This window comes from Alcanivorax sp. 97CO-5 (assembly GCF_000524665.1).
In the GTDB taxonomy this organism is placed as follows: domain Bacteria; phylum Pseudomonadota; class Gammaproteobacteria; order Pseudomonadales; family Alcanivoracaceae; genus Alcanivorax; species Alcanivorax borkumensis.
This window is the reverse complement of sequence record NZ_KI965880.1, coordinates 1-106,550: the sequence shown is the minus strand read 5'-3', so window position 1 is coordinate 106,550 and position 106,550 is coordinate 1. Positions and strand designations below refer to the sequence as shown.

The window sequence follows — 106,550 nt, the reverse complement described above, 5'->3', positions numbered from 1 at the left end:
GACATTTGGCAGTCTCTGCTGGGCCGAAAAGGGGTGAGTCGTGATGATAATTTCTTTGCCCTGGGCGGCGATTCCATTTTGGCTTTGCAGGTGGTCAGCCGTGCTCGGCAACAGGGCTTGGCATTAACGCCTAAGGACCTTTTTGAACACCCGCGATTACACGATCTGGCGGCGTGCGCAGTGAACGCAGAGGCCTCGATTATTTCCCAGCAGCCCTTGCAGGGTGAGCTTGGTCTTCTGCCCATTCAACAGCATTTCTTTTCCCTGAGACCGCCTAGCCCTAGTCACTGGAACCAACATTTGTGGTTGGCGTTGGATGCGCCCATGGATCGCCAAGCACTGAATGTTACCTTGCAGGCGCTCTACCGGCAGCACGACGCGTTACGTCTGCAGTTTACTTATGAGGCGAATGGCTGGAGGCAAACCTGTTTGTCGGCGGACAGGCCCTGCGATGAATTATTGTGGTGGTGCCAGGCTGCTGACGAAGCGGCGGTCGAGACCCTGTGCGAGCAGACTCAGCAAAGCCTGAATATTGAAACCGGTGAACTGTTTCGTGTCCTTTACGTGCAAACGCCGCAGCAACCGGATCGAATGTTATTGGTGATTCATCACCTTGCAGTGGATGGCGTATCTTGGCGTATTTTGTTGGATGACCTGCTCAATGCCTATGGGCAAGCCTTAACGGGCGCGGCGATAACCCTGCCGGAGCGTAGCCATAATTTGAGCGATTGGCACCAGGCGCTGGAGCAATGGCTGCAGAGTAAAGGGGAAGCACGTTTGCCGTTCTGGCAGGGACAACAGCCGGAAAAAATAGACAGTGCCCTGCCCACCTTTGCGGAAAAGGAAAGCGTGGCCTTGTCGTTGGGCAAGGATGATACCCGCAGGTTGCTGCAGGACGCGCCTGTTAAGTTGGGCGTGTCCGTTCCCGCTCTATTGCTGACGGCGCTCACCCGGACGTTGAAACCTTCCGCTATGGGCGCCTCGCTGGCGGTGCGTTCCGCCCCTGAGGCGCATGAGGCTGGCAGCGAGTCGCCCTCACAAGACAATCAGCTCGTTATTAATCTGGAAGGCCATGGCCGTGAAACGCGCCTGGCTCCCGGTTTGGATTTGAGCCGTACCCTGGGTTGGTTCACCAGCCTTTTCCCGCTGAGGTTGCCGTTCGACGGCGACCCGCGGCGGAATCTTTTTGCGGTCTCGCAACAGCTGGCAAATACCGAGGCTGACGGCGGCGTGGGCTATGGCGCACTGCGCTATCTTGCCGACAGTCCGCTTAACGACAGCACTGATGCGCCAGTGACGTTCAACTATCTTGGCCAGTATCACAATGATGCGTTGATTCAGGGTTTCACTCCTTTGCCGGGCGGCGGTAAGGCTCAGGCAGAGGACAACCCCATGGCTGCGCCGCTGGCCATTAATGGTCAGGTGGTGGCGGGCAAGCTGGGGTTGGTTTGGGATTTTGCTCGCAGCCATTACCCGCGCCAGCAAGTACAGCACTTGTGCGGTCGTTATCGGCAGGAGCTGCTTGCCTTGTTGGACCTGGCCGACTCACCACAGGAAGCGCGGGCCGACCCGGCGTTGGTAACCGTGCTGAATAGCAGTGCAGACGCGCCTGTGTTGTGGTGCCCCCATCCCGTGACGGGGCGCACAACCGGTTATCAAGCGCTGGCCGCCAGCCTGGAAGGGCAGTGGCAGGTGCGTGGCTTGCAATCACGCAGCTTCCTCGAGCCCGGCTGGTTCGATCCGTCGTTGAGTGAAATGGTAGAGCGGTATTACCGCACGGTGCGCCAGGCGCAACCTGAAGGCCCGTACTATTTATTGGGCTGGTCCATGGGAGGCGCCATGTCCATGGAGCTTGCCCACCGATTGGAGCAAGCCGGTGAAGAGGTAGCCTTTGTGGGGCTGCTGGATACCTATGTGCCGGGTCACGAAGTGCCGGAAGATCAGTGGTCGTCGCCACAGGCGCAACAAACCTTGCGTGCACATTTGGGCATGCTACTGACTTGCGCGCCCGCTACCGCGTTAGACGATTGCATGGCGCGTTTGCGTGACAGCAAGCCCGCGCAATGGCCGCAGAACTTTACACAGTGGCTGGCTACGCAATCGATTGAGGCGGCGGTGGCAGACAGTGCTGCGCAGTTATTGCATGCCTGGGCTGTGGAGCAACATTTGCGGGATTTGTGTTGGGGTTATCAGCTGCCGGCATTGCATACCCCGGTGCACAGTTGGTGGGCCAGTGAGCCAGCGGGGCGCGCTCAGGCACTTCAACGCGGGTTAGCGTTATGTGCTGAACTTGCCCATACCGAGACAGTATCGGCGGACCACCTGACGATCGTGCGGGAGCCGTCCCTGTTACAGGGCCTGTCCGTTTTGCTGAAGTGTTGCAAGGGTGGCAACGCATTGATGGACATACCGGACTAATCATTGTTGCTGTGCACTAGTCGTGAGCTTCGCAATATGTATAATGCGGTTGCGAATCATTACTATTACTATGTGTCTTACGATTGCTAGGAGAACGACCATGGGGAATCGGACCGAGAGCGGGCTGATCCGGGGGCTGAAGTGGGGCCGCAATCCACTGGCGCTGGCGGTAGCGGCGGCAATGGCGGCATCACCTGTCTGGGCAGAAGAACAGCAGGACGCTGATGAATTGCAGACCATCAAGGTGAATGCCGAGCAGTCGGACGATGTATACGGTGGTGATGATTTTGGTTATGTAGGGCAGCGCAGCCTGACGGCCACTAAAACGGATACACCGGTAAAAGAAGCACCTCGTGCGGTTTCTATTGTTACCCGTGAACAGATGGATGATCGTGCTTCCGTCAGCATCGCAGATGCGCTGCAGTACACGCCGAGTATCCAGGCCAACTTCTATGGCGAAGATAACAAACAAGACTGGTTTGTTATTCGTGGTTTCAAACAGGCGAACAATGGTTTGTACCGTGATGGCACACGAGTTTATTCCTATGGCTTTTACAGCTGGCAGCTTGATCCTTTTGCCCAGGAGCGTGTAGAAATTATGCGTGGTCCGGCGTCTGTGTTGTACGGGCAGACCCCTCCCGGCGGTGTGATCAATGTAATCAGTAAGCGTCCTCAGGATTATTCTTTTGGTTCCGTAACCGCGGAATACGGCAGTTATGACCGCAAGCAAATATCTGTTGATGTAGGTGGGGCGCCCTCGGAAGATGTGTCTTGGCGTGTTATTGCTTTGGGCCGGGAAAACGGCACCCAAGTGGACGACCTGGAAGCTGAGCGCACCATGCTGGCACCGTCTCTAAAACTGGGGCTAGGTGATCGAACTGAGCTGACGCTGTTGGCCTCCTATCAGAAAGATGACTCTGATCCGTACCTGCAGTTTCTGCCATCCAGCGGTACGATTTCTCCAAACCCCAATGGCAAGATTGACGATGATGTTGCCATTGGCAACCTGGATTACGAGAAGTTTGAGCGTACCCAGGTCTCGTTCGGTTATCAGCTGGATCATGCGTTTAATGATTCGACTAGTTTCCAGCAGAGTGCCCGCTACCAGCAGATTGATGTAGATCTGAAGCAAATGTACACACTGGGGTATATGCCGGGCAGTGGCGACTCGCAAGCAATTCGTGGCCTTACTGATGAAGACGGTGACGCCTACGGCGTTAACCTGGATAACCGTTTGATTCATACGTGGTCGATTAATAACGTCGAGCATACCTTGCTGGCAGGGCTTGATTATCAAAGCCTGCACATTGATGGCAAAAGTTTTGGTGATCCGTTGATGGGGTACGAGGCTGCGCCGGGGGTGTTTGCGCCTGCGACGTTGAACCCCTTTGACCCACAGTATCGCGATGCCAGTGAGCTGACCCCGGTTTCCTGTAATTTCAGCACTCTTGTGTGTACCGAAGTAACGGAGCGGCAGCGCACCACTATCGATGCGTATCAGGTGGGTGGTTACCTACAGGATCAGATGAAATTTGATAACCAACTGGTGCTGACCGTTGGGGCTCGTTTTGACCGCGCCAGTAGTGAGATCGAGAATAAATCCACGGGTGTTGAGCAGAACATCGACAACGATAAATGGACCGCCAACGCGGGCCTCGCGTGGTTGATAAATGATAACGTGACCGCGTACACCAGCTATTCGCAGTTTTTCCAGCCAATTCTCCAGCTGGATCAGAATGGCGAAGCAGCTAAGCCTCAGGAAGGCGATCAGATCGAAGTGGGTATTAAGTTCCAGCCGGAAGGCATGGACGGCTACTTCAACGCGGCGGCGTTTAAGATTACCCAAGAAAACTTGGCTTCCGGTGCAGCGGGTACACCTGCCTTTAAGCAGATTGGTGAAGTGGAAAGTGAAGGGATTGAATTGGAAGCCGTTACCAATATCACCCCGAGCTTGAGCTTGTTAGCGAATGCGACCTGGATGAACCCGGAAATTGTTTCCGACAGCACCCCTGCTGAAGAAGGCAATCGCCCGGTGAATATTGCGAATACTCTGTACTCTGCCTGGGCTAAATACACCTTCTTGGATGGTCCGCTGAATGGCTTCGCCATTGGTTCCGGCGTGCGTTACGTCAGCGACACCTATGGCGATAATCTTGAAACCTTGAAAGTGCCGTCCTATACCCTTTGGGATGCCACGGTGAGCTATCGCTACAAAGACTTCAAGTTCCAAGTGGCGGCGAAAAATCTGGAAGACAAAGAGTATGTCGCTACCTGTGATTATTACTGCTGGTATGGCGACCGTCGCAGTGTGATCGGTAGCGTGACGTATGCGTGGTAATGCCCGTCACACCATTATGCTGCTGCCCAACGGGCAGCAGTTGGATGTGTTCGATCAGGAGCTGGCGCCGCAATGGCGGTGCCAGTGTAATGATCAAGATTGGCTGACCGTGGTGGTGGAAGACACCGCTGCCAGGGTCCAGCAGTCCACCGACGATCCGGCCCAATTATGTCGGGCCGCTTGGGCATTTTTTGTCTCGCATGCCGAGGTAAATGCCCTGCAATTCGAGAGCGGCTTTCATGCGGCCTTTATGGTTCACAGAGAGAACCAGACAGCATGGCTTGAGCGTGACATGCTCTGGCAGCTGCCCGGTGACTGGTTACGGCAAAGCGATCCCTTGCCATATCCGGTCACTATGATCATGGATGAATCTGGCCGGCGTCACCCGCGACGCCGTTGTAAACCGGTGGGGGAAGTTTACCGCCGTTTTGATACCGGTATTCAGGCATGGGTGTCCCTGCGCACGCTGGATATCGAACAAGATCTGCACCGGTTCATGCGCTGGCAGAACAGTGAGCGCGTGGCCGCCTTCTGGGAACAGAGTGGGTCGCTGGACGAGCATCGCGCCTACTTGGAACGTCAGGCGAAAGAATCTCAGGTGCTTAACCTGATCGGGTGTATTGATGATGAACCCTTTGCTTATTTTGAAGCGTATTGGGCAAAGGAAGATCGCATCGGGCCTTACTACGATGCGCAAGATTTTGACCGCGGGATTCACATGTTGGTAGGTGAAGATCACCACCGTGGTCCGCATAAGGTTAAGGCATGGCTGAACGCGCTTTGCCATTACCTTTTTCTCGATGATTGTCGTACCACAAGGATTGTTTCTGAGCCCCGTTCGGATAACGACAAGATGATTCAACACCTTCAAGCCAGGCGATTTGCCAAGCCAAAGGAGTTTGATTTTCCGCACAAGCGCGCAGCCCTGATGGTGCTGTACCGTGACGCATTTTTTGAGCGTTGTGAGCTGAGCTGAAAATCTCGGTTCGGTTTTTTACCGAACCGCCATGGCGCGCTGCCCACCACTATCCGGCAGCAGGTGGCTGGCATATCGGTAATGCCCGATGTGTCGGTGTATGGATAACCCGGAAACCGTTCGGTTTCCGACACATTGAGGACATACCCCATGAGCGTTCATTCTCAAGAATATGACGTCGTTGGTATTGGATTCGGTCCGGCCAACTTGGCCATTGCTATTGCGCTAGACGAACACAAAGACCTGGATGGCTTGCGTTACTGTTTCCTGGAAAAGCAGCCCCGCTTTGAATGGCATGGGGGCATGCTGCTGGAAGGTACGCGCATGCAAGTGTCATTTCTGAAAGATTTGGCCACTTTGCGCAACCCGGCCAGCCGCTTCACCTTCGTCAATTATCTGCACGACAATAATCGTCTCGACTCTTTTATCAATATGGGCACCTTTTTCCCCACCCGTGTTGAGTACAACGATTACATGCGTTGGTCCGCCGATCAGTTTAAAGAGCATGTGCACTATGGCCAGGAAGTGATCGCTATTGAGCCGGTGGAACAGGGTGGCGAAGTGGAATGGGTGCGTGTTCGTTCACGGAATCCCGATGGCAGTGAGAACGAAATTTTTACCCGCAACTTGGTGATTGGTATCGGTGGGTACCCAAAAATTCCGGCTGTGTTCGCCGGCAAGATGGGTAACAACATGGTTCACTCTTCCCGCTACAAACATGAATACGAGCGTTTTGGTCGCCACGAGACACCGCGTATTGCAGTAATAGGGGCAGGCCAAAGTGCCGCAGAAATCTATCTGGACCTGATGGATCAGTACCCGGATGGCAAGATGGACCTGATCAGCCGCAGTCGTGCCCTGCACCCGGCGGATGACAGCGCTTTCGTGAACGAAATATTTGATCCTGGCTTCACGGATACTATTTACGCTCGCCCGGAAACGGAGCGGCAGGATTTTCTCAAACGCTTTAGTCAAACCAACTACGCGGTAGTGGACTTAGCGGAAATTGAACAAATATACGAACGCCTTTATTTGCAGAAAGTGACAGGCAAGGTTCAGCACCGGTTTTTATCCAACCGAGATATCGTTGGTGTGCAGAACGATGGCACCCGTGTGCTGTTGACCCTACGTAACAAGGACACCGGCGTGGAACAGACCGAAGTTTACGATGGGGTGGTGCTGGCTACAGGCTATAACCGCAATGGGCATGAACAATTGCTGTCGCCCATGGCGCGCTGGATGTCTGAGCAAGGGGTGGAGCGTTGTTATCGTTTGCCGATGGCGAAAGGCTGCCATGCCAATGTGTTCCTGCAGGGTTGTTGTGAGCAAACCCATGGTCTTAGCGATACCCTGTTGTCGATCCTGGCGGTGCGTTCCCAGGAGGTGGTGGACGCGCTGATAGAACGGCAGAGCCGGCCGATAGCCACGGCCTGCGCGAGCTGATGATTCCTGCTCTGGCCCCCTTGTTTCAAGGGGGCTTCTCTTCCTATGGTTCGTTGTTGCGGTTGGCCGAGCCGAATGATTCGGCCATCCCGTTAACGGACCTGTTTGATGCCCGGCGGTTACGACAGTCGCTATATCAATTTCGCCCTGATCTGAAGGGGGAAGATGAGCGGGCGCTGCTATCCATCTGGAGTAAGTATTATTTCTTGCGCCTGCTGCCCCCGGTGCTGGCCGCTAACCTGATTCTGCAACGTGCACTGCCGCTCGCAGTGGATGCTCTGGCGATAGAGCTGGATGAGCAAGGGCTGCCCGGCGCCTTTGTGTTGCCCAATGAGGGGCAGCTGCTGGTGCCCTCGGAGCACCCGCTTTCTCGGTTTGAGGGAATAATGCGAGACAATCTGCAGCCGGTGATTACGGCTTGGCAGCAGGCGCTGGGGTTGTCCCCTAGGGTGCTGTGGAGTAATGCTAGCCGTTATATTCACTGGTTTACGGGTGAACTGAAAGGCGCCGGCCTGCCAGAGATGCTGTGGTCGCCGGGGCTAGCATTGTTTGCTCAGCCTGCTTTTGAAAACGGTGAAAGGAACCCCTTTTTCGGAGCCTACCAGGACAGGATGAACGCCAATACTGGCACCCTGCTGACGGTGCGTCGCACCTGTTGTATCCGTTTTCGACTACCGGATACCGCGTTGTGTGAAGACTGCCCACGGCTGTGCCGAAAAGGCATGACCTGAAGCGCACATCTGTTGTGCTTTGCCCCTAAGAAAAGTAAACCTCCTGCCCGTCGCCATATGACACATGATTTGCATGCCTTAGGCCACGCTCAGAGTTGAGCGGTTTTTTCAACACCGGCGTCTTAGCGGGGCAGGGCGATCCAGCTCAAAACACCTTGCTGGCGTTCGCGCCAACGAAACGGAATGGTGGTGCCGGCCTTCCAATCCGCGGATAAGGTTTTCAGTAGCGTTAATGAACGGGAGTCCCGGCGCGTTGCGTCGTGAAAATAAAACCGCTTGCCGGTGATCGGGTAGAGTGCCTTGAATAAACTTTCTTTGGCAGAAAAAATTAAGGTGATGCGGTTGGCACGCTGAATGTCCGATAACCCTTCTAATTGTTCTCGTTCTTCATGGGTCAGCAGTTCGCGGCATAGTCGTGCCGCTCGTTCTGCGCTGAGCCATTGCTCCGTGTCCAGCCCCACGGTTAGCCAATGGCGCGCGTCAGCGACCATGACTTCAGCGATACCATGGCTATGGGTAATGCTGCCCAGGGTGCCTTCGGGCCATTGCGGGGCTCGATCGGCCCCCAGAGCAGGAATGCCGCTCACGCCAAGCATCGCCAGCGCTTCACGTGCGCACCAACGCCCAGCCAGATACTCGCTTCGGCGTTTCGCCACGGCGGTGCTCAGAGACGGGGGCAAGGGAATGTCTGCCTGAGCAAAACTATCGTCGCAAAGTCGTTCAGGAGCGTAGTGGCAGCCCACGCGCACCAGCCCGGTGGCGAGCTCTTCGCGATGAAGGTGAGTTAGGCATGAAGGGCGATGGAATAATGACATGATTAGCAGCTTTCCCGGTTGCCGGTACTATATCAGAGCTGCCCGGCAGCGAGGAATTTGATCCTCATTAGAATGCCACAACTGTTACACTGGCCACACTGCTTGCTCTGTATCTTGCTGTTTTTTCTTGCCACCTTTGCCACAGGCTACCTCCGTGACCGATTCTTCTTTTGCCTCCCTGCCGTTGACCCCAGAAATGCTCGCTAACCTGGACGCGCTGGGCTACGTCACCATGACCCCAGTACAAGCGCAAAGCCTGCCGTTATTGCTTAAAGGGCACGATGTGATTGCCCAGGCCAGTACCGGTAGCGGCAAGACGGCAGCCTTTGGGCTTGGTGTGCTGCACCCTTTGAACCCGCGCTATTACGGTTGCCAGGCGTTGGTGCTGTGCCCAACCCGGGAGTTGGCAGATCAAGTGGCCGTGGAAATTCGCCGGTTGGCCCGTGGCCCCGGCAATATCAAAGTGCTCACCCTGTGTGGTGGGCAACCCATCGGCCCGCAAATCGGCTCACTGGAGCACGGTGCGCAGATTGTGGTTGGCACACCGGGGCGCGTTCTAAAACACTTGAGTAAGGGGACGCTGAGCTTGGACGGGCTGAATACGCTGGTATTGGATGAAGCCGATCGCATGCTCGATATGGGCTTTTACGACAGCATTGCGGAGGTGATTCGGCAGACGCCGCCACGCCGTCAAACCCTGCTGTTTTCCGCCACCTACCCGCCGGGAATCAAGCAGCTGGCAGAAACTTTCATGAGTAATCCCCAGCATGTAGAAGTGGAAACCCTGCACGATAATAGCCAGATCGAGCAGCGCTATTATGAAGTGGAGCCGTTCCAGCGCGAAGAGGCAGTGGCCAGCGCCATTGCCTGTTTCCGTCCAGTATCCTGCGTGGTGTTCTGTGTGACCAAGCAGCAATGCCAGGATGTAGTGAATCAGCTTTGTCGTCAGGGGCTGTCAGCCATGGTGCTCAACAGTGACCTGGAGCAGCGTGAGCGCGATGAGGTGCTCACGTTGTTTGCCAACCGCAGCTTATCGGTGCTGGTGGCCACGGATGTGGCGGCCCGGGGGCTGGATATTGATAACCTGGATATGGTCATCAATGCGGAGTTGTCCCACGAGCCGCAAACCCATATCCATCGTGTCGGCCGCACCGGCCGTGCCGGCGAAAAAGGGCTGGCTATTAATCTGGTAGCCCCCCGTGAATCCCGGCGCGCTATAGCTATTGAACAGTTGCAGGGCGCGCCTTTGAATTGGCATCCGCTCAATAGCCTTAAGCCTCGAGAGGGGGAGCCCATGCAGCCGCCTACCATCACCTTATGTATCGGTGCAGGCCGCAAAGACAAGCTGCGCCCCGGTGATATCCTCGGTGCGCTTACCGGTGATGCTGGCATTGCGGGTAATCAGGTGGGAAAAATTACCGTCACGGATTATCAGGCCTATGTGGCTATCGATCGTGAGAGTGCGGACTTGGCTCTCGAACGATTACTGAAAGGCAAAATCAAAGGAAAAAACCGGCGGGTGAAAAAGCTTTAATTACCAGGCTGAAAAATGGTGCACCGTGTAACGCGGTGTTGCCGGCGAAGGCTTGCGTCCTTCCACTGGCGCGACCTCCGGGGGCTTTACCTCCTGGGTGGCGTGCATTGCCTACAGCAATTTGCTCTCACATACCCCCACCTATTATTGAAGATGGCCCAGAGCCCGGGGGCGATTTGTTCGACGAGCGCGGTTTTTCCCTAACGCTGGGGGCGTAGTGGTTCGTGACGAGGGGGGAGGATATCCAGGTGGTTTGGCATCAGTTTCTTGATAGGTATCCTTCGATAGGTATTCAAGGCCAGCCTAAATTGTTGGGAGACCCACTAATTCGCCGCCTAAAAAATCCTAAAGCATCTGGTCTTTAACGGCTCAAGCCTCAGGCTTATGTGTCGTGGTTAACTAACTACCGGACAGTGATTTAGGTTTTCCCTCGGCCAGCAGAGGGGCTTAAGTACCGCCTCAATATAAGAAAAATCGATAATGGAAAAGGATATCCCATGACACAAGGCCGTAGCATTCGACTGTTTCTGGTAGACGGTGCGCCCAATGGCCTACTTTCTGCCGAGATTATGAACTGGACCGGCCATGTGCTTACCGGTCCACGCTCCAAACTTAGCGAACTGGTGCCGCGCCCGGAAGTGGGGCGCACGGGCATCTATTTTTTGGTGGGGCCAGACCCGGATAACAGCTTTCGCTCGTTAGTTTATATCGGCGAATCCGACGATGTGGGTAAGCGCCTCAAGCAGCACAATAGACCGGAGGGGCAAGGCGGCAAGGATTTTTGGGAAAAAGTCTGCTTGGTTACCAGCAAAGACCAAAACCTGACCAAGGCCCATGTTAAACACCTGGAGAGCCTGCTGATCCAAAATGCTCGCGACGTGGCGCGCTGCACCTTGGTCAACGGTACCGCCCACGACTATATCAATCTGCCGGAAGCGGACCTGGCCGACATGGCCTTCTTTCTGGAACAGATCCGCACCGTGCTGCCGGTGCTGGGGTTCGACTTCCTCCGCGACAGCACACGCCCTGCCAGCCAGCCCAAGACACAACCCGTAGAACCGCAGGAATCTCCTTATTTTGTGCTGGAAGTGCCTAAACACAATATCAAGGCTCGTGGCCAGGAAGTGGATGGCGAATTTTTTGTGCTGCAGGGCTCTCTGGCCCGCGAAGAGTGGGTGGGTACCGATCGCGGCTATAAGACCCTGTTCAATCAGTTGCTGGAAGACAGAATCCTGATCCCCACCGATAGCGGCCTCACCACTTTTACCGCTGACCAGGCATTCTCCAGCCCCAGCGCCGCTGCTGCCGTCATCTCCGGCCGTAGCGCTAACGGGCGCACCCAGTGGGCCGTGGAAGGAACTGGCAAGACCTATGGAGATTGGCAGGATGAGCAAGTGTCGGCTAGTACAGGGCAGGGTTTGGATTAAGGAATAACAATGAAGATCGGTTTTGACTTTGGTACCAGCTTTTCAGCATTGGCAGTCTATCGGGATGGTGAGATTCACCGAATCATGTTTGATGGTGAGCCGCAATTTCGTACAGCAATCTACTTTCCTCCTTATGCACCAAGTGCAGATTTTTTTAATGCTGATGATCACCAAACCGAAATAGCCTCTATTCGTTCAGCCCTGATTCGCTCAGAGACGGAGGCCAAAGAAAATTACAGTGACAGGGTGAGAGAAGAAAGAGTCAGGGTTACTAGCCAAGCCAGGAATGATCCTGCTGGTTATAACGCTGATAGACAGCTGTCTGCGAAGTATCAAAGGATGTTGAGCGACGCAATTATCCGTATTCCTGAGCCTGTAGAAACGACGCGAGCGGATAAGGATAAGCAGGCAATTGAAACAGCCCGCAGACAATGGCTTGAATCAGAAGCAGGTAAAGACCGCGTTCTTGGGAATCTGGAGGAAAGCCAGCTTGAAGGCGCGTTGTTTGGCAATGAGGCAGTTGATGCCTACCTGAATAATGATCGCAAGGGACTTTTGCTCTACAACCCTAAGGCTTTTCTGGCTCATGATTTGTCTTCCAGGCTCTCGGCACCTCTGGAAAGGGCGATTGGCAGCTTGTTCAGGAAGGTTGTTGGTGCCGTAGAAGAGCAATTTCAGGAAGAGCAAGTAACAGGGGTTGTTATCGGGCGTCCCGTTAACTTCGGGAAAAAGCAGAGTGATGTGGAAAATGATCGGGCTATTTCGATTATTACCCATGCAGCTGAGCTTGCCGGCATGTCCAATGTTTCTTTCATGTATGAGCCTAGTGCTGCGTCCTACCAATTCCACGTTTCTCAAGATACTCCTCGTAAGGTTCTGGTGGTTGATCTAGGCGGTGGTACGGCGGATTTGTCGTTAGTGACCCTTGGCGGTGCTGAGCCCGCTCCAATTCCTCATCGGCAGCAGGGCTATCTGCTAGGGGGGAATGACGTAGATCGTGAGCTCAACAAGAAGGGGTATATGCCCTTCTTTGGAAAGGGCCAGGAGGTGAGGGGCATCCCTGCGTTGAACTCCTATTTCGCCTATGCCGCTAACGTTCAGCATATTGAGTACCAGAAAAAATTTATTGAGGCGGATCTTCGCCTGGTGCCGGAGCCATTCAGGGGGCGCCTGAATCACCTCAAAAAATCCGGTAATACCATTCGATTAAACAGGTTGGCCGAAGAGAGCAAGATTGAGCTGGGGCAGAAAAGTCGCAGCCGAAAGGTGATCGACTTTATCGGTGAAGAGCATGGGGTCGATATTGATGGCGTTATCTATGCTGATGCGATGGCCCGATACCTAGAGAAGCTAAAGGTTCTGCTGAAGGAGTTTTCTGATGAAGACTTCGATATGGTTTCTCTTACGGGCGGTATGAGCCGTGCAAAAGGCGTCAAGGAACTGGTCGAAAGGGTTTTTCCAGACAAGGATGTTCAGAGCTCAGAATCAACCCTTGATGTTGTATCGGGGTTGGCGATTTACGCGGCACAGCAATAATTTAGGGGAAGTGATAATTGCTGGCAGCCGAGAAGCACTTCTTCAGCTGTACATCATCGACTAGATGATGCCAGCGGGATGGCTAACCGGCCCGGCCCAGCCTTCTTTTGGTAAGGTGCTCACACTGTACCGAAATTGTACCTTTGAGAGAAATTGATTGGTGCCAGGCTAAATGGCTGAAGGGGAATTTTCGTTACAGATTTATTATCCTCTTGATTTAAAAGGAAAAAATATGTTCGTGTAACCATAAGTTGGCCGGATTCTGATGGCATAGTTTGTCCAGGCTATGATCTATCCGGCCAATATGGTTTGTGGTTACTTACATTTTGCCTTTGTCATTGAGGGCTGGAGCTAGTCGGCTCATCATCAACAGGATGTCTCGTGAATCAAAGTAATTTGCAATTTCATTGATGGATACATCTCTGCCTGATTTCGGGTCAACATAGGTCTTTGCCGTATCACCCCCATGGACAAGCATGATTTCAAAAAGATCAACTTCGTCGAGTTCGGCTGCAAGCATCAATGGTGTATAGCCTTTGATTGGGCTGCTGTGCTCGGCGTTGGCGTCGGCTCCAGCTTTGATCAGAAGAGACGCTACCCTCCTCATTTCTGCAAGGTTCATATTTTCGCAAATGCGTTGGTACATTAAGTCGAGATAACGCTCCCAGATCTGTTGATAAAGTGCTGAGGATTCCATCTGTTCCAGATTTTTCATCTGGTCCTCGAGAGTAAAACCGAAAGCGCCTTGAGAGTAACGACGAATTGAGTCAAGAGTCTCGGGTGTGATTGGGATATTAAGTTGTTCGTTCTTGCTTAATTCTGGGTTTTTAAGGATACCAATGAGCTTCAAACAAACCGTGAGTGGGGTTTGCTCATCAGTTTTGCCTCGTCCATTAGGATTTGCCCCCATGGAGAGAATCTTTTCTACAATCTCAAATCGACCTGTTTGTACCGCCGAGATTATCGGTAGCAAGCGCTTCTTTTCAGTTCGCGTGTTGATGGTTGCTCCATTATGCCTTTCCTTTGATATAAGCTGATAAAGTTCATCATTAAGAGATCGATACGGAACTTCTGTTAAGTTAAGTGCCTCTAAAGCAATAAGGATAGGGGTGTCGCCGACTTCAGATTGAACGTTAATGTCAGCACCTTTCTCTAAGAGTTGCCTGCAAGCTTCAATATTTTCATTAATAGCAAACCAGACAATCTGTGGCATGGAACGCTTCCATGTGTCCCCAATCTTGATTTTTCTGCGTGGATACCGGTAATCCGGCTTGATATTTCCAGGATCGGTAAAAATTAGAGGGCCTGTAGAGTCGACCTTGAAACCAAAATCAGTGCCAGGATAAAGGCCTTCTTTGGGGAAAACTTTGAAGAATGCGCTTCTCCACTGCTCAATTTCCCATCTTTCAATAGTGTCTGAAACCGTGTTCGACGGCTTGGATACTGATGCCGAGGGGATGTCATATCCAAAGTTAACAAGAGACCATTTTAGTTGTTTAAGAAAGACGATGTCGGATTTGGATTGATTGGCGGCTACGACAAGTGCCTCTCTTATGATGTCTCTAAGGTTTTCTCCTGCTACAAAAGAGGCCTTCTCGAACGATTCTTTATATAACCGGTTTGCTTCTTCCAATTCTCCGGAGAAAACATGCCACCTAGCATCGTACCAATCTATCCAGTACTGAGCAGATTTAAGGCTGCTTGAATATTGAATTATTTTTCTGACTTGTCTGATGGTTTCTTGGTGCCCCTCACTATCGGACTTTTCAGTTCCTCGCATTAAGTCGCGTTGTAATTTTCCAACATGCTGATCCTTATTTTTTACTGTAAGCCATAATTGGGCCTGAATCCTCTCGATTGCGTTGCCGAAATGAATCCCATTTTCTGCATTCCAGATTGAAAGACGAGCCTCATCAATCAATCTTTTACCCTGGTCATGCCTTTTGATGAAATCGACGGCCCTTGCCATAAAGAGTAATGACTTGGCGAAATTCCTGTTTCTGGTTATCTCACAGGTTTTTGATGGGTTGCTTGTGGAGAATAGCAACTGGATAGACTGAGCTGATGGCAGTTCTTTGCCATTTCTCCATGAGGAAATTCTGTCTCTGTTCTCTTTGCTCAGTGAGGCCAGATAAGCAGTCATGCCGGGTTGATGCTCTTCTAGCCAGGCAAAGGTTGCACCAACAGTATTCGCCCCTGGTGAGAACCAGAAGCTTGGGTGAGGGGCTTTAAGCTCTTGATTTAGCTTTGTTACAAAGCCAACAAGGTGCTCCTTGATGCAGCTTCTAATTAATAAGCCCAATACATCGGCTCTGCTTACTCCGTCAGCGGCAGTCTTACCCACAATGTCGCGCAAATAATGATCAATAAATGTGCTGAGGCTTGTTGATATTTTATCGGAAGCGACTGGACCCATATATTTTTCCAGGGTCGAGGGAGCACTCTGCTCCAGCTCTCTCGTTAGCTCTCTAGGGTCATAGATTGATTTCCCTGCCAGATCATCAAGGCGCTTGTTGGACTGCTTTAGGTCAAGGCAGCGCAACACATAGCGGATAAGCTCGAAGGGATTGGGATAAGGTGTTTCAGCTAGCATGAAGCTGTTCCTGTTTCTTATTGATATGTCGTATATCCCGGTTGAAATTACGCCAAGTACGGCAGTCGCTGGGTGTTGAGGGTATGGCCACACGGTAACCTAGGGGTGATATTAGCACCGAGTGCTTATTTCCGGGTCTGACTGCCCAGCCTGATTTGATCAATGATCGGACCTTTTGATTGATGTTTTTGTCATTACTGTATCGTTTCATCTCTCTACCCCAAGAAACATCGGCCCTCACAATCCAGAGGGCCGAGTAATTACGCCTTACTTGCCCTGCCTGCCGTTGCCGCGACCGGGGCCTGAAGGATTGCCGGTCTTGCTGGGCCAGTTACCGCCAGGACCGGGATGCGTAGACGGACGAGAGCTGCCTTTGCTGGAGCTTGATTTAGCCATGTTAAGTTCCTCAGTTTTGCATTCCCTGGGATTGGGGAAATGCGTCAGTGGAGATTACGAGGATGGCCACTGTGCATCAGCTGGGCTGTTGGCGAGATAATTATCGTTTTTACAAATGCGATATTAGACAATGAGTTATGCTAATAATGGTGCGTTATTTGCTGCTTGTAACTTGTATCCACCATGAGCAGGGTCAATTAGTATGTTTATGGGATGCAATGGACATCTAGGGCGTTTTCATAGCTGAGAAAGATCCATGGGAAAGAATAGCTACGCAGATAAGACTGTCGTTGAGCGAATAGCAGGTGTGCCGCTGGCTGAACAATCAAAGCTCATTGATGCGGTTAAGGCAGGGCTGCCTTATCGGGCCCTTCTGAATCTCCAGTCAATACTTCAGGTCTCCTGTAGTGAAATTGGCGAAGCCCTCCTTATTGCTCCCTCAACCATGAGCCGTAGGAAAGTTCGTGGTTATTTGCGTCCGGAGGAGTCAGATAGAGTCGTCAGGCTGGCCAGGGTGCTCGACCTGGCCACATCTATGATGGATGGCAATCAACAGTCGGCTGCCACGTGGATGCGGACTCCAAGGGATATCTTTAATGGCGAGTCGCCGCTGATGCGTTCAGAGACAGAAATAGGCGTCAGAGATGTCGAGGATTTAATAGGTCGGATTCGAAGCGGTGTTTTCAGTTAAAAGTTATTTAAATATATATACATCGGTTCGAGCGATTACGTTTCATCATTAAATTGGATTGTGGCTTCATGGAGTGACAAACTGTCAGTTTGGCTTAAATTATAGAAGGTGAGGGTTGTGGTTTGTGCGGATGTGCATGAGGGCGGACAAACTATGCCAACATTATCACCATAGTTTGTCCAAAACGGCCAAACTATGGTTACAAGAACAAATAAAGCGTTTGGCGTAAAGAAATGGTGGGCCCACCAGGACTTGAACCTGGGACCAATCGATTATGAGTCGACTGCTCTAACCAGCTGAGCTATAGGCCCTGAGAAATCGCCTGACGTCTTCTTATGTTGAACGCCTGACGCTTGCCTGCGCTGTCGCGCGGGCGAAGATTATAACGTGTATTTGGTTTAGGGAAAGGCTGTACTCTTTTTTATTATTGCCCAGGCTGCAACGCAGCCCAGGCATTTTGCATTTGCCGGTTTTACAGGTCGCCGTCGAGGAAGCTGCGTAGGTGCTCGCTGCGGCTCGGATGCCGGAGTTTGCGCAGTGCCTTGGCTTCGATCTGACGAATACGTTCACGGGTTACGTCGAACTGTTTTCCCACTTCCTCAAGGGTGTGGTCAGTGTTCATGTCGATACCGAAACGCATGCGCAGGACTTTAGCTTCCCGAGCGGTGAGGTTGGCCAGTACGTCGCGGGTGGCTTCTTCCAGGCCAAGCGAGGTGGCGGAATCTACCGGGGATTCCATGTTGCCGTCTTCGATAAAGTCGCCGAGGCTGGAATCTTCATCGTCACCGATGGGGGTTTCCATGGAGATTGGCTCTTTGGCAATCTTGAGTACTTTACGAACTTTATCTTCCGGCATTTCCAAGCGTACACCCAGCTCTTCTGGAGTGGGTTCGCGGCCCATTTCCTGCAGCATTTGACGTTGTACCCGGTTGATCTTGTTGATGGTCTCTATCATGTGTACCGGGATACGGATGGTGCGTGCCTGGTCGGCGATGGAGCGTGTGATGGCCTGACGAATCCACCAAGTAGCGTAGGTGGAGAATTTGTAACCACGGCGGTATTCGAACTTGTCTACGGCTTTCATCAGGCCGATGTTGCCTTCCTGAATCAGGTCGAGGAATTGTAGCCCTCGGTTGGTGTATTTTTTGGCGATAGAAATAACCAGACGCAGGTTGGCTTCGACCATTTCTTTCTTGGCGCGACGCGCTTTTGCTTCGCCAATGGAAATGCGACGGTTGATTTCCTTGATGTCGGCAACGGGCAAGCCAATGATGTCTTCGATAGTGCTGATTTTACGCTGGGCACGCTGAACGTCTTCTTTGACGACGCTCAGTTTATCGGCGATGGCTTTGCCTTTTTTGGTTTTCAGCTGGCTATCGATCCACTCCATGTTGGTTTCGTTGCCAGGAAATGCCTTGATGAAATCCTTACGATCCATACCGCCACGGCGGATGGTGGCGGACATGATTTGGCGCTCGAATTTACGTACCAGGTCCAGGTTGTCGCGTGCACCAACGAGCATGCTGTCGAAAATACGCGGCACCAGTTTAAACAGGGTGAAGTGTTCTGCCAGCGCTTCTAATGCCTTGGCGGTGGATGCATGGTCCCGACCGTTACGCTTGAGAGAGCGTTCTGCTTTCTCTTGCAGTTTTTTCAGCGTCTCGAAGCGTTCTGCGGCCAATACCGGATCCAAGCCGCCTTCATCTTCTTCGTCTTCGTCGTCGCTGTCTTTATCGTCAGAACCTTCTTCTTTGGCTTTTTCTTTTGCCTTAGCTTTTTCTTCTGCCGCCTTCTTGGCTTTTTCAGCAAAAGCAGGATCGCGATTGGCGTTGGTCGCTGCCGCGCCATCGTCATTGGGATCCAAGTAGCCGGCAATGATGTCGGTGAGCTTACGTTCTTCGTTTTCCACGCGGGCGTATTCTTCAATCACCATATCGACTGCGCCGGGCCAGAAGGCGAGGGCGTGAAGAACTTCACGGGTGCCTTCTTCAATGCGCTTGGCAATTTCGATTTCGCCTTCCCGAGTGAGCAGCTCCACGGTGCCCATTTCGCGCATGTACATGCGTACCGGGTCGGTGGTGCGACCGGGTTCGTTCTCTACGGAGGCGAGCACGGCAGCGGCTTCTTCAGCGGCGACTTCGTCTGTGCTGTCGGCGCTTTCGTCGATCGTCAACTGGTCGGCATCGGCGGCTTTTTCAACCACGGTGATGCCCATGTCGTTGATCATCTGAATGATGTCTTCTACTTGATCGGTATCCGTAATGGAGTCCGGCAAGTGGTCATTCACTTCAGCGTAGGTAAGGTAGCCCTGTTCCTTACCTAGTGCGATCAACTGCTTCAGCTGAGATTGTTGCTGCTGCTTTTGAGTCGTCATGCAATTAAAGCCCGTAACGTCGTGCTGGGAGCTTGCGCTTGCCAGCGTGATGGTGGCGTGGGAAAACGGCGTATTATACTGGGATATGGGGTCTACGGCCAGTCAATGCAACCCTGGGGCTGCACCATTGGCCGGGTTAGTCGAAGGGTTTGCGGGCGTGTTGGCGGGCTTCGGCCAAGGCTTTATGTAGCGCCTGCCAGTGCGCCGGGTCGGGCATGCCGGCCTGTTCTACCTCTGTTAATGCGGCTTCCAGGCGGGTCACTTCCAGCTGTGATAGGGCATCGAGCCATAGCCGAGTGGCCATTTCTTCTTCCATTGGCGGTTTGAGGCTAGCTTTGAGCAGGCGAGATAATGTTTCGCCCTGCTCAAGGGCCATCAAGGCGCCGAGCAAGGCGGCAGCGCTATGATTTTGTCGGCACAGCCCAGCGACCTGAGTCAGTAGGTCGATATGCGGTAACGGCAGTTGCTCGATGTTGTCCGGCAACGGATGCTGCTCTACCAGTGATGGGTAATCCAGCAGTACAAGTACCAGGCGCTCGGCCAAGGTTAGTGGGCCTTTGCGACCGCCATTTTGGCGTGGATTGGGGCGAATTCGGTTGCGATTGTCTGCGGTAAAATTATTGCTGCTGCCGTTGTTGCCGCCGTCCGCGAAGGCGAAATCTTCCGGGTAGGGTATGCCGGGGTCGTCTTCGGTGGGCGGCGGCGGGGAACCGAAATCCTCGTAACCATGCCCATAATCGTAGGCGTTGCCAGCCGGTGACGAGGTGCTCGGCGTAGGCCGGGGTGCTGCCGGTGCTGGTTTGAGCTGGATCAGTGATTCCTTGTCCAGTCGGGTGAGGCGGCTGAGCTCTTCAGTGAGCAGGGCGCGGTAAACCGGACCGGCGGGCTTGTCCAGGTAGGGCAGGGCGAGGCGGGCAAGCCGGACGCGGCCATCCACGGTCTCCAAATCCAGCCCTTCTGATAGATGTCGGAACAGGTAGGTGGACAGGGCGTCGGCTTTATCAGTGAGTGCTCGCAACGCCTCTGGCCCTTGTTGGCGCACGAGTGTGTCCGGGTCTTCCCCGTCTGGGAGGAATAAGAAACGTACCTGTTTGCCGTCATCCAGCGCCGGTAGAAGCGATTCCAGCGCACGCCAAGCGGCACGCACGCCGGCCTTATCCCCGTCAAAGCACAGGATCACTTCATTGACCTGGCGGAACAGTTTGCGGGCGTGATCTTCGGTGGTGGCGGTGCCCAAGGTGGCGACCACATTGGGTACGCCGTGCTGCGTTAGGGCGATCACGTCCATGTAACCTTCGACTACATAGAGGCGGTCGCTGCGGTCCCTGCTCTGGCGCCACTCCCATAGCCCGTAAAGCTCCTGGCCCTTGTGGAAAACGGGGGTTTCTGGGCTGTTAAGGTATTTCGGCTTGCCGTCGCCCAGCACCCGACCGCCAAAGCCGATGGTGCGGCCGCGGCTATCGCGAATGGGAAAAATGATGCGATCCCGGAATTTATCGTAGGTGCGGTTATTGTCTTCCCGGCGCACCAGCAGGCCACCGGTAACGGCTTGTTCCAGGCTGGTTTCAGTGAGAGAAAGGCCGTTGATTAGATTGTCGTAGCCGGGTGGCGCAAACCCAATGGCGAACTGTTTTGCAATTTCGCCGCTTAACCCTCGGTTTTTAAGGTAATTCACTGCTTTTTGACGCTCAGGCGCTTGGCGTAACTGTTGCACGTAGAACTTTTCGGCGCGGCTAAGCAGGTCGTAAAGGGATTGCAGGCGATCTTTTTTCTGGCGATCGGCGGTGGTTTCTGGTCGCGATTCAGGCACCTCCATGCCGGCGCGATCGGCGAGTTGCTTCACCGCTTCCGGAAAGTTCAGGTGCTCATATTCCATTAGGAAGCCCACGGCGTTGCCGGAAGCACCGCAGCCGAAACAGTAATAAAATTGCTTATCTGGCGCGACAGTGAAGGAGGGCGTTTTTTCCTGGTGGAATGGGCAGCAGGCGCTGTAGTTGCGGCCAGTTTTTTTTAGGGGCACGCGAGCGTCTATCAGCTCCACCAGATCGGTACGAGCCAGAAGGTCCTGAACAAAATTTTCCGGAATGCGTGCCATGGTGCGCGGACTCTCTGCGTGGGCTGCTATTCAAGCAGAATTGCCGATGTGGGGAAAGTTTAATGCGGGCGCTGGCTGGTAAGGTGTCAGGTGTGTGTCTGTCTGTTTCGCCCCAAGGTACTGGGATGAAAGGGAAAACGTAGCGGGAACGCTGTATGGTTGGCTCAGGCGAGTTTAGCGCGAACCTTACCGCTAGCTGCGCCCATATCGGCACGGCCTTGCAATTGCGGCTTGAGAATACCCATTACTTTGCCCATGTCCTGCATGCCTGAAGCACCGGTTTGAGCCATGGCGTCATCGATAAGGGCGTCAATTTCCGCATCGGTGAGCTGGGTGGGGAGGAATTCTTGAAGCACCACGATTTCCGCTTCTTCGATTTCCGCCAATTCTGGGCGGTTCGCGTCACGGTATTGTGTGGCTGAATCCTTGCGCTGCTTGATCAATTTGTCGAGCAGGGCGAGTACACGTGCATCATCAGGGTCGATGCGCTCGTCCACTTCAATTTGTTTGATTGCTGCAAGCGCCATACGAAAAACACCAAGACGTGCCTTTTCTTTGGCACGCATGGCGTCTTTCATGGCCGCAGTGAGCTGCTCTTTGAGCGCACTCATCAGACGTCTATACCTTAGTACAAACGTTTGCGTGCGAGTTGCTCACGCTGCAGTTTTTTAAGGTGACGCTTGACGGCTGCGGCACGCTTGCGCTTACGCTCTTGTGTGGGCTTCTCGTATTGCTCGCGACGACGCACTTCAGAGAGAATACCCGCTTTTTCACAGCCACGCTTGAAACGGCGCAGGGCCACATCAAACGGTTCGCCTTCTTTCACCTTCACCTGAGGCATGAAGAATCACCTTCCTAGAAATTAGAGTTTATGGGGGTCGCCGCGGGCTCAGGTGGTCCCGGGGTGCGGCGAGGCGGGGATTCTACCCTAGTGGTGAGGAAATGCAAATCCTACGGTTCATCGCTATCATTGCAACGCAATTTCACAGGGTTGATCACCATGCGCGTATTGGGTATTGAATCGAGCTGCGACGAAACCGGCGTGGCTATCTATGACACCGAGCAGGGGCTATTGGGGCAGGCCTTATATAGCCAAGTAGAGATGCATGCTCGCTATGGCGGTGTGGTGCCGGAGCTGGCCAGCCGTGATCATGTGCAGCGGGTGCTGCCATTGATACGCGAAGTCATGACGGAGGCTAATACCCAACCGCAACAGTTGGATGGGGTGGCGTTTACCGCTGGCCCTGGGCTGGCCGGCGCTTTGCTGGTAGGGGCGGGTGTGGCCCGTTCGTTGGCGTTTGGCTGGAATTTGCCTGCGGTGGCCGTGCACCACATGGAGGGGCACCTGCTGGCGCCCTTGCTGGAGCCTAATGCCCCTGCGTTTCCCTTTGTGGCGCTGCTGGTTAGCGGGGGCCACACACTGCTGTTGGACGCTAAGGCCCTGGGGGAATATGAGATTTTAGGTGAATCAGTGGATGATGCGGCTGGAGAGGCGTTTGATAAAGCCGCAAAAATGATGGGCTTGGGTTACCCCGGTGGCCCCCGTGTTGCGACGTTGGCGCAACAGGGTACGGCACGGTTCCGTTTTCCGCGCCCGATGACCGATCGTCCAGGCTTGGATATGAGCTTTTCTGGGCTCAAGACTTTCACGTTAAATACCATCAATGATTTGGGCGGAAAAGAAGCGTTAAGTGAGCAGGACCGGGCGGATATTGCTCGTGCGTTTGAAGAAGCGGCGGTGGATACCTTGGTGATCAAGTGCCGCCGTGCGGTGGAGCAGACCGGCCACAAGCGATTGGTGATGGCTGGAGGGGTCAGTGCGAATCAGTCCTTGCGTGCTAAGTTGGCGGAACAGATGAAAAAAAGGGGTGTGGACGTTTATTACCCCGCGCCTCAATACTGCACGGATAACGGTGCCATGATCGCTTTTGCGGGAGCCCTGCGGTTGCAGGCCGGGGAACGGGCCGAGCTACCCATCAAGATCCGCCCGCGCTGGCCGCTGACGGAACTGGTGAAGCTGCAAGGCGCGGATTAAGTTCGGTTTACTCTCAGTAAGCTCAGCCCGGCGCCCTAGGGGGGCGCTGGTGGTGTGTCTCAGAAATCATCATGTTTTGCCGTGTTGGAACGTGTAGCTAGCTTTTTTTCCTGAACCCCAGCTCTTCCCCACGCAGTATTTTTTGCAGGTTGCTGCGATGTCGCAGAATCAGCACGATGGAAAGGGCCAGAATGGGCCAGAAGGCTTGGGGCAGCCAGGCGAAAATACAGGCTGGTGCTACCACGAAGGCACTGAGTGAGGCGATTGAGGAAATACGGTTGAGGGCAAATACCAGCAGCCAAGTCGCGCCGGCTAACAGCCCACTGGGCCAGTGCAGAACAAACAGTAGCCCAAAGGCTGTGGCCACGCCTTTACCGCCTTGAAAGTGAAAGAATACGGGATACAGATGGCCTAAGAAGGCAAAGACGCCCACCAGTGCGGCCACAAAGGGGCCCATATCCAGATAGCGGGCGAGCACCACGGGTATTACCCCTTTGAGCACGTCGCCCAGCAAGGTGAGGGCGGCTGCGGGTTTGCCGCCAATACGGAGTACATTGGTGGCCCCGGGATTGTTGGAGCCCTCGGTGCGCGGATCTGGGTAGCCGAACAAACGGCAGACCAGAATGGCGCTGGAAATGGAGCCCATCAGATAGCCGGCTATGCACAATGGCAATAACCAGAACCAGACTTCCTGTAATGTCCCTGCTTGCACCGGTTATAATCTCCCATCACATCGCTGAGGCAGCGAAATTGGCACCCAAGTAGTGCTTGGGGACCATTGTACACAGCATCCCATTGCTGCCTGAGCTGCAAGCGTAACATCTGATTACCTGAAATGGGATTCATCCAGTGCGCTAGCGTCGATGAATGCCACGGCAAGAGAGCCAGTATGGATATTGTTTATATCAATGATTTGAAAGTGGATACGGTAATCGGCATTTTCGATTGGGAGCGTCGCATCCGCCAGACCGTGAGTCTGGATCTGGAAATGGCGGCAGATATTTGCAAAGGAGCGGCCTCGGATCACATTGATGATGCATTGGATTACAAAGCCATTGGCAAGCGGTTGATCACCTTTATTGAAGGCAGTGAATTTCAGTTGGTGGAAACTCTGGCGGAGAATGTGGCGCAGCTGGTGTTGAATGAGTTCAGTGTGCCGTGGCTAAAATTGCGACTCAGCAAGCCGGGCGCTTTGCGCGGCGCCCGTGATGTGGGGGTGATCATTGAGCGGGGTGTGCGTCCCAATGCCTGACGTGTCTCAGGCTCAGGTATTTCTAAGCCTGGGCTCCAATATCGACCGTGAGCACAATATTTGCTCTGGGTTAGAGGCTCTGGAGCGGGCATTTTCCCCCTTGTCGATCAGTCCGGTGTACGAAAGTGAAGCGGTGGGTTTCGATGGTGATGCCTTTTACAACCTAGTGGTGGGGCTGAAGACAACCTTGAGTGTGGGAGAACTGGCTGCCTGTCTAAAAGAGATCGAAAAAGACCATGGCCGGGTGCGGGGCGAGAAAAAGTTTTCAAGCCGAACCTTGGATATCGATATTCTCACCTACAATGATTGTGTTGGTGAGATAGAGGGTGTGCAGCTGCCTCGGGACGAAATTCTCAAGCACGCTTTTGTTCTAAAACCCCTGGTCGATCTGGCCCCGGATGCCATGCACCCGCAAACCCGTGCATCCTACCGGGCATTGTTGGACGCGGCTGATTTCAGCGGGCAGAACTTATGGGTAGTGCCGTTCGGCGGCATGAAACAATAGTTTTTGTAGATTGCGTTAGCGGCATGTCGGTGCAAACCGGCAGCTATCGGTAGGCCTGAGATGCAACGTGTTCCGTGCTGTGTCTCTGAATACCAATGCGGCGTCATATCGCTTTGTGCCCAACGAAAAAAATCGTATTCCAGCCGAGAGAGGCCACCGGGATAGAGGTGGTCGATACGTTGAAGCGTTGGCCTCTGATGGTTTTTTTCCAGATCCTGAAGCAATTGCCGCAAAATAGAACGGCCCACGGGTTTGGACATGAGAAAGGCGGTGGTTGCCCAAGCAACGGTGTAGGGAATGGCGTTGAGCTGGTGAGCCATCTTGCGCCATTGAGCATCATCCAGGGACAAATACTGCCGCAGGGTAATCAGGCGCTGTTGTTCAACCCAGGTCTGAATGCGTTTTTGGGCATCGGGCAGGGCGCTGATTCTCTGGCGCCCGTCCGGTTGTGTTTCCAGGGTTTGGAAGTATTGCGCTAGCCCTTCCTGTAGCCACACCGGGGCTGATGGCGATAATTGGTAGAGCAACACATGGCTGGATTCATGAAGAATGGTTTGGGCTACTTGTTGTTCATTTTCGGCCCATTTCCACACGGCAACTTCGTTGGTTGCAGGAATGAACACGCCGGCATAATGACGGCTGCTGGAGCCAATCCGCTCAACCATCCATTGTTGAAAATCGTCCTGTTTTTCAATCAGAAACACGTTCACTTCTGCGGTGCCATGTAGGTCTAGCCCGAAGTCCCGGCGGTAGCGTTGGTAGATGTGGCGAATGTTATCTAAGGTGTGTTGCTGCAAGTCGCCGGTCAGGGTGAAATCCTGGCGCTTAACGTGGATTTCCAGGTCTTTGAGTTGCGGGCTGATATTCGGAGTGATGGTTTTGGTTTGGGCGCCCTCTGGTGGCCGATCACTGAAATGCAGCTTGCCGCTGGCATCCTGCCATTGAAAAATATCCGCTTGGGCGCCGGTACTGAAAAGAACGAGAAAAAGCGTTAGAAGTCGCAATGTTCGTCGATCCATTTCTGGGTTTTCTTTTGGTCTGCGGCGACCTCTTCGGCGTTGGCGTTGCGGTGGGTTCCGTCTTCATTCACATAGACGAAAGGCCCTCTCATTTGCTCAAGCCGCTTTTCTGCCTCTTTGCAGGGTTGCGCAAACCGTTCCCGGTATTCATCGCGTGCGTTTTTTTCTGCCAGTGCTTTATGGCGGGCTTGGGTTTGCTGGCTTTGGAGTAGCCGCTGGGTACGGGCATGGATATCTAGAGCGTCATCTTGGCCAATCTTAGGGGGCGGTTTTATGTCCAGAGTTTCATGTTCTGCCTGTGGCGCCCTGTCGCCAAATTGCCAGTTGCCATTGGCGTCCTTCCAACGATAGATTTCTGCGCTGGCAGAGGCCGTCGCCAGTGACAGCAGTATTATTCTTATCATGTTCATGGATGCCCCCGAGAGCCCTTCTCATGTTTTGTTTTTAGCTTCCTTGTAAGGCCAGTGACCGCCCCCCGTCCACGGCCAATATTTGTCCGGTAATAAAGGGGGCGGCGGTAGCCAACCAGTAAACCGTGTTGGCAATGTCATCCGGCTCGCCGCTGCGTTTCAGGGCGGTGGCGTCTTGGATGGCCTGCTGGTTCATCTGCCCGGCTTCTGGCCATAGAATGGGCCCCGGGGATACGCCGTTGACGCGAATCTCTGGTCCCAGTTCCCGAGCCAAGCTTTTGGTCATCATCGCAAGGCCGGCTTTGGCCATGCAATACAGGGTATGCGTTTGCAGCGGTTTTTCTGCGTAAACATCGACAATATTGATAATGCAGCCCTGTTGCTCACGTAATGCAGGCGCCAGCTGCTGGCTGAGAATAAAGGGGGCGCGCAGGTTGCTGTGAATCAGCTTTTCCCAGTCGCTGTCGTTTGCCTGTTCTATGGGGGTGGGGTAAAAGCTGGACGCATTGTTGACAAGTAAATCCAGCTGGCCAAAACAGGCAAGGGCGTCGCTGGCCAGTTGGCGCACGGCGGCGGGTTGGTCCAAATCGGCTTGCAGTAACCCTGCACTACCGGGGCGTAGCTGATTCAGCTCGGCGGCCAGGCTCTCGGCTTCTTCCTGGCTACCCCGGTAATGAATGATCACCCGCATCCCGTGCTGATGCAGGGTGCGAACAATCTGGGCGCCAATACGGCGGGCGCTGCCGGTAACCAGGGCGACGGGGGCGTTCATCAGGGGTTCAGCTCCTGTTGTTTAAAGGTGGCGATGGCATCAATGCGGGCTTGCTCAATCGCTTCCCCCAGTGCCGGACCTTCGTGGCCTTGGGCCTGCAGCGCCTGTATATCTACCTGGCGTGCGGCATCTGCCGCGCCCTGTAGATAGGAGGCTTGAGGATACTCGCGGTTTTCGAAACTGGTGCGGCCCCGCGCGTCGGCTTCACAGGCTCCCAAGAAATCCGTTAGTCGCTCCGGGCGACGAAGGATATCCAGCGACTTGAACAGTTTCCACACCGTGGCCGGTTTCAGTTCCAATGCACGGTGGCTGTGAGTATGGAACTCAGCGACTAAGGTGGCCAAGGTTGCGGCTTCCTTGGGAACTTTCAATCGCTTTGATACCTTTTTGCTTAAACGAGCGCTGCGGATTTCGTGGGCAATGTGTCGGGGCCATTCTTCCTTTGGGGTTTTACCCTTACCTAGATCATGGCAGAGCAATGCATAGCGAGCGTTAAGGCTTAAGCCGAGCCGAGCGGCTTGCTTAAGGCATAGGAATTGATGAAGCAGGGTGTCCACTTCCGGATGGTGTTGTTCCGGTTGAGGTACGCCATCCAACGCGGCAAGTTCTGGAAATAAGGCATGCAGTGCGCCGCAGCGGTGAAGCACCTGAAAGAATACCTGAGGATCGCGCTCCATGAGCGCTCGGCTGGTTTCTTTCCAAACCCGCTCAGCGACAAGATAACCCAGCTCACCGGAGTCGCTCAGTTGTTTCATCAACATAAGTGTGTCATCGGCCACCTGAAACCCTAGCCAGTGGTAGCGAGCGGCAAAACGGGCAACCCGCAATACTCGCAAGGGGTCTTCGGCAAAAGCGGGGGAAACATGGCGCAATAAGCGAGCTTTGAGATCCACGCGGCCATTGAACGGGTCGATGATTTCACCACCACGGGCTTGCGCCATGGCATTGATGGTCAGGTCGCGGCGAATCAGATCCTCTTCTAGAGAGACTGTGCTGGCGGCATGGAAGGTAAAGCCGCCATAACCGTGGCCGGATTTCCGTTCGGTTCTGGCCAGGGCGTATTCTTCCTGTGTTTTTGGATGCAGGAATACGGGGAAATCTTTGCCCACGGGGCGGAACCCGTTGGCTTCCATTTCCTTCGGGGTGGCACCGACCACGACCCAATCTTTTTCCGTCACGGGGAGGCCGAGCAGCGAATCTCGCACTGCGCCGCCCACTAGATAGACATTCATCTTGTGCGCTCTCGTTATCTTGAGCAGAATGGTCGCATGCTTTCTAGTGTACTGAAACTGAACTCTTTAGTCGTAGACCACTGTACTCGCCAATGGCGAGCACAGGGACGACGGCTGTGTGACTGAACGTTTCAGTTTTGCAAGAAGGCCGCAGCGTCCCCCGACCTGCGGCCTTTTTTCGTTTAGGGGGGAAGGTGGTAGGCCGTAAACCCGCTGCAAGCTACACCACGGAATAGGTTTTTCTGGCGGATATCGCTGTAGCCGCGCACCAACATTTGGTCGCGCTTGTTGCTTCAGAATAAAAAAAACCGAGACCGCTTTGTCGCTTAAAACGTGTGGCTCATTTAAGGAGAACGGCATGCCAACCTTGGCAGCGTATTTGATTGTGGTGGCGGTGTGGGCAACCACTCCATTGGGGATTAAATGGAGTGGTGACGCCATGGCGCCGCTGGCGGCGGCCGGTGTGCGCATGGGTATTGCTGCGTTGCTGGGGCTGGGTTGGTTATGGATAAAGCGCCAACCTTTGCCGTTGCATGCTCGCGCGCGTCTCAGCTATTTGGCGTCTCTGCCGGGTATTTTTGGCGCTATGGGCTGTAGCTATATGGCGGCGGTTCACCTTCCTTCCGGGTTAATTTCAGTGATTTTTGGGCTGGCGCCGCTGTTGTCCGGCCTGATGTTGCAAGCCTTGCCGGGCGGTCTGCGCCTTAACCGCTGGCATTGGAGCGCCTGCCTAATTGGTTTAGCCGGGTTGGTGCTGGTGTTTGATGACAGCCTGCAGGTGCTGGTCGCCGGGCAGGGGATGGGCGGCCGGGGAGTGGGTTTGCTGTGGATGCTTAGCGCTGTGACCTTGTTTGCCGGCAGTGGCATTGCGGTGCAGCGAGTGGGAGCTGGGCTGCAGCCTATGCAGCAAACCGTGGGCGGTTTGTTGCTGTCGTTACCCTGTTATGCCATTGGCATGGCCATTACCGGGCAGACGCTGAGCTTTAGCGGCGATTACCGGGGCTTGTCCGCGATACTGTATCTGGCGGTGTTTGGTTCGTTGTTGGGGTTTTATTGCTATTACCAGGTGTTGGCCCGGCTGTCGGCGGCGACGGTGGCGTTAGTGACGCTGATTACGCCGGTGTTGGCATTGTCGTTGGGAAGCCTGCTCAATGGTGAAAGCTTGGGGGTACTGGTGCTGGTGGGTGCCGCGTTAATCGTGCTGGCACTGTCGCTGTTTCTGCTGGGGGACCACAAGATACGCCGCCAGCTGAAGCAACTAACGAAGGCTGACGCCTAGCAGTGGCACTGAATGCGAACCAAGTCGTCTAGCCGTAGTGCAGTTAAGGACCCTCCCCACACGCACCCGGTGTCTAGTGCGTCGACCTTGTCGACGCCACTGTGGCCTTGCAGGGCAGCCCAGTGGCCGAACAGGATGCGAGTATCGGTGACGATTCGGCCGGGGTGCTGGAACCAGGGAATGAACCCGGCGGGGGGCAAGTCGGGCTCACCTTTGCTAGTCAGGTCCAGCTCTGCGGCCTGATCTACAAAACGCATGCGGGTGAAGTGGTTGGTGATCACCCGCCAGCGGTCTGGGCCACTCAGCTTCTCGTTCCAGCCGGCGGGGGTATTGCCGTACATGTGAGTAAAAAATGTGCCGGCCGAGTGGTTACGCAGCACGGTTTCCACTTCCGCTGCGCGCTGGCTGGCCTGGGCCAGTGACCACAGCGGCGGAATGCCGGCGTGGGTCATCACTGCATTATGTTCTGGTAGGTTAATAAGCAGCGGTTGTTGTTGTAGCCAGCCCAGCAGTTCATCACGATCCGGTGCGTTTAAAATTTCGCTGAGAGTGTCTTTACGTTTACTGGGAATGGTGCCGTTGGCCACGGCCAGCAGGTGTAGGTCGTGGTTGCCTAGCACGGTATGTACATTGTCGCGCAGGGCGTGGACGCGCCGCAGGGTGCCTAGTGAGTCCGGCCCCCGGTTGACCAGGTCTCCCGCGAGAAACAGGCGGTCGCGGTCGGCATTGAAGCTAAGCTTTTCCAGCAAACAGTCAAACGCGCCCAGGCAGCCCTGCAGATCGCCAATGGCGTAATCGCTCATAAGGCGTCTCCGGTGATACGCCTGATGCTGGGTGCTTGATGCTCGACGCTTGCGCTTTTACGGGCTAAAACAATGATGTCCCCATCGGCCATATGTTGGGCGTCAGGCATAGGGCCTCCAGCGCATTCAGTGCAATGCATGTGGTGCGGCTAGGGTGAAGGCCGGAACCTGTGCATCGAAGTGGCTGCCGTCTTCGGCGATCATCTGGTAACTGCCGCGCATGCTGCCCACCTCCGTTTCCAGAATGGCACCGCTGGTGTAGCGGAAGGTTTGGCCGGGGGCGATGTGGGGTTGTTCGCCGATAACCCCCTCGCCATGGACTTCCTGAACGCGCTCTTCGCCGTCGGTGATCACCCAGTGGCGGGTTAGCAAACGGGCGCTGACAGAGCCTTTGTTGAGAATGCTAATGTGGTAGGCAAAGACCCAGCGTTGGCTTTCTTCATCACTCTGATCGGGTAGAAATTCGGTTTCCACCGATATCTGTATGTTGTGATTGGAGTCGCCGTTGGCGGTGTTGTCGCTACCTGGTTCGGTGACGCTCATTGGCTGTTGTCTCCCTTGCCTTGTTCAGTGTGTGGTGCGTTGGCGTCTTCCACATCGGCCGGCGGGCGGCTGATGTTGGCCAGCGCCACGTAGTCGGCCACGGACAGTTGATCCGGGCGTAGGCCGGCATCAATGCCGAGGGCTTGAAATTGCTCGGCGCTAACCCAGGATTTTAACCCATTTCGGATTGCCTTGCGGCGCTGGGTAAAGGCCTGGGCCACCAGTTTACGCAGGTGGTCTTCGTCGTCCGCTGGGTGGGGCGGGCTGTCGTGGGGAATTAGCCGGACCACGGCGGAGTCTACTCGTGGAGGGGGGCTGAATGCCTCCGGGGGCACAAAGAAAAGATAATCCGCCTGGCAATGATACTGCACCATGATCGAGAGCCGCCCCCAGTCACGGGTGCCGGGGCTGGCGGTGAGCCGTTCCACCACTTCTTTTTGCAGCATGAAAGTCATGTCGCTGATGGCGTCGGCCTGGGCAAGTAGATGAAAGATCAAGGGGGTAGAGATGTTGTACGGCAGGTTACCGATCACCCGCAGGGGCTTGTCCGCTGGTTTTAGGGTGCGGAAATCAAAGCGCAGGGCATCACTTTCGTGGATGGTCAGTCGCTCGGGAGTATTTTCTTGGCGCAGTAGGGCGATTAGATCCCGGTCCAGTTCCACCACATGCAAATGGGGGAGCTCTTCCAGTAGTGGATAGGTGAGGGCGCCTCTGCCTGGGCCGATTTCCACCAAGGTGTCTCCCGTTTGCAGGCCCAGGGTGCGGATCATGCGGTCGACCAAGTTGCGGTCGTGCAGAAAATGCTGGCCAAAGCGTTTACGGGTGCGATGTTCTTTCATAGCGGATCTCAGGTCAGGCCGGGTGGTGTGACTTAATCAACGCAAGGGCGCTGGTGTGGTCAGGCATTATGCTGCGGTGTTGCCAAGGTTAACGCTAGGCGCGTGGCGGCGATCAGGCTGCCGGCGCTGGCCGTGCCGTTGCCTGCCAGATCGAAGGCGGTGCCATGGTCCACTGAGGTGCGAATAAAAGGCAGCCCCAGAGTGATATTGATGGCTTCGCCAAAACCAGCGTACTTGAGCACCGGCAAGCCTTGGTCATGATACATGGCAAGCACCGCATCGTGTTGCTCAAGTAAATGGGGCTGGAAAGCCGTGTCGGCGGGAAGAGGGCCGGTGAGCTGCATGCCCTTAGCGCGTAGGTGTTTCAACGTGGGAATGATTACATCCAATTCTTCACGGCCCAGGTGGCCCTCTTCGCCGGCGTGAGGATTGAGCCCCAGTACCATAATGCGCGGTTCGGTAATGCGGTACTTGCTGATCAGGTCATCGCGCAGAATGGTCAGGGTGCGCATCAGGCTATCTGGAGTAATGGCTGCCGGTACCTGGCTTAGGGGCAGGTGGGTGGTGGCCAAGGCTACTCTAAGCGGCTGCCCGCCGGGAGACGCGGTGAGCATCATTACTACCTGATTTACCCCGGCCTGTTCGGCGAGAAATTCAGTATGGCCGGTGAACGCTGGGTCGGCTCCGTCGCAAATGACGTTTTTCGCCACCGGGGCGGTGACCATAGCTGAGAAGGTGCCTTTGAGGCAGCCCTGAGCGGCACGAGTGAGCATTGCCACGGTGCCGGCGGCGGTGGCCGGGTCCGGTTGCCCAGCGATGACAGGGGCGCCGGCTGGGGTGTGCCATACGGGCAGGGAGCCTACTGGTAGTAGATCGCCCGGCTGCCAGTCGCTTAACGCCACCGTCAGGCCTAATTGTTGCGCTCGTTCGCTGAGTACCTGGCGGTCACCGATGATGACCATTGGGGCATCACTGAAAGTATCCAGCAGAGATAGCACTAGGTCCGGCCCGACTCCTGCGGGGTCGCCGTAAGTGATGGCGATGGGTTGGGAGGGCGAGCTAGGCATGGATTAGTAGAAGGCCTGAAGCCGGACGCCGAGCGCCGATGCTTTCTCCCTCCCCCTTCTCCCGCAAGCGGGAGAGGGGCCTCTCTCGCTTGTGCAGAAGGGAATGGAGTTGTGTTTTAGCACGGCTAAGCGCCGGCTGGCATCGGGTATTCGGTGCTGGATTTTTCACAACCGAATATCCACGTAGGACTCGCTGCGTTTTTCTTGCACCCACGTTTCCAGCTCTTCTTCAAAGCGGCGTTTCTGCAGTGCCTGGGTGGCCTGCATGCGGCGGAACTCGGTGCTCATGTCTGCATCGCGGATGTCATCTACGCGCAAGAAGTGCCAGCCGAATTGGCTTTCGAACACCGGGGATAGCTCGCCCACTGGGGTATTGAGCATCACTTGTTCAAATTCGGGGACCATTTCGCCTTTGTTGACCCAGCCCAGTTCGCCGCCATTGCGAGCGCTGCCTGGGTCGTCGGAAAATTCGGCGGCGGTTTCCTTAAATTGACGTTTACCTGCGGCGACCTCGTCATGAAGGCGAATCGCTCGTTGTTGGGCCTGCTCAGCACTGGTGAGCGCATCGGCTTTTATCAGCACATGGCGAACGTGATATTGGGTGACCACTTTTTCAGCGCCGCCTTTGCGATCGATCATTTTTAGGATATGAAAGCCGGCACCAGAACGTAGAGGCTGGGAAAATTCGCCTTTTTTCAGGTTGATGGCATTTTCTGCAAAAAGGGTGGGCCACTGTGCGGCTGGGCGCCAGCCGAGGTCGCCACCCTCAAGGGCGTTGGGGCCATCGGATAGGGCGATGGCCAGCTGCTGGAAGTCACTGCCGGCTTCGAGTCGTTCGATGATCTCTTCGGCTTTGGCGCGGGCCTGGCTAATCTGCTGCGGCCGGGCTTCAGAGGGTACGCGGATCAAAATGTGCCCTAAGCGAAAGTCTTCCTGAAACATTTGTTTGCCCAGTTCAGAGCTCAGGAAGCGGTCTACTTCTCGGTCGGTGACCTGAATGCGTGAGGCGACGCTGCGTTGCTGCAAGCGGGAGATCACCATGTCTTGACGAATTTGTTCGCGGAACTGGGTCCAGCTGTAGCCATCTTCACGTAGGGTTGCGGCGAAGTCTTCCAGGCTCATGTCGTTTTGACGAGCAATGCCCGCCAGCGCCTCATTGAGGCTGGCTTCGTCGACTTTGATCCCGGCGCGCTCGGCCAGTTGCAGCTGCAGACGCTCCAGGATCATGCGATCGAGCACCTGCTCGCGGAGGATGGCTGGAGACGGCAGTTGCTGCCCTTTTTCTTGAAACTGCAGGGCGATAGTGTTGATACGCTCATCCAGCTCACTCGCCATGATGGCACCATCGTTAACCACCGCCACTATGCGATCAAGCATCTGCACTTTGGCCTGACTCCAGACCGGTATCATCAGCACAGCCATGGCGAGTAGGCCAAGTAGGGTGTGTTTTGTGTGCAGCGTTTTATTAATCATACTGTCTCCTGTATCCCGGAATGCTGCGCTCCAGCAGGGAATCCACTTGGCCGCCAAAGCCGCCTAAGCCGATCATCTGGATTTGGAACCAGATTGTGCTGTCCGCCTCTAGGTTGCCGTCGCCATTGTCATCCATCAGCTCGCGCTGGCTAAGTAGTCGCAATTTCCAGCAGCAATTGCGGTATTCGGTACCGGCCATGGTTTCCAGCGAACGCTGGTTATCCAGGTCGTACATCCAGCGGCCAATCAGCCGCCAATGCCGGTGAACGGGCAAAATGGCACTGACTTCCGATTCGCGGATACTGTCTGCCGGGCGGTCGTGATAACCCACATTGACGACGCGCCGTTCGCGGTCGTTATAGCCAATTTGAAAGTTGGAGCGCTCGCGTTTGTTTTCTTCTATATCCCACTGGCCTTCAGAGTAGAGGTACCAATCCTGTGCAAAGTTCCAGCGTGCATCGCCAATAACCGGTGTTTGGTCATCGGTGGGGTCTTCCACGGCCCGCTCGGTGACCACTTTGCGGTCCTCAAAGTAGAAGCCTTGCGCCACTCGTAGGCGTAGTTGTTCGCGGCCAGTGCCATCATGCAGGAAGCGACTGGTTAGGCCTACCGCCAATTTCTCTTCGTCGCCGATGCGGTCGTAGCCGATGAAGCGGTTTTCCCGGAACAGCGAGTTATAGGAGAACGTCAGCTCGCCGGAATCGAAGTTGGGTAGTTCGCTTTGGTCTTCGTAGGCGACTTTGTTCAGGAACAGACGCGGTTCCAGCGTTTGGGTAAAACTGGAACCGAACCAATTGCCCGCGCGCTCGAAGAACAGGCCAGAATCTAAGCTGGCCCCCCAGGTTGTCAGGTCAGGGTTGTCTTCTTCGTTGGCGTCAACGCTATCGAGCCGATACTGGGTGTGGTACAGCCGGGCCCGCGGCTCCACATAGCCCCAGGAGTTTTGCAGGCGCATGGTCAAGGCCGGGGCCATGTGGCCACGCAGGCCGGTGGCTTTGCCGCTGTCATCAGAGTCACTTCGGCCGAAGGCTGTGATGTCTGATAGCCATAAGCCTTTCACGGGCCCTACTAGGGTTGGGTCACCGGTTAATTGTAGCTGGGGTAGGCGCCGGTAGGGCAGGTCGGCGTCGTCGAGGGTCGGGTCAATGGTCTGCCAGGATTGCAGCCGGCCCAATACCTGCCAAGTGCGGCCGTAATAGCGGGCCTCCCCGAGCCGGGGCAGGTGGGTTTGTGAGCTGATTTCTAGTCCGGTGTCCAGATCCTTGAAATAGAAGTCATCGGAGACGTAGGTGAAATCCGTCTCCAGGCTCCAGCGGTTAATGTCGCCATTGTGAGTCCAGCGACCGACTTGGCGGTTTTCATTGTCGAACTTGCGGTCGTTGAACAGTACCCCGTAACTGAGGCTGCCTTCGCCCCAGCGCGACAGGTAGCGCATTTCGCTGTCCAGACCGCTGCCTCGACCATCGATATAGCGAGGAGAAATGGTGGCGTCGAGTTGTGGGTGCAGGTTCAGATAAATGGGCTGGGAAATATCCAGCCCGCTGCTATCACCCACGGAGAGGGTGGGAAACAGCAGGCCGCTCTTGCGCCGATCATCGATCGGGAAGGTCATCCAGGGTAGCCAGAAGATCGGTACGCTCTTTACCTTGAGCACTACGTTGTTGGCTTCACCCCAGCCCTTATCACGGTCCAGGAAAATACGATCGCCTTGCATAACCCAGCCGTTGGAGCCGGGGGCACAGGTGGTATAGGTGCCGTGGGTGATGGTGGTGGTATTTTGTTTCAGGAAAATATAATTGGCGCTGCCGCGGGCGCTAGTGTCGAACAGAGAGTAGCGTACCCCTTGCAGGCTACCTTCCTTGCGTCGTGTTTGGCCGCTCATGTTTTCGGCGATAAAGGTCGCCTGATCGCTTTCCATGCGCATGCCGTTTTCCAGCTCAAACTTGCCGGTGGCTTGATCAAGCTCGGCAATATCGGTGGTAATGCGGCGCCCGGGCTGTTCAATCAGGACATCGCCGTCCAGTTTGATTAGGCCGTCTTGGGTAAGCGTGGAATGATCGGCGGTGATCACTGTATCACTGCCCTCCACGGGCATGCCGACATGGGGGTTATAATAAATCCCCGCGCACCAGTCGGGTATCTCCCGCTGCTGGACAGCAGGAAACGTGGCCATTTGTTCGCGGTCAACCCAGTTCAGGTCGTTTTCCGCAAGGCTAGCCCCTGAGGCAAGCAGCAGGGCTGGAATCAATAATCGAGGTATGGGCAGTGGCATCAGCTGCTCAGAACAGGTAAAAAGGCCGTTTTATGGCGGGCCGGGCTTTCCGTTCCACCAAAAGCGGCAGTGTAATCTAACAAGGAAGGCAATGCAGCCTGATAAAAGTAAATCCGGAGTAACTTCGGACCCGCGAAAACACGCCATCGACCAATGGGTAAGTGCTTACCTTGGAGAATCAGTGGTTGGTGAGCCTGCGTCAGCGGATGCCAGCTTCCGTCGTTATTTCCGTTATTTTCATGGGGATAGCAGCTTGGTGGCCATGGATGCGCCGCCGACACAGGAAAATTGTCGCCCTTTCGTGGATATCGCCGGGCGCCTTAAACGAGCAGGTCTGCATGTGCCAGATATTGTTCATCAGGATTTGCAGCAGGGCTTTTTGTTGCTCAGCGATATGGGCACGCAGACGTGGCTGAACGCCCTAAATGAGGCTAATGCCGATGAGTGGTATAGCGCTGCCATCGATACCCTGATTACCCAGCAATTGCATGCCGATACCGCGGGGCTGCCGCAGTACGATGAAGCATTGCTGCAACGGGAGCTGGAACTGTTCCCCCAGTGGTACCTGTTCCGCCATCGTGAAAAGGTGGTCACCGGAGAGTTGCGCCAACGGTTGGACCGGGTGTTTGATGTGCTGATTCGTTCAGCCTTAGCGCAGCCGCAGGTATTTGTGCATCGCGATTATATGCCGCGTAATCTAATGGTGTCCGACCCGAATCCTGGGGTGATCGATTTTCAGGATGCGGTGGCCGGCCCCATCAGCTATGACGTGATCAGCCTGTTTAAGGATGCTTTTTTGAGCTGGCCAGAAGAGCGCGTGCTTGGCTGGCTGGGCGAGTATTTCGACAAGGCCACGGCGGCAGGGCTGCCGGTGCCGGCGGACTTCGATACCTTCTTGCGCGATTGCGACCTGATGGGCGCCCAGCGTCATATCAAGGTGATCGGTATTTTTGCGCGTATCTGCCACCGCGATGGCAAGCCCAAGTATTTGGGCGATGTGCCGCGTTTCTTTGCTTACTTGCGCACGGTCATCGCCCGGCGCCCGGAGCTTTGCGATCTACAGTGGGTTCTCGATCAGATCGAGGACAACCAGTGAAGGCCATGATCCTGGCCGCCGGCTACGGCAAGCGCATGCGCCCGCTCACCGACCACACCCCCAAGCCGCTATTGCAGGCGGGGGGCAAGGCGTTGATCGAATATCATATTGAAGCGTTGCGCGATGCCGGCATTGAATCCTTAGTGATTAATACCGGTTGGTTGGGCGAGAAGCTGGTGGCCTTCCTGGGAGAGGGTACTCGCTACGGCATTCCCCTTGTTTACTCCCATGAAGGTACACCGCTGGAAACCGCTGGGGGCATCAAGCGAGCGCTGCCGTTGCTGGGCGATCAGCCGTTTGTGCTGATTAACGGAGATATTTGGACCGATTTTGACCTGACTCGGCTAGTGGATAATCGCCCGGACCCGGTGCATCTGGTGCTGGTGAATAACCCGGAACATCACCCGAAAGGGGATTTTCATCTGACAGACACGAGCCGCTTGCGCGATAATGCCGAGCCTAAGCTCACCTATGCCGGTATTGGCCGTTTTGACCCTGCTATTTTTGCGCAGTTAGCGGACGGTGAAGCGAAGCTGGCGCCGGTGTTGCGTGCGGCCATGGCCGACGATGCGGCCAGCGGCGAGCATCATGCAGGGCAGTGGTGGGATATCGGCACCCCGGAACGTCTCGCGGAACTGGATCGACTGCTCAGCGGCACCTGATCCAGTACTGAAATTGATTGTTTTGTGAGATCGGTGCAATCACCGCTCCACAGTGACGCTGTCACAACTCATGCATTTTAAGGAATTGTCATGCCCAAGCAGGACTATCTGATCGCCCCCTCCATCCTTGCCGCCAACTTTGCCCGTTTAGGCGAAGAGTGCGATGCGGTGCTGGCGGCCGGCGCCGATGTGATCCATTTTGACGTGATGGACAACCATTACGTGCCTAACCTGACCATCGGCCCCATGGTCTGCAAGGCCCTGCGCGACCACGGCATCAGCGCCCCCATAGACGTGCACCTTATGGTCAGCCCGGTGGATGAATTGATCAGCATGTTCGCCGAAGCCGGGGCCAGCTACATCACCTTTCACCCGGAAGCCAGCCAGCACGTGGACCGTTCCCTGCAGCTGATTAAGAGCTATGGTTGCAAGGCTGGGCTGGTGCTCAACCCGGCGACACGCCCGGATTGCCTGGAATACGTGATGGACAAGCTGGATATGATCCTGCTGATGAGTGTGAACCCAGGCTATGGCGGCCAGACGTTTATTCCCTCTACCTTGGATAAAACCCGCGCTGTGCGCCAACTGATCGACGCTAGCGGCTACGACATCCGCCTGGAAGTGGACGGCGGCGTCTCTGAAAAGAACATCCGCGAAGTGGCCGCTGCCGGCGCCGATACCTTCGTGGCCGGCTCGGCCATCTTCGGTAAAGAAAATTACGCCGCCGTTATCCAGCAAATGCGCGATGAGCTGGCGCAGGCTTAACGGCCTAGGGCGCTCAGGAGGGAACCGAATGGTCATAATGTTGCCTTATCCCTCCATGCGCTACGCCATTCCTTCACTTTGTTGTTTGCTGCTCCTGCTGGCCGGTTGTGCCGGCAGGGCCCCGGCTGGCGCGCCTCCATCCGTGCAAACCCCTGTTGCTCCCACTCGCTCGGCAACTGTCGGCACCGCACCGGATCTCCAAGCCCAGCAGGAATTGGATGCGCTAGTGGCGCAAGTAATGTCCGAAGCGCCCCCGCCCCCCCTGCTTATGTCACTGGAAGCTCAGCACGAAGACTGGAAAGGTGTCCCCTATCGTTACGGTGGTCTGAGCCCCCGCGGCGTGGACTGCTCCGGCTTCGTCTACCTCACCTTTCAGTCGCGCTTGGGTATGGAAGTCCCGCGCACCACCCTTGAGCTGCTGAAAAGCGGGAAAAAGGTAAAGCGCGGTGACATTCGTGTGGGTGACCTGGTGTTCTTCCGCACTGGGCCTGGCAATCGCCATGTGGGAATTTACATGGGGGGCGATGAATTTATGCATGCGTCGGTGAGTAAGGGGGTGATGCAGTCGTCGCTGCACAACCCCTATTGGAGTCAGCGCTATTGGCAGGCTCGGCGGTTGGTGAATCGGTAGCACACGTTCGATATTACTCTTAAGAAATCCCCCGGATTCCCAGCGTCTCCCGAAATCACAGCCAAGACTAAACCCGCTAGAAAAGCGCGCGCCCCTTGCCGCCAGGACACCTCCTGCCCCAGCCTCATTGTTTATCGAATTCCTGCCCGTTTTCACCCTCACGCAAGCTGAATATGTAGGATATGGCTTACATAAATTTGTAAGTGGTTGATTGGTGTTTTTTTAGAAGAGGGCGATGGAGCTCGCTGTAGGGGGCTGTTGCTGTTAGGTGGCTTGCGAGTCGGATAGTAGCGTGGCGACGATGTTGTTTCAGCGTTTTTGTAGCACTGAGACGGTGGTCAACCCGCTTCCTCCAACGGCTTCCCTTGCGGATCTACAAACCGCACATCCCGCACGGTGAGAGCCTGGCCCTGTTGGTTGTGAACCGCTACCGGGGCCAGCGGTTCGCCGGTTTGGCGGTCCACCAGTTTCATGGTGTCTTTCTCGCCGTTCCAGCGTTCGCTCCACTGGCGCAGGGCGGTGATGACGGTAAACAGATCCCGGCCCTTGTCGGTGAGGCGGTATTCGTAGCGCTTGCCGTGTTCGCCCACGTCCACACGCACCATAACGCCGTTATCCACCAACCGCGATAGACGGTTGCAGAGGATGTTTTTGGCGATGCCCAGGCTATGCTGGAAATCCACAAAGCGGCGGGTGCCCAGCATGGCCTGCTTGACCACCAGCAGGGACCACCAGTCACCAACCTCATTGAGGGCGCAGGCTACGGAGCAGCCCATGTCGTCGAAGCGTTTACGTGTCATGGCGGCAGTATAGATCAGAATGGTTGCATTAAGAAACCAAATAAGGTTTTATTACGCAACTAAATTGAATTGACCGCCCATGATGGCGGATGCGCTGATTCTGTTTGTTTGTTGGGAAAATACGGTTGAAAGGGCTACTGCGAGGGTGCTTGCCATTGCTAGCCCCTTTTTTTGTTACCTCCAATGCTCACGCCGAGCCAGGTACGGGCTCGGCTTAGAGAGTGAATAAACGAAGATTGATTAGGAGAGCCTCATGAGTAGTTCCCTGGATAGCCTGTTGCGTCCTTTTGAACTTAAGTCTTTGAAAATGCGTAATCGAGTGGCCATGGCGCCCATGACGCGCACCTTTTCTCCGGGTTATGTGCCTAATGATCAGGTGGTGGGCTATTACCAGCGCCGAGCCGAGGGCGAGGTGGGCCTGATCATTACCGAGGGTACTTTTGTGGGCCACAAGGCCGCCAATGGTTATGAGGGTGTGCCGGCTATTTATGGCGATGAGGCCATGGCGGGTTGGAAGAAAGTGGTGGACGCGGTGCACGCTGCCGGTGGGCAGATCATTCCACAGTTGTGGCATGTGGGCTCAGTGCGTAAGCCGGGTATTGGCCCGGACAAGGATGTGCCTGCTTATTCGCCTTCCGGTTTGTTTAAGCCGGGTAAAAAAAATGGCGAAGCTATGAGCAAAGCGGATATCCAGGATGTGATTCGTGCTTTTGCTGAATCTGCCAAGGCGGCTAAAGAGGTGGGCTTTGATGGGGTCGAGATTCATGGTGCCCATGGTTATCTACTCGATCAGTTTTTCTGGGAAGGCACCAATCAGCGTGATGATGAGTACGGTGGGTCCATCGAGAACCGTGCCCGTTTTGGTATCGAGATTGTTAAGGCGGTACGCGAGGCGGTAGGTGAGGACTTCGCCATCGTGCTGCGTTTTTCCCAGTGGAAGCAGCAAGATTACGAGGCAAAGCTGGCTCATAATCCAGAAGAGCTGGAGCGCTTCCTGATGCCGTTTGTGGAGGCCGGTGTCGATGTGTTTCACGCGTCTACGCGCCGTTTTTGGTTGCCAGAATTTGAGGGGTCCGATCTGAACTTGGCAGGTTGGACTAAAAAGATTACGGGTAAGCCGGTGATTTCTGTGGGCAGCGTGGGTTTGGATGGCGACTTCCTCAATAGCCCAGAAGGCATGGGTGGAACGGCTAACCCGACGGGGCTTGATGAGCTGGAGCGGCGCATGGATAACGACGAGTTCGACATAATTGCCGTGGGCCGTGCGTTGCTGCAGGACCCGAACTGGTTGGTGAAAATACGTGAGGGTAAGGAAGACGAAATTGCGCCGTTCACTAAGGCTGCGCTGGGCAGCTTGAGTTAAGAGTGAAAGGTTAAAAGTTGAAATGCGGGCCGGGGTTTACCAGGGCCGATAACATAGAGGCCGCGCCCAGATCTGGACGCGGCCTCTTTCGTTTCAGTAACACGCTTCGCTTTGTTCCTGCCGCTGGCTTTTGTGTTTCAGGTGGCTTGGGCCTCAAACGGTGTTGCAGCCCAAGCTCGTAGCGTGTCGCTCACTCCTCTGCCTGCTCCTCCAGCGACTGGTTAACGGCTAGCGCCAGCAGGGTGCAAATAACGCCGGATAGCAGGTATACGGTCACCGACATGAGTCCGAATTTGGCGGACAGGCCCAAGGCGACCAGCGGGGCGAAGGCGGCACCGAACAACCAAGCGAAATCAGAAGTGAGGGCGGCGCCGGTGTAGCGAAAGCGCGGGGCGAAGTTGGCCGTCACTGTGCCGGATGCTTGGCCGTAGGACACTCCGAGCAAAGCAAAGCCCAGCAGAATGAAGGTGTCTTGCATGACCGGGCTACCGCCCATTAGCAGTGGGGTGAGAAGGCTGAATACGCCAATCATGGCGGCCAGGGCGCCCACGGTGGTGCGTTTGCCGATGCGGGCGGCGATCCAGCCGGAGCCGATGGTGGCGATGATGCCCACGAAGCCACCCAATACTTGTACGGTGAGCACTTCGGCGGTGGTCTGGCTGCCCTGGAAGGCAATCCATGACAGTGGAAAAATGGTTACCACATGAAATAGCGCATAGCTGGCCAAGGCGGCAAAGGAGCCGATAAAAATATTGTGGCCCTCCTCTCGCACCATCTCGCTGGTGCGAATGGGTTCCAGTTCACTTTCCTGCATGGCTTCGGTGTATTCCTCGCCTAGCACCAAGCGCAGCCGCGCGAATAGGGCGACCACGTTGATGGCGAATGCCACGAAGAACGGATAACGCCAACCCCAGCTCATGAAATCCGCAGCGCTCAGGCTGTTATAAAGATACAGGAACAGGGCGCTGGCGATCACGAAGCCAAGGGGGGCGCCCAGCTGGCCAATCATGGTGTACCAGCTGCGGCTTTCTTTGGGGGCGTTTAGGGCCAGTAATGAAGGGAGGCCATCCCAGGAACCGCCGAAGGCGATCCCTTGCATCATCCGAAACAGGGCCAGCAGCACGATGGCATGGCCGCCGAGTTGTTCATAACCGGGCAGGAAGGCAATGCCCGCAGTGGCTGTGCCGAGAAGGAAGAGGGCGGTGGTGAGTTTGATGCCGCGGCCCCACTGTCGCTGGATCCACATGAACAGGGCGGTACCAAAGGGCCGTGCCACAAAGGCCAGCGCAAACACCATGAAGGCATAGAGCATTCCTTGCAGCTGACCGGTAAACGGGAAGAACAGCTGAGGAAAGATCAGCACGGAGGCGATGCCGTAGACAAAAAAGTCGAAATACTCGGAGGTACGGCCGATGACCACACCCACGGCGATTTCGTTTGGGGCCACGGAGCTGTGGCCGGGTTTGCTCGGCATCGAAGCCGAAGAGGTCTGAGACATGTTTTGCGCTCTTCACCAGAGTTGTTGTTAGGGCTCGGAATAACGGTTTGCATGTTTTGAGCAATGTTGAGTGGGAAAACCGTTATTAAAAGGCTCCTTTGTGCATTGATTTCCATCAAGAATATTTAGACTTTAAGCCTATGGGACAAAATGTCCAATACCGGCTACTGATGCCCTTGGATAGAGTCCCGGCTACTTAAAAGCCAACCAGAAGATTCGCCAATGCAATTATTCAAATACTTGCGTGGAGCGTCGTTGACGTTGCTTGTCACCGCCTTGCTTGCGGGTTGCGACGCAGTCGTGATGTCCCCCTCTGGTGACGTGGCCGTGCAACAACGGGATCTGCTTGTGTGGGCCACGGTCTTGATGCTGCTTGTCATTGTGCCGGTGATCGTGCTGACGCTGTGGTTTGCTTGGCATTACCGGGAAGCCAACACGAAAGCCAACTACAAACCCGATTGGAACCATTCCACCGTGCTGGAACTGGTGATCTGGTCTGTTCCCCTCATGATTATCATCGCGCTGGGCGCCATGACCTGGGTGAGTACCCATAAGTTAGACCCCTACCGTCCGCTGGACCGCATTGATGCGCACACACCGGTGCCGGCGACGCTGGAGCCGCTCACCGTGGAAGTGGTGGCGCTGGATTGGAAGTGGTTGTTTATCTATCCGGAGCAGGGAATTGCCACCGTCAATGAATTGGCGGCGCCGGTGAATCATCCTATTCGCTTCAAGATTACCGCCTCTACCATGATGAATTCTTTCTTTATTCCGGCCATGGCCGGGCAGATCTATGCCATGGCAGGCATGGAAACAAAGCTACACGGGGTGATCAACGAGCCGGGTGTCTATAAAGGCTTTTCGGCTAACTACAGTGGCGCGGGTTACTCACAGATGAAGTTTGATTTCCACGGGTTAAGCGAAGAGGACTTCGATGACTGGGTGGCGAAGGTGAAGGCCAGCGAGGGAAATCTGAGCCGTGATGAATACCTGCAACTGGAAGCGCCGAGTATTGATGAACCGGTGAGCTATTACGGTGAAGTGGATCCAACACTTTACTACGGCATTTTTAATCGCTGTGTAGAGCCAGGCCAAGTCTGTATGGAAGACATGATGTACCACGCAGGGATGAATAAGCATGCAGGGCATCACGCTGATGCCAAGGCTAACCATGAAGGTCATCAAGATCACGAAGGTAATGCCGGCCACCCGCACCATGGAGGCCACCATGAATAAATTTTTCCTGATCGCAAACGCAGTAGGTGCCGCCCATGTTTGAGAACCTGGATCTGATCAAACTGATCTTTGGTCGCCTTACCTGGGAGGCAATCCCCTTCCATGATCCGATCATCCTCAGCACCTTTGCCATGGTGGCGCTGGGGGGAGTCGCGGTGCTGGCGGCGCTGACGCGCTATAAGCTGTGGGGCTACCTGTGGAATGAATGGTTCACTACCATCGACCACAAGAAAATCGGCATCATGTACATCATCCTTGGCTTGGTAATGCTGCTGCGCGGCTTCGCTGATGCGATCATGATGCGCCTTCATCAAGCGATGGCCTTTGGTGATGCCACCGGCTATCTGCCGCCTCACCACTACGATCAGATCTTCACCGCCCATGGCGTGATCATGATTTTTTTCGTGGCCATGCCACTGGTGACCGGGATCATGAATTATCTGATTCCGTTGCAAATCGGCACCCGCGATGTGGCTTTCCCGTTTCTGAATAATTTCAGTTTTTGGATGACTACCGGTGGTGCTGTACTGCTGATGGTGTCTCTGTTTGTGGGTGAGTTTGCTAAGACGGGTTGGCTGGCCTATCCGCCGTTATCGGGCATTTTGCAGAGCCCTGGGGTGGGGGTGGACTACTACATCTGGGCGTTGCAGATTGCCGGGGTGGGGACGCTGTTATCCGGGGTTAACCTGTTGGTGACCATCGTCAAGATGCGGGCCCCGGGCATGAGCCTGATGAAGATGCCGGTGTTCACCTGGACCTCCCTGTGCACCAATATCTTGATTGTGGCGGCGTTCCCGGTACTCACTGCAGTGCTGGCCATGCTGTCGATGGATCGCTACCTGGACACGGCTTTCTTCACCAATGATCTTGGTGGCAACGCCATGATGTATGTGAATTTGATCTGGATCTGGGGGCACCCCGAGGTGTACATCCTGATTTTGCCGGTGTTCGGTATTTTCTCGGAGATCGTGTCTACCTATAGCCGCAAGCCGCTGTTCGGTTACACCTCTATGGTTTATGCGACCGTGGTAATTACCGTGCTGTCGTACTTGGTGTGGCTGCACCATTTCTTCACCATGGGGTCGGGGGCCAGTGTGAATTCGTTCTTCGGTATTACCACGATGATTATCTCGATACCGACCGGTGCGAAGATATTCAACTGGTTGTTCACCATGTTCCGTGGCCGGATCAGGTTCGACGTGCCCATGCTATGGACCTTGGGCTTTATGGTGACCTTTGTTATTGGTGGCATGACTGGGGTGCTGCTGGCGGTGCCGCCGGTGGATTTCGTGCTGCATAACAGCCTGTTTCTGATTGCCCACTTCCATAACGTGATTATTGGCGGGGTGCTGTTCGGCCTGTTCGCGGGTATCACTTATTGGTTCCCCAAAGCCACCGGTTACAAGCTGGATGAATTCTGGGGCAAGATGTCCTTCTGGTTCTGGCTGATTGGTTTCTACTTCGCCTTTATGCCGTTGTACGTACTCGGTTTGATGGGCGTAACCCGTCGTGTCAGCCACTTTGAAGATATGTCCTTGCAGATCTGGTTTCAGATAGCCGCCTTTGGTGCAGTGTTGATCGCCGTGGGGATCGCGTCTTTCATCATTCAGCTGGTGGTGAGCTTTATGCGCCGCGAGTCACTCAAGGACGAAACCGGAGATCCATGGGATGGCCGCACCCTAGAGTGGTCCACCTCGTCACCACCCCCTCCCTACAACTTTGCGTTCACTCCGCGAGTGCATCAGTTAGACGCTTGGTGGCAGATGAAACAGCATGGCTTCCAGCGTCCTGAGTCCGGCTTTATTGCGATTCATATGCCCAAGGGCACCTGGGCGGGCATTGTGCTCTCGGGTATCAGTGTTGCCATCGGCTTTGCCATGATTTGGCACATGTGGCTGCTGGCTGGCGTATCTTTTGTGGCGCTGATCGGCACAGTGATCTATCACACCTTCAATTACGACCGGGAGTACTACATTCCGGCGGAAGAAGTAGAGCGGATTGAAGCAGAACGTACTCGGGTGCTTGCCAATGTCTGATAACACCATGACGGCTAACGCGAACAGCACGCACGATGGCCAGCTGGAGTTTCTGGTAAAGGGGGATCATCACCCCCAGAACGGAACCTTGCTGGGTTTCTGGATCTACCTGATGAGCGACTGTCTGATCTTCGCTTGTCTGTTTGCGACCTACGGGGTGCTCAGCCGCAGCTATGCGGGTGGGCCCACAGGCATGGAGCTGTTTGACCTGAGCCTGATTGCCGTCAATACCTCATTGTTATTGGTATCGTCTATCACCTATGGCTTCGCCATGCTGCAGATGCAGGCAAACAGGGTGAAGGGCACCATGTTCTGGTTGGCCGTTACCGGCCTGCTGGGCTTGGGCTTTTTAAGCTTGGAATTGTATGAGTTCCATCATCTGATCCACGTGGGTGCCGGCCCGCAAACCAGTGGTTTCTGGACGGCCTTCTTTGCGTTGGTGGGCACTCACGGTTTGCATGTGTTCTTCGGCATCGTGTGGTTGGTGACGCTGTTGTTCCAGCTGAAAAAACACGGCCTGATTCAGGAAAACAAGCGCCGGGTGTTCTGCCTGTCCATGTTCTGGCACTTCCTGGACGTGGTTTGGGTTGGCGTGTTCACTTACGTTTATCTGATGGGAGTGCTGCCATGAGCGAGCATACACACGATCATGATCATAACGACGCGGACATTCCCCACGTTTCCTTGAAGGAATATGCCACCGGGTTTGTGCTGGCGGTAATTCTTACGGTGATTCCGTTCTGGTTGGTGATGGGCGGCGTATTTGAAAGCTCTGCCACCACGGTGATGGTGATTTTGGGTTTTGCGTTAGTGCAGATTGTGGTGCATATGGTGTTCTTCCTGCACATGAACTTCCATTCGGAAGGGGGCTGGAACATGCTGGCGCTGATGTTTACGTTGATTCTGGTATTTATTACCTTGGCCGGTTCACTGTGGGTAATGCATAACCTGAATGTAAACATGATGCCCGGGATGATGGAGGGGGCGTCTCTGCATTCCCCCTTGCATGCTCAGGCATGCTGACCCGAGGGCGCAATAGGCACTTCCGACCACGCTGAGCAAGCAAGGGGGCATGCACGCCCCGGTCGCAACACCTCACACGCACTCATGCGTAGGGCGGAGATCGGCGTTGCCGGTCTCCGTCTTTTTCTCCCCTCCACGTTTGAAGAGGCATGACCATGGCTCGCCGGCGTATTCATTCTTTCCTGTTTCTGCTGTTAACCGCGGTGGCCTTCGTTGGGTTTGTGGCGTTGGGTGTTTGGCAGGTGAAGCGGCTGGCCTGGAAGGAAGATTTGATCGCTCGCGTGGACACTCGGGTGCACGCCGAAGCGATGCTCGCCCCGTCGCAACATGACTGGCCCACTGTCAGTGAGGACACCCATGAATATCTTCATGTTAGTGTCCGTGGCCGATATCAGCCCCAGGCTGTTGCGTTGGTGTCGGCAGCCACCGAAGCGGGGCAAGGCTACTGGCTGATGGCACCGTTACAGCGTGCCGATGGTAGCTGGGTGTATGTGAACCAGGGGTTTGTACCCCAGCAGCAACGCCAGGCTGCACAATCGGGTGAATATACGCCGGCTGAGCTGGTCACTGTCACCGGGCTGTTGCGCCTTAGCCATCCGGGCGGGGGCGTATTGCGAGATAATGTGCCTGACGAGAATCGCTGGTACTCACGGGATGTGAAGGCCATGGCCGAGCGGAATGGTTTGTCTCCGGTGGCTCCCTATTTTATCGATGCGCAAGCCGATGACAGTGAGCTACCCGTGGGGGGGCTTACCGTCATTCATTTCCGTAATAATCATCTAGTCTACGCCATCACTTGGTTTGCCCTTGCCTTCGGCATGGTGCTGGCGGCCTGGCTGGTGCTACGGGATTCACCCCGAACGCGCTAAACTGGGGCTATGGAAATCATGTCATCGTCCTCACCCTCTAAGACTCCTCCATCGGGATCGTTATTTTCTGCACTGCGCCGCAGTAGCGACGACCTGACCGGCCGCAAGAACCTGCAGTTACTGATACAGCTGCGCTGGATTGCCATGTTTGGCCAGTTCGCCACTATTTTGGTGGTTAATTACGGCTTTGATATTGAGCTACCCGTGGCGCAAATGCTGATGGTGCTGTTTGGTCTGCTGTTGCTCAATGCGGTCAGTTTGTTGCGAATGAGGCTGCCAAAGAGCATTGGCAATACCGAGTTATTCCTTTCCCTGCTGATTGATGTGGCCACGCTGACCATGCTGTTGGCGTTGAGCGGCGGTGCTTCGAACCCGTTTGTGTTTCTGTATTTACTGCAAGTGATTCTGGGTGCGGTGTTGCTGGAGGTGTGGTCTACCTGGGTGATTCTGGTGACCACCACATTGTGCTTCGGCTGGCTGGCCTGGTATGGCCACCCATTGCCTATGCCGTTGGATCATTCCGAAGGGCTATTCAGTCTTTATATCGAAGGCATGTTTATCTGTTTTGTGCTCAATGGTGTGCTGCTAGTGGTTTTCATTAACCGTATTACCCGTAATCGACGTCAGCGTGACGAGCATCTGGCACAGTTGCGCCAGCGAGCAGCAGAAGAAGAGCACATTGTGCGTATGGGGTTGTTGGCTTCCGGCGCGGCCCACGAGCTGGGAACGCCGCTGGCGACCCTGTCCGTGATTCTGGGTGACTGGAGGCACATGGAGCCGTTCAAATCCAATGGTGATTTGGCCCAGGAAATTACTGAGATGCAGACACAGGTACTTCGCTGCAAATCTATTGTTAGCGGTATCTTGTTATCGGCGGGCGAGGCACGGGGGGAATCTTCAGAAGGAACTACGGTACGCGCGTTTCTGGATGATTTGGTGGACGAGTGGCGCGAAACGCGCCCGGTGAAAGATTTTTCTTATAGCAATGAGTTTGGGGAAGACCTGAGTATCGTGTCCGACTCAGCCCTCCGGCAGAGCATTCATAATGTATTGGATAACGCACTGGAAGCCTCGCCACATTGGGTGCGGCTGAGTGTGTACCGTGAAGGTAAAACCCTGCTGGTGTCGGTGGCAGACCGGGGGCCGGGCTTCGCACAGGAAATGCTCGACAATCTTGGTCGCCCCTATCAGTCCAGCAAGGGGCGACCGGGCAGTGGCCTTGGGCTGTTTTTAGTGATGAATGTACTGCGCACGTTAGGGGGGAATCTGAAAGCGAGTAATTTGGTGCAGGGCGGCGCATTAGTAACGTTGTCTTTGCCACTTTCCGTGGTCGCCCTGAAACAGGAAAGAGGAGAAACCAACGGTGACTGATACGTTGCAGGACGAAAAACTGCTATTGATTGTAGAAGATGATGACGCCTTTGCTCGCACCTTGACCCGTTCGTTCGAGAGGCGAGGATATCGAGTTATTCATGCGGATAGCTTGGAGTCGATGCAGGCTTTGCTAAAAAGCCATGAGCCTGGTTTTGCCGTAGTCGACCTGAAGCTTAAGGGTGACTCGTCTGGATTGGCCTGCGTGCAGGCGTTGCACGAGCATGCTGAAGACATGCTGATTGTGGTGCTTACAGGCTATGCCAGTATTGCTACGGCAGTGGAAGCGGTGAAGCTGGGAGCCTGCCATTACCTAGCGAAGCCCTCCAATACGGATGATATTGAAGAGGCCTTCAGCCGGGCGGAGGGTAATGCCGAGGTGTCCCTTACCGCACGTGCCACTAATCTCAAGACTCTGGAGTGGGAGCGCATCCACGAAACGCTGGCGCAAACGGGGTTTAATATCTCAGAAACCGCCCGCCGCCTTGGTATGCACCGTCGCACTTTGGCCCGCAAGCTGGAAAAACAGCGGGTTAAGTGAACACTGCCAACATCAATGGCCGAGCCCACGTTCTCAGATCAGTGTGGAGGCCATGCTTTGCCATCAGCCCCATCTACGTTAGCCGATTTAATGAAGCTCTTCCGGCGGAGGGGTGTAGCGGTGGGGAGGTAACTCGACCCGCTGAGTGACGCCACCCTGCACTACGGTGCGGCCTTCGTAACGTTCCCCGCCGGTGACGGTAAATTCGAACCGATAGATGCGGGTGATGCGTCTTTTGCCGTGGTTATCTTTGCTCAGGGTGAGCTTTTCCAGGCCAACGCTTTCGTCTAGAAATTCCAGTTTTTGTCGCTCACAAAAGCGTCGGGTCGCGACCAACGCCCGCTCACGGATGCCGTGGGAACGCCAGAACAATGCGCCGATCATGACCAGCGCGGTGATTAATAACACATCAGACAGATCCAGGTTCACCGGTGTGCCCCCGGCAGGCCGCCAAACAGGGCCTGCCACTGAGCCTCGTTAAGGCCATTGAGTGTTGCCATGTTCCGTTCGGGAATCTGTTCCGGATTCGGGTAGCTGGCGAGCCCTTTGTCCAAACTGGCTTCGCGTAGGATGTGTAGAATCGGGTAGGGTGCCCGGTTGGTGTAGTTCTCCGGGTCGTCGGCAGTGGTATCGGCGAATTGGTAAGCGGGGTGAAAGCTGGCGATTTGATAGGTGCCTTCCCAGCCTTGCTGTTCTAGCAGGCCATCGGCTAGATCTAATACGTCATTGTAGTCGAGAAAATCGTCTAACTGGTCGGTAATGATCAACAGCGTGGTGTCCACTTCTTCTGCAGATACGCGATCCATGTGGTCCAGTTCTTCGTGCAGATCCCCCAGCAAGGTTTCCACATTACGGCTATCGCTAACGGCAAAGCGTACCTGCCCGGCGGTGAAGGGCTTGCGCGCAAAAGGGCACAGGTTCAAGCCGATGACCACCTCTTCGAGCCATTGGCGGGTCTGGTTGATCGGGCAGGTTTTTTCCATGTCGTTAATCCGGTATTTCAATATTATCGCCAACGCGAACCACGCCGCTGGATAGAATTTCACAGCGCAGGCCGCCACGGCCCAGTAGGGCGTTGATCACTTGTTTAGGCGTTAGATCGCCTGCTAGCAGCTGACCGACTACAGAGCAGGGTTCGCAAAGCTCAATGCCGCGCAAGCGGATGTTGCCGAGCTGAAATTCACGCCCTTCCAATGCATTGAGGTCAACCCCTTTGGTCAATACGTTACGCCGCAGGGTTGATGGAACAACCTGTTGCTGATATTCGCGGTTGAAGCTGTCGATGGCCTCTGATTCGATCAGGGTGATTTGTTCTTCTGGTTTGGCATTGCGTCGATAGTGGCGGTCGCCAACGATGCCACAACCCGCACGCAGCTGTACCGCAGGCTGATTTTCCACCGGGCCACGGGACTGGCTGGCGGTGTAAAGGGCGAGGATTCTCATGGAACTCCTGGGCTGACGCCTAAGGCCGGTCGCTGAAGTACGCACATCGCACATATTGACGCGCCAGTTTAGCAGTTTCTTCCGAGTTTTCAGCGTCTAGCCTCTGGCGTCCTCATTAGCTAGAATCCACATCAATACTAATGATTGAGAAAGGACGTCCCTTGGACTGTGCCCTGAGCGACAATCCGCTTTTCCTCCTCACACCTGCTCGCTGGCGATGGTGATGCTCTCCCTGTGTCTGTACTGACACGTCTTTTGATTATTTTTCCTCTACAATTATTGCTCTAGATCGCGGTCCGCCTAAGTGCTGGGCCGTAGCGAAATGCTAAGGACAATTATGTCACCACAAGAACTGGATCGTTTTGCCCAGCAGGGCTATACCCGGGTGCCCGTGGTTCGCGAAGTATTGGCGGATTTGGATACGCCGCTGTCGGCCTATCGTAAGCTGGCGTCTGGCCCCTACACCTACCTGTTTGAATCGGTGCAGGGGGGCGAACGGTGGGGCCGGTATTCCATTATTGGCCTGCCGGCCACCGAGGTGGTGCGGATTACTGGTCAGCAGGTGCAGGTCGATGGCCCAGAGGGGCGTCAGCATTACGAAGTGGCTGATCCTATTGCTTGGGTGGAAGAGTATCGAAAAGCCTATCGTAGCCCAGACTTGGAGGGCTTGCCCCGTTTTAATGGCGGCCTGGTGGGGTATTTCGGTTACGACAGCGTGCGGTATTTCGAGCCACGCTTGGGGCCGGCACCTGGCGAGGATGTGCTAGGGGTTCCGGATATCCTGCTGATGCGGTCCGAGGAGGTGGTGGTCTTCGATAACCTGCGCGGGGCGCTGTTCCTGGTGGTGCATGTGGACCCGAAAGAAGACGGGGTACTGATGCGCGCCGAGCAGCGGCTAGAGGCGTTGGAAAGCCAGCTGCGCGCTCCCTTGTCGGAGCCGGCACATACCGTTTACGGCGAGCCTGTGGACGAAAACGATTTCCACCATGAATTTCCGCAAGACGCTTTCAAGGCGGGTGTGGAAACCATCCGCGAGTACATCCTGGCGGGGGACGTGATGCAGGTGGTGCCGTCCCAGCGCATGAGTTGTCCGTTTCAGGCGCCGGCGCTGGATTTGTATCGTGCCCTGCGTTACCTGAATCCGTCGCCTTACATGTTCTATCTGGATCTGGACGATTTTCATATCGCCGGCTCTTCGCCGGAAATTCTGGCTCGCGCTGAGCAGGGGCGAACGACGGTGCGGCCACTGGCGGGCACGCGCAAACGCGGTGCCAATGAAGCGGAAGATTTGGCGCTGGAAAAAGACTTGCTGGCGGACCCGAAGGAAATTGCCGAGCACCTGATGCTGATTGATTTGGGGCGCAACGATATTGGCCGTGTTTCTAAGGCGGGCAAGGTGGAGGTTTCCGACCAGATGGTCGTGGAGCGTTATTCCCACGTGATGCATATTGTGTCCAATGTGGACGGCGAGCTACGCGAAGATTTGGGGCCGCTGGATGTGCTGCGTGCCACCTTCCCGGCGGGCACCCTGAGCGGTGCGCCGAAGATCCGCGCTATGGAAATCATTGACGAACTGGAGCCCACCAAGCGCGGCGTCTACGGGGGCGCAGTGGGGTATATCGGTTTTAACGGCGATATGGACACGGCTATCGCTATCCGTACTGCAGTGATCAAGGATCAACGCCTGTACGTGCAGGCTGGGGCAGGGATTGTGGCCGACTCCGTGCCGCAGTCTGAATGGGACGAGACCATGAATAAAGCTCGGGCAGTATTCCGAGCGGTAAACATGGCATTGGGTGGTCTCAACCTGGCAGACGGAGGACAGTAATAATGCGCGTGCTGATGATCGATAATTACGACAGTTTTACCTACAACCTGGTGCAGTACCTACAGGAGCTGGGTGCTGAGGTGCTGGTGCACCGCAACGACCAGATTAGCCTGGAAGAGATTGAACAGCTGAACCCTGATCGGTTGATGATTTCCCCTGGCCCTTGTACCCCCAATGAAGCGGGTATCTCCCTCGCAGCGATTAAGCACTTTGCTGGCAAGCTGCCGATTCTTGGTGTGTGTTTGGGGCATCAGGCGATTGGGCAAGCGTTTGGGGGCCAGGTCATTCGGGCCCGCCAAGTGATGCATGGTAAAACCTCGCCGATTTACCACAATGGTGAGGGCGTGTTCCGTGATTTGCCATCGCCCTATACGGCAACTCGCTACCATTCTCTGGTGGTGGAAAAAGACAGCCTTCCGGATTGTTTGGAAATGACGGCCTGGACTCTGAAAGACGATGGCAGCGTCGATGAAATCATGGGTATGCGTCACAAGACGCTGCCGATTGAAGGGGTGCAATATCACCCTGAGTCTATTTTGAGTGAGCACGGTCATGCCCTGCTTGAGAATTTTTTAAAGCTGGATGAGCAGGGGGAAGGGGCATGAATATTCCGCAAGCGCTGGCCAAAGTGGTCGATAATATTGATTTGAGCATCGAGGAAATGCGCGATGTGATGGGCCAGGTGATGACCGGTGGCGCCACCGATGCACAGATTGGTGCACTGATGGTCGGCCTGCGGATGAAAAGCGAATCTCTGGATGAAATCACTGGCGCCGTTATGGTTATGCGCGAGCTGGTTACCGGGGTGACGGTGGAGAACCGTCAGTATCTGGTGGACATCGTCGGTACCGGCGGCGATGGCGCCAATTTGTTCAATGTGTCCACCGCCAGTAGTTTTGTGGCCGCGGCCGCCGGTGCCCATGTGGCCAAGCACGGGGGCCGTTCGGTGAGCTCGCAAAGTGGTTCCGCTGATCTGTTGGAAACGGCGGGTATTGCGCTGGACCTAAGCCCGGCACAGATTGGCCAATGTGTGGATAATGTTGGTGTCGGCTTCATGTTTGCGCCGAACCATCACAAGGCTATGAAGTATGCCGTGGAGCCGCGCAAGGAGCTGGGTATGCGCACCCTGTTTAATATTCTCGGTCCGATGACCAACCCGGCCGGGGTTCAGCGCTTGGTGATGGGTGTATTCTCGGAAAAGCTGTGTCGTCCGCTGGCGGAAGTCATGGGGCGCCTGGGTGGCGAGCACATCATGGTGGTGCACAGTAAAGACGGCCTGGATGAGATCAGCCTGGCGGCACGTACTCATGTGGCGGAGTTCAGGGATGGTGAGGTGAAAGAGTACGACCTGACACCGGAAGATCTTGGGCTGGAATCCGATTCCCTGGTCGGCCTTGATGTAACTGACTCAAAAGCGTCTTTGGCGCTGATCAAAGATGCGTTTGGCAAGCGCACCACAGAAGCCGCTTGCAAGGCTGCAGACATGATTGCCCTGAACGCGGGGGCGGCCATTTATGTCAGTGGTATTACTCGCACTCACAAGGAAGGGGTCAGCATGGCGGAAGACCTGATCCACAATGGAGAAGCGGCAGAACGCATGCGCGAGCTGGCCCAGTTCAGCACGGCCCTCAAGGTTGGCGACGAATCCCATTAAGGAGCGAGGTTATGAGCACAGGCACCATTCTCGATAAGATTATCGCCCGCAAGCAGGAGGAGATTGCCATTGGCAAGAACCATTATACGCTGGGTGATCTACAGTCCATGGCAGACAACCAGCGCAAGGCACGAGGGTTTATTTCCAGCCTATTCGGCCGGGTGAAGGAGCATCAGCCAGCGGTGATTGCGGAGATCAAAAAGGCCTCTCCCAGCAAGGGCGTGATCCGAAATGATTTTGATCCGGTATCCATTGCCCGCAGCTACGAAGCTAACGGTGCGGCTTGTCTGTCGGTACTTACTGACAAGGATTTTTTCCAGGGCGATGAACATTACTTACGTGCAGCTCGTAACGCGGTAAACCTGCCGGTGTTGCGCAAGGATTTCATGATTGATCCGTGGCAGATTTTTGAGTCCCGAGCCATGGGGGCAGATGCGGTGTTGTTGATTGCGGCAGCGCTGTCCGATGCGCAGATGGATGAGTTATATCATGCTGCTCAACAGGCCGGATGCGACGTGTTAGTGGAAGTGCACACGGAAGAGGAATTGCAGCGGGCGATAGCGTTGAACGCAGAGCTCATCGGCATCAACAACCGTAATCTGCATACCTTCGAGACCAGCCTGAATACTACGTTGACTCTGGCTCAACAGGTGCCGGGTGACCGTATGGTGGTGACTGAAAGTGGAATCCACTCCAGTGCAGACGTGAAGCTGATGCGTAACAACGGCATCCATAGTTTCCTGGTCGGCGAAGCCTTTATGCGTGCCGATGACCCGGGGGCTGAACTCAAGAAACTGTTCTTCTGATTTATAGGCCTCGTCGTTTCAATTGAGTGTTGTTGGGCAGTGCAAGCCGGTAGGCGGTGGTTAGCTTGAGGTATTGTTTTTAGCGTCCACGTTTTCAGGCTTTCTGTGCCCTCGGGTAAAATTATCTGCCTGCGCAGGTACGTTCAGCCCGTGTTGAACAGGCAAGAGATGAAAACGAAAGAGGCCGCGCTAATGGTTGGGCGCGGCCTCTTTGCGGTGAATTGGCAGAACATCCATTCGCGTTTGAACGTGTAGCTTACCTAGTACCGTACACCACCATGGTTTTGCCTTTTACGGAGACCAAGCCCTGTTCTTCTAGGTTTTTGAGTACCCGGCCTACCATTTCCCGGGAGCAACCGACGATGCGACCGATTTCCTGGCGAGTGATTTTGATCTGCATGCCGTCTGGGTGTGTCATTGCATCGGGTTGTTTACATAGGTCTAGCAGGGTGCCCGCGACACGGCCGGTGACATCCAGAAATGCCAGATCGCCCACTTTGCGAGTGGTGGCGCGTAGGCGGCCCGCAATTTGGGCGGATACGGTGAACAGGATATCTGCGTCTTCACGTGCCAACTGCCGAAATTTTGGGTAACTAACTTCGGCAACTTCACATTCTGTCTTGGCTTTTACCCAAGCAGAGCGGGAGGGGTCGTTTTCAAATAGACCCATTTCACCGAAGAAATCCCCTTCATTAAGGTATGCCATGATCATCTCGCGACCATCGTCGTCCTCGATCATTACCGTCACAGAGCCTTTGAGGATGTAATACAGCGCATCCGATTCATCACCAGCATAGATGATGGTGCTCTTCGCCGGGTACTTGCGGCGGTGGCACTGGGCCAAAAAGTGGTCCAGATTTGGGATGATTTTGTTGCCGTTCATCATGGGCGCTCAGTCTTTGAAACCAGAAAAATGTCTTAGTTATAAGCCTATGGATACTGCCTGTTTTTATGAGTTATGCCAAGAGGACAGGTTCTTTATCGTGGTTTTCACATGGTTAATGGGAACCAAGTTATTATTAAACAACGTTTTTTCTCTATATACGCCAATTTCCTGGGGGGGGTAAAAATAGAGAAAATATTCCCAATAGTCTGCTCTGAAAAGGGTGGCGTGAGGCCCGCGCTATGGTACTCTGCGCCCCCTTCAAAGGCGGGCGCACTCAGGCTTTCGGTTTGTGTTCGGGATGGGGTGACATACTAGGAGAGCGCCATGAAAGCAGTGGTTAAATGGCAGGGTGAAGCTTGCTATGAGGCGGAGACAGAAAGCGGCCATAAGGTGCTGATGGATGGTCCGCCGGATCATGGTGGTCAGAACCGCGGGCCGCGCCCCATGGAAACCTTGTTGTTGGGGGTGGGTGGTTGCTCCTCCTTTGATGTGATTCATATTCTTAAGAAGTCCCGTCAGGACGTGACCGACTGCCGGTGTGAATTAACCGCAGAGCGTGCTGACGATGTCCCGGCGGTGTTTAGCAAGATCCACCTGCATTTTATTGTCAGCGGTAACAGCTTGAAGGAAGCCCATGTGAAAAGGGCGGTCGAGCTGTCGGCAGAAAAATATTGTTCTGCCAGCATTATGCTGACTCGCGGTGGTGTTGAGATCACCCATAGTTATACCATTGAAGGCTGAGGCGGCCTGCAGGCGTTTCGGTAATGGCAATATGCCGGCCAGGCCGGTGATTGTGGTGACATCCTTTGGGATGTTGCAAACAAGGTAGCCGCTAGGGTTGCGGTGGTGTGTTTGTCTTAACGTGGCGATGAAACGCCCATGGGGTAAGGCTGTGGTGAAAGATCCCAATCCCAAGATTACGGTTCACGGTTTCAATAACCTGACCAAATCCTTGAGTTTTAATATTTTTGATATCGCTTACGCAAAGACAGAACAGCACCGTCAGGAATATATCGAATATATTGACGAGCTGTATAACGCGGAGCGTCTCACCGAGATTCTCACCAACGTAACCAATATCATTGGCGCCAATATTTTGAATGTGGCTCGCCAGGATTATGAGCCTCAGGGTGCCAGTGTAACCATGCTGATTGCTGAGCATGAAACTCCACCTGTTGGGACCGACTGGGACGAAGAAGGGCCAGGGCCGTTGCCAGAGACGGTCGTTGCTCATCTGGATAAGAGCCATGTGACGGTACATACCTATCCTGAGTCGCACCCGGATAATGGCATCTCCACTTTTCGGGTCGATGTGGACGTGTCGACCTGTGGGGTAATCTCCCCGCTGCGTGCGTTGAACTACCTGATCCACAGTTTCGATTCCGATATTGTCACGGTGGATTACCGGGTGCGTGGAATGACTCGTGATCTGGATGGCACCAAGCACTACATTGATCACGATATTAATTCGATCCAGAACTTCCTGACTGAAGATACCCAGAACGCTTATCAGATGATCGACGTGAATGTGTATCAGGAAAATATCTTCCACACCAAGATGTTGCTGAAAGACTTCGATATTGATAACTACTTGTTTGGCGCCGGTAGGGATGAATTCGCACAAACCGAGTTAGACCAGATTGAAGAGCGGATGAAGACTGAGATGCTGGAGATTTTCTACAGCCGTAACTTGGGATAAGCCTGCAGCAAGCTTCCACGTAACACGCAGAATAAAAAAGCCGCGCCCGTACAGGGTGCGGCTTTTTTTGTTGCTGGACGCCGGCTACAGAGTGGTTAGAGCGTTGATTAGATCCTGTAGGTGGTGAATGTCATCACCTTACTCATTAGCGTCATGGCGTGGCGTACCGGTGAGGGGAGGTCGGCGCCGCCGGCGTCCTTAGCGGTGACCGCGTGCTTGAGTTCGTCGGTTTTCATTTGCTCAAGAATGGCGCGGGTGCGCAGGTCGCTTTCTGGCACCTGGTACAGGTGGGATTCCAGATGTTTGACTACTTGATTCTCTGTTTCGGTGACAAAGCCTAGGCTCCAGCGGTCGCCGATCAGGCCAGCGGTGGCACCCACTGCATAGCTCATGGCATAGAACAGCGGATTAAGCTTGCTGGGCACGCCGCCGAGCTCCTGAATGCGCTCTTCGCACCAGGCTAGATGGTCTTCCTCTTCCCGTGCGGATTCTTCCATGGCGTGGCGAATATGCGGCAGGCTGGCGGTACTGGCTTGGCCTTGATAGAGCGCCTGGGCGCAGACTTCTCCGGTATGGTTAATACGCATTAGCCCCAGCACGTGTCGGCGCTGGTCGCTGGGCAGGGTGCCGGCTTCCGGGGCGTCCGGCGCTGGAGCGGCATGGGCGGGCGTTCGCTCTGCCTGGGTGGTGCCAGGGGTCAGGGTTCGCAGGGCGTTATCAGCGCGGGCGAGTAGCTTGTCCAGAGGAGACAGTCGGCGTTCAGTCATGGCAAATTATCGCTGGCAGGCAAGCAAGCCAAAGGCTTGCAGCGTGAAAAGTGAGTGGCTCCTAGTGTAGCCTAAGAATGGCTGAATTGAAGCACCCTACCGACTAGACAACATAACAAGGGCCTGTGTGCCAGCGTATTGCGTGAAGCGTGCAAGCAATAATGCATGAGTGACCTGAATGACCTGAAGATGCTGTTGGAGTCCCGCTATCCCATTGTGGTGATTGAAACCTGGGAAGAGCTGCGGGCGCTGGATTTGATTCGTCGCTTGGGCATGCGTGAGGGCCGACCAGTGTTTGCCTGGAATGCGGTGGATGGCTTACGCAGGCTGGAGTTGGAACAGAGCCCCAGCCAAAAACACACCATTGAGCCCGATGCCATGCTGGGACAGATTCGCGCTACTAACGAACCGGGCATCTATGCGCTGTGTGATTTGCATCCCTATCTGGATGGGGAGCCAAAGCCTATACGCTTAATCAAGGAAATCGCGCTTCATCATGAGCGTTTACACCACACCTTGGTGCTGGTTAGCCACGAATTCACCATCCCGCCTGAGTTACGCCGCTACTGTACGCGTTTTAATTTGTCTATGCCGGATGAAAAGCAGCTGGAGCATATTGTTCAGGATGAAGCGCGCCGCTTCAAAAAGGAACGCGGCGAGCGGGTTCGTGCTGACAGAGCTTCATTGGAGCGTTTGGTGCGCAATTTACGTGGGTTGAGCGTGGAGGATGCTCGCAAACTGGCCCGTGGGGCTATTATCCATGATGGGGCTATCACCGAGGAAGACTTGCCGGAGGTGAATAAGGCCAAGTTTGCACTAATGGAAATGGACGGGGTGCTTAGCTATGAATACGACACCGACAGCTTTGCCAATGTGGGTGGGCTGCAGGGCCTGAAAGATTGGTTGGGCAAGCGCGAAGGCGCCTTTCAGGATGGTCAGGGCCAAGCTATCGACTCGCCCCGTGGGGTGATGCTGGTAGGTGTGCAGGGTGGTGGTAAAAGCTTGGCCGCCAAGTCGGTGGCGGGGCTTTGGGGCTTACCATTGTTGCGGTTGGATATGGGCGCCATATACAACAAATTTTTCGGTGAGTCCGAGCGCAATGTGCGTGAGGCGTTGGCGATGGCGGAAACTATGTCGCCTTGTGTGTTGTGGATAGACGAAATCGAGAAGGGCATTGCGGTAGGAGATAACGATGGGGGTACTTCGCGCCGGGTGTTGGGCACGTTGTTAACGTGGATGGCAGAAAACCGCAGCAAAGTCTTTATGGTGGCGACGGCTAACGATATTGAACGGTTGCCTCCAGAGCTTATTCGCAAGGGTCGACTGGACGAAATTTTCTTTGTTGATTTGCCTTCCTGTGAGGTGCGCAAAGATATTTTCTGCATCCACTTGAACAAACGTGGGCAGCAGACCAATGCCTTCGATTTGTCCCGTCTAGCTCAGTGCAGCGATGGTTTTACTGGTGCCGAGATCGAGCAAGCGGTGGTGGCCGGGTTATACAGTGCAGGGGCGGCAAATCAGCCCCTGGATCAGGCCTTGCTGGAAGCGGAGCTGGCGGCCACGGTGCCGTTGTCGGTAACCATGGCGGAATCGCTGGGCCGTCTGCGGCAATGGTGTCAGGGGCGAGCAGTCAGTGCCGGGGGGTGACTCGGGGTTGATGGCTTTGAGCCTAGGATTTCATCCATTGGTCTGCTCAGTTGTGTGTGCTGCGTTGGAGGGTTGCTGAGCTGTCTCCGGAGGGGCGGATTGGGTAAAACGCACGAGGGTATTGCGTAATACGTTTAGCTCCACGGGCTTGGGTAGGTGGGCGTTCATGCCGGCGGCTAGGCTGCGGTCCTTGTGCTCACGCAGAATGTGTGCGGTTAACGCCACAATCGGTACCGCCGGAAGGTCTTGTTTCTGTTCGTGCTCGCGAATCATGCGAGTGGCTTCAAAGCCATCCATTTCCGGCATTTCGCAATCCATTAAAATGAGGTCGTAACGTGTCTTGCTAGCCAGCTCTAGCGCTTCCTTGCCGTTGGAGGCGATGTCTGCTTTCAGGCCTAATTTACCCAGCATGCCGCGAATCACTTTCTGGCTAAGGTAATGGTCCTCCGCCACCAGCAGTTTCAGCCCTGGATCCAGTTTGCGCTGAGGCTCGGGCTGCACGGCTGCGATCTGATGGCAAAGTCCAAGTTCTTCCGCCAGGGCCTGACGCAGCCGTGGGGCAGAAACCGGCTTTGATAGTACCCGGTGGATACCCACGTTGCGGGCCTGGGTGGCGGTGGGGGCATTGTTGATGCCGGTTAACATCACTAGCACGGTGGGATGCATGATGACCGGGTCTTCATGGATACGAGCAGCCAACTGCATGCCGTCGATGCCTGGCATGTGATGGTCGAGCACCACTACATCGTACGGCTCATTGATATTGGCCTGGGTTCGCAGTGAAGCCAGTGCTTCGCGGGGGTCGTGGCAGGCAGTGACACGCATGCCCCAGGACAGCGCATGGTGACGCAGTACCCGGGTCACGGTAATGGAATCGTCGACCACTAGAAGGCTGCGTCCGGCGAGGAGGGAGGTGTCCACGTTGGCGTTGGGGGTCGAGGTATTTTCCGCCGGCAGAGATACTACGAACCAATAGTGTACATCTCTATGATCTTGCAGAGTGCCCATGCGCCCGCCTAGCACTTCTATCAGCTGCTCGGCAATGGCCAGGCTCAGATGGCTGCTCTTGTTCTGCCTTTGGTTGTCGCGCAGTCGCTCCAGTGTTTCTTCGTTCATGGCGCTGCCGGTGAAGCCGAAGCGCACCCGATCTGCCTGGCCGGTGGGCTCCATGGAAACGTCGATAACCAGCTCTCCGGGGTAGCCGTGACGAATCAGGGCGCCCATTAAGTTGATGACGATCTGGCGAAGCCGCCCGGCATCCCCAATGACTCGGCTGGGCACGTTAGTATGAACATGGGTAATCAATTCGATCTGCTTTTCTTCGGCCCGCTCTTTGAATAAATCGATGGCTTCCATGATCAGATCGTGAATATCCAGTGCGCTATGGTTGATGTCTTTGCCACTGGTGGAAAGCTGGGAATGCTCAAGCACGTCATTGATGATGCGCAGCAGATTGTCGCCGGCATTCTGGATGGCGCTTACACATTCGCGCTGGTTGGGTGTTAGCGGGGTGTCAGCCAGAATCTCCGACATACCGAGAATACCGCTGAGAGGGGTGCGGACATCATGGCCGATCCGTGACAGGGTTTCCCGGCGGGTGGCATCCACGGTTTCCGCCACGGTTTGCGAGCGTTTTTGCTCGATATGAAGGAGCGCCTGATGGCGATGGCTGAGCCGTAAACCGACCTCCAGCGTCACCGCTTCTAGAATGGTGCTGGCCAGTAACCATTGCGGCAGTTCCGCACTGGTTTGCAGAATACCCAAGTAGGCCAGGCACACTAACATGACGGGGCCGCTGGCCAGTACGGTGGTAAGGAAAAATAACCCGCCATCATTTAATTCTCGCTGCCAACTGATATAGCCGAGAATCAGTAACAACAACACGGCTAAGCTAGCGATGACAAAGCTGGTACCAGCGGCCAGCCCAACCGGTAGTAACAGTGTTAGGGGGATCACGACCAGTGCTCCCCACTTCACTATTAGGGTGATGCGATGCAAAAGAGGGGCTATCTCGGACAGTTCGAAGAAGGAGCGTGCCACTCCAGTGGAGGCAAACAGGGCGATCATTTTCATAGAGAACAAAATGCGAGGCTGAACGGTGCTGTTCTCTGTCAGTGACTGGGGAAGGAATCCCGCCAGCACTAGGCTGATAGCGAGTACGCTGAGAATAAATACGCAATGATAAAAATAAGTTTGTTCACCACGCATGATGCCGGACATTAGATTGTAGATAGCGAGAATGAGTAAGGCGCCCGTTAAAATCATGTACACCGCGGTGGTAGCACTCTGTTGTTTTAGGTGGGCATTAATGTTGTTCAGGGTTAGACCATAGGTGAGGTATCCCTGTGGCTGCAGTTGTAGGTAGATCAGCTGCCGTTCGCCGGTAGGTAGGTGTAGTCGGTAGCCGGCATTTCGTCCGGGGATGCGTTGATCTTCGCCGGCCTGGGTGTAATGGCCGTTAGGGCCAGGAAAGAACACGCGGGCATCGGGGTTGCCTTTGAGGATTAGTGCGTAGTCTTGCCTGTTGCTCAGCTCATTCTGCAAGGCTACGCGTACCCACCATTTGCCATCACGAATCCCTAGCCGTTCAATGTAGCGTGTGGCGGGCTGGAAAAGATTGCTGGTCGACGGTTGGCTGATGGTGTCGATATCGCTGTTGCCGTCGGCGTCACGGTAATATTCGGAATAGATAGTAATGCGAGCCTGATCCGGTTCGCTATGAATCACAAAAGGGGGAGGCGCATCTGCTAAAACGCTATTGGTTATGCCGCATAACGCGAGGACTAATAGCCAGAATAGCGATTCAGGCTTGAATAGCCTTTGCATGGGTCTGTTGTTTTGCATCCGTCGGTTTTCCCCGGTCAAGCACATAGGCACTTAAGCCTGCTTCGGAGAGGATATAGGCTCCGAGCTCGCTACGTCGACCATCACCGCATACTACGTAGAAAAAATCCTTTTCTAAGTTCAAAGCTTCGCGGCGTAATTCATTGAGCGGTAGGTTGCGGGCGCCTGGAGTTCGGTCATGGCGAAACTCCATGGGCAAGCGGACATCCACCAAGATGCAGGCGGCTTCTGCCTCAAGCACCATGGTGTCCAGTTCGTCTTCGGTGAGGTGGCGAATCACCGAATCTTGCAGTATTGCTTGAAAGTCACTTTTCCCTAGGCACATCAGTACGCCATCGCTGGTCATGGTAATGGTGGCATTACGAGGGCTTTCACTGATCAAAGCATCCTCACCGAAGAAGCGACCGGCGGAGAGGGCGGCGAGAGTTTCCTGCTTGGCACCTTTGGTGCGGGTAACCATGGCTTTGCCCTGTTTGATCACGAACAGGGTGTCGCCGTGGTCGCCTTCTTTGACAATGACTTCACCTAGTTGAACTTCGCGTTCCTGGAATTTTACGAACAGGCTGTGAATCATGGCCGGTGGCACGGCTGAGAACAGTTCCGATGAAAGCAGCGCGTCCATCCAGTCCCGTTCATTTGCATCGTCCTCATCGTCCAGCATGGACTCGGCGGCTTGGGTCCACGTCATCAGCAGGTCGAGCTTGGTGCGGTCGATGGCATACAAAGTGGTGGCTTCGGCGGTTATCGCATTGATGGTGTGTTCGGCGTAGTTGTCGATAGCCAGGTAATTTTCATCGTCGTCGGCGGTAAAATGGCGTACCTGAAAACTGGCATTGGTGAGATCCAGCGAACCTTTAATCAGGAAGTAGGCCTTGTCGCTGCTTTGGCCGCGCTTGAACAGGAGCCGGCCAGGGGCAATCTTGATGACGCTGATTTGGCCCTGGATTTCATTGCGGTGGGATTCGCTCAGGCAGTCAAAAGGAATGAAATTCTCAAGACGTGACATATCCGCCGTTTGATTCGACATGGCAACCCCCGAAGGTGTGTTGATGGGTGAGCCGGAGCCGGCTCACCTTTAATTCTTAGTTGCCTGTACTTTATGCTTTTTCGCGGGCCACTGCACGGTAGCCAATGTCGGAACGATACTGGGCATTACGCCATGTGATCTGCTTCACACCCTCGTAGGCATTGGCCTGGGCTTCACCGACGGTGTCGCCGACACCGGTGATGCAGAGCACCCGCCCGCCACTGGTAACCACCTGGCCGTCTTGTTCGGCGGTCCCGGCGTGGAAGACCTTCACAGTATCAGAATCGGCCTGATCCAGCCCCTTGATGGCATCCCCCTTGTCGTAGCTATCCGGGTAGCCGCCAGCGGCCATTACCACACCTAGCGTGGGACGTGGATCCCATTGAATCTCGGCCTGATCCAGCTTACCTTCCAGCGCGGCCAGACATAGCGCAGCCAGGTCGGACTGCAGGCGCATCATGATGGGCTGAGTTTCCGGGTCGCCGAAGCGGCAATTGTATTCGATTACTTTGGGGGCACCGTCTGGGTTGATCATCAAGCCCGCGTAGAGGAAGCCGGTGTAGGGCATGCCTTCGGCGGCCATGCCTTCTACGGTGGGGGTGATGACTTCGTCCATGATGCGTTTGTAGACCGCGTCGGTGACCACCGGCGCCGGGGAGTAAGCGCCCATGCCGCCGGTGTTGGGGCCCGTGTCGCCGTCGCCGGCTCGCTTGTGATCCTGGCTGGTAGCCATGGGCAGAACGTTTTTGCCATCGACCATGACGATGAAGCTGGCCTCTTCGCCTTCGAGAAACTCTTCGACCACTACACGGTGGCCGGCATCGCCAAATTTGTTGCCGTCAAGCATGTCGCGTACGGCATCTTCCGCTTCCTGCAGAGTCATGGCGACGATCACACCTTTGCCTGCGGCCAGCCCATCGGCCTTGATCACGATAGGAGCGCCCTGTTCGCGCACGTAGGCCAGCGCTTCATCCATGTCAGTGAAGTTGCCGTAGGCGCCGGTGGGAATGTTCTGCCGGGCCAGAAAGTCTTTGGTGAAGGCTTTGGAGCCTTCCAGTTGTGCTGCAGCCTTGCTCGGACCGAAGCACTTCAGGCCATTTTCCTGGAAGGTGTCGACCAAACCCTCTACCAGTGGCGCTTCCGGGCCAACAATGGTCAGGTCGATGCTATTGTCTTTGGCAAAGGCCAGCAGCCCGGGTTGATCCAGTACGTCCAGGGCCACATTTTCGAGCTTGGCTTCGCGGGCGGTACCCGCGTTGCCGGGGGCAACGAAGACGGTTTCTACCTGCTCGGCTTGAGCCACTTTCCATGCCAGGGCATGCTCGCGGCCACCGCCGCCAATGATGAGTACCTTCATGGGGTGATCCATTTGCTATGAATGGTTAATCCTGATCGCGTGTCGTGATCGGCGACGAGCTTGACGCCAGAGGTCCAACGCGGGACCGGAGGGTCGCTTCATGCGTTGGACGTCTGGCGGCCAGCGTTAATGCCTGAAATGGCGCATGCCGGTGAAGACCATGGCCATGCCGGCTTCGTCGGCGGCGGCAATAACTTCTTCATCGCGAATCGAGCCGCCGGGCTGGATCACGCAGCTGATTCCTACCTTAGCCGCGTTGTCGATGCCATCGCGGAACGGGAAGAAAGCATCGGAGGCCATTACGGAGCCTTCCACTTGCAGGCCAGCATGTTCTGCTTTGATAGCCGCAATGCGCGCAGAGTTGACCCGGCTCATCTGGCCGGCGCCCACGCCTACGGTTTGACGATCTTTGGCGTAAACAATGGCATTGGATTTGACGAACTTAGCCACTTTCCAAGCGAAGATCAGGTCGTGCATTTCGGCTTCAGTGGGCGCGCGCTTGGTGACCACCTTCAATTCACCTTCGGTGATCATGCCGAGATCGCGATCTTGCACCAGTAGCCCGCCGTTGACGCGTTTGTAGTCCAGGCCAGAAGCCGCTACACCCTCCATTTCACCACACACCAGTACTCGCACATTCTTTTTGGCGGCGGTGATGGCCAGGGCTTCTTCTGTGGCGCTGGGGGCGATAATCACTTCGACAAACTGGCGATCAACGATGGCCTGGGCGGTGGCGGCATCCAGCTTGCGGTTGAAGGCGATGATGCCGCCGAAGGCGGATTCGGTATCGGTGGCGAAGGCCAGATCATAAGCTGTGGTAATGCCATCTAGGCTCACCGCCACCCCACAGGGGTTGGCGTGCTTGACGATTACACAGGCCGGCTTGGTGAAGCCTTTTACGCATTCCAGTGCGGCGTCGGTATCAGCGATGTTGTTGTAGCTTAGTTCTTTGCCCTGCAGCTGTTTCGCGGTGGCGATGGATGCCGGGGCCGGGTTGCGCTCGGTGTAGAAGGCCGCTTTCTGGTGCGGGTTCTCGCCATAACGCATGTTCTGGGTTTTTTCGAAGTTCAGGTTAATGGTACGCGGGAAGTCCAGATTGCTCATACCATCCTGTCCTTCGACTTTCTTGCCAAAGTAGTTGGCAATGGCACTGTCATAGGCGGCGGTGTGCTCGAACGCTTTGATGGCCAGGTCAAAACGCAAGTCATCAGACAGCGCGCCGTTGTTGGCGGCCATGTCGTCGAGTACGCGCTGGTAGTCGGCGGCATCAGTCACAATGCCAACGCTGGCATTGTTCTTGGCGGCAGAACGAACCATGGTCGGACCGCCAATGTCGATGTTCTCGATGGCGTCTTCCAGAGAGCAATCCGGGTTGGCCACGGTGGCCTCGAAGGGGTAAAGGTTGACCACCACCAGATCAATGGGGCTGATGTCGTTGTCGGCCATGACCTGTTCGTCCTGGCCGCGACGGCCAAGGATGCCGCCGTGCACTTTAGGGTGCAGGGTTTTTACCCGGCCGGCCATCATTTCCGGGAAACCGGTGTAGTCGGAGACTTCGCGTACGGCGATGCCGGCCTCCTGCAGTTTCTTGAAGGTCCCGCCTGTGGACAGCAGTTCCACGCCCTTGTCAGCTAGGGCCTGGGCGAATTCGACGATACCGGTTTTATCGGAAACACTGATCAGTGCACGTTCAACATTGCTCATGGGGTTTCACCAAGTTGCGAAGTCTTAATTAATACGAGGGCTAGAAACAAAAAAAGGGCAGTGTGGTCACTGCCCTTGGTGTTACGGGTCTGTATTACAATAGACCGTACTGCTTGAGTTTCTTGCGCAGAGTGCCGCGGTTCAGGCCCAGTAGCTCAGCGGCTTTGGTCTGGTTACCACGGGTGTACTCGAGCACTTTCTCAAGCAGGGGAATTTCCATTTCAGCCAGCACCATCGGGTAGAGCTCGCTCACGGCTTCGCCGTCCAGCTGGTTGAAATAATCGTTTAGCGAACGTCGCACACAATTGCGCAGCGTGTCGTGGGTTTCGCTGCGCGCAATAGTAAGATGCGGCTGCTTTCGTGCTTCAGCGGTGTTCATTTCAGTAAGTGTCCGTGCAGCGGCTGTGTTAACTGAAGAAAGGGTCATGCGGCCAGGGCTCCGTTTTTCTTCCGGGCAGACACCTCGCCATAACGACCGAAGCGAACTCGGTCGGTAGTGGCGCTTATCTGTTGGAAAAACTGCTCGATTGCCACGCGTTGATCGGTGGCATTTTCCAGTGTGTTAAACCCGCGCCGGAAGTCTTCCCCATTGGGCAGGTTCTGTGTGTACCAGCCCAGGTGCTTGCGTGCGATACGTACCCCCATGAACTCACCATAAAAATCATGCAGTTCGTACAGGTGCTGTTGCACGCAATCATGGACTTCCGTTACTAACGGCGCTGCGGGCAGCGAGCCGTGCTCGAGGTAATACAGGGTGTCCCGGAAGATCCACGGGTTACCCTGAGCAGCGCGGCCGATCATGATACCATCGGCGCCGGTGGATTCCAGTACCCGTTTGGCTTTTTCCGGGCTATCCACGTCTCCATTGGCCATGATCGGAATGTTCACCGCATCCACCACCTGTTTGATAGTGGCGTATTCGGCGTCACCGTTGAACTTGTCGGCGCGGGTGCGCCCGTGAATGGCAAGGGCTTGAATGCCCGCAGTTTCGGCGATGCGGGCAATGTCGATGGCATTGCGCTGATCGCGATCAGGGCCGGTACGGATTTTCAGGGTAACGGGGACATTTACCGCCTGAGTCACTGCATCGAGGATGCGCGCGACTAGGTCTGGGTCGGCCAGCAGGGCAGACCCCGCGGCGCGTTTGCACACTTTTTTCGCCGGGCAGCCCATATTGATGTCAATAATCTGGGCGCCATGCTCCACGTTGGCGCGGGCCGCCTCTGCCAGCATTGCCGGCTCTCCGCCGGCGATCTGTACCGAGATGGGGCCTGGTTCGCCGCTATGGTCTAACCGCTGGCGAGACTTTCGAGAGTTCCACAGACGGGTGTCCGAGGTCACCATTTCCGACACCAGCAGGCCGGCCCCCAGGTCTCTGCACAAGCGCCGGAATGGGCGGTCCGTGACGCCGGCCATGGGGGCTAGAATCAAGGAGTTCGGCAGGTTATAGGGTCCGATCTGCATGGCGCCGGGCTTGGGGTGTCTAAGAGGGGGAACAATGATAGAGATCGGAGGCTAGGGATGAAAGGCCCGTCTGCCATCAGGCGACGGGCTGTCGATTTTGCGCTGGCGATGGTGCCGGCTAGCGCTGGGAGAGCTGTTCTCCGCCTTGGGGGGGCGGCAGCAGGCGAAGGTTGTAGCTCACGGCCTGCTCGCCCGGATCCACAATTTCCAAAGAAATATGCAATGGCGTGCGTGTGGGCATGATGCCCATGCCGTGTAGCTCTCCTTGCAGGTATTCCTTGGGGAAAAAGCGGCGGCTGGCTACAGGGCGGCCATTCAAGGTGCTAAAGCTCAGTTCCAGTTCCGGGAAAGGTTGTGGGTACTTGGCTTCATTAAACAGGATGGCGTCAACAATCAGCGCATTGGCATAGTTCGGGTGGCTGCGAACCACTAGGTTGGTGCCGCGCACCTTGGTGATGTCGGAGCGACTCGGTAGTTGGCAGCCAAGTATCCCGCAGGCCTGTTGGTACAAGGGCCGCCATTGTGGGCTGCGAGCCAGATCGTCGAAGTTGAAGAAGGTGTACTGGCCAATCAATGTCACTAAGGCGATCCCCGAGAGGGACGTCCATTTAATCAGCTCGCCCCAGTCCCGCTGCTGGCGGAAATGAGTGTGGCGTTCGTGAACCGGTTTGCCCGAGGAGCTTGGTTTTTCATAATGGTCATCAGCAAACAGATCCAGCCCGACAAATAGGCTGTTATCGTCGTCTTCTGATAGAGACGGTGACTGTTCGCTGGTTTTTGTGCTGGGAGCGTTAGGTGTCTGCTGCTTTGGTGGCGGTGAGTGGCTGGCGGCTGTCCCGGGTGATGGAGGGGCTCCATACGTGGTATTGGCAGCAGCTGGCTCGTCTTCTTCCAATTCTTGCAGTAGGGCTTCGGCCCAGGATTCATCCGCATTTTCATGGTGGTTGGCGCGGCCTGCGCCTTGCATGTCGGTGAAATCTTCGCCTAGTCCGAGGTCGGTGTCCTCTACATCTACATTCATGAATGAGTCACTGAGCTCCATCCCGTGAATGCTCAGGCTCTCGGCATCGTCATCGTCATCGGCTAATGTCTGAGTATTTTTGGGCAGGTTGTTGTCAACGTCGGCCCCGTCCAGCGCGCCAGCCCAGCGATTTTTTTGGGGCTGCTGCTGGGCGTCGGCAGGATCGATCAGGTAATCGCTGGCCTGAAAAATCTGCAAGCATGAGCCGCACCGAACCGCACCGCGCGCCTGTTTCAAATGTTCATCGGTGATCTTGAACTGGGCTGCACAATGGGGGCAGCGGGTTTTGTATTGGCTGGCCATGGCTTTCGCCTGAATTGTTATTGGAGGAAGAGAGGTGGCACGTTGCACGCTTTGGGGTTCGGGCAACGAAGCAATCCGAGCATCGCATGCAGATGATTTAGGTATGTTTTACAGAAAAAGCAGGACAAGCCGCAAGGACTTGTCACTCAGTTTCTTTTGAAAGTCTGGTTTTAGCGGGCCCGCCGTACCCCGTCGATGCGCACCCAGTCACCTTGTTGGGTGGTGGGGTTGAGTTCAAACCAAGGCTCGTAGGCAGTGCGTACGCTATCTGCTTGTTCAGCAAGAATGCCAGACAGGGCCAGTTTGCCGCCGGCCCGGCAGTAACGGGCTAGTAACTCGGAGAGCTCAACCAGCGGCCCGGCGAGTATGTTGGCCACCAGAATGTCACACTGATAATCTTGGGGCATTTGTTCGGGCAGGAACAGGGTTAGAGATTCGGCTACGCCATTGTTGTGGGCATTGTCATGACTGGCGATCAACGCTTGAGGGTCAATATCGGTGCCGGTGGTATCGCCGGCGCCCAGCAGCAGAGCGGCGATGGCCAGTACTCCAGAGCCACAACCGAAGTCGAGTACGGTTTTGTTGTGCAGGTCGGTGCTATCCAGCCATTGTAGGCACAGGGCAGTGGTTTCATGGGTGCCGGTGCCGAAGGCTAGGCCTGGGTCTAGCTTCAAGTTGACCGCCGCTGGGTCCGGGGCTTCGCTCCAGCTAGGAATGATCCACAGCCGTTCACCGAATTGCATGGGTGAAAAATCATCCATCCAGGCCCGCTCCCAGGCCTGATCTTCCAAGGTTTCGTGGTGGCTGGCTTGTGCTTCTAGTCCTTGGGCTGTGAGGGCGTTAAGAATCTGCTCCGGGGTATGGTTCTGCTCGAACAGGGCGCTGACCACCGTATTCTGCCATAGCGGGCGAGTGCCCGGCGGCGGTTCGAACACAGGTTGGTCGGCACCGTCGGTGAGGGTCACGGCCACGGCACCGAGGTTTTCCAGTGCAGCCTGAAAGGCATCGGCGTGCTGTTCGGTGGTGGCAAGGTGGAGTTGAAGCCAGGCCATGTTGTCGCTTCGCTCTAGTTGAGAGTTAACCGTTAAAAGTGCGAGGGGGTAACTTTGTAGTGTCTGTAACGCAAGAGGCCGCGCCCAAACGCTGGGCGCGGCCATCAGGGGGATGGTAACCGTTAACGATAATAGCGATCAATTCACTATCAACGGCTTTTAGTGTGTCCCGAGTTTCTTTTCTAGGTGGTGAATGTCCACGCCGCCTTTAATGAAGGCCTCGTCCTTGAAGATTTTGTCGCGGTGCAGGGCAATATTGGTTTTGATGCCTTCCACGACAATTTCGTCCAGCGCATTTTTCATACGGGAGAAGGCGGTCTCGCGATTTTCCCCCCAAGTGATCAGCTTGCCGATCAGGGAGTCGTAGTATGGCGGAACAGTGTAACCACTGTAGATGTGGGAATCGACTCGTACGCCATTGCCACCGGGGGCGTGGAAGTAGGTGACTTTGCCCGGGCAGGGGGTAAACCGTACCGGGTCTTCTGCGTTGACGCGAACCTCAATGGCATGGCCCTGGAATTGTACATCGGACTGCTGGATTTGCAGGCCTTCACCGCCGGCGATACGCAATTGTTCCTTGACAATATCCACCCCGGTAACCATTTCGGTCACGGGGTGTTCTACCTGTACACGGGTATTCATTTCGATGAAGTAGAAGCCTTCATTCTCGTAGAGAAATTCGAAGGTGCCCGCACCCCGGTAATTGATTTCTTTACAGGCGTTAACGCAGCGCTCGGCGACTTCTTCTTTTAGATGCTGAGGGATTCCGGGTGCCGGAGCTTCTTCCACCACCTTCTGGTGACGGCGCTGCAAGGAGCAATCACGGTCGCCTAAGTGAATTGCATGGCCGGCACCATCGGCCAGCACTTGCACTTCCACGTGGCGTGGTTGCTGCAGGAATTTCTCCATGTAGACGGTGGCGTCGCCAAAGGCATTTTTCGCTTCGGAGCGGGTCAGGGTGATGGCGTTTAGCAGCTGTTTTGCTTCATCAACCACACGCATGCCGCGCCCGCCGCCGCCTGCTGCGGCCTTGATGATCACCGGGTAGCCGATTTGTTCGGCCATGGCCAGTGAGGCTTCATCATCGTCGCCGATGGGGCCGTTGGAGCCCGGTACGGTGGGCACACCCGCTTTTTTCATGGCTTCAATGGCGGCTACCTTATTGCCCATCAGGCGAATAGTGTCTGCCTTGGGGCCGATAAAGGTGAAGCCGGAGCGTTCTACGCTTTCAGCAAAGTCTGCATTTTCCGCCAGAAAGCCATAGCCTGGGTGAATGGCGTCGGCATCGGTCACTTCGGCGGCGCTGATCAGCGCGGGAATGTTCAAGTATGAATCGGCGGATGAAGCGGGACCAATGCACACGGCTTCGTCAGCAAGACGAACATGCATTAGATCCCGGTCCGGTTTCGAGTAAACCGCTACGGTACGAATGCCTAGCTCTTTGCAGGCGCGCAGAATCCGTAGAGCAATCTCGCCGCGGTTGGCAATGACGACCTTTTCCAGCATGGGAAGCCTCCGTTAAACGATGGAGAACAGAGGCTGGTCGAATTCAACCGGCTCGCCGTCTTCAACCAAAATGGCATCCAGAGTGCCGGACTTGTCCGCCTCAATCTGGTTCATCATCTTCATGGCTTCCACGATACACAGCACATCGCCAGCTTGAACCTTTTGGCCTACTTGGGCGAAGGCCGAGGCGCCTGGCGACGGTGAACGATAGAAGGTGCCGACCATGGGCGAGCGAACCAGGTGGCCGCTTGGAGTATTATCCTGCGCGGCGGGCGCTTCGGCTGCGGGAACAGGTGCCGGAGCGGGAGCGGGAGCCTGCGGGGCCGCATAGTAATGTGCGGGTGCTGCCGGTTGACGAGAGCCGCGACTGATGCGCACGGACTCTTCCCCTTCACAAATCTCCAGCTCTTCAATGCCGGACTCTTCCAGCAGCTCAATCAGTTTCTTGATTTTGCGAATATCCATGTTCAGTCATCCAGTTGTTCGAGAGAAGCGGTTAACGCCAGCGCATAGCCAATGGCGCCGAGGCCGCAAATAACGCCCTTGGCAATATCAGAAAAAAAGGAATGGTGGCGGAAGGTTTCCCGGGCATGCACGTTGGATAGGTGCACTTCAATAAAGGGAATGTTCACCGCTAGCAGGGCGTCACGTAGCGCCACGCTGGTATGGGTGAAAGCCGCCGGGTTGATAATAATGAAGTCGACCCCCTCGGTATGGGCATCGTGAATGCATTCGACCAGCTCATATTCTGCGTTGCTTTGCAGGTGCTGCAGGTGATGGCCGGCTTTGCTGGCCTGTTCCTGCAGTTGCTGGTTGATGTCCGCCAGGGTGGTATGGCCGTACTTGTCCGGCTCGCGTGTGCCGAGCAGGTTCAGGTTTGGGCCATGTAACACCAAAATGGAAGCCAAAATGGGTCCCCTCGCGAATTTGTCGTTATTTGCAGTGATCATGCTGGAAAAACCCAGGTTAACTTGGGTTTTCTCATACAAATGCAATATTAGGGGGAATCTATGACAGAAAAAAGGGGTTTACAACATTCGTTACAAGTTGCGGGAAGATATCGGGATATCGGCACTCTTTCAGGTTATTTGCTTAGGTGGGAGGCGCAACCGCTCGCGGTAGGAGCGTGACCCGCGGGGCGTTTGCAGCGAAGGGCGCGCGCGCGCCCCTTTCTATATTGGCGCGGCATTAAAGCCTAGGCAGGACCCGCTTGTTAAGGTGTTCAATAAACCGTTGTGGCCCCATTTCGCCGAGGACTCTTGAATCGGGAATTTCAGTGCTTATGGGGGTGAAAAACACCAGTGCCGGCAACCCAAGAATGTTGTACTGCTCCATGATGGCCTGGCTGTCGGCGTTGATTTCGGTGATATCCACCCGGTAGAGGTCAAAGCCGAGCATGGCATTAAGCACATCCGGGTGACTCAATGTGGTCTCTTCCAGGACCTTGCAAGCCACGCACCACTCAGCGAAGAAATCTACCAGCACGGGCTTGTTGGCTTGACGAGACGTGGCCAGTGCCTGCTCCAGGGAGGCCTTGCCAACGATGGTCTGCCAGGGACCATGATCGCCAGGCTGGGAGGAGGGGGCGCTAACGTGGAGGGGGCCGTTGTTCGTGGCTGGCTGATTCATCTGCGCTAACGGTTGCAGAGGGTCCTTGCCGCCACTCAAGGCGCCGACAATCATCACCGCCCCGTACAGAGCCAGTACCAGAGCCAAGCCCCGCTTGAGCCGGGCAGCGCCTTCACCGGCAGGCTCCAATGCCCCCAGCTGGATGCCATACACGGTTAACAACAAGCCATAGAGGCCCAGGGTAATAGTGTCACTGATGATGCGGTCCAGCAGCCAGATGGCGACGCCTAGCATCACTACGCCGAAGAACCGTTTGATCTCTTCCATCCACATGCCAGCACGGGGAAGCAAGCTGCCGCCACCGGTGCCAAAGATAATCAATGGTAGGCCCATGCCAATGGATAGGGCGAACAGGGAAGCCGCGCCGGTGGCCGCGTCGCCACTAGCGGCAACATAGATCAACGCGCCGGCTAGGATGGGGGTAACACAAGGGGAGACGACCAAGGCCGAAATGGTGCCCATGATGGCGGCGCCGATCAGGCTGCCGCGGGCTTCTTGGCCAGGTTGATGGAGCTTGTTACGCAAGGCCGCAGGTAGCTGCAGTTCATACAGACCAAACATGGACAGGGCCAGTACGACAAATACCGCTACTGAAGTAATGATGGCCGCGGGTTGTTGCAGCATGAATTGCAGGTTCAGGCCGGCGCCAAAAAGTGCCACCAATAAGCCTGCCAAAGTGTACGGCACGGCCATACCCAACACATAGCTGACACTGAGAGTAAAGCCCCGTGTGGCGCTGGGCTCTTTCTCGCCGGCAATGATACCGGAGAGAATGGGGACCATGGGAAACACGCAGGGGGTAAAGGCCAGCAGCAGCCCGCCCACAAAGAAGAGGCCGATGATTAAACCAAGGGGTTGTTCGTTCATCCACTGGTTGAAGGCGTTGGCGTCCTCAGACCGTAGTGTATCGAGAAAACCCGGGCCGGCGGTGGAGTCAGTGGCCGCGGGTGGCACCGCGGCCATGGGCTTTTTTGCCGGTTGCGGATTGTCGAATGCAAACACTTTGCGGGTGGGCGGGTAGCAGAGAGTATCTTCAATGCAGCCTTGATAGCGTACTTCCAGTTCGGTATCCACTAGCGGCACGCTATTCAAAGGAAGCGAGAACTTCAAACGGTCGAAATAGACTTCTACATCACCGAATATCTCGTCGGTTTTGGGCTTCCCGGGGGGCAGTATCAGTTCGGCAAAGTCGTTAATCACATTGCCGTTGGTGTCACGTAGGGTGAACCCGAAACGGTGTTGATAGAGATAAACATCATCGATCAGCTCGAAATCCAGTCGCAGTTGCTGGTTGTCCCAGTCGGCATCAGGTACTAGCTGAATGGCTTCATCCACGGTGGGCAGGCGTTCTTGGTCGCCGAATAGATCCTGCGCAATGGCTGTGGACACTGTAAATAGCATTAATAGAGCAAGCCCCAGTCGTTGCCAGCTTGTATGCATTCCTTTCTCCTCAAACCCCGAACCCAAAAATGGTGGCATCGCTTGGATGCCAGGATAGCCGATAAGTTTCAGGGCAGATTATTAACAGTGCCTTAAGGTTACTTTAAGGCGCCGGTAGGAGGCTGTGGTCTCAATATCAAGGAGAAGCCTATGCGCTTTCTACGGGTGCTTGCCCTGCTGGTCATCCCCTGGCTGGCTCATGCGGAACCGTTGCCATTTTCCCCCGAGCAGGTCGGGGAAGCAAAAGTCATTTACGTAGACTTTTGGGCCAGCTGGTGCGTGCCTTGCCGGCGCTCGTTTCCTTGGCTGAATCGGATGCAGGCGAAATATGGAGATCGTGGGTTCACCATCATCGGTGTGAATTTGGACCTGCGCAAAGAGGATGCAGAGAAGTTTCTGGCCAATTACCCGGCCACTTTCCCGTTGGTGTTTGACCCACAAGGGGAGCTGGCAAGCCGCTATCAGCTTCAAGGGATGCCCAGTGCCGTGCTGATGGATGAGCGCGGGAACGCGCTAGCCCGTCATATCGGTTTTATGGAAACAAATAAGGACGCCTACGAGCAAGAAATCGTCCAGCTGCTGGAGGAGCAATGATGAAATTTGCGTTGGGAATACCCGTGTTTCTGATCACTGTGGGCTGTGTGTCCGGGTGCCAGAACCTGGGGGTGCAACCCTGGGAGCGTGATTTGTTGGCCAAACCAGTAATGACGATGGGTGCTGCGGATGGTCTCGATGATGCGCTGGATGATCACATCTATTTTAGCAAGGAAGCCTCCAGCGGTGGGCGTGGATTTGGTGGCGGTGGCTGTGGCTGTAATTGAGGAAGGCGTAATGAAAAAAAAACTGGATGGGAAGACGATTGGGAGTGGCCTGGCCGCTGCGACCTGTGCTCTGCTGGGCCAGCCGGTACAGGCACAGCCCGCAGATGATGCCTGGCAATTTGATTCCGCCGTGTTGTATTACGCGGAGCAAGATCGTGTCACGGCGGTGGAGCCAGTGGTTCGCGGCAAGAAACAGTTTGGTGATGACAGCGAGCTTGAACTGAAACTGACGCTGGATTCGTTAACTGGTGCATCCCATAACGGGGCGATCAAATCGGATAAGCCGCAGACGTTTACTTCCCCGTCTGGTTCACAGGAATATCAGGCCACCAATGAGGTGCCGTTGGATGACTCCTTCAAGGACACGCGTGTTGCCGCAAACATGCAGTATACCCGTCCATTTAGCCGGACTATGCGATGGACGGCGGGGATGAATTTCTCCAATGAATATGATTTTACTTCTTTGGGCTTAAATGCTGGACTCTTATGGGATTTGAACAATAAAAACACCACGCTCACATTCGGCCTAGCCCATGAGGCGGACACCATAGACCCGGTGGGCGGTGTACCGATTGGTTTGACGTTCCAGAGTAATCAACAAAAAAGTGACGGCACTGAAGATCGAACTATAAATGATCTGTTGTTTGGGATTACCCAGGTGATCAACCGTAACTGGCTGATGCAACTCAATTACAGCGTGTCGATATCGGACGGTTACCAGACAGACCCTTACAAGATTGTCACGGTAGTAGATGCTAATGGGGATCCGCTGGAAGCGGAAAGCTTTGGTGCAGCAGATATTGGCGTGGGTGATGCCCATATTTTCGAGTTGCGCCCCGATTCGCGCACCAAGAATGCGCTTTACTGGGAGAACCGTTATCACTTCAACCGCGATGTGTTGGCGGTGGGGTATCGTTTTATGTCTGACGACTGGGGCATTACATCACATACTCTGGATGTGAAATATCGCTTTCAGTTTGACAATGGCTGGTTTCTGCAACCCCATGTGCGTTGGTATGAGCAGGGCGAAGCTGATTTTTACCGTGAATCGGTTAGCGCTGCAGATCTGAATACGTTGGATGAAGTATCGGCGGATTACCGGCTGGGGAATCTCACTGATACCACCTATGGCGTCAAGCTTGGCAAGCAATGGAAAAACAACCAGCAATGGAGTTTCCGGGTAGAAAGTTTCCAGCAGAGCGGCGACAGTGATGCTTCGGAACTCGATGCACTGATCACGCAGGTCGGGTATACATTCTACTGGTAGTCGTTGCGGTGGAGTCTCTATGACACAGGGGAAAGCATTTACCCTGGAACAGGACGGCGCCCTTTGGCGCGGCCGTTTTTCTGCCATGGCAAGTCATTGTGAATGTTTGGTGCGCGGAGTCAGTAAAAGCCAGGCACTGGCACTGTTTGAGTGTGTGACCGAGGAGGCCTGGCGAATCGAAAGAAAATACTCCCGTTTTCGGCAAGACAATTTGATGGCGGCCATCAATGCTGGAGATGGGCGCTGGGTGGATATTGATGATGAGAGCGCCCGGTTACTGGATTTCGCCGGTCAATGTTGGCAGCTCAGTGACGGTGCTTTTGACATCACTTCGGGCGTATTACGACGTGCCTGGCACTTTGATGGTTCTAATCGGTTACCGAAACCTGAGCAGGTTGACGCCTTATTATCATTGGTGGGTTGGAACAAGGTCGAACGGCAGCCAGGAAAAATTCGCTTACAGGCGGGGATGGAACTGGATTTAGGTGGCATTGGTAAAGAATATGCAGTGGACAGTGCCTTTCAATTGGCCGGCCAATTTACCGATGCGGATGTACTGGTGAATTTTGGGGGTGACCTAGTCGCGCGTGCTGCGCAGGCACCCTGGCAGGTGGGTATGGAGGGTACAGCCAAGCCTGTTGCCGGGCAGTTGCAGTTCACCACCGGTGCGCTGGCGACTAGCGGTGATAGCCGCCGTTTTTTACTTCGTGATGGTGTCCGTTATAGCCATGTGCTGGATCCGCGCAGTGGCTGGCCGGTATCCGGTGCGCCTCGTGCTGTTACCGTATATGGGCGCCAATGTACTCAGGCTGGTCTGTTGTCTACGCTTGCTCTGCTACAGGGAAAAGACGCTGAAACCCTGTTGCGAGGGGCAGGTGTACAATATTGGATTCAATGGGGGAATGATGCGCCTATTGCTGGTTGAGAATGATGTGCTGCTAGCAGATGGCCTGCAACGTGCGCTCCGGGCTGAAGGCTATACGGTGGATCATATCGATCGGGGTGATCTGTTGATGCCGGCTCTGGAGGGCGGAGGTTTTCAACTGGTGTTGCTGGATCTGGGACTGCCCGGGCTGGATGGTATTGATGCCTTGAAAATCTTGCGGCAAAAGGACAAACAGATCCCGGTAATCATTATTAGTGCCAGAGATGCACTGGAAGACCGCATCGGGGGCTTGGATTGTGGCGCCGATGATTATCTGGTGAAACCGTTCTCCGCTGTGGAGATGATTGCGCGGATTCGTGCCCGATTACGGCGTCGTGAACCGCCTGGCTCAGAGACGCTTCATCTCGGTGAGCTGGAGATTGATCCTGTGCGTTTTATCGTCACTCGTCGCGGCGAGCTGGTAAATCTGTCGCGGCGGGAGATGAGCCTGTTGATGCAGCTGTTGCGCCATCGGGGTCGAGTTCTCACCAGAGATCAACTGGAGGGTGGGTTGTATGGCTGGAATGAGGATGTAGAAAGCAACGCACTGGAAGTCCACATACATCATTTGCGTAAAAAGTTGGGAAGCGACTTGATTCGGACTGTGCGTGGTGTCGGCTACAGCCTGCAGGGAACTATGGAATGATTTTTTCCATTCGTCGCTTTCTGGTTGTATCACTGTTGCTGGTGATCGCCGGTGGCGGGGTCTTATTGGTCTTTTTGACTTATCGCACTCTCTATCATGAGCTGGATGAACAATACGACGCAGAGCTGGTGCAAAGTGCACGTCTGCTGGCCGGTTTTTGGCGGGATGGTTATCCCCCCAATGCGTCCCTGTCAGCGCTGGACTCCGAAGAGTCTCGCTACCTACGCTATTTCATCTACCAGTTATGGCAGGACGGCAAGCTGGTTACTGCTAGTGAAGGGTCACCAATCTCACCTTTGATCGCCCTCAATCCACGTCCTCATTATGCAGAAATCAACGGCTGGCATGCTTATTCGTTGCCAATGACCAATGATCGCTGGTTGATCCTGGCGGAAAGTGATTACGCCCGTCAATCCATGGTCAGAAATGTGGCAGGAGCATTGGTGGCTCCCTACCTGATCAGTGTGCCTTTTGTTGTGTTGCTAGTATGGCTGGCCATTCGTTTTGGACTCTCGCCACTCTCCGATCTTATTCGATCCGTGAGCCAACGTTCTCCGGATAATCTGACTCCGCTCTCCACCGGTAAGCAGGTGCGTGAACTGGAACCTGTGAAGGCCGCCATCAATGAGCTCTTGCTGCGACTGGAGGCGGGTATGGAGCGTGAAAAGCGTTTTACGGCAGATGCTGCGCATGAATTGCGAACATTATTGATGGTGTTGCGGCTGCATGCAGATAACGCTCGCTCACTGCCGGATCCGCAGCAGCGCGAAGAGTCCCTACAAAGGCTGCAGGAGGCAGTGGGTCGTGCCGAACGGATGCTCGAACAATTGCTGGTGCTGGCGCGTTTGGACCCTGCCATGGGGCCGCCGAAAAAGAATGCTCGTGCTGATATTCTGCCGGTGGCACGGGATACCCTGGCGTCACTGGTGCCGCTAGGCGATCGTTTTGAGCAGCATCTGGAATTGCGCCTTGATCATTCTCTATGGGTTGCTGTCCCCGAGGAAGCTCTGCATCTGGTGTTACGGAACTTGGTCGATAATGCTTGCCGCTATACCCCCCCGGGGGTTATCGGAGTGAACGCTGAGAAAAGAGAAGGTCAAATCCGTATCGAGGTCTACGATAGCGGTGAAGGGCTGAGGCTAGAGCAGTGGCAGCGCTACAGTGAACGCTTCAGCCGCGGGCATTGCGATTCAGATGGCGCGGGATTGGGTCTATCTATTGTCAATGGCATCCTCAGCCTTTATGGCGGTAGCTTGGCTTATCGCAAACGGTGTGCGAGCTCTCCTGCAGCTGCTATTGTTGTTCTCCCTGCCGCTAATGAAGAGCCTACGCTGTCGTAGTGGTGTGCCGATGTTGGGAGTGATAATGAGTAACGATAAATTTAATGAAAAACTGGGGGATGCCATGCTGGACCCCCGTAATAACCGAATATGGAAAGGGGTGCTTTGGTTGCTCGGCTTGTTGCTACTGGTGGATATTTTGCTTGGTTGGTACTGGAGCCAAGAGCCGGAGCTGAAGAAGGTAACGCCGAAAGCGGATGTGGTTCGGGGTGAAACTACCACTCGAGAGCTGATTTTCGTGGCCGATACACTCTTGTCTAAGCCTGGCGGCTACCTGACCAATGACATCCTTCCGCACCGCCTGTGGCTGGATAATATGCCAGCCTGGGAATATGGCGTGCTGGTACAGGTGCGTGATTTTAGCCGCGTATTACGCCGGGATATGAGCCGTTCCCAGTCCCAGAGTCAGGAAGACAAGGACCTGGCTATTGCTGAGCCTCAATTCAATTTTGATGCGCAAAGCTGGGCCATGCCGGCCACTGAAAGTGAGTATCGCCGGGGCATCAAGGCGCTAGAGCGTTACTTGGATCGCCTCACAGATGCCAATGAAAATGACGGTAAATTCTATGCCCGGGCGGATAACCTGAATTATTGGCTGAACGAGGTGCAAAATCGGCTAGGGTCCTTGAGCTTGACGCTAAGCCAGAGTGTTGGTCGCAGCCAGCTCAATGTTGACAAGGACGGCACCATCGTAGCGGCCAAGCCTGAGAAAGACGAAGATTTTATTAAAACCCCTTGGTTAGACATTGATGATGCCTTTTACGAAGCGCGGGGTGCGACCTGGGCACTAACCCAGTTAATGCGTGGTGCGGAAGTGGATTTCGCGGATGTGCTTCGTAAGAAAAATGCGACCATCAGTTTCCGGCAAATGGTTCGTGAGCTTGAGGCTACCCAAGAAACTATATGGAGCCCTTTGATTCTTAATGGTGATGGTTTTGGCATGTTAGCTAACCATTCTCTAGTGATGGCGAACTATGTATCACGGGCCAATGCTGCCTTGATCGACCTGCGTAAGTTGTTGCAGGAAGGCTAAGAAGAATCGAGATTTAATAATGGGATAATTGAAGTGACGTGAAGATTGTTGTTGCCATTACGCAACGTAGAGGCCGCGCCCAAAGAGCTGGGCGCGGCCTCTTTATTTCTGCCATCAGCAATGACTGATACATTGCCTATTTAAGATAAATAGAATTCGCTCCATGATTTTTTCTCCTGATTAAGCCTCTCTTAAGCTCTTACTTTTAGCCTTCCTGTTGAGCCTGTTAATTGGTCAGAGGAGGCAGTGTGACCCTTACTTTTATTGCTCCGTCATGGCACAGCGTGTTAGCTCGCAATGCCTTGACGGAATTTGATGCCATGTGGTCGTTGCCCTGTGACTGGGTGGAGGCGCCGAATTATCGTCGTGGAGGCTGGAGTGGCGTGACCCGCCATCAGCTTGATACCGGGCAGTGGGTTTATGTAAAGCGTCAACAGAATCAACGTCGCCGCCTGCCCCAACAGTTTTGGCAGAAGCGCCCTACGTATTTCCACGAATTTTTGGCGTTACAGCGCCTAAAATCTGCGGCTATTCCGGTGGTGGATTGTCTTTATTATGGCGAACGAGCTGATGCTGCAATATTGGTGACTCTAGCGCCACCGGATTATATCGATTTGGCAGTATTCGCTCGCAAGCATAACGCTACGCAACTGACTATCGTTATGATGCGCTTGTTGCGTGTGCTGCGCCGGTTGCACCGTCAGCGCTGGCAGCATGGCGCCTGTTACCCGGCTCATGTGTTGGTACATCCGGTAACGTTGAAGATCATGCTGCTAGATCTTGAGCGCTTCCGTAAGCGCTTGAGTATGGGCGCTGCTGCCCGTTCGGATTTTTCTCAATTGCTGCGTCGCAGCGATTTTCTTACCCCAGCCATTCGAGCTCATTTGCATGAGCTGTATGAGAGTGCTGGACGCCGGAATGCCCCTGTTTTTTCATTACCAAGAGACCCTCGAAATGTCTGATGATGTTGCTGTTATATCCCGTGATCGGGTCAAGATGGATGAACAAGCCGTTCTAAAATATGCCAACAGAAAACCGGGCAAGCATGCTGCTGAAATGGCTCTGGTAGAGCGTTCTATGCCGGAGCTTCCTGCCGGGGCTTGTGTGCTGGATGCTCCTTGCGGTGCGGGACGCCTTAGCCTCTGGATGGTCCAGCAGGGCTGGCAGGTGTCAGCTATAGATATGGGGGCGGCGGCCGTAGATTTTACCCGGCAATTGCTTATCGATAATGGTTTTTCAGTTGAGGTAAAAGAAGGCGATATTTTTTCCATGCCTTGGGAGCGAAGAGCATTCAAATTGGTGGTCTGTTTTCGCTTGATCCATCACTTTTCAGATGCCAGGGTTCGTGAAAAGTTATTGCGGGAACTGGCTCGGGTGAGTGACCAGCACTTATTGATTTCCTATCTGTCTCCTTGGTCGTATACAGGAGTGAAACGCTGGTTAAAATATCGTCTCACCGGCCATAGTAGCCGACAAAATCATACAACTCTCAGGGAGCTAAAATCCATGCTTGAGCCGTTGGGGTTTATTCTGGCAAAGGATGTGGCCCAACGACGCTTATTTCATGCCTTGCACATGGCGTACTTTGTTCGAGTGAATAATCGGTAAGTGGCAGATTTGACGCAAGCGTTCGGTTTTGTGCTAATCGGTATGTTGACTTTCCCATGAGGCTGCACCCAGAGGGTCGGGTACAGCCGTACTTTTCTTTTATGAAGCGATTCTGGAGCTCTCTTTTACGCCGCCTGGTTCGGGCAGGGTGGAGCGCCATTCTTCAATCAGCGCACTGTTGTCGTCATCCCAAGGGTGAAAGCCGGGCTTCAGGTAGGTAAACCAGGCAGGAATGATGCTGCTGATAACGCCTTTATAACCGAAACCTTTCCATAGCCCTTTGGCAAGAGTTAGGGGCTTACGGTGGATCTTGTCGCGTTTGAGCATTTGCCAAGTGAAATAACTAGAAAAGCCAATGAGATAGACTGTGCTGGAAAGGAACAGGCGCTGGCGCTCCAAATAATTACCATTCACCTCTTTGTAAAGGTCGAAGGCTACCGCTTTATGTTCGGTTTCCTCGATGGCATGCCAAACCCACAGGTCGCGTACCGCAGGGTCCATGCTTTCCACCAGATCTGGGCGACGGAGGATGGCGTCGGCAAGAATTGCCGTAAAGTGTTCAAGACCTGCAGTCGCTGCCAATTGCTGGCGTTTACTCATGTATTGGCGCGCGCCGGCCAATAGTTTGTTGGTAACGTTAAGAGCGTGGTTAACGATGTCGTCATACTTGCCGTTAGCAATCAGGTCATTGAAGGCCTGGTGCTCTAACGAATGCATGGCTTCCTGGCCAATAAACCCGGAAATATCCTTCTGACGATCCTTGTCTTGCACTTGGTCGCGAAGCGCACGAACTGAATCCACGAAGAAGCGCTCGCCGTCCGGGAAGGTCAACGACAGAACATTGAGCAGATGAGTTAGTACCGGATCGTTGTCGAACCAGTAATCATCGTGTTTGATTCCTTCGAAGGAAAATTCCATTCGACGTGGGGTAATGGGAAAGGATGGATGTGTTTTCTTTTTTACCAGCGTCAGGTTCATTGAGATCTCCTGGTGCCAATGTCAGTGATGACATGGTCGAGTCTGGAGCCGGGTAGCAGCGTATTCGCTTTGAACAGGCTCATAATGCCAACTACTATGCGGAGTCTTGCATTCAAGGTCTTGTCGCGGAGGGCCAACAAATGGTGAGTTCGGGCCGTCCTTGGGGAGGTGCGGGGGTGCCAGGTATTTATGTGGTGCTGCTGTATGACGTACTAGTGTCCCTGAACCTGGATGCCTCGGCACTGTTGGTAGGGCTTGGGGTGAGCCGTGACGAGTTGCTGGCGGTGGACCGCCGGGCGTCTATGTCACTGGCCCAAACTGTGGCGGAACGTGGCGTTGAAATGGTGGGCGAGCGAGGCTTGGGGTTTCGTTATGCTCGGGCCATGAGTATCACCTTACATGGCCCGGTGGGGCTATTGGCCCTATCCAGCGCTAGCGCCCAGGATGCACTGGATGCAGCGTGCTGTTTTTTAGGGTTACGTGCCCCCTTCCTGGAAATCCACCAGACTCGTCAATCCGGGCAGGCTCATCTTCAATTGCGCAGCACGCGACCGCTAGGTATCGCTCACGATTTTATTATTGAGGCTATGTTGGTGGGGTTGGTCTTTATGATCGAGCAGTTGCTGGAGAGCCTGCCGCAAGGATTGGAGATTCATCGATGCGGGCCTGCGCCGGCCTGGTTAATGGCATTGCGAAAAGAGGTGGGCGTGCCAGTATGCTTTGATCAAGAGGAAAATGCGTTGGTATTTCCTCTGTCGGCGCTGGAAGCTCGCCCTCGATTGGCGGACCCTCAGGTGGCGGCCATTGCTCGGCAGCAATGCGAGATGGAGTTTCGTCAGTGGCGCACCGAAGACGAGGGTGTGATGGCGAGGCGTATTCGCTCAGCCTTGCAAGACCACCCGGCGCCTTTGCCGTCGCTACAGGGGATGGCGGAGCGGCTGGCGGTATCGGCTCGTACGTTGAAGCGTCACTTGCAGCAGGCCGGGTTGAGCTATCGTCAATTGCAGGATGAAGAGCGTTATCAGCAGGCACGCCGTCTGTTGGTTCAATCAGAAAACAGCATCAGTGAAGTGGCATACCGATTGGGATATAACGATGTGGCCAATTTCTCCAAGGCATTTAAGCGTTGGAGTGGGATGACTCCGAGCGCCTATCGAGAGAAGAGGTAGGCGTCAGCCTAAGCTGAAAGGCGAGGGACGATTAGGGAAAAGGGCGTTCCGTGTTTGCGTTTGCTCTGTGCGGGCAGAGCTTATTGCATGTTGCTGCAAGAAAGGGACATAAAAAAGGCCGCGCCCAGATAATGGGTGCGGCCTTTTTTCTGCTTACCGCGAAGTTATCTCGCGTTGTCGCTTGAAGCTCACCTTACGCTTTTTCGTAAGCTTCTACAGATTTGATAATCTCGGCCTTGGCGGCTTCGGCGCCGTCCCAGCCATCAACTTTCACCCACTTGCCTGCTTCCAGCTCTTTGTAGTGCTCGAAGAAGTGCTTGATCTGGGCCAACAGCAGCTCGGGAAGGTCGTCGATGTCTTTTACGTTGTCGTAGATTTTGGTCAATTTGGTGTGCGGCACTGCAACCAGCTTGGCATCTTTACCGGCTTCGTCGGTCATGTTCAGGATACCTACCGGGCGGCAGCGAATCACGGAACCGGGGACCACTGGGTAAGGCGTTACCACCAGCACGTCCAGCGGGTCGCCATCTTCGGACAGGGTATTGGGAATGTAGCCGTAGTTGGCCGGATAGAACATGGGGGTCGCCATGAAGCGGTCTACGAATACGGCGTTGCTGTCTTTGTCGATCTCGTACTTGATCGGGTCAGCATTGGCCGGAATCTCGATGGCCACGTAGATGTCTTCGGGGAGGTCTTTCCCGGCGGGAACCTTAGCAAAATCCATGGTCTGTCCTTCTCAACAGGGTGGGTGGTGGGCGCGGATTATAGCAATGGCAGCGGACGACGGCTAATCGGGGACGGTCGAACTTGCCTATGGAATAGAAATATCCTTATTCCATAGGCAGTCGGAGGTGTGGTGATGGACAAATCGGTGCTTATTGGGCGGACTCCCAGCCCGGATAATTCCCTTGCAGCAGCTTAACGTTCTTGAAACCGGCATTTTCCAGTACGGTGGCAGCGGCGCTGGCCCGGCGGCCAGATTGGCAATACAGCACGATGTCTTCTTTGCGATACTGCTCCATCATGTCCAGGTGATGTTCCATCTGTTTGGCGGGGACCATGATGGCGCCGGGAATATGCCCGGCCAGATATTCGTCTTCATCGCGCACATCAATAATGATGGGCGCGTTGCCGTCTTGCATCCTTTGCTTGAGTTCGCTCACGGAGAGGCTGTCAGCCGCCCATAGCGAAGCACAAAGTGTGTTCAACACGGCAAAAATTGAAATGATTAGATAACGCTTCATGATTGCGGCTCCTTTCGATTTTTCCATGCTTACCTATGCTCCCAACGTTTTTCTGCGTCGTGCCGGCCCCTGCTAACGAACGGCAGGGGTGATTATAAAGAACACTTTTGGATGCACCTAGGCAAGGATTTCGTTCACGGTTCCCCGTTTTTCTTTTTGGCGTCGTTAGCGTTGTCTACGGCAATAGATTGGGAGCCGGGTATGGATAATCGTTAAGAGTGAAGAGCGAATCTGTTTCGAGGGCGCCAAAGAGAATCAGTATCAGTAACTGGAGTAAAAGTACTTGAGGTGACTCTTTGTTCTTAACAAAGAAACAAAAGTAATAATATACAATGATAAATTGTTTGCGTATTTAAAGGTAGGTGAAATGGGATAAGCTTTTTTCCCAAAAAAATTTGTAAATTGCGCATTTATAGACGTATTGATAATTGTCCCTGACATTTTTATTGAGCATATGTTCCATATGAAGGAAATAACGCGTGTTTTTCAAAGGGAACAGACTATGACGATTGAATCGTCTCATTTTGCCGGTCGTTATTGCGGCACTTGCCACCGGTTGTGCCAGCCAGCAACCAAACTATTCAGGAAACACGAGAATATCAAACGCTGCAAAGTCAGCAGCAGCAACTGGAACAGGAAAATCAGCAGCTACGAGCCGCGTTGAGTTCCAATGATCAGCAGCCGGCCTCTACATATTCTGCCAGCTCTGGCGCCCAGCTGTTGCCGCCTAATGCCCTGCCGGGACATTGTTATGCACGGGTTGTGATTCCGGAAACCTACAAAACGGAAATGCAGCGTGTAATGGTGTCTCAGGAAGACAGCAAGATTTCCACCACCCCCGCACGCTATGAAACCGTGCAAGAGAAGATCCTGGTCAGCGAAGCCTATGAGAAGCTGAAAGTCATTCCGGCTACCTATAAGACCGTGACTGAGGAAGTGTTGGTTAAAGGTGCGATTACCAAGCTGATCACTAAACCGGCGGAATATAAAACGGTTACCGAGCAAGTACTGGTCAAGCCAGCCTACACGACCTGGAAAAAAGGCCGTGGCCCTATCGAGAAACTCGATCATTCCACCGGTGAAATTATGTGTTTGGTGGAAGTGCCGGCGGAATACAAAATCATTAGCCGTAAGGAACTGGTAAAACCTGAGCGCACTGAAGAAGTTAAAATTCCTGCCGTGTACAAGACGGTCACTAAGAAAGTGGTCGATAAGCCTGCCCGGACTGAAAAAGTCACTGTGCCAGCTGTCTATAGTACGGTTGAGGTGGTCAAGCAGGTAGAGCCGCCTAAAGAGAAGAAAACAGTGATCCCCGCCGTTTACAAAGACGTGCCTAAGCAGGTCAAAGTGACGGATGCGGATATGGAATGGCGTGAAATTCTCTGTGAAACCAATACCACTCAGGATGTTGTCCGCCGCCTCCAAAAAGCGCTGGCCGCGAAAGGTTACGACCCGGTTTGGATTGATGGCGTATACGGATCCAAGACCCGAGCGGCTGTGATCGCTTACCAGAAGGATAACGATTTGGCTTCTGGTCAGCTGACCATGCAGACCCTGGATCACTTAGGTGTGAAACTGTAACGCTTTTATTTTTTAGTATTTAATCAAGGCCGGCTTTTGTCGACCTTTTTTTATGGTTTTCGTGGAGCGAAATGCTGTCGTATTCTCGCTTCTTTAATGATTCTACAATGCGTACATATTGTTCCGATTCCCATTTGGTTGTTCTTCCCTGTGTATGCAAGAGAGTGAGCAAAGCCGGTCTGCTAACGAGCGGCTGACACATCGATAAGAAAAGGTTCATCGCGGATCAGCGTGAAAATACCGGTTGTGCCTAATTGAGGGCAGCGTTGCTGGATGCCAGATGTCTGTGACCGGATGTTAAACCGACGAATCGCTGAAAGATGTCCAATAACGCTGATCTGCTGTGGGAAGTGATGCTCGCACTACGAATAGCGTCGGTGAGTTACAGGCTACTTCGCGATGCAAGCACCGCTTTCCCCTCTGTCGCTCGAGCGTTTTTCAGAGGCTCCCTAGCAGCAAATCCCCCGTGAATTTTCGGCAATGTATTAACGCCTTTGGTTTTTTCTTTTCTTTGACGGTTAGCATTGCCTGACTGTGTGAGGGGGCGTGCGGTGAAAGGACACAGCGTGTGCACCGGTGACATTTGCGCTGTAATCGTCACAATATCGCTATTGTTGGGGTGATCTGTCCCCCCTATGTTTATTGGTATCCAGGAGCCTGCCACCATGAGTGTCCATGAAATTCGCCATCCGTTGGTCCAACACAAGCTGGGGCTGTTGCGCCAGAAGAGCTTGAGCACCCGTAGTTTTCGCCAGTTGACCTCTGAGGTGGGCAGCCTGTTGACCTACGAAGCCACTAGCGACTTGGTGCTGGAGGATTATCAGGTGGATACCTGGATGGGCAAGGCGCCAGCCCAGCGCATCCGGGGTAAAAAAATCACCGTGGTGCCTATTCTCCGGGCCGGATTGGGTATGCTGGATGGAGTGCTGGGATTGATCCCCAGCGCTAAAGTGAGTGTGGTGGGGGTGTATCGGGATGAGACCACTCTGCAGCCGGTGGCCTATTTTGAGAAGCTGGCCCACGATATCGACGAGCGCACGGCGCTAGTTATCGACCCCATGCTAGCCACCGGGGGCTCCATGCTGGCTTGCATCGACATGCTAAAAAAAGCCGGTTGCACCCAGATTCGAGCTTTGGTGCTGGTGGCGGCGCCGGAAGGTATCCGTAAAGTCCAAGAAGCACACCCTGATGTGTCTCTTTACACTGCTTCGGTGGATCAGGGTTTGGATGAGGACGGTTACATTATGCCGGGCCTGGGGGATGCCGGGGACAAGATTTTCGGCACCAAGTAGCCGCTTGATGATTGCTAACAGGAGCTCCTTATGAGCCAGACCGGCGGATTCTGGAACTGGAAAACCATTCTTATTGGTGCCCAGATGCTGTTTGTGGCTTTTGGTGCGATGGTGTTAATGCCGTTGCTCACAGGGCTGGACCCCAGCGTGGCGCTATTTACCGCGGGCTTGGGCACGCTGCTGTTTCAATGGATTACTCGGCGCTCTATTCCTGTCTTTCTCGCGTCCTCTTTTGTATTTGTGGCACCCATTTCCCATGCTGTGAAACAGTGGGGGGTGCCAGCCACGATGGGGGCGCTGTTCTGCACTGCCGTGGTTTACGTGATTCTCGGAGTGTTAGTGAAATGGCGGGGCCCGGGGTTTCTGCACCGGCTGATGCCGCCGGTAGTCACCGGTCCCATCATTATGGTGATTGGGCTGAGCTTGGCACCTACTGCGGTGAACTTTGCCATGGGCATGTCCGGTAATGGTGAAATGCAGATGTTTGCGTATGGGGATGCGCTGCTCGTTTCCATGGTTTCCTTGTTGGTCACTATGTTGGTGGCGGCGCTGGGGCATGGTTTGTTCCGGCTATTACCCATTCTGTGCGGAGTAGTTTCGGGCTATCTGACGGCCCTGGCCATGGGCATGGTGGATTTTTCCGGGGTGAATCAAGCGGGCTGGTTATCGGTGCCGACCTTTATTGCTCCCACCTTTTATTGGCCCGCCATCCTGTTCATGATGCCGGTGGCACTGGCGCCGGCCATTGAGCATGTAGGAGATGTGCTGGCGATCAGTAACGTGACCGGCAAAGACTATATTCGTAAGCCTGGGCTGCATCGCACGCTCACAGGCGATGGTGTGGCCAGCATGGTGGCGGCCTTGTTCGGTGGCCCACCTAATACCACTTATTCGGAAGTTACCGGTGCGGTGATGTTGACCCGGGTGTTTAATCCGGTGGTAATGACCTGGACGGCGATCTTCGCCATCTTATTGGCCTTTATTGGCAAGTTTGGGTTGTTACTACAGAGTATCCCCACCCCAGTGATGGGCGGAATTTTGATTCTTATGTTCGGCTCCATTGCGAGTGTGGGCATGAATACCTTGATCAAGGCGCAGGTGGATCTTCATGCGCAACGTAATCTGGTCATTGTGGCGGTAACCTTGATTTTCGGCATTGGCGGCATGGTCATGGGCAACGGCGACTTCACCCTGCAGGGTATTAGCCTATGCGGGTTGGTGGCGGTGCTCCTGAATCAGGTGCTTCCCCATGCCCCCTTCATGGCCGATGATCTTCATGAAGAGCAGGAGTATGTTGATGACTTATTGGCTCACGTGCGTAAAAAAGAGCGCGATGAGCGCACATGATTCTGTTTTTATGAGGCGGTTGATCTGATGGTTGAATCGTCGAAATTAAAAGAATAGTTGTTCTGGGAAACGGTCAGGGCTGAATGGCCATTGGCCGTTAGTGAAAAGCAAAAGCCTCGCATTGCGAGGCTTTTGCTTTTTATCAAGATGCTAGTGTTTTATACCTCAAAAGCATCGTTTAACTTTTTCTCGACTGGGGCTAGTTTTAGTTTGGCAAATTGCGGCAGCCCGTTTTTGTAGGGAGGGTAGGATTCACCACCAATCAAAGGCTCTAGGTAGGCTCGGGCCGCGGGGGTAATGCCGAAACCATCTTTGCTAATGTATTTACGCGGCATTTTCTTTTCTACATTGGCCACTTTCTTTAGCGGCGCTTCGCCGATGGTCCAGCTGTATTTTTTTGTGTCCTTGCGAACCACGGTGGGCATGACTGCGTTTTTACCCGCCACGGCGAACTCAACGGCGGCGCGGCCCACTGCGTAGGCTTGCTCCACGTCAGTGGCTGATGCTATGTGGCGTGCGGCACGCTGTAAGTAATCGCTTACAGCCCAGTGGTATTTGTAGCCGAGTTCGTCTTTCACCATCTGAGCGATGACCGGAGCCACACCGCCTAGCTGTTTGTGGCCAAAGGCGTCAGTGTTACCCGCGTCGGCCAAGAACGTGCCGTCTTCATAGCGAGCCCCTTCGGACACCACAATGACGCAATAGCCCGCTTTCTTGACGGTGGCTTCCACCTTTTTCATGAAGGCCGCTTTGTCGAAGGCAATTTCCGGGAACAAGATTAGGTGCGGAGCGTCATCGGCATCCTCTTTGGCGAGCCCGGCGGAGGCGGCGATCCAGCCAGCGTGACGGCCCATGACTTCCATCACGAACACCTTGGTGGAGGTGGCGCACATGCTGGCCACGTCCAGGGCGGCCTCACGGCAGCTCACAGCGGTGTACTTGGCGACGGAACCGAAACCTGGGCTCACGTCGGTGAAGGGCAGGTCGTTGTCCACGGTTTTGGGCACGTGGATAGCCTGGATCGGGTAGCCCATTTTCTCGGAAAGCTGTGATACTTTCAGGCAGGTGTCGGCGGAATCACCACCACCGTTATAGAAGAAGTAGCCGATGTTGTGAGCCTTGAAGACTTCGATTAGACGTTCGTATTCGCGTTGGGAGGTCTTGAGGTCTTTCAGCTTATAGCGGCAAGAACCGAAGGCCCCGCCAGGGGTGTGCTTGAGCGCTTCAATGGCGCTTTTGCTTTCTTTGCTTGTATCGATCAGCTCTTCAGTGAGTGCGCCGATGATGCCATTCCGGCCGGCGTAGACTTTGCCGATCACATCCTTGTTTTCTCGTGCTGCTTCAATAACGCCGGCAGCAGAAGCATTGATGACGGCAGTAACACCGCCGGACTGAGCATAGAAAGCGTTTTTACGCGCCATGTGAGACCCCTTGATTCAATTTGTGAGCATTCTAGCGAAGGCGTCCAAAAAACACACCTGTGGTTGTCGGACCATATCGTGTCAAGGTTCAAGGTGTGCATGGGCTGGTGTTGTTGTGGGTGGGCGGATGAAACTGACAAGAGGGGCTGTGCGGCGGCCTTGATCGAATGGCGAAGATGTTTTTTTATGTTGCAACGTTGAGCTTGAAGCTTGTTCCTGCTTGCCTTTCCCTCCTGCTCTGAAAGAATAGCGGGCCGGAGGATCCATGACTGTATTGATAACCTTGTTCTGGCGGCTGGCTATATTTCGTGCCAGCCCTGAAAACGTCCCGTATTCCTCGTCGTTAATGGCGCTGGTGCTGGCAGGCTGGTTTATGCTGCAGCTGTTAGTGGGTAGCCTGCAGACGGCATTACCCCTTGGTGTCTTGGTGAGCAGCCAATTGCTATCGCTGGTGGTGGTGTTGGCGGGTACAGGTTTGCTGCTGGCGTTTAAAGGGCTGCAGGGGCGTTGGTTGCAGACGGCTTTGTCGCTGGTAGGTGTAGATGTGGTGTTGACCCTGCTGAGCCTGCCGTTGTTGGCCCTTAACGCCTCTATGGCTCAGTCACTGAGTGCCATTGAGCTACTTTATTTAGTGCTAGTGAGTTGGCAGTTGGCGGCGCAAAGTTTCATCTACCACCGTGCCTTGAATGTGGGGCCCTTCCTTGGGCTGGGGGTTGCCATGACCTTGCTGGTGGCCAGTTATGCGGGTGTGGTTCTGTTACTGCCTGAGGTGGTGACTGGCGCTCAATGAATCTGGGTAAGGTATTGAATAACCATGGCTGCTGCGGCAGTCCGGTTTTCAACTCCCAGTTTGCGGAAGATCTGTTCCAGATGTTTGTTCACTGTCCGTGGGCTTAACTCAAGAATCTGGGCAATTTCTCGGTTGGTTTTACCGTGTGCAATCCACACTAGTACCTGGGACTCGCGGTGGGTTACATGCAGCGCAGTTTTCAGCAACTCCAGCTCTGCATCGCTGTCGTGGTGTAGCAGCCGGAACAAGTGCTCGCTATTTTCCTCACCGCTCACTGAATGGCCCAGATAACGTAGCCCTAGGTTACCGGGCAGTTTATTGAGTTGCTGGCCCCGCTCCGGTTGATGTTTGAGCCAGCGTTGTATTGGGTCTGCAAGCGCACTGCGTTCCACCTTGGCTTTTTCCAGTAGCTGGTCGGTGTGTGGGGTTGCCCAGTGCCATTGGCCTGCCGCATCGGTGGAAAAGCTGGTTTGGCCAAGTCGGTCTAGGGTGGTGTGGGCGCTTTGCGTCATGCGAGCATTGTTTAAATGTACGCGGATGCGAGCGATCAGTTCGTTAGGCCGCACTGGTTTGGTGATGTAGTCCACGCCACCGGCTTCCAGGCCCCGGACCACATCTTCACTTTCGGTTAGTCCGGTCATGAAAATTACTGGAACGCAGGCCAGATTTGGATGCTGTTTCAGGCGGCGGCAAGTTTCGAAGCCATCTAAGTTGGGCATGACCGCATCCATCAAGATCAAATCTGGTGTCATTTTTTCGGCAATATTCAGTGCTTGCTGGCCTTCCAGTGCGATAAGAGCAGTGAGTCCGGCTTGATCCAACGCTTGATGAATCATGCCGAGAGAATCTGGGGAGTCGTCCACCACCAGTATCAGATCTTTACGTTGTGCGGCTGTCATGGGGCTGCCTCTAATAATCGGATCACGGCCTGAAAATCAAATATTTTAAGTAAAGTGTGCATTTTTTCCGCTATATCAGAACCCAGATTTCCCTTTTCTCGCTCCTGTATTATCCGATCCAGTAGACCCGTTAAGTGACCGATCTCTGCCAGAGCAAGAAGTTCATCACGCAGGGGGCTATTCAACGAGCGCACTGGCTCGGCTTGCTGCACAACGGTGATGTGCTTTGGTGAAGTATTGTGTGGATGCAACCAAGTCAGTGATAGGTGGCGGGCTAGGCTGTCTAGTAGGCTATTGAGTTTTAGTGGTTTGGTCAGGTAATCGTTATGCAAGCCGTCGGGGATGGCTGGGTCGTTTTCACGAGCATTGGCAGAAAGCATGATTACCGGGCCACGGTAACCTTGCTGACGAATATGCTGAACGGTTTCCCAGCCGGTGAGGCCTGGCATAGAAATGTCTAGTAGTACTAGGTCTGGGGTAGTATGCCGGGCCAGTTGCAAGCCTGTTTCTCCATCTGGAGCTTCATTGATAATAAATCCCAAAGGGGTAAGCAGATCACTGATTAGACCCCGGTGTGAGGGGTCATCATCGATGATCAACAGGCTTTTACGCTCGCCAATATAGCCGGCCACGGGTTTGCGTTCATGGCGGGTGGGGGCCGGGCCACTCAATCTGGATAGCATTACCGAAAGACGAAATTCACTTCCTTGGCCGGGGATGCTGCTTACTTGTATATCGCCCCCCATGATGTCGGCTAACAACTGGGTAATGGTGAGCCCTAGCCCGGTGCCATGAACACTGGGAGTTCCCGGTTTTCTTACCCGCTCGAACGGTCGGAAGATGCGCTTCAGGTCTTCTTCATCAATGCCGACGCCGGTATCGGCAATAACGAACTCGGCCACTTGATTGCGGTAACGAAAGGTCAGTGTGACTTGGCCTTCACGGGTAAACTTGATGGCGTTGGAGAGCAGGTTGATCAGAATCTGTCGTAACCGTTTCTCATCCGTAGTGACCCAGGTGGGCATCTGGCTTTTACTGCGAAATTCGAAGCCAATGCCTTTTTCCGCGGCCTGTAACTGAAACATGGTGACCAGTTCATCGATGAGTTCCGGTACGCATACCTGATTGCGGTACAGCTCCAGCCGGCCCGCTTCGATTTTGGATATCTCCAGCAGCCCTTCAATCAGGTCGGATAGATGCTCTGTACTGCGGCGAATGGCACCAATGGCATCGCGCCGGTTTTCCGGGATGGTTGGATCCTGCTCCAGCAGTTGGGCGTAGCCAAAAGCGGCATTCAGAGGGGAGCGTAGTTCGTGGCTGAGCCCTGTGAGGTAGCGGCTTTTTGCTTGATTGGCGGATTCGGCCAGTTCCTTGGCTTGCTGTAATGCCAGATCAGTTTTTTCGTGAGCTTTAATTTCTTCCATCAACATGCGGGTTTGGCGCCGGCTTTCTTCTTGGGCAACAACCCTACTTTCGTGGGCAAGCACAAACAACCAAGCCACCACGCCGCTGATAATGATGAGTATGGCGAACACTTTGGTCAGGGTGTCAGCCATCAGTTCTTTTACCGTAGGGTCGGCAATGGGGATTTGATAATAAATCAAAGCCAGCAGTCCACTCATAATCAAGGCCACGATGATCAGCAGGCCGAGAAAATGCCCCATCCGTGAGCGCATGTGATTAATCAGTGTTTGTGGAAGCAGCCCGCCCATCCAGTCAATCAATTGTTCGGAGAAACGAGCGTTGTGTTTGCAGCTGTCGTTGCAGCGTGCATCCAAAGAACAGCATAAGGAACATATCGGGCCGTTGTAGGCGGGGCAGAAGGCCATGTCCTCCCTGTCGAAATGATGCTCGCAAATACAACAAGCAAGGCCTTCCAACTCACGGCTGGGGCTGGGCGCGCGGGCGATGTAGTAACGGCTGCGGGTAAGTAGGGCAATTAATGGGGCACTGATAAAGGTGCTGAACAGGGCGATAAAGGAGGCCAGAGCTCGGGCTGTTTCGCCCCACAGGCCGGCGCGAGCACTAAGGCCGATGGCCGTGGCGATCATCATAGAGCCGAACCCTACGGGGTTCAGGTCATAGAGATGGGCACGTTTAAATTCGATGTGTTTTGGGCTGAGTCCCAGCGGTTTATTGATCACTAAGTCGGCCACTAAAGCGCCCATCCAAGCCACCGCGACCACCGCGTAGCTGCCGAGGATGGATTCAAAAGCCCGGTAAATACCGATTTCCATCAATACCAAGGCAATCACAACATTGAAGACTAGCCATACAACCCGCCCAGGGTGGCTATGGGTCAGCCGGGAGAAAAAGTTGGACCAGGCAATGGAGCCGGCATAGGCGTTGGTTACGTTGATTTTTAACTGCGAGAGAATAACGAAGATCCCGGCCAGTGCCAGTAGCATGGTGGGGTTTTGGGTGACATGACTGAATGCCACCAGGTACATATGCATTGGTTCCTGAGCTTGCTCCAGGGCGAGCCCAGAATAAAAAGCCAGTACCGCCAAAAAGGAGCCGGCTAAGGCTTTCAACGCGCCGATCACTACCCAACCAGGCCCACCGGCGAGCATGGCTGCCCACCAGCGTAGCCGTTTGCCTTTTTCCGGTTCAGGCATGAAACGCAGAAAATCTACTTGCTCGCCAATTTGTGCAACCAGTGAAAACAGCACGGTGGCGCCGGCGCCAAACATGATCAGGTTGAAGCTACCGCCATCGTTATTAAGTCCTTCGAAGCTGGCCCAGCGCGGCAGTGATTCTGGGTCTTGCATGAGGATAAACCCGAATGGAAGTAGCTGCAGGAATACCCATATGGGCTGTGTCCATAACTGAAAACGGGTCAGGGTGGTGATGCCATGAATGACTAATGGAATGGCGATTAGTGAGCTGAGTAAATACCCAATAGTTGGAGGGATATCGAACAGTATTTCCAGCGCCATGGCCATGATAGCCGCTTCCAAGGCGAAGAAAATAAAGGTGAATGACGCGTATATCAGGGAGGTGATGGTTGAGCCTAGGTAGCCAAAGCCCGCTCCCCGAGTAAGCAGGTCGATATCCACCCCGTAACGAGCGGCGTAATAACTGACGGGCAAACCGAGAAGGAAGATGGTGAGCATGACCGCACAGATGGCCGCCACTGCGTTAGTGAAGCCGTAATTTAAGGTGATCGCTCCACCAATGGCTTCCAGGGCAAGGAAAGTGATCGCACCGATAGCTGTGCCGGCGACTCGACCGGCAGACCAGCGACGGGCTCCCTTGCCCGTGAAACGCAATGAGAAATCCTCCAACGTTTGGTTGCCAACCCACTGATTGTAACTGCGTCGCACACGGAATATGCGTTGCTCGATTGCCATAACGTTTCCGTTGTCGGCAGCAGGATGTCCATTTCGCGGATGCCGGAATAAGTGCTGGGGCGGTGTCAGTTGCTCCATGATGATGCAGGCAGCAATGCACAAAACGTGCCCGTTCGTGTACGCGCATTACTTTATGGCCCATCGCAGGTGCGGGGTATGCGTTAAATGACGTACGGCGATGGCGTAATCACCGAATGGGCCCCAGGGGGGCAGATTTTCATACTCGTTAGCGAGGGAAACGAGGTGCTTCCCATGAATTCGCTGATGAGGGGTAAACCATGAAATTGAGCAAAACCCGTTCTTCCAGTCACCGGCCGTCCTCGACGCGCCGGCATCTTCTGGGAGGGCTGATGGCGCTACCTGCGTTGTTCGCCCTTTCTAATACGGTACTGGCTGCCGACGTGAACACCACTGGCCTAGCGGTGACTGACGACACAGTAAAGGTCGGTATTCTGCATTCGGTTACCGGCACTATGGCAATCAGTGAGACAGGCTCAGTGCAGGCTGAGAAGTTGGCGATTGAACAGATCAATGCTTCAGGGGGGGTGCTGGGACGTCAGATCGAGTATATCCAGGAAGATGGCGCCAGTGACTGGCCCACCTTCGCTGAAAAATCTCGTAAGTTGCTGGTGAACGATAATGTGGCTGCGGTTTTTGGTTGCTGGACATCCGCTTCCCGTAAAGCAGTGCTGCCAGTATTTGAGCAGTATAACGGCATGCTTTATTACCCCACGTTCTATGAGGGGCTGGAAAAATCTCCAAACGTAATCTATACCGGCCAGGAAGCGACTCAGCAAATTCTCGCCAGTATTGACTGGTTGGCTGAAGAGAAAGGTGCCAAGACGTTCTACTTGCTGGGCTCCGATTACATTTGGCCGCGTACCTCTAACAAGATTGCCCGTAAGCACATTGATAAGCTGGGCTTGAAAGTAGTGGGTGAAGAGTACTACCCGCTTGGTCATACCCAGTTCAACTCGGTAATTAACAAGATCAAGTTAAAGAAACCGGATGTGATTTTTGCCTCTGTGGTAGGTGGTTCCAACGTGGCTTTCTATAAGCAGATGAAAGCGGCGGGTATCGATCTGACCAAAGAGAGTCCGTTGCTACTGACCATCTCCGTCACCGAGGATGAAATTCTGGGTATCGGTGGTGAAAACGTGGAAGGCGCTTACGCTTCCATGAAGTATTTCCAAAGCTTGGGTAACGACAATAACCAAGACTTTGTAAAAGCGTTTAAGAAGCGTTGGGGTGAAGACATCGTTATCGGTGACGTGACCCAGGCGGCTTATCTTGGCCCATGGTTGTGGAAAGCGGCGGTAGAGAAAGCGGGCTCTTTCGATATCGACAAAGTGCGCGAAGCTTCTCCGGGTATTGAGTTGACCACTGCACCAGAAGGCTATGTGCGTATCCACGAAAACCATCACTTGTGGTCCAAGGCCCGTATCGGCCAGGCACAGAAAGATGGTCAGTACAAAGTGATTTACGAAACCGAAGAACTGATGGAGCCGGACCCGTTCCCTAAAGGCTATCAGTGAGGTGTAACCCCGGCGCCCTGAATATCGGGCGCCGGACCTTTCAATATCATTCTTTTTTTCTTACCGAATTTCCCTATTTAATTTTCGGGAGTACCTGCCATGTTCGCTGACTACACCATGACGGAGCTGACTTCTATCTTCGCCATGCAAGGGTTTGCCGGCCTGTCGCTATTTTCCATCTTTGTACTGATGGCGCTGGGGCTGGCCATTATTTTTGGGCAAATGGGCGTGATCAACATGGCCCATGGTGAATTCATGATTCTGGGCGCCTACACCACATACTTGACTGCCCAGTTGTTCGAAAACTATCTGCCAGGGTTATACGAGGGGTATTTTTTTGTAGCCATGATATTGGCCTTTTTTGTCACCGCCGCGCTTGGGGCGCTGGTGGAATGGCTAATGATACGTCACCTCTACCATCGTCCGCTGGATACGCTACTGGCGACCTGGGGTCTGAGTCTTATTCTTCAGCAGACGTACCGCAGTGTTTTTGGTGCACGGGAAGTGGGTGTGAGTCTGCCGGACTGGATGATGGGGTCAATTGCGGTTACCGATTTGGTGGAAATTCCTATCAACGGGATCTTCGTGATGGTGTTGGCGCTGGTGATTGCTTTTGGCGTTTATCTGTTGATGTTCCGCTCTGGTTGGGGTCGACAGGTTCGTGCGGTGGTACAGAACCGGCCCATGTCTGAAGCTGTCGGTATCGATAGCAGTAAAGTTGATCGCGTCACCTTTGCGCTAGGGTGTGGTATTGCCGGTGTGGCGGGCAGTGCGTTCACCATGATTGGTTCTACCGGTCCCACCTCCGGGCAATTGTATATTGTCGATACCTTCCTGGTCGTAGTGTTTGGCGGTGCGCAAAGTCTGCTTGGCACTATCGCCTCTGCATTCACCATTTCCCAGGCCCAGTCCACGATGGAATTTTTCCTGAGTGGTTCAATGGCTAAAGTGCTCACGCTGCTGGTTGTGGTCGGCATTCTGATGTTGCGTCCGCAAGGTTTGTTTGCACTCAAGGTTCGTCGCTAGGAGATCGCCATGAAATCAACGTCGTTCTTTCAATGGTTAGGATCCCGCGAGGGAATCTACCATCTGCTGTTGGCGCTGCTGCTGGTGGTGGTGTTCCCACTGGCGCTGGATGCCTTTCGTCTTAATATGGTTGGCAAGTATCTAACCTATGCGTTTGCCGCGCTAGGTCTGGTTCTTTGCTGGGGCCGCAGTGGGATTTTGAGTCTTGGGCAGGGGATCTTTTTCGGCCTTGGCGGCTACTGCATGGCGATGTTCTTGAAGTTGGAAGCCTCCAGTCCAGAGAATACCTCCATTCAGTCTACCCCGGGTATTCCTGATTTCATGGACTGGAACCAGCTCACCGCGCTGCCCTGGTTTTGGGAACCCTTCCACAGCTTTTCCTTTACTTTGATTGCGGTGGTTGCCGTGCCGGCGATTCTTGCCCTGATCATTGGCGTAGCCATGTTCAAACGCCGAGTAGGTGGCGTGTATTTTGCCATCATTACCCAGGCTATTGCCGCCATCCTGACGATCCTGATCATTGGTCAGCAGGGTTTCACAGGGGGGGTGAATGGTATTACCGATCTGCGCACCTTGATGGGGTGGGATATCCGTAGTGACGAAGCCAAAACGGCGTTGTACTTCGTGTGTGTAGGCATGTTGTTCCTGTGCCTGATGATTGGTCGCTGGGTCATGCATAGCAAGCTGGGGCGTATTCTGCTTGCCATGCGCGATCAGGAAGATCGGGTACGTTTTTCTGGTTACGACGTTGCTTCTTTCAAGATATTTGTGTTCTGCCTAGCCGCTATGTTTGCCGGTGTGGGTGGGGCCATGTTTACCCTGCAGGTAGGTTTCATGTCGCCAACATTTGTGGGGATTGTACCCTCCATTGAAATGGTGGTGCTGTGTGCCGTGGGCGGCCGGAATTCTCTGCTGGGCGCGGTGTATGGCGCGTTAATTGTGAATGCCGCTAAAACGGGCTTCTCAGAATCCTTCCCTGAACTGTGGCTGTATGCAATGGGTGCTCTATTCATTGGTGTAGTGCTGGCCTTCCCTGATGGCTTGGCTGGGCTTTATAACCGTTATATTCAGCCGCTAGAAAGTAAGTTGCCCTCGCTGCTGCGTCGCCGTCGCGCTGATGCTGAAAATCTGCCTGTGGAGGAAGTGAAATGATGCCGACTAATAATGATTTCATTCTTGCGGTAGAAGGTTTGACTGTTTCTTTCGATGGGTTCAAGGCGGTTAACGATATGTCGCTGTACCTGGAACCACAGGAGATTCGTGTGATTATCGGCCCCAATGGGGCCGGTAAAACCACGGTACTAGATCTGATCTGCGGAAAAACCCGGGCAACGGAAGGATCGATAAAGTTCAAGGGGAAAGAACTGAGCAAAATGAGCGAGCACAAGATTGTGCGTGCTGGTGTTGGTCGAAAATTTCAAACCCCCTCTATTTATGAAGACCTAAGCGTTTTCGAAAATTTAGAAGTGTCATTTCCACGTGGGCGTTCTGTAATGGGGGCCTTGGCATTCAAGCGTGATGCTGAAGTTATCAATGCGGTGGAAGAAGTGGCCAGAACTATCTTTCTCGAAGATCTTCTCGATCAACCCGCCGCCTTGCTTAGTCATGGTCAAAAGCAGTGGTTAGAAATCGGTATGTTGCTTATCCAGAAACCGGATCTATTGATGTTAGATGAACCGGTTGCTGGCATGTCAGTAGCAGAACGAAAAAAAACGGCTGAACTTCTTCGGGTTATTACCAAAAACCATACGGTACTAGTCATCGAACATGACATGCAGTTTGTTGGTGATATTGCTGACCGCGTTACGGTAATGCATCAGGGCAAGGTGCTCTCGGAAGGGTCGCTAGAGAAGGTTAAAGCGGACCCAAAGGTCATCGAAGTTTACCTGGGTCACTGAGTTGAAGGTCGCCGCGAGTTATTCACGGTGCCGACTCTGATAGGGAGTGCTAGTTATGTTGAGAGTATCAAATTACGACGTAGCCTACGGGCAGAGCACCATTATTCGCAATATGAACCTCAAAGTTGAGGAAAACGAAATTGTTGCAGTAGTGGGCCGTAATGGCATGGGTAAAACCACCCTGATGAAATCTCTGATCGGTATGGAAAAAGCCCGCGCTGGCATAACCGAGCTGGACGGAGTGGATCTGTCGGCCATGAAAAGCTGTCAGCGAGTAAAGGCCGGTCTGGGGTTTGTTCCTCAGGGACGTATGATTTTTCCGTCGTTGACTGTGAAAGAGAATATCGAAACCGGCTTGGCCGCGGTGGGGGAAAAGAAAGTCCCCAAAGATTTATACGAACTGTTTCCCGTTCTAGAAGAAATGCAGAGCCGTCGAGGCGGAAACTTATCCGGCGGTCAACAGCAACAGTTGGCAATTGCCCGTGCACTGGCCACACGGCCCAAGGTGTTGTTGCTGGATGAGCCCACTGAGGGGATTCAACCCTCCATCATCAAGGATATGGCCCGTACGTTGAAGCGTATCCGCGATGAGCGCGGGCTATCCATTGTGGTGTCTGAGCAAGTGTTGAGCTTTGTCATGGATGTGGCTGATCGAATTTTAGTCATCGAGAAAGGCGAAATCGTACATGAAGAAAGCGGTGAGAGTATGAATCAGGAAAAAATAGCGGCATATCTTGCGGTGTGATGTGCCTGTTTGCCGATGAGTTTTAAGCAGTAAAGGAGAGAGTAATGCGACACGGCGATATTTCCAGCAGTAACGATACCGTGGGTGTTGCGGTAGTGAATTACAAAATGCCGCGACTGCATAGCAAAGCTGAAGTGCTAGATAATGCCCGTAACATTGCGGAAATGATTAAGGGCATGAAAAAGGGACTGCCGGGGATGGATTTGGTGGTTTTTCCGGAATACAGCACTATGGGCATTATGTATGACCCGGATGAAATGATGGCCACAGCGGCTACCATTCCCGGTGATGAGACCGCTATTTTCTCCGCTGCCTGTCGTGAAGCTAATACCTGGGGTGTGTTTTCGCTGACGGGCGAACAACATGAAGAGCACCCTGCGAAAGCCCCTTATAACACGCTGGTGTTAATCAATAATGAAGGGGAAATTGTTCAGAAATACCGTAAGTGTATTCCGTGGTGTCCTATTGAGGGTTGGTATCCTGGTGATACGACCTATGTAACGGAAGGTCCCAAGGGAATAAAGATCAGCCTCATCATTTGTGATGACGGTAACTACCCGGAAATCTGGCGTGATTGTGCCATGAAAGGTGCTGAGTTGATTGTTCGTTGCCAGGGCTATATGTATCCGGCGAAGGAGCAGCAGGTGATGATGGCCAAGTCCATGGCCTGGGCGAATAACTGCTATGTGGCTGTAGCTAACGCCAGTGGTTTTGATGGCGTGTATTCGTATTTTGGGCACTCGGCACTCATCGGGTTTGATGGTCGTACTCTGGGTGAATGTGGTGAAGAGGATATGGGTATTCAGTATGCCCAGTTATCCGTCAGTCAAATCCGTGATGCTCGTGCTAATGATCAGTCTCAAAATCATCTGTTTAAGTTGCTGCACCGTGGTTATACCGGCATGCATGCTTCTGGTGATGGAGACAAGGGTATTGCGGACTGTCCTTTTGACTTTTATCGCACCTGGGTAATGGATGCTCAAAAGGCGCAGGAGAACGTAGAAGCCATGACACGTAGCACAATAGGGGTGGCAGAGTGTCCGGTGGGTGAATTGCCTGTGGATGGTAAAGAGAGAACGGCGGGTGAGTGATGCCCTTCATCAATGAGCAGTTAGCAGCGAATCATGAGATAGCGGATCGAAAGCGAGATGCTGACCATTCTGGGAGAATGTCCCGATTTACCTTTGATCCGGGCACGGTAATGGCAACATTACGTAAACGGATTGTTGGCCAGCCTCATGTGCTAGATCGTATCGACAATATGCTGCGAGTCCTCAAGGCGGATATAGCCCCGGATGACCGACCTCTGGCGGTGCAACTGTTTGTAGGCCCCACCGGGGTCGGTAAGACTGAAACGGTGCGTTTGCTGGCGGAGGCTATTCACGGTAGCGCTGATGCTGTGTGCCGGATAGATATGAGCACTTTGGCCCAGGAGCATTATGCCGCTTCATTAACTGGAGCGCCGCCAGGGTATGTGGGTAGCAAAGAAGGCCAAACTCTATTTGATGTAGAGGCTATTCAGGGCAGCTTTAGCAAACCCGGTATTGTGTTGTTTGATGAACTGGAAAAAGCCAGCCCTGAAGTGGTCAGAGCATTGCTCAATGTGCTGGATCGAGGTCGACTCAGACTGAGCGCCGGCAACCGTGAAATCAACTTCCGCAATAGCCTAATTTTCATGACCAGTAACGCCGGGGCATCACAAGTGTCGGCCTTGAGAGGGCGGCAACAGAAACGCTGGTGGTACTGGAAGAATTCGAGCCGCCAGATAGAAGCGGTGGTGGATCAGGCATTGCAGCAACATTTTGACCCGGAATTTCTTAATCGTATTGATAGCATCATTACGTTTAATGCTCTGGATCAGGATATTAGTGAGCAATTGTTGGATATCGAGTTGGAAAAGCTCAATCGACGGTTACTAAGACGTAAAGTGCTGCTGAGCTTAGGTGATGGGACACGGCGTTATCTATGCAACACCATGGATGCCCGTTATGGGGCCAGGGAAATGGCGCGCCGGGTTCGCAATGAGCTTTCTCCGCCGCTGGCCAGAGTGATGTTGGATTACCCTCAAGCGGATACCTTCGAGGCACAGATGCAAGCAGGAAAGCTCATCGTTATTCCTGTTTGATTGAGTCTCGAGAGATTAACTAAACCGTCAGCCTGCTGGCGGTTTTACCGCTATCGGTGAGGTGCCGCTTGCCGTACGGACAGCCTTGGTGACGGCCCTTCTTTACTTAATAGCCTACTTGGCTATTAGGTAAGAGCGTATCTTTAGGCGACGAAACAGTACGGGGTAGGTTATTTGATATGCGGTGTTACATTGTAACGCTTCGTGTTCGTTAGCGCAGTCATCGAGTAGGTAGTTGATAGGCATCATCAAGGAATAGAGAAATGCCGGCTACAAGTCGCGTCAATGCTTGAGACGAGGCGCTTTTAAACCCGAATGTTAACCAAAGGCTTGAATGCGGCAATTTGGACTTAGGGTGAGGTGCCTTGACCGTCGACAGCCCTGGGGTCGGCCAGTTTAAGGTAGCCTGAGCCGTTCAGATTCATCTGGGTTGCGCAGCTGTCCCTATTTCGCTAAATCGGATCCGGGCTACCGCGCTGTCGCCTTCCCGAGTAGGTCCTTTTTTGTGCTCAAGAGTAGCCACGTTTAAGAGGCTATTGTTGGTTAGGAGCCCCAGTACACGGGGGTTGTCTACCGCTGGCGTGTCCGTCATTAGCCCGACCGAGGGCCAGAAACGTACCTTTACACCCAAACTTCTCACCTTTCATGAAAAAAAGTGTTGACGGCCCCGG

96 protein-coding genes and 1 tRNA gene are annotated in these 106,550 nt (G+C 54.4%); 53 read left to right on the top strand and 44 right to left on the bottom strand.

Translation table 11 applies throughout. The annotated features are described in order from the left end of the window. The 5 genes from Y017_RS04405 to fhuF all read left to right on the top strand — a co-directional run. A partial coding sequence (locus Y017_RS04405; protein WP_035459207.1) for a condensation domain-containing protein occupies window positions 1–2,418 on the top strand: 2,418 nt, incomplete at its 5' end. Window positions 2,419–2,518: 100 nt separating this feature from the next. Then, the gene (locus tag Y017_RS04400) at window positions 2,519–4,756 is read left to right on the top strand and encodes a TonB-dependent siderophore receptor (RefSeq protein WP_035459205.1); all 2,238 of its coding nucleotides are present in this window, start codon (window positions 2,519–2,521) and stop codon (window positions 4,754–4,756) included. Beyond that, window positions 4,746–5,732: a GNAT family N-acetyltransferase gene (locus Y017_RS04395; RefSeq protein ID WP_035459203.1), complete on the top strand. Its 987-nt coding sequence runs from the start codon at window positions 4,746–4,748 to the stop codon at window positions 5,730–5,732. The genes Y017_RS04400 and Y017_RS04395 overlap by 11 nt, the downstream gene beginning before the upstream one ends. Window positions 5,733–5,882: 150 nt before the next feature. Further along, the gene (locus tag Y017_RS04390; protein WP_035459201.1) at window positions 5,883–7,175 is read left to right on the top strand and encodes a lysine N(6)-hydroxylase/L-ornithine N(5)-oxygenase family protein; all 1,293 of its coding nucleotides are present in this window, start codon (window positions 5,883–5,885) and stop codon (window positions 7,173–7,175) included. Further along, on the top strand, window positions 7,175–7,906 hold the full coding sequence (gene fhuF, locus Y017_RS04385; RefSeq protein WP_011589366.1) for a siderophore-iron reductase FhuF: 732 nt from the start codon (window positions 7,175–7,177) through the stop codon (window positions 7,904–7,906). Before Y017_RS04390 ends, fhuF begins: the two co-directional genes overlap by 1 nt. A gap of 122 nt (window positions 7,907–8,028) precedes the next feature. Here fhuF and Y017_RS04380 read toward each other — a convergent pair whose 3' ends face one another. Then, window positions 8,029–8,721, bottom strand: coding sequence for a 4'-phosphopantetheinyl transferase (locus tag Y017_RS04380; protein WP_035459199.1), 693 nt, complete (start codon window positions 8,719–8,721; stop codon window positions 8,029–8,031). Between the two features lie 154 nt (window positions 8,722–8,875). Here Y017_RS04380 and dbpA point away from each other — a divergent pair, with 154 nt between their 5' ends. The 3 genes from dbpA (at window position 8,876) to Y017_RS04365 (ending at window position 13,218) form a co-directional block, all read left to right on the top strand. Further along, window positions 8,876–10,255 (top strand): ATP-dependent RNA helicase DbpA, encoded by a 1,380-nt coding sequence (gene dbpA, locus Y017_RS04375; protein ID WP_035459197.1) that lies wholly within the window; start codon window positions 8,876–8,878, stop codon window positions 10,253–10,255. A 497-nt stretch (window positions 10,256–10,752) separates the two neighbouring features. Next, window positions 10,753–11,682, top strand: a complete 930-nt coding sequence (locus Y017_RS04370; protein ID WP_035459195.1) for a GIY-YIG nuclease family protein — start codon at window positions 10,753–10,755, stop codon at window positions 11,680–11,682. Window positions 11,683–11,691: 9 nt separating this feature from the next. Then, window positions 11,692–13,218, top strand: a complete 1,527-nt coding sequence (locus Y017_RS04365; RefSeq protein ID WP_035459193.1) for an Hsp70 family protein — start codon at window positions 11,692–11,694, stop codon at window positions 13,216–13,218. 319 nt (window positions 13,219–13,537) lie between these two features. Here Y017_RS04365 and Y017_RS04360 read toward each other — a convergent pair whose 3' ends face one another. Both Y017_RS04360 and Y017_RS15520 read right to left on the bottom strand, forming a co-directional pair. Then, window positions 13,538–15,811 (bottom strand): ankyrin repeat domain-containing protein, encoded by a 2,274-nt coding sequence (locus tag Y017_RS04360; RefSeq protein WP_035459191.1) that lies wholly within the window; start codon window positions 15,809–15,811, stop codon window positions 13,538–13,540. Between the two features lie 267 nt (window positions 15,812–16,078). After that, window positions 16,079–16,207, bottom strand: a complete 129-nt coding sequence (locus tag Y017_RS15520; RefSeq protein ID WP_255346557.1) for a hypothetical protein — start codon at window positions 16,205–16,207, stop codon at window positions 16,079–16,081. Window positions 16,208–16,463: 256 nt separating this feature from the next. Here Y017_RS15520 and Y017_RS04355 point away from each other — a divergent pair, with 256 nt between their 5' ends. Beyond that, window positions 16,464–16,898, top strand: a complete 435-nt coding sequence (locus Y017_RS04355; protein WP_051428699.1) for an antitoxin Xre/MbcA/ParS toxin-binding domain-containing protein — start codon at window positions 16,464–16,466, stop codon at window positions 16,896–16,898. Between the two features lie 234 nt (window positions 16,899–17,132). Here the strand turns inward: Y017_RS04355 and Y017_RS04350 are convergent. From Y017_RS04350 to rpsU, 5 genes are all read right to left on the bottom strand, one after another. Next, window positions 17,133–17,209, bottom strand: a tRNA-Ile gene (locus Y017_RS04350). A 161-nt stretch (window positions 17,210–17,370) separates the two neighbouring features. After that, on the bottom strand, window positions 17,371–19,272 hold the full coding sequence (gene rpoD, locus Y017_RS04345; protein WP_011589341.1) for an RNA polymerase sigma factor RpoD: 1,902 nt from the start codon (window positions 19,270–19,272) through the stop codon (window positions 17,371–17,373). 136 nt (window positions 19,273–19,408) lie between these two features. Then, entirely contained in the window at window positions 19,409–21,367 is a 1,959-nt protein-coding gene (gene dnaG, locus Y017_RS04340) for a DNA primase (RefSeq protein WP_035459189.1), read from the bottom strand. Window positions 21,368–21,531: 164 nt separating this feature from the next. Continuing rightward, on the bottom strand, window positions 21,532–21,978 hold the full coding sequence (locus tag Y017_RS04335) for a GatB/YqeY domain-containing protein (protein WP_011589339.1): 447 nt from the start codon (window positions 21,976–21,978) through the stop codon (window positions 21,532–21,534). A gap of 14 nt (window positions 21,979–21,992) precedes the next feature. Next, the gene (rpsU, locus tag Y017_RS04330) at window positions 21,993–22,208 is read right to left on the bottom strand and encodes a 30S ribosomal protein S21 (protein WP_007148705.1); all 216 of its coding nucleotides are present in this window, start codon (window positions 22,206–22,208) and stop codon (window positions 21,993–21,995) included. A gap of 159 nt (window positions 22,209–22,367) precedes the next feature. On the opposite strand from rpsU, the gene tsaD reads away from it, so the two are divergent. Further along, window positions 22,368–23,402 (top strand): tRNA (adenosine(37)-N6)-threonylcarbamoyltransferase complex transferase subunit TsaD, encoded by a 1,035-nt coding sequence (tsaD, locus tag Y017_RS04325; RefSeq protein ID WP_035459186.1) that lies wholly within the window; start codon window positions 22,368–22,370, stop codon window positions 23,400–23,402. 97 nt (window positions 23,403–23,499) lie between these two features. On the opposite strand, the gene plsY is transcribed toward tsaD, so the two are convergent. Then, window positions 23,500–24,114 (bottom strand): glycerol-3-phosphate 1-O-acyltransferase PlsY, encoded by a 615-nt coding sequence (plsY, locus tag Y017_RS04320; RefSeq protein ID WP_035459184.1) that lies wholly within the window; start codon window positions 24,112–24,114, stop codon window positions 23,500–23,502. Between the two features lie 177 nt (window positions 24,115–24,291). Between plsY and folB the strand changes: the two genes are divergently transcribed. Beyond that, window positions 24,292–24,654, top strand: a complete 363-nt coding sequence (folB, locus tag Y017_RS04315) for a dihydroneopterin aldolase (protein WP_035459183.1) — start codon at window positions 24,292–24,294, stop codon at window positions 24,652–24,654. After that, a complete protein-coding gene (gene folK, locus Y017_RS04310) occupies window positions 24,647–25,159 on the top strand; it encodes a 2-amino-4-hydroxy-6-hydroxymethyldihydropteridine diphosphokinase (protein WP_035459182.1) in 513 nt (170 codons plus the stop codon). Before folB ends, folK begins: the two co-directional genes overlap by 8 nt. Here folK and Y017_RS04305 read toward each other — a convergent pair. Genes Y017_RS04305 through Y017_RS04290 form a run of 4 tightly spaced genes read right to left on the bottom strand, consistent with a single transcriptional unit; the run spans window position 25,081 to window position 28,592 of the window. Next, entirely contained in the window at window positions 25,081–26,178 is a 1,098-nt protein-coding gene (locus Y017_RS04305; protein WP_231483393.1) for a DUF4124 domain-containing protein, read from the bottom strand. The genes folK and Y017_RS04305 overlap by 79 nt on opposite strands. Beyond that, a complete protein-coding gene (locus Y017_RS04300) occupies window positions 26,151–26,588 on the bottom strand; it encodes a DUF4124 domain-containing protein (RefSeq protein ID WP_035459180.1) in 438 nt (145 codons plus the stop codon). Before Y017_RS04300 ends, Y017_RS04305 begins: the two co-directional genes overlap by 28 nt. A gap of 34 nt (window positions 26,589–26,622) precedes the next feature. Continuing rightward, the gene (locus tag Y017_RS04295; protein ID WP_011589332.1) at window positions 26,623–27,360 is read right to left on the bottom strand and encodes a pteridine reductase; all 738 of its coding nucleotides are present in this window, start codon (window positions 27,358–27,360) and stop codon (window positions 26,623–26,625) included. Beyond that, a complete protein-coding gene (locus tag Y017_RS04290) occupies window positions 27,360–28,592 on the bottom strand; it encodes a multifunctional CCA addition/repair protein (protein ID WP_011589331.1) in 1,233 nt (410 codons plus the stop codon). Before Y017_RS04290 ends, Y017_RS04295 begins: the two co-directional genes overlap by 1 nt. 358 nt (window positions 28,593–28,950) lie before the next feature. Between Y017_RS04290 and Y017_RS04285 the strand changes: the two genes are divergently transcribed. Next, complete coding sequence (locus tag Y017_RS04285) at window positions 28,951–29,871, top strand: DMT family transporter (RefSeq protein ID WP_011589330.1); 921 nt, start codon at window positions 28,951–28,953, stop codon at window positions 29,869–29,871. Here Y017_RS04285 and Y017_RS04280 read toward each other — a convergent pair. The 6 genes from Y017_RS04280 to Y017_RS04255 all read right to left on the bottom strand — a co-directional run bounded on the left by Y017_RS04280 (window position 29,868) and on the right by Y017_RS04255 (window position 36,868). Further along, window positions 29,868–30,674 carry a symmetrical bis(5'-nucleosyl)-tetraphosphatase gene (locus Y017_RS04280; RefSeq protein WP_035459178.1) on the bottom strand — a complete coding sequence of 269 codons (807 nt, stop codon included), beginning with the start codon at window positions 30,672–30,674 and terminating at the stop codon, window positions 29,868–29,870. The genes Y017_RS04285 and Y017_RS04280 overlap by 4 nt on opposite strands. Window positions 30,675–30,800: 126 nt before the next feature. Beyond that, window positions 30,801–31,217, bottom strand: coding sequence for a Co2+/Mg2+ efflux protein ApaG (gene apaG, locus Y017_RS04275; RefSeq protein WP_011589328.1), 417 nt, complete (start codon window positions 31,215–31,217; stop codon window positions 30,801–30,803). Continuing rightward, window positions 31,214–32,056, bottom strand: coding sequence for a 16S rRNA (adenine(1518)-N(6)/adenine(1519)-N(6))-dimethyltransferase RsmA (rsmA, locus tag Y017_RS04270; RefSeq protein ID WP_035459176.1), 843 nt, complete (start codon window positions 32,054–32,056; stop codon window positions 31,214–31,216). The genes apaG and rsmA overlap by 4 nt, the downstream gene beginning before the upstream one ends. Window positions 32,057–32,115: 59 nt before the next feature. Further along, window positions 32,116–33,123, bottom strand: coding sequence for a 4-hydroxythreonine-4-phosphate dehydrogenase PdxA (gene pdxA / locus Y017_RS04265; RefSeq protein WP_035459174.1), 1,008 nt, complete (start codon window positions 33,121–33,123; stop codon window positions 32,116–32,118). 165 nt (window positions 33,124–33,288) lie between these two features. Beyond that, window positions 33,289–34,596: a peptidylprolyl isomerase gene (locus Y017_RS04260; protein WP_035459172.1), complete on the bottom strand. Its 1,308-nt coding sequence runs from the start codon at window positions 34,594–34,596 to the stop codon at window positions 33,289–33,291. Next, window positions 34,589–36,868: an LPS-assembly protein LptD gene (locus Y017_RS04255; protein ID WP_011589324.1), complete on the bottom strand. Its 2,280-nt coding sequence runs from the start codon at window positions 36,866–36,868 to the stop codon at window positions 34,589–34,591. The genes Y017_RS04260 and Y017_RS04255 overlap by 8 nt, the downstream gene beginning before the upstream one ends. A 91-nt stretch (window positions 36,869–36,959) precedes the next feature. Between Y017_RS04255 and Y017_RS04250 the strand changes: the two genes are divergently transcribed. The 4 genes from Y017_RS04250 (at window position 36,960) to Y017_RS04235 (ending at window position 40,022) form a co-directional block, all read left to right on the top strand. Then, entirely contained in the window at window positions 36,960–37,964 is a 1,005-nt protein-coding gene (locus tag Y017_RS04250) for an aminoglycoside phosphotransferase family protein (RefSeq protein ID WP_011589323.1), read from the top strand. After that, window positions 37,961–38,626: an N-acetylmuramate alpha-1-phosphate uridylyltransferase MurU gene (gene murU, locus Y017_RS04245; protein WP_035459170.1), complete on the top strand. Its 666-nt coding sequence runs from the start codon at window positions 37,961–37,963 to the stop codon at window positions 38,624–38,626. The genes Y017_RS04250 and murU overlap by 4 nt, the downstream gene beginning before the upstream one ends. Window positions 38,627–38,716: 90 nt before the next feature. Continuing rightward, a complete protein-coding gene (gene rpe / locus Y017_RS04240) occupies window positions 38,717–39,391 on the top strand; it encodes a ribulose-phosphate 3-epimerase (RefSeq protein WP_035459168.1) in 675 nt (224 codons plus the stop codon). A gap of 28 nt (window positions 39,392–39,419) precedes the next feature. Next, entirely contained in the window at window positions 39,420–40,022 is a 603-nt protein-coding gene (locus tag Y017_RS04235) for an NlpC/P60 family protein (protein WP_011589320.1), read from the top strand. A 338-nt stretch (window positions 40,023–40,360) separates the two neighbouring features. On the opposite strand, the gene Y017_RS04230 is transcribed toward Y017_RS04235, so the two are convergent. Further along, on the bottom strand, window positions 40,361–40,822 hold the full coding sequence (locus Y017_RS04230) for a helix-turn-helix domain-containing protein (RefSeq protein WP_011589319.1): 462 nt from the start codon (window positions 40,820–40,822) through the stop codon (window positions 40,361–40,363). 253 nt (window positions 40,823–41,075) lie between these two features. Here Y017_RS04230 and Y017_RS04225 point away from each other — a divergent pair, with 253 nt between their 5' ends. Then, complete coding sequence (locus Y017_RS04225) at window positions 41,076–42,185, top strand: NADH:flavin oxidoreductase (RefSeq protein WP_011589318.1); 1,110 nt, start codon at window positions 41,076–41,078, stop codon at window positions 42,183–42,185. A 190-nt stretch (window positions 42,186–42,375) separates the two neighbouring features. On the opposite strand, the gene Y017_RS04220 is transcribed toward Y017_RS04225, so the two are convergent. Continuing rightward, complete coding sequence (locus tag Y017_RS04220; RefSeq protein WP_035459166.1) at window positions 42,376–43,683, bottom strand: MFS transporter; 1,308 nt, start codon at window positions 43,681–43,683, stop codon at window positions 42,376–42,378. A 222-nt stretch (window positions 43,684–43,905) separates the two neighbouring features. On the opposite strand from Y017_RS04220, the gene cyoA reads away from it, so the two are divergent. The 7 genes from cyoA to Y017_RS04185 all read left to right on the top strand — a co-directional run bounded on the left by cyoA (window position 43,906) and on the right by Y017_RS04185 (window position 50,759). Beyond that, window positions 43,906–44,919 carry a ubiquinol oxidase subunit II gene (gene cyoA, locus Y017_RS04215; RefSeq protein WP_011589316.1) on the top strand — a complete coding sequence of 338 codons (1,014 nt, stop codon included), beginning with the start codon at window positions 43,906–43,908 and terminating at the stop codon, window positions 44,917–44,919. Between the two features lie 35 nt (window positions 44,920–44,954). Further along, on the top strand, window positions 44,955–46,955 hold the full coding sequence (gene cyoB, locus Y017_RS04210; protein WP_035459164.1) for a cytochrome o ubiquinol oxidase subunit I: 2,001 nt from the start codon (window positions 44,955–44,957) through the stop codon (window positions 46,953–46,955). Continuing rightward, entirely contained in the window at window positions 46,948–47,586 is a 639-nt protein-coding gene (gene cyoC, locus Y017_RS04205; protein WP_035459162.1) for a cytochrome o ubiquinol oxidase subunit III, read from the top strand. The genes cyoB and cyoC overlap by 8 nt, the downstream gene beginning before the upstream one ends. Then, the gene (cyoD, locus tag Y017_RS04200; RefSeq protein ID WP_011589313.1) at window positions 47,583–47,978 is read left to right on the top strand and encodes a cytochrome o ubiquinol oxidase subunit IV; all 396 of its coding nucleotides are present in this window, start codon (window positions 47,583–47,585) and stop codon (window positions 47,976–47,978) included. Before cyoC ends, cyoD begins: the two co-directional genes overlap by 4 nt. Before the next feature lie 155 nt (window positions 47,979–48,133). Continuing rightward, window positions 48,134–48,847: an SURF1 family protein gene (locus Y017_RS04195; RefSeq protein WP_231483392.1), complete on the top strand. Its 714-nt coding sequence runs from the start codon at window positions 48,134–48,136 to the stop codon at window positions 48,845–48,847. Window positions 48,848–48,865: 18 nt separating this feature from the next. Next, window positions 48,866–50,218 (top strand): ATP-binding protein, encoded by a 1,353-nt coding sequence (locus tag Y017_RS04190; RefSeq protein ID WP_231483391.1) that lies wholly within the window; start codon window positions 48,866–48,868, stop codon window positions 50,216–50,218. Beyond that, on the top strand, window positions 50,211–50,759 hold the full coding sequence (locus Y017_RS04185; RefSeq protein ID WP_011589310.1) for a response regulator transcription factor: 549 nt from the start codon (window positions 50,211–50,213) through the stop codon (window positions 50,757–50,759). Before Y017_RS04190 ends, Y017_RS04185 begins: the two co-directional genes overlap by 8 nt. An 87-nt stretch (window positions 50,760–50,846) precedes the next feature. Here Y017_RS04185 and Y017_RS04180 read toward each other — a convergent pair whose 3' ends face one another. From Y017_RS04180 to Y017_RS04170, 3 genes are read right to left on the bottom strand one after another with little or no spacing between them, the layout of a single operon-like run. Beyond that, window positions 50,847–51,188 carry a DUF3301 domain-containing protein gene (locus Y017_RS04180; protein WP_011589309.1) on the bottom strand — a complete coding sequence of 114 codons (342 nt, stop codon included), beginning with the start codon at window positions 51,186–51,188 and terminating at the stop codon, window positions 50,847–50,849. Next, window positions 51,185–51,742: a DUF1415 domain-containing protein gene (locus Y017_RS04175; protein ID WP_035459155.1), complete on the bottom strand. Its 558-nt coding sequence runs from the start codon at window positions 51,740–51,742 to the stop codon at window positions 51,185–51,187. Before Y017_RS04175 ends, Y017_RS04180 begins: the two co-directional genes overlap by 4 nt. A gap of 4 nt (window positions 51,743–51,746) precedes the next feature. Continuing rightward, on the bottom strand, window positions 51,747–52,202 hold the full coding sequence (locus Y017_RS04170) for an MOSC domain-containing protein (RefSeq protein ID WP_011589307.1): 456 nt from the start codon (window positions 52,200–52,202) through the stop codon (window positions 51,747–51,749). Between the two features lie 337 nt (window positions 52,203–52,539). On the opposite strand from Y017_RS04170, the gene trpE reads away from it, so the two are divergent. Genes trpE through trpC form a run of 4 tightly spaced genes read left to right on the top strand, consistent with a single transcriptional unit; the run spans window position 52,540 to window position 56,490 of the window. Then, window positions 52,540–54,030, top strand: coding sequence for an anthranilate synthase component I (gene trpE / locus Y017_RS04165; protein ID WP_035459153.1), 1,491 nt, complete (start codon window positions 52,540–52,542; stop codon window positions 54,028–54,030). A 2-nt stretch (window positions 54,031–54,032) separates the two neighbouring features. Beyond that, on the top strand, window positions 54,033–54,635 hold the full coding sequence (locus Y017_RS04160) for an aminodeoxychorismate/anthranilate synthase component II (RefSeq protein ID WP_035459151.1): 603 nt from the start codon (window positions 54,033–54,035) through the stop codon (window positions 54,633–54,635). Further along, window positions 54,632–55,684 (top strand): anthranilate phosphoribosyltransferase, encoded by a 1,053-nt coding sequence (gene trpD, locus Y017_RS04155; protein WP_035459149.1) that lies wholly within the window; start codon window positions 54,632–54,634, stop codon window positions 55,682–55,684. Before Y017_RS04160 ends, trpD begins: the two co-directional genes overlap by 4 nt. 11 nt (window positions 55,685–55,695) lie before the next feature. Continuing rightward, window positions 55,696–56,490, top strand: coding sequence for an indole-3-glycerol phosphate synthase TrpC (gene trpC / locus Y017_RS04150; RefSeq protein ID WP_011589303.1), 795 nt, complete (start codon window positions 55,696–55,698; stop codon window positions 56,488–56,490). A 256-nt stretch (window positions 56,491–56,746) separates the two neighbouring features. Here the strand turns inward: trpC and crp are convergent, their stop codons facing one another. Further along, window positions 56,747–57,376, bottom strand: coding sequence for a cAMP-activated global transcriptional regulator CRP (gene crp / locus Y017_RS04145; protein WP_011589302.1), 630 nt, complete (start codon window positions 57,374–57,376; stop codon window positions 56,747–56,749). Between the two features lie 324 nt (window positions 57,377–57,700). Here crp and Y017_RS04140 point away from each other — a divergent pair, with 324 nt between their 5' ends. Both Y017_RS04140 and speD read left to right on the top strand, forming a co-directional pair. Further along, on the top strand, window positions 57,701–58,117 hold the full coding sequence (locus tag Y017_RS04140) for an OsmC family protein (protein WP_035459145.1): 417 nt from the start codon (window positions 57,701–57,703) through the stop codon (window positions 58,115–58,117). A gap of 127 nt (window positions 58,118–58,244) precedes the next feature. Further along, window positions 58,245–59,075, top strand: a complete 831-nt coding sequence (gene speD, locus Y017_RS04135; protein WP_011589300.1) for an adenosylmethionine decarboxylase — start codon at window positions 58,245–58,247, stop codon at window positions 59,073–59,075. A gap of 107 nt (window positions 59,076–59,182) precedes the next feature. On the opposite strand, the gene coq7 is transcribed toward speD, so the two are convergent. Beyond that, the gene (gene coq7 / locus Y017_RS04130) at window positions 59,183–59,842 is read right to left on the bottom strand and encodes a 2-polyprenyl-3-methyl-6-methoxy-1,4-benzoquinone monooxygenase (RefSeq protein ID WP_011589299.1); all 660 of its coding nucleotides are present in this window, start codon (window positions 59,840–59,842) and stop codon (window positions 59,183–59,185) included. 165 nt (window positions 59,843–60,007) lie between these two features. On the opposite strand from coq7, the gene Y017_RS04125 reads away from it, so the two are divergent. Then, complete coding sequence (locus Y017_RS04125; protein WP_035459143.1) at window positions 60,008–61,489, top strand: AAA family ATPase; 1,482 nt, start codon at window positions 60,008–60,010, stop codon at window positions 61,487–61,489. Between the two features lie 30 nt (window positions 61,490–61,519). Here Y017_RS04125 and Y017_RS04120 read toward each other — a convergent pair whose 3' ends face one another. The 12 genes from Y017_RS04120 to dsbD all read right to left on the bottom strand — a co-directional run bounded on the left by Y017_RS04120 (window position 61,520) and on the right by dsbD (window position 76,836). After that, window positions 61,520–64,333 carry a hybrid sensor histidine kinase/response regulator gene (locus Y017_RS04120; RefSeq protein ID WP_035459140.1) on the bottom strand — a complete coding sequence of 938 codons (2,814 nt, stop codon included), beginning with the start codon at window positions 64,331–64,333 and terminating at the stop codon, window positions 61,520–61,522. Continuing rightward, window positions 64,293–65,360, bottom strand: coding sequence for a cyclic nucleotide-binding domain-containing protein (locus Y017_RS04115; RefSeq protein WP_035459137.1), 1,068 nt, complete (start codon window positions 65,358–65,360; stop codon window positions 64,293–64,295). The genes Y017_RS04120 and Y017_RS04115 overlap by 41 nt, the downstream gene beginning before the upstream one ends. 70 nt (window positions 65,361–65,430) lie before the next feature. After that, window positions 65,431–66,717 carry a phosphoribosylamine--glycine ligase gene (gene purD, locus Y017_RS04110; RefSeq protein WP_173425774.1) on the bottom strand — a complete coding sequence of 429 codons (1,287 nt, stop codon included), beginning with the start codon at window positions 66,715–66,717 and terminating at the stop codon, window positions 65,431–65,433. A gap of 126 nt (window positions 66,718–66,843) precedes the next feature. Continuing rightward, the gene (purH, locus tag Y017_RS04105; protein WP_035459133.1) at window positions 66,844–68,421 is read right to left on the bottom strand and encodes a bifunctional phosphoribosylaminoimidazolecarboxamide formyltransferase/IMP cyclohydrolase; all 1,578 of its coding nucleotides are present in this window, start codon (window positions 68,419–68,421) and stop codon (window positions 66,844–66,846) included. A gap of 94 nt (window positions 68,422–68,515) precedes the next feature. Continuing rightward, entirely contained in the window at window positions 68,516–68,800 is a 285-nt protein-coding gene (fis, locus tag Y017_RS04100) for a DNA-binding transcriptional regulator Fis (RefSeq protein ID WP_007148571.1), read from the bottom strand. A gap of 44 nt (window positions 68,801–68,844) precedes the next feature. Continuing rightward, complete coding sequence (gene dusB / locus Y017_RS04095; RefSeq protein WP_011589292.1) at window positions 68,845–69,885, bottom strand: tRNA dihydrouridine synthase DusB; 1,041 nt, start codon at window positions 69,883–69,885, stop codon at window positions 68,845–68,847. Between the two features lie 118 nt (window positions 69,886–70,003). Further along, window positions 70,004–71,209, bottom strand: coding sequence for a zinc-ribbon and DUF3426 domain-containing protein (locus tag Y017_RS04090; protein WP_035459132.1), 1,206 nt, complete (start codon window positions 71,207–71,209; stop codon window positions 70,004–70,006). 170 nt (window positions 71,210–71,379) lie between these two features. After that, on the bottom strand, window positions 71,380–72,261 hold the full coding sequence (gene prmA, locus Y017_RS04085; RefSeq protein ID WP_035459129.1) for a 50S ribosomal protein L11 methyltransferase: 882 nt from the start codon (window positions 72,259–72,261) through the stop codon (window positions 71,380–71,382). Window positions 72,262–72,420: 159 nt separating this feature from the next. Beyond that, window positions 72,421–73,767 carry an acetyl-CoA carboxylase biotin carboxylase subunit gene (gene accC, locus Y017_RS04080; protein WP_011589289.1) on the bottom strand — a complete coding sequence of 449 codons (1,347 nt, stop codon included), beginning with the start codon at window positions 73,765–73,767 and terminating at the stop codon, window positions 72,421–72,423. Window positions 73,768–73,779: 12 nt separating this feature from the next. Continuing rightward, a complete protein-coding gene (accB, locus tag Y017_RS04075; RefSeq protein WP_011589288.1) occupies window positions 73,780–74,232 on the bottom strand; it encodes an acetyl-CoA carboxylase biotin carboxyl carrier protein in 453 nt (150 codons plus the stop codon). A 2-nt stretch (window positions 74,233–74,234) separates the two neighbouring features. Next, complete coding sequence (gene aroQ / locus Y017_RS04070) at window positions 74,235–74,675, bottom strand: type II 3-dehydroquinate dehydratase (RefSeq protein WP_035459222.1); 441 nt, start codon at window positions 74,673–74,675, stop codon at window positions 74,235–74,237. 280 nt (window positions 74,676–74,955) lie between these two features. Further along, window positions 74,956–76,836: a protein-disulfide reductase DsbD gene (gene dsbD / locus Y017_RS04065; RefSeq protein WP_035459127.1), complete on the bottom strand. Its 1,881-nt coding sequence runs from the start codon at window positions 76,834–76,836 to the stop codon at window positions 74,956–74,958. Window positions 76,837–76,986: 150 nt separating this feature from the next. Between dsbD and Y017_RS04060 the strand changes: the two genes are divergently transcribed. The 9 genes from Y017_RS04060 (at window position 76,987) to Y017_RS04020 (ending at window position 84,476) form a co-directional block, all read left to right on the top strand. Then, entirely contained in the window at window positions 76,987–77,430 is a 444-nt protein-coding gene (locus Y017_RS04060; protein ID WP_011589285.1) for a TlpA disulfide reductase family protein, read from the top strand. Continuing rightward, the gene (locus Y017_RS04055; protein ID WP_011589284.1) at window positions 77,427–77,657 is read left to right on the top strand and encodes a DUF4266 domain-containing protein; all 231 of its coding nucleotides are present in this window, start codon (window positions 77,427–77,429) and stop codon (window positions 77,655–77,657) included. The genes Y017_RS04060 and Y017_RS04055 overlap by 4 nt, the downstream gene beginning before the upstream one ends. A gap of 10 nt (window positions 77,658–77,667) precedes the next feature. Then, on the top strand, window positions 77,668–78,924 hold the full coding sequence (locus Y017_RS04050) for a DUF3570 domain-containing protein (RefSeq protein ID WP_035459220.1): 1,257 nt from the start codon (window positions 77,668–77,670) through the stop codon (window positions 78,922–78,924). A gap of 19 nt (window positions 78,925–78,943) precedes the next feature. Then, window positions 78,944–79,849 carry an FAD:protein FMN transferase gene (locus tag Y017_RS04045; protein ID WP_051428698.1) on the top strand — a complete coding sequence of 302 codons (906 nt, stop codon included), beginning with the start codon at window positions 78,944–78,946 and terminating at the stop codon, window positions 79,847–79,849. Beyond that, entirely contained in the window at window positions 79,830–80,495 is a 666-nt protein-coding gene (locus Y017_RS04040; RefSeq protein ID WP_011589280.1) for a response regulator transcription factor, read from the top strand. Before Y017_RS04045 ends, Y017_RS04040 begins: the two co-directional genes overlap by 20 nt. Next, a complete protein-coding gene (locus Y017_RS04035) occupies window positions 80,492–81,835 on the top strand; it encodes an ATP-binding protein (RefSeq protein WP_035459126.1) in 1,344 nt (447 codons plus the stop codon). Before Y017_RS04040 ends, Y017_RS04035 begins: the two co-directional genes overlap by 4 nt. Before the next feature lie 25 nt (window positions 81,836–81,860). Further along, the gene (locus tag Y017_RS04030; RefSeq protein ID WP_035459123.1) at window positions 81,861–82,868 is read left to right on the top strand and encodes a DUF2333 family protein; all 1,008 of its coding nucleotides are present in this window, start codon (window positions 81,861–81,863) and stop codon (window positions 82,866–82,868) included. 248 nt (window positions 82,869–83,116) lie between these two features. Next, window positions 83,117–83,830 carry a lipopolysaccharide kinase InaA family protein gene (locus Y017_RS04025; protein ID WP_051428697.1) on the top strand — a complete coding sequence of 238 codons (714 nt, stop codon included), beginning with the start codon at window positions 83,117–83,119 and terminating at the stop codon, window positions 83,828–83,830. Then, on the top strand, window positions 83,823–84,476 hold the full coding sequence (locus Y017_RS04020) for a class I SAM-dependent methyltransferase (RefSeq protein WP_035459121.1): 654 nt from the start codon (window positions 83,823–83,825) through the stop codon (window positions 84,474–84,476). Before Y017_RS04025 ends, Y017_RS04020 begins: the two co-directional genes overlap by 8 nt. 99 nt (window positions 84,477–84,575) lie before the next feature. Here Y017_RS04020 and Y017_RS04015 read toward each other — a convergent pair whose 3' ends face one another. Further along, a complete protein-coding gene (locus Y017_RS04015; RefSeq protein ID WP_035459118.1) occupies window positions 84,576–85,454 on the bottom strand; it encodes a metal-dependent hydrolase in 879 nt (292 codons plus the stop codon). A gap of 176 nt (window positions 85,455–85,630) precedes the next feature. Between Y017_RS04015 and Y017_RS04010 the strand changes: the two genes are divergently transcribed. Continuing rightward, on the top strand, window positions 85,631–86,623 hold the full coding sequence (locus Y017_RS04010) for an AraC family transcriptional regulator (RefSeq protein ID WP_231483389.1): 993 nt from the start codon (window positions 85,631–85,633) through the stop codon (window positions 86,621–86,623). A gap of 193 nt (window positions 86,624–86,816) precedes the next feature. On the opposite strand, the gene ppa is transcribed toward Y017_RS04010, so the two are convergent. Both ppa and Y017_RS04000 read right to left on the bottom strand, forming a co-directional pair. Then, window positions 86,817–87,347 (bottom strand): inorganic diphosphatase, encoded by a 531-nt coding sequence (gene ppa / locus Y017_RS04005; RefSeq protein ID WP_035459114.1) that lies wholly within the window; start codon window positions 87,345–87,347, stop codon window positions 86,817–86,819. Window positions 87,348–87,498: 151 nt separating this feature from the next. Next, complete coding sequence (locus Y017_RS04000; protein WP_011589272.1) at window positions 87,499–87,867, bottom strand: rhodanese-like domain-containing protein; 369 nt, start codon at window positions 87,865–87,867, stop codon at window positions 87,499–87,501. Between the two features lie 558 nt (window positions 87,868–88,425). Here Y017_RS04000 and Y017_RS03995 point away from each other — a divergent pair. From Y017_RS03995 to Y017_RS03985, 3 genes are all read left to right on the top strand, one after another. Further along, entirely contained in the window at window positions 88,426–89,448 is a 1,023-nt protein-coding gene (locus Y017_RS03995) for a peptidoglycan-binding protein (RefSeq protein ID WP_231483388.1), read from the top strand. Between the two features lie 665 nt (window positions 89,449–90,113). Beyond that, window positions 90,114–90,740, top strand: a complete 627-nt coding sequence (gene upp, locus Y017_RS03990) for a uracil phosphoribosyltransferase (RefSeq protein WP_035459112.1) — start codon at window positions 90,114–90,116, stop codon at window positions 90,738–90,740. Window positions 90,741–90,770: 30 nt separating this feature from the next. Beyond that, on the top strand, window positions 90,771–92,087 hold the full coding sequence (locus tag Y017_RS03985) for a uracil-xanthine permease family protein (protein ID WP_011589269.1): 1,317 nt from the start codon (window positions 90,771–90,773) through the stop codon (window positions 92,085–92,087). Between the two features lie 158 nt (window positions 92,088–92,245). Here Y017_RS03985 and Y017_RS03980 read toward each other — a convergent pair whose 3' ends face one another. Then, window positions 92,246–93,508, bottom strand: coding sequence for a 6-phosphofructokinase (locus Y017_RS03980; protein ID WP_011589268.1), 1,263 nt, complete (start codon window positions 93,506–93,508; stop codon window positions 92,246–92,248). 265 nt (window positions 93,509–93,773) lie between these two features. Between Y017_RS03980 and Y017_RS03975 the strand changes: the two genes are divergently transcribed. Next, entirely contained in the window at window positions 93,774–94,298 is a 525-nt protein-coding gene (locus tag Y017_RS03975; protein ID WP_011589267.1) for a hypothetical protein, read from the top strand. Here Y017_RS03975 and Y017_RS03970 read toward each other — a convergent pair. Both Y017_RS03970 and Y017_RS03965 read right to left on the bottom strand, forming a co-directional pair. Beyond that, a complete protein-coding gene (locus Y017_RS03970) occupies window positions 94,292–95,197 on the bottom strand; it encodes a response regulator transcription factor (protein WP_035459110.1) in 906 nt (301 codons plus the stop codon). The two genes, Y017_RS03975 and Y017_RS03970, sit on opposite strands and share 7 nt — an antisense overlap. Further along, window positions 95,194–98,550: an ATP-binding protein gene (locus Y017_RS03965; protein ID WP_035459108.1), complete on the bottom strand. Its 3,357-nt coding sequence runs from the start codon at window positions 98,548–98,550 to the stop codon at window positions 95,194–95,196. The genes Y017_RS03970 and Y017_RS03965 overlap by 4 nt, the downstream gene beginning before the upstream one ends. A 278-nt stretch (window positions 98,551–98,828) precedes the next feature. On the opposite strand from Y017_RS03965, the gene urtA reads away from it, so the two are divergent. The 7 genes from urtA to Y017_RS03930 all read left to right on the top strand — a co-directional run bounded on the left by urtA (window position 98,829) and on the right by Y017_RS03930 (window position 105,879). Further along, window positions 98,829–100,085, top strand: a complete 1,257-nt coding sequence (gene urtA, locus Y017_RS03960; protein WP_011589264.1) for an urea ABC transporter substrate-binding protein — start codon at window positions 98,829–98,831, stop codon at window positions 100,083–100,085. Window positions 100,086–100,184: 99 nt separating this feature from the next. Next, window positions 100,185–101,111: an urea ABC transporter permease subunit UrtB gene (urtB, locus tag Y017_RS03955; RefSeq protein ID WP_011589263.1), complete on the top strand. Its 927-nt coding sequence runs from the start codon at window positions 100,185–100,187 to the stop codon at window positions 101,109–101,111. Between the two features lie 9 nt (window positions 101,112–101,120). Further along, window positions 101,121–102,263, top strand: coding sequence for an urea ABC transporter permease subunit UrtC (urtC, locus tag Y017_RS03950; RefSeq protein ID WP_035459105.1), 1,143 nt, complete (start codon window positions 101,121–101,123; stop codon window positions 102,261–102,263). Continuing rightward, window positions 102,260–103,009, top strand: coding sequence for an urea ABC transporter ATP-binding protein UrtD (urtD, locus tag Y017_RS03945; protein ID WP_035459103.1), 750 nt, complete (start codon window positions 102,260–102,262; stop codon window positions 103,007–103,009). The genes urtC and urtD overlap by 4 nt, the downstream gene beginning before the upstream one ends. 55 nt (window positions 103,010–103,064) lie before the next feature. Further along, entirely contained in the window at window positions 103,065–103,754 is a 690-nt protein-coding gene (gene urtE / locus Y017_RS03940) for an urea ABC transporter ATP-binding subunit UrtE (RefSeq protein WP_035459102.1), read from the top strand. A 44-nt stretch (window positions 103,755–103,798) separates the two neighbouring features. After that, window positions 103,799–104,845, top strand: a complete 1,047-nt coding sequence (locus tag Y017_RS03935) for an aliphatic amidase (RefSeq protein WP_035459100.1) — start codon at window positions 103,799–103,801, stop codon at window positions 104,843–104,845. A gap of 77 nt (window positions 104,846–104,922) precedes the next feature. Next, complete coding sequence (locus Y017_RS03930; protein ID WP_231483387.1) at window positions 104,923–105,879, top strand: AAA family ATPase; 957 nt, start codon at window positions 104,923–104,925, stop codon at window positions 105,877–105,879. The last annotated feature ends 671 nt before the right edge of the window (window positions 105,880–106,550 follow it).

Bases quoted from the DNA above. Each gene is read 5' to 3' on its own strand.
- Y017_RS04400 (WP_035459205.1), top strand. From the start codon at position 2,519: ATGGGGAATCGGACCGAGAGCGGGCTGATCCGGGGGCTGAAGTGGGGC.
- Y017_RS04395 (WP_035459203.1), top strand. From the start codon at position 4,746: ATGCGTGGTAATGCCCGTCACACCATTATGCTGCTGCCCAACGGGCAG.
- Y017_RS04390 (WP_035459201.1), top strand. From the start codon at position 5,883: ATGAGCGTTCATTCTCAAGAATATGACGTCGTTGGTATTGGATTCGGT.
- fhuF (WP_011589366.1), top strand. From the start codon at position 7,175: ATGATTCCTGCTCTGGCCCCCTTGTTTCAAGGGGGCTTCTCTTCCTAT.
- Y017_RS04380 (WP_035459199.1), bottom strand. From the start codon at position 8,721: ATGTCATTATTCCATCGCCCTTCATGCCTAACTCACCTTCATCGCGAA.
- Y017_RS04370 (WP_035459195.1), top strand. From the start codon at position 10,753: ATGACACAAGGCCGTAGCATTCGACTGTTTCTGGTAGACGGTGCGCCC.
- Y017_RS04365 (WP_035459193.1), top strand. From the start codon at position 11,692: ATGAAGATCGGTTTTGACTTTGGTACCAGCTTTTCAGCATTGGCAGTC.
- Y017_RS04360 (WP_035459191.1), bottom strand. From the start codon at position 15,811: ATGCTAGCTGAAACACCTTATCCCAATCCCTTCGAGCTTATCCGCTAT.
- Y017_RS15520 (WP_255346557.1), bottom strand. From the start codon at position 16,207: ATGGCTAAATCAAGCTCCAGCAAAGGCAGCTCTCGTCCGTCTACGCAT.
- Y017_RS04355 (WP_051428699.1), top strand. From the start codon at position 16,464: ATGGGAAAGAATAGCTACGCAGATAAGACTGTCGTTGAGCGAATAGCA.
- rpoD (WP_011589341.1), bottom strand. From the start codon at position 19,272: ATGACGACTCAAAAGCAGCAGCAACAATCTCAGCTGAAGCAGTTGATC.
- dnaG (WP_035459189.1), bottom strand. From the start codon at position 21,367: ATGGCACGCATTCCGGAAAATTTTGTTCAGGACCTTCTGGCTCGTACC.
- Y017_RS04335 (WP_011589339.1), bottom strand. From the start codon at position 21,978: ATGAGTGCGCTCAAAGAGCAGCTCACTGCGGCCATGAAAGACGCCATG.
- rpsU (WP_007148705.1), bottom strand. From the start codon at position 22,208: ATGCCTCAGGTGAAGGTGAAAGAAGGCGAACCGTTTGATGTGGCCCTG.
- tsaD (WP_035459186.1), top strand. From the start codon at position 22,368: ATGCGCGTATTGGGTATTGAATCGAGCTGCGACGAAACCGGCGTGGCT.
- folB (WP_035459183.1), top strand. From the start codon at position 24,292: ATGGATATTGTTTATATCAATGATTTGAAAGTGGATACGGTAATCGGC.
- folK (WP_035459182.1), top strand. From the start codon at position 24,647: ATGCCTGACGTGTCTCAGGCTCAGGTATTTCTAAGCCTGGGCTCCAAT.
- Y017_RS04305 (WP_231483393.1), bottom strand. From the start codon at position 26,178: ATGGATCGACGAACATTGCGACTTCTAACGCTTTTTCTCGTTCTTTTC.
- Y017_RS04300 (WP_035459180.1), bottom strand. From the start codon at position 26,588: ATGAACATGATAAGAATAATACTGCTGTCACTGGCGACGGCCTCTGCC.
- Y017_RS04295 (WP_011589332.1), bottom strand. From the start codon at position 27,360: ATGAACGCCCCCGTCGCCCTGGTTACCGGCAGCGCCCGCCGTATTGGC.
- Y017_RS04290 (WP_011589331.1), bottom strand. From the start codon at position 28,592: ATGAATGTCTATCTAGTGGGCGGCGCAGTGCGAGATTCGCTGCTCGGC.
- Y017_RS04285 (WP_011589330.1), top strand. From the start codon at position 28,951: ATGCCAACCTTGGCAGCGTATTTGATTGTGGTGGCGGTGTGGGCAACC.
- Y017_RS04280 (WP_035459178.1), bottom strand. From the start codon at position 30,674: ATGAGCGATTACGCCATTGGCGATCTGCAGGGCTGCCTGGGCGCGTTT.
- apaG (WP_011589328.1), bottom strand. From the start codon at position 31,217: ATGAGCGTCACCGAACCAGGTAGCGACAACACCGCCAACGGCGACTCC.
- rsmA (WP_035459176.1), bottom strand. From the start codon at position 32,056: ATGAAAGAACATCGCACCCGTAAACGCTTTGGCCAGCATTTTCTGCAC.
- pdxA (WP_035459174.1), bottom strand. From the start codon at position 33,123: ATGCCTAGCTCGCCCTCCCAACCCATCGCCATCACTTACGGCGACCCC.
- Y017_RS04260 (WP_035459172.1), bottom strand. From the start codon at position 34,596: ATGATTAATAAAACGCTGCACACAAAACACACCCTACTTGGCCTACTC.
- Y017_RS04255 (WP_011589324.1), bottom strand. From the start codon at position 36,868: ATGCCACTGCCCATACCTCGATTATTGATTCCAGCCCTGCTGCTTGCC.
- Y017_RS04250 (WP_011589323.1), top strand. From the start codon at position 36,960: ATGCAGCCTGATAAAAGTAAATCCGGAGTAACTTCGGACCCGCGAAAA.
- rpe (WP_035459168.1), top strand. From the start codon at position 38,717: ATGCCCAAGCAGGACTATCTGATCGCCCCCTCCATCCTTGCCGCCAAC.
- Y017_RS04235 (WP_011589320.1), top strand. From the start codon at position 39,420: ATGGTCATAATGTTGCCTTATCCCTCCATGCGCTACGCCATTCCTTCA.
- Y017_RS04230 (WP_011589319.1), bottom strand. From the start codon at position 40,822: ATGACACGTAAACGCTTCGACGACATGGGCTGCTCCGTAGCCTGCGCC.
- Y017_RS04225 (WP_011589318.1), top strand. From the start codon at position 41,076: ATGAGTAGTTCCCTGGATAGCCTGTTGCGTCCTTTTGAACTTAAGTCT.
- Y017_RS04220 (WP_035459166.1), bottom strand. From the start codon at position 43,683: ATGTCTCAGACCTCTTCGGCTTCGATGCCGAGCAAACCCGGCCACAGC.
- cyoA (WP_011589316.1), top strand. From the start codon at position 43,906: ATGCAATTATTCAAATACTTGCGTGGAGCGTCGTTGACGTTGCTTGTC.
- cyoB (WP_035459164.1), top strand. From the start codon at position 44,955: ATGTTTGAGAACCTGGATCTGATCAAACTGATCTTTGGTCGCCTTACC.
- cyoC (WP_035459162.1), top strand. From the start codon at position 46,948: ATGTCTGATAACACCATGACGGCTAACGCGAACAGCACGCACGATGGC.
- cyoD (WP_011589313.1), top strand. From the start codon at position 47,583: ATGAGCGAGCATACACACGATCATGATCATAACGACGCGGACATTCCC.
- Y017_RS04195 (WP_231483392.1), top strand. From the start codon at position 48,134: ATGGCTCGCCGGCGTATTCATTCTTTCCTGTTTCTGCTGTTAACCGCG.
- Y017_RS04190 (WP_231483391.1), top strand. From the start codon at position 48,866: ATGTCATCGTCCTCACCCTCTAAGACTCCTCCATCGGGATCGTTATTT.
- Y017_RS04175 (WP_035459155.1), bottom strand. From the start codon at position 51,742: ATGGAAAAAACCTGCCCGATCAACCAGACCCGCCAATGGCTCGAAGAG.
- Y017_RS04170 (WP_011589307.1), bottom strand. From the start codon at position 52,202: ATGAGAATCCTCGCCCTTTACACCGCCAGCCAGTCCCGTGGCCCGGTG.
- trpE (WP_035459153.1), top strand. From the start codon at position 52,540: ATGTCACCACAAGAACTGGATCGTTTTGCCCAGCAGGGCTATACCCGG.
- Y017_RS04160 (WP_035459151.1), top strand. From the start codon at position 54,033: ATGCGCGTGCTGATGATCGATAATTACGACAGTTTTACCTACAACCTG.
- trpD (WP_035459149.1), top strand. From the start codon at position 54,632: ATGAATATTCCGCAAGCGCTGGCCAAAGTGGTCGATAATATTGATTTG.
- trpC (WP_011589303.1), top strand. From the start codon at position 55,696: ATGAGCACAGGCACCATTCTCGATAAGATTATCGCCCGCAAGCAGGAG.
- crp (WP_011589302.1), bottom strand. From the start codon at position 57,376: ATGATGAACGGCAACAAAATCATCCCAAATCTGGACCACTTTTTGGCC.
- Y017_RS04140 (WP_035459145.1), top strand. From the start codon at position 57,701: ATGAAAGCAGTGGTTAAATGGCAGGGTGAAGCTTGCTATGAGGCGGAG.
- speD (WP_011589300.1), top strand. From the start codon at position 58,245: ATGAAACGCCCATGGGGTAAGGCTGTGGTGAAAGATCCCAATCCCAAG.
- coq7 (WP_011589299.1), bottom strand. From the start codon at position 59,842: ATGACTGAACGCCGACTGTCTCCTCTGGACAAGCTACTCGCCCGCGCT.
- Y017_RS04125 (WP_035459143.1), top strand. From the start codon at position 60,008: ATGAGTGACCTGAATGACCTGAAGATGCTGTTGGAGTCCCGCTATCCC.
- Y017_RS04120 (WP_035459140.1), bottom strand. From the start codon at position 64,333: ATGCAAAACAACAGACCCATGCAAAGGCTATTCAAGCCTGAATCGCTA.
- Y017_RS04115 (WP_035459137.1), bottom strand. From the start codon at position 65,360: ATGTCGAATCAAACGGCGGATATGTCACGTCTTGAGAATTTCATTCCT.
- purD (WP_173425774.1), bottom strand. From the start codon at position 66,717: ATGAAGGTACTCATCATTGGCGGCGGTGGCCGCGAGCATGCCCTGGCA.
- purH (WP_035459133.1), bottom strand. From the start codon at position 68,421: ATGAGCAATGTTGAACGTGCACTGATCAGTGTTTCCGATAAAACCGGT.
- fis (WP_007148571.1), bottom strand. From the start codon at position 68,800: ATGAACACCGCTGAAGCACGAAAGCAGCCGCATCTTACTATTGCGCGC.
- dusB (WP_011589292.1), bottom strand. From the start codon at position 69,885: ATGCAGATCGGACCCTATAACCTGCCGAACTCCTTGATTCTAGCCCCC.
- Y017_RS04090 (WP_035459132.1), bottom strand. From the start codon at position 71,209: ATGGCCAGCCAATACAAAACCCGCTGCCCCCATTGTGCAGCCCAGTTC.
- prmA (WP_035459129.1), bottom strand. From the start codon at position 72,261: ATGGCCTGGCTTCAACTCCACCTTGCCACCACCGAACAGCACGCCGAT.
- accC (WP_011589289.1), bottom strand. From the start codon at position 73,767: ATGCTGGAAAAGGTCGTCATTGCCAACCGCGGCGAGATTGCTCTACGG.
- accB (WP_011589288.1), bottom strand. From the start codon at position 74,232: ATGGATATTCGCAAAATCAAGAAACTGATTGAGCTGCTGGAAGAGTCC.
- dsbD (WP_035459127.1), bottom strand. From the start codon at position 76,836: ATGCATACAAGCTGGCAACGACTGGGGCTTGCTCTATTAATGCTATTT.
- Y017_RS04060 (WP_011589285.1), top strand. From the start codon at position 76,987: ATGCGCTTTCTACGGGTGCTTGCCCTGCTGGTCATCCCCTGGCTGGCT.
- Y017_RS04055 (WP_011589284.1), top strand. From the start codon at position 77,427: ATGATGAAATTTGCGTTGGGAATACCCGTGTTTCTGATCACTGTGGGC.
- Y017_RS04050 (WP_035459220.1), top strand. From the start codon at position 77,668: ATGAAAAAAAAACTGGATGGGAAGACGATTGGGAGTGGCCTGGCCGCT.
- Y017_RS04045 (WP_051428698.1), top strand. From the start codon at position 78,944: ATGACACAGGGGAAAGCATTTACCCTGGAACAGGACGGCGCCCTTTGG.
- Y017_RS04040 (WP_011589280.1), top strand. From the start codon at position 79,830: ATGCGCCTATTGCTGGTTGAGAATGATGTGCTGCTAGCAGATGGCCTG.
- Y017_RS04035 (WP_035459126.1), top strand. From the start codon at position 80,492: ATGATTTTTTCCATTCGTCGCTTTCTGGTTGTATCACTGTTGCTGGTG.
- Y017_RS04030 (WP_035459123.1), top strand. From the start codon at position 81,861: ATGAGTAACGATAAATTTAATGAAAAACTGGGGGATGCCATGCTGGAC.
- Y017_RS04020 (WP_035459121.1), top strand. From the start codon at position 83,823: ATGTCTGATGATGTTGCTGTTATATCCCGTGATCGGGTCAAGATGGAT.
- Y017_RS04015 (WP_035459118.1), bottom strand. From the start codon at position 85,454: ATGAACCTGACGCTGGTAAAAAAGAAAACACATCCATCCTTTCCCATT.
- ppa (WP_035459114.1), bottom strand. From the start codon at position 87,347: ATGGATTTTGCTAAGGTTCCCGCCGGGAAAGACCTCCCCGAAGACATC.
- Y017_RS04000 (WP_011589272.1), bottom strand. From the start codon at position 87,867: ATGAAGCGTTATCTAATCATTTCAATTTTTGCCGTGTTGAACACACTT.
- upp (WP_035459112.1), top strand. From the start codon at position 90,114: ATGAGTGTCCATGAAATTCGCCATCCGTTGGTCCAACACAAGCTGGGG.
- Y017_RS03985 (WP_011589269.1), top strand. From the start codon at position 90,771: ATGAGCCAGACCGGCGGATTCTGGAACTGGAAAACCATTCTTATTGGT.
- Y017_RS03980 (WP_011589268.1), bottom strand. From the start codon at position 93,508: ATGGCGCGTAAAAACGCTTTCTATGCTCAGTCCGGCGGTGTTACTGCC.
- Y017_RS03975 (WP_011589267.1), top strand. From the start codon at position 93,774: ATGACTGTATTGATAACCTTGTTCTGGCGGCTGGCTATATTTCGTGCC.
- Y017_RS03970 (WP_035459110.1), bottom strand. From the start codon at position 95,197: ATGACAGCCGCACAACGTAAAGATCTGATACTGGTGGTGGACGACTCC.
- Y017_RS03965 (WP_035459108.1), bottom strand. From the start codon at position 98,550: ATGGCAATCGAGCAACGCATATTCCGTGTGCGACGCAGTTACAATCAG.
- urtA (WP_011589264.1), top strand. From the start codon at position 98,829: ATGAAATTGAGCAAAACCCGTTCTTCCAGTCACCGGCCGTCCTCGACG.
- urtB (WP_011589263.1), top strand. From the start codon at position 100,185: ATGTTCGCTGACTACACCATGACGGAGCTGACTTCTATCTTCGCCATG.
- urtC (WP_035459105.1), top strand. From the start codon at position 101,121: ATGAAATCAACGTCGTTCTTTCAATGGTTAGGATCCCGCGAGGGAATC.
- urtD (WP_035459103.1), top strand. From the start codon at position 102,260: ATGATGCCGACTAATAATGATTTCATTCTTGCGGTAGAAGGTTTGACT.
- urtE (WP_035459102.1), top strand. From the start codon at position 103,065: ATGTTGAGAGTATCAAATTACGACGTAGCCTACGGGCAGAGCACCATT.
- Y017_RS03935 (WP_035459100.1), top strand. From the start codon at position 103,799: ATGCGACACGGCGATATTTCCAGCAGTAACGATACCGTGGGTGTTGCG.
- Y017_RS03930 (WP_231483387.1), top strand. From the start codon at position 104,923: ATGTCCCGATTTACCTTTGATCCGGGCACGGTAATGGCAACATTACGT.